The organism is Pseudoalteromonas sp. P1-11, from assembly GCF_001399995.1.
Classification (GTDB): domain Bacteria; phylum Pseudomonadota; class Gammaproteobacteria; order Enterobacterales; family Alteromonadaceae; genus Pseudoalteromonas; species Pseudoalteromonas atlantica.
Window position 1 is genome coordinate 122473 of the sequence record NZ_LJSP01000002.1, and the last position, 115343, is coordinate 237815.

Annotated in this window: 103 protein-coding genes and 3 pseudogenes (1 of these 106 running past the window's edge); 58 read left to right on the forward strand and 48 right to left on the reverse strand. The window is 41.2% G+C overall.

Going from position 1 to position 115343, the window contains the following annotated elements; all coding sequences use genetic code 11:
• Positions 1-574 precede the first annotated feature (574 nt).
• From AN390_RS03260 to cyoE, 6 genes are all read left to right on the forward strand, one after another.
• Complete coding sequence (locus AN390_RS03260) at positions 575-994, forward strand: hypothetical protein (RefSeq protein WP_055016845.1); 420 nt, start codon at positions 575-577, stop codon at positions 992-994.
• Between the two features lie 310 nt (positions 995-1304).
• Positions 1305-2258, forward strand: coding sequence for a ubiquinol oxidase subunit II (cyoA, locus tag AN390_RS03265; protein WP_054983207.1), 954 nt, complete (start codon positions 1305-1307; stop codon positions 2256-2258).
• A 2-nt stretch (positions 2259-2260) separates the two neighbouring features.
• The gene (gene cyoB / locus AN390_RS03270; RefSeq protein WP_055252951.1) at positions 2261-4249 is read left to right on the forward strand and encodes a cytochrome o ubiquinol oxidase subunit I; all 1989 of its coding nucleotides are present in this window, start codon (positions 2261-2263) and stop codon (positions 4247-4249) included.
• A complete protein-coding gene (cyoC, locus tag AN390_RS03275) occupies positions 4246-4881 on the forward strand; it encodes a cytochrome o ubiquinol oxidase subunit III (RefSeq protein ID WP_055252952.1) in 636 nt (211 codons plus the stop codon). The genes cyoB and cyoC overlap by 4 nt, the downstream gene beginning before the upstream one ends.
• A complete protein-coding gene (cyoD, locus tag AN390_RS03280) occupies positions 4881-5237 on the forward strand; it encodes a cytochrome o ubiquinol oxidase subunit IV (protein WP_004587444.1) in 357 nt (118 codons plus the stop codon). Before cyoC ends, cyoD begins: the two co-directional genes overlap by 1 nt.
• A 9-nt stretch (positions 5238-5246) precedes the next feature.
• Positions 5247-6131 carry a heme o synthase gene (cyoE, locus tag AN390_RS03285; RefSeq protein ID WP_004587443.1) on the forward strand — a complete coding sequence of 295 codons (885 nt, stop codon included), beginning with the start codon at positions 5247-5249 and terminating at the stop codon, positions 6129-6131.
• A 66-nt stretch (positions 6132-6197) separates the two neighbouring features.
• Here cyoE and AN390_RS03290 read toward each other — a convergent pair whose 3' ends face one another.
• From AN390_RS03290 to AN390_RS03305, 4 genes are all read right to left on the reverse strand, one after another.
• Positions 6198-6863 carry a hypothetical protein gene (locus AN390_RS03290; RefSeq protein WP_055252953.1) on the reverse strand — a complete coding sequence of 222 codons (666 nt, stop codon included), beginning with the start codon at positions 6861-6863 and terminating at the stop codon, positions 6198-6200.
• 133 nt (positions 6864-6996) lie between these two features.
• Positions 6997-8955: a phytase gene (locus AN390_RS03295; protein ID WP_055252954.1), complete on the reverse strand. Its 1959-nt coding sequence runs from the start codon at positions 8953-8955 to the stop codon at positions 6997-6999.
• Between the two features lie 11 nt (positions 8956-8966).
• Positions 8967-9941 (reverse strand): metallophosphoesterase, encoded by a 975-nt coding sequence (locus AN390_RS03300; protein WP_055252955.1) that lies wholly within the window; start codon positions 9939-9941, stop codon positions 8967-8969.
• Between the two features lie 64 nt (positions 9942-10005).
• Positions 10006-12300, reverse strand: a complete 2295-nt coding sequence (locus AN390_RS03305) for a TonB-dependent siderophore receptor (RefSeq protein ID WP_055252956.1) — start codon at positions 12298-12300, stop codon at positions 10006-10008.
• Between the two features lie 339 nt (positions 12301-12639).
• Here AN390_RS03305 and AN390_RS03310 point away from each other — a divergent pair, with 339 nt between their 5' ends.
• Together AN390_RS03310 and AN390_RS03315 are read left to right on the forward strand one after the other, a co-directional pair.
• Entirely contained in the window at positions 12640-13503 is an 864-nt protein-coding gene (locus AN390_RS03310; protein ID WP_236695068.1) for a GGDEF domain-containing protein, read from the forward strand.
• Positions 13487-14485, forward strand: a complete 999-nt coding sequence (locus AN390_RS03315) for an AraC family transcriptional regulator (RefSeq protein WP_055252957.1) — start codon at positions 13487-13489, stop codon at positions 14483-14485. Before AN390_RS03310 ends, AN390_RS03315 begins: the two co-directional genes overlap by 17 nt.
• A gap of 22 nt (positions 14486-14507) precedes the next feature.
• On the opposite strand, the pseudogene AN390_RS03320 reads toward AN390_RS03315, so the two are convergent.
• The 3 genes and pseudogenes from AN390_RS03320 to ettA form a co-directional block, all read right to left on the reverse strand.
• A pseudogene (locus tag AN390_RS03320) lies at positions 14508-15417 on the reverse strand (histone deacetylase).
• A 62-nt stretch (positions 15418-15479) separates the two neighbouring features.
• On the reverse strand, positions 15480-15836 hold the full coding sequence (locus tag AN390_RS03325; protein WP_024034284.1) for a PilZ domain-containing protein: 357 nt from the start codon (positions 15834-15836) through the stop codon (positions 15480-15482).
• Between the two features lie 119 nt (positions 15837-15955).
• Positions 15956-17629: an energy-dependent translational throttle protein EttA gene (ettA, locus tag AN390_RS03330; RefSeq protein WP_055252958.1), complete on the reverse strand. Its 1674-nt coding sequence runs from the start codon at positions 17627-17629 to the stop codon at positions 15956-15958.
• A 234-nt stretch (positions 17630-17863) separates the two neighbouring features.
• On the opposite strand from ettA, the gene metA reads away from it, so the two are divergent.
• The 7 genes from metA to AN390_RS03365 all read left to right on the forward strand — a co-directional run bounded on the left by metA (position 17864) and on the right by AN390_RS03365 (position 27163).
• A complete protein-coding gene (metA, locus tag AN390_RS03335; protein ID WP_055252959.1) occupies positions 17864-18811 on the forward strand; it encodes a homoserine O-succinyltransferase in 948 nt (315 codons plus the stop codon).
• The gene (locus tag AN390_RS03340; RefSeq protein ID WP_055252960.1) at positions 18801-19874 is read left to right on the forward strand and encodes a homocysteine S-methyltransferase family protein; all 1074 of its coding nucleotides are present in this window, start codon (positions 18801-18803) and stop codon (positions 19872-19874) included. The genes metA and AN390_RS03340 overlap by 11 nt, the downstream gene beginning before the upstream one ends.
• 8 nt (positions 19875-19882) lie before the next feature.
• Positions 19883-22516, forward strand: coding sequence for a methionine synthase (metH, locus tag AN390_RS03345; protein ID WP_055252961.1), 2634 nt, complete (start codon positions 19883-19885; stop codon positions 22514-22516).
• Between the two features lie 148 nt (positions 22517-22664).
• Positions 22665-23423 carry a HEPN domain-containing protein gene (locus tag AN390_RS03350; protein WP_055252962.1) on the forward strand — a complete coding sequence of 253 codons (759 nt, stop codon included), beginning with the start codon at positions 22665-22667 and terminating at the stop codon, positions 23421-23423.
• 43 nt (positions 23424-23466) lie between these two features.
• Positions 23467-24222, forward strand: a complete 756-nt coding sequence (locus AN390_RS03355) for a hypothetical protein (RefSeq protein WP_055252963.1) — start codon at positions 23467-23469, stop codon at positions 24220-24222.
• 185 nt (positions 24223-24407) lie between these two features.
• Positions 24408-24905, forward strand: a complete 498-nt coding sequence (locus AN390_RS03360; protein ID WP_055252964.1) for a (2Fe-2S)-binding protein — start codon at positions 24408-24410, stop codon at positions 24903-24905.
• Positions 24902-27163: a xanthine dehydrogenase family protein molybdopterin-binding subunit gene (locus AN390_RS03365; protein WP_055252965.1), complete on the forward strand. Its 2262-nt coding sequence runs from the start codon at positions 24902-24904 to the stop codon at positions 27161-27163. The genes AN390_RS03360 and AN390_RS03365 overlap by 4 nt, the downstream gene beginning before the upstream one ends.
• A gap of 66 nt (positions 27164-27229) precedes the next feature.
• On the opposite strand, the gene AN390_RS03370 is transcribed toward AN390_RS03365, so the two are convergent.
• A complete protein-coding gene (locus tag AN390_RS03370) occupies positions 27230-27427 on the reverse strand; it encodes a CsbD family protein (RefSeq protein ID WP_054983219.1) in 198 nt (65 codons plus the stop codon).
• 273 nt (positions 27428-27700) lie between these two features.
• Here AN390_RS03370 and hrpB point away from each other — a divergent pair, with 273 nt between their 5' ends.
• The gene (gene hrpB / locus AN390_RS03375; RefSeq protein WP_055252966.1) at positions 27701-30127 is read left to right on the forward strand and encodes an ATP-dependent helicase HrpB; all 2427 of its coding nucleotides are present in this window, start codon (positions 27701-27703) and stop codon (positions 30125-30127) included.
• Positions 30128-30221: 94 nt separating this feature from the next.
• The gene (locus AN390_RS03380; RefSeq protein WP_055252967.1) at positions 30222-30686 is read left to right on the forward strand and encodes a nuclear transport factor 2 family protein; all 465 of its coding nucleotides are present in this window, start codon (positions 30222-30224) and stop codon (positions 30684-30686) included.
• 82 nt (positions 30687-30768) lie between these two features.
• Here AN390_RS03380 and AN390_RS03385 read toward each other — a convergent pair whose 3' ends face one another.
• Complete coding sequence (locus tag AN390_RS03385) at positions 30769-30984, reverse strand: hypothetical protein (protein WP_004587424.1); 216 nt, start codon at positions 30982-30984, stop codon at positions 30769-30771.
• Positions 30985-31860: 876 nt separating this feature from the next.
• On the opposite strand from AN390_RS03385, the gene AN390_RS03390 reads away from it, so the two are divergent.
• From AN390_RS03390 to AN390_RS03425, 8 genes are all read left to right on the forward strand, one after another.
• The gene (locus AN390_RS03390; protein ID WP_055252968.1) at positions 31861-33588 is read left to right on the forward strand and encodes a DUF4856 domain-containing protein; all 1728 of its coding nucleotides are present in this window, start codon (positions 31861-31863) and stop codon (positions 33586-33588) included.
• An 85-nt stretch (positions 33589-33673) separates the two neighbouring features.
• Positions 33674-34948: an imelysin family protein gene (locus tag AN390_RS03395; protein WP_055252969.1), complete on the forward strand. Its 1275-nt coding sequence runs from the start codon at positions 33674-33676 to the stop codon at positions 34946-34948.
• An 8-nt stretch (positions 34949-34956) separates the two neighbouring features.
• Positions 34957-37191: a TonB-dependent receptor domain-containing protein gene (locus tag AN390_RS03400; RefSeq protein ID WP_055252970.1), complete on the forward strand. Its 2235-nt coding sequence runs from the start codon at positions 34957-34959 to the stop codon at positions 37189-37191.
• A 10-nt stretch (positions 37192-37201) separates the two neighbouring features.
• Entirely contained in the window at positions 37202-38242 is a 1041-nt protein-coding gene (locus AN390_RS03405) for a sterol desaturase family protein (protein ID WP_095206724.1), read from the forward strand.
• Positions 38243-38352: 110 nt separating this feature from the next.
• Positions 38353-40260 carry a DUF1800 family protein gene (locus tag AN390_RS03410; RefSeq protein WP_055252971.1) on the forward strand — a complete coding sequence of 636 codons (1908 nt, stop codon included), beginning with the start codon at positions 38353-38355 and terminating at the stop codon, positions 40258-40260.
• A gap of 9 nt (positions 40261-40269) precedes the next feature.
• Complete coding sequence (locus tag AN390_RS03415) at positions 40270-41610, forward strand: DUF1501 domain-containing protein (RefSeq protein WP_055252972.1); 1341 nt, start codon at positions 40270-40272, stop codon at positions 41608-41610.
• A 256-nt stretch (positions 41611-41866) separates the two neighbouring features.
• Positions 41867-42580 (forward strand): DUF1499 domain-containing protein, encoded by a 714-nt coding sequence (locus tag AN390_RS03420; RefSeq protein ID WP_055252973.1) that lies wholly within the window; start codon positions 41867-41869, stop codon positions 42578-42580.
• Between the two features lie 203 nt (positions 42581-42783).
• On the forward strand, positions 42784-43833 hold the full coding sequence (locus AN390_RS03425) for an NAD(P)-dependent alcohol dehydrogenase (protein ID WP_055252974.1): 1050 nt from the start codon (positions 42784-42786) through the stop codon (positions 43831-43833).
• Between the two features lie 69 nt (positions 43834-43902).
• Here AN390_RS03425 and AN390_RS03430 read toward each other — a convergent pair whose 3' ends face one another.
• Positions 43903-45105: an MFS transporter gene (locus AN390_RS03430; RefSeq protein WP_004587418.1), complete on the reverse strand. Its 1203-nt coding sequence runs from the start codon at positions 45103-45105 to the stop codon at positions 43903-43905.
• Positions 45106-45475: 370 nt separating this feature from the next.
• Between AN390_RS03430 and AN390_RS19980 the strand changes: the two are divergent.
• The 3 genes and pseudogenes from AN390_RS19980 to AN390_RS03440 all read left to right on the forward strand — a co-directional run.
• Positions 45476-46246, forward strand: a pseudogene (locus tag AN390_RS19980) (PAS domain-containing protein); the annotation flags it as partial.
• A 105-nt stretch (positions 46247-46351) separates the two neighbouring features.
• Positions 46352-46777, forward strand: a pseudogene (locus AN390_RS19985) (methyl-accepting chemotaxis protein); the annotation flags it as partial.
• Between the two features lie 98 nt (positions 46778-46875).
• Positions 46876-49005: a TonB-dependent siderophore receptor gene (locus tag AN390_RS03440; protein WP_055252976.1), complete on the forward strand. Its 2130-nt coding sequence runs from the start codon at positions 46876-46878 to the stop codon at positions 49003-49005.
• A gap of 42 nt (positions 49006-49047) precedes the next feature.
• On the opposite strand, the gene AN390_RS19560 is transcribed toward AN390_RS03440, so the two are convergent.
• Positions 49048-49221, reverse strand: a complete 174-nt coding sequence (locus AN390_RS19560; RefSeq protein ID WP_004587415.1) for a DUF2986 domain-containing protein — start codon at positions 49219-49221, stop codon at positions 49048-49050.
• 215 nt (positions 49222-49436) lie between these two features.
• Here AN390_RS19560 and AN390_RS03445 point away from each other — a divergent pair, with 215 nt between their 5' ends.
• On the forward strand, positions 49437-50924 hold the full coding sequence (locus tag AN390_RS03445; protein WP_055252977.1) for a dipeptidase: 1488 nt from the start codon (positions 49437-49439) through the stop codon (positions 50922-50924).
• Positions 50925-50998: 74 nt separating this feature from the next.
• Here AN390_RS03445 and AN390_RS03450 read toward each other — a convergent pair whose 3' ends face one another.
• Positions 50999-51784: a putative porin gene (locus AN390_RS03450; protein ID WP_055252978.1), complete on the reverse strand. Its 786-nt coding sequence runs from the start codon at positions 51782-51784 to the stop codon at positions 50999-51001.
• A 238-nt stretch (positions 51785-52022) separates the two neighbouring features.
• Here AN390_RS03450 and AN390_RS03455 point away from each other — a divergent pair, with 238 nt between their 5' ends.
• On the forward strand, positions 52023-52211 hold the full coding sequence (locus tag AN390_RS03455; RefSeq protein WP_024034257.1) for a 2TM domain-containing protein: 189 nt from the start codon (positions 52023-52025) through the stop codon (positions 52209-52211).
• Between the two features lie 58 nt (positions 52212-52269).
• On the opposite strand, the gene AN390_RS03460 is transcribed toward AN390_RS03455, so the two are convergent.
• The 3 genes from AN390_RS03460 to AN390_RS03465 form a co-directional block, all read right to left on the reverse strand.
• Entirely contained in the window at positions 52270-52707 is a 438-nt protein-coding gene (locus tag AN390_RS03460) for an OsmC family protein (RefSeq protein WP_055252979.1), read from the reverse strand.
• Positions 52708-52854: 147 nt separating this feature from the next.
• Positions 52855-52992, reverse strand: coding sequence for a DUF2256 domain-containing protein (locus tag AN390_RS19565; RefSeq protein WP_095206725.1), 138 nt, complete (start codon positions 52990-52992; stop codon positions 52855-52857).
• 1 nt (position 52993) lies between these two features.
• Positions 52994-54496 (reverse strand): cryptochrome/deoxyribodipyrimidine photo-lyase family protein, encoded by a 1503-nt coding sequence (locus tag AN390_RS03465; protein WP_055252980.1) that lies wholly within the window; start codon positions 54494-54496, stop codon positions 52994-52996.
• A gap of 84 nt (positions 54497-54580) precedes the next feature.
• On the opposite strand from AN390_RS03465, the gene AN390_RS03470 reads away from it, so the two are divergent.
• From AN390_RS03470 to AN390_RS03485, 4 genes are all read left to right on the forward strand, one after another.
• Positions 54581-55189 carry a flavin reductase family protein gene (locus tag AN390_RS03470; protein WP_055252981.1) on the forward strand — a complete coding sequence of 203 codons (609 nt, stop codon included), beginning with the start codon at positions 54581-54583 and terminating at the stop codon, positions 55187-55189.
• A gap of 71 nt (positions 55190-55260) precedes the next feature.
• Positions 55261-57189 carry a prolyl oligopeptidase family serine peptidase gene (locus AN390_RS03475; protein ID WP_055252982.1) on the forward strand — a complete coding sequence of 643 codons (1929 nt, stop codon included), beginning with the start codon at positions 55261-55263 and terminating at the stop codon, positions 57187-57189.
• Between the two features lie 262 nt (positions 57190-57451).
• Positions 57452-58906: an ATP-binding protein gene (locus AN390_RS03480; RefSeq protein ID WP_055252983.1), complete on the forward strand. Its 1455-nt coding sequence runs from the start codon at positions 57452-57454 to the stop codon at positions 58904-58906.
• 9 nt (positions 58907-58915) lie between these two features.
• Positions 58916-59590: a response regulator gene (locus tag AN390_RS03485; RefSeq protein WP_029773415.1), complete on the forward strand. Its 675-nt coding sequence runs from the start codon at positions 58916-58918 to the stop codon at positions 59588-59590.
• A gap of 18 nt (positions 59591-59608) precedes the next feature.
• Here the strand turns inward: AN390_RS03485 and AN390_RS03490 are convergent, their stop codons facing one another.
• Positions 59609-60463, reverse strand: a complete 855-nt coding sequence (locus AN390_RS03490) for a PA4780 family RIO1-like protein kinase (RefSeq protein ID WP_024034251.1) — start codon at positions 60461-60463, stop codon at positions 59609-59611.
• A gap of 254 nt (positions 60464-60717) precedes the next feature.
• On the opposite strand from AN390_RS03490, the gene AN390_RS03495 reads away from it, so the two are divergent.
• Positions 60718-60993 (forward strand): EF-hand domain-containing protein, encoded by a 276-nt coding sequence (locus tag AN390_RS03495; RefSeq protein WP_055252984.1) that lies wholly within the window; start codon positions 60718-60720, stop codon positions 60991-60993.
• A gap of 11 nt (positions 60994-61004) precedes the next feature.
• Positions 61005-61457 carry a hypothetical protein gene (locus AN390_RS03500; protein ID WP_004587402.1) on the forward strand — a complete coding sequence of 151 codons (453 nt, stop codon included), beginning with the start codon at positions 61005-61007 and terminating at the stop codon, positions 61455-61457.
• A 128-nt stretch (positions 61458-61585) separates the two neighbouring features.
• Here the strand turns inward: AN390_RS03500 and AN390_RS03505 are convergent, their stop codons facing one another.
• The 5 genes from AN390_RS03505 to AN390_RS03525 all read right to left on the reverse strand — a co-directional run bounded on the left by AN390_RS03505 (position 61586) and on the right by AN390_RS03525 (position 67277).
• Positions 61586-62887, reverse strand: coding sequence for an MFS transporter (locus AN390_RS03505; RefSeq protein WP_055252985.1), 1302 nt, complete (start codon positions 62885-62887; stop codon positions 61586-61588).
• Between the two features lie 4 nt (positions 62888-62891).
• A complete protein-coding gene (locus AN390_RS03510; RefSeq protein WP_055252986.1) occupies positions 62892-64832 on the reverse strand; it encodes a bifunctional diguanylate cyclase/phosphodiesterase in 1941 nt (646 codons plus the stop codon).
• 145 nt (positions 64833-64977) lie between these two features.
• Positions 64978-65817, reverse strand: coding sequence for a glutathione-dependent disulfide-bond oxidoreductase (gene yghU, locus AN390_RS03515; RefSeq protein WP_055252987.1), 840 nt, complete (start codon positions 65815-65817; stop codon positions 64978-64980).
• A 90-nt stretch (positions 65818-65907) separates the two neighbouring features.
• The gene (locus AN390_RS03520) at positions 65908-66489 is read right to left on the reverse strand and encodes a rhomboid family intramembrane serine protease (RefSeq protein WP_055252988.1); all 582 of its coding nucleotides are present in this window, start codon (positions 66487-66489) and stop codon (positions 65908-65910) included.
• 104 nt (positions 66490-66593) lie between these two features.
• A complete protein-coding gene (locus tag AN390_RS03525; RefSeq protein ID WP_029773419.1) occupies positions 66594-67277 on the reverse strand; it encodes a type 1 glutamine amidotransferase domain-containing protein in 684 nt (227 codons plus the stop codon).
• A gap of 164 nt (positions 67278-67441) precedes the next feature.
• Between AN390_RS03525 and AN390_RS03530 the strand changes: the two genes are divergently transcribed.
• Positions 67442-68365 carry a LysR family transcriptional regulator gene (locus AN390_RS03530; protein WP_055252989.1) on the forward strand — a complete coding sequence of 308 codons (924 nt, stop codon included), beginning with the start codon at positions 67442-67444 and terminating at the stop codon, positions 68363-68365.
• 12 nt (positions 68366-68377) lie between these two features.
• On the opposite strand, the gene AN390_RS03535 is transcribed toward AN390_RS03530, so the two are convergent.
• From AN390_RS03535 to AN390_RS03555, 5 genes are all read right to left on the reverse strand, one after another.
• Entirely contained in the window at positions 68378-69112 is a 735-nt protein-coding gene (locus AN390_RS03535) for a dienelactone hydrolase family protein (RefSeq protein ID WP_055252990.1), read from the reverse strand.
• Between the two features lie 77 nt (positions 69113-69189).
• A complete protein-coding gene (locus AN390_RS03540) occupies positions 69190-70521 on the reverse strand; it encodes a glycerophosphodiester phosphodiesterase family protein (RefSeq protein ID WP_055252991.1) in 1332 nt (443 codons plus the stop codon).
• A 55-nt stretch (positions 70522-70576) separates the two neighbouring features.
• The gene (locus AN390_RS03545; protein WP_055252992.1) at positions 70577-71440 is read right to left on the reverse strand and encodes a carboxylate/amino acid/amine transporter; all 864 of its coding nucleotides are present in this window, start codon (positions 71438-71440) and stop codon (positions 70577-70579) included.
• Positions 71441-71543: 103 nt separating this feature from the next.
• Positions 71544-73679, reverse strand: a complete 2136-nt coding sequence (locus AN390_RS03550; protein ID WP_055252993.1) for a M3 family metallopeptidase — start codon at positions 73677-73679, stop codon at positions 71544-71546.
• A gap of 212 nt (positions 73680-73891) precedes the next feature.
• Positions 73892-74098, reverse strand: a complete 207-nt coding sequence (locus AN390_RS03555) for a hypothetical protein (protein WP_004587392.1) — start codon at positions 74096-74098, stop codon at positions 73892-73894.
• Positions 74099-74295: 197 nt separating this feature from the next.
• Here AN390_RS03555 and AN390_RS03560 point away from each other — a divergent pair, with 197 nt between their 5' ends.
• The 6 genes from AN390_RS03560 to yegD all read left to right on the forward strand — a co-directional run bounded on the left by AN390_RS03560 (position 74296) and on the right by yegD (position 81252).
• Complete coding sequence (locus AN390_RS03560) at positions 74296-75159, forward strand: mechanosensitive ion channel family protein (protein WP_024034237.1); 864 nt, start codon at positions 74296-74298, stop codon at positions 75157-75159.
• Between the two features lie 410 nt (positions 75160-75569).
• Entirely contained in the window at positions 75570-77834 is a 2265-nt protein-coding gene (locus tag AN390_RS03565) for a TonB-dependent receptor (RefSeq protein WP_024034236.1), read from the forward strand.
• A 106-nt stretch (positions 77835-77940) separates the two neighbouring features.
• Entirely contained in the window at positions 77941-78240 is a 300-nt protein-coding gene (locus AN390_RS03570) for a hypothetical protein (RefSeq protein ID WP_004587389.1), read from the forward strand.
• 53 nt (positions 78241-78293) lie between these two features.
• Positions 78294-78950: an HAD family phosphatase gene (locus tag AN390_RS03575; protein ID WP_055252994.1), complete on the forward strand. Its 657-nt coding sequence runs from the start codon at positions 78294-78296 to the stop codon at positions 78948-78950.
• 33 nt (positions 78951-78983) lie between these two features.
• A complete protein-coding gene (locus tag AN390_RS03580; protein WP_055252995.1) occupies positions 78984-79826 on the forward strand; it encodes a DNA ligase in 843 nt (280 codons plus the stop codon).
• Positions 79827-79887: 61 nt separating this feature from the next.
• Positions 79888-81252, forward strand: a complete 1365-nt coding sequence (gene yegD / locus AN390_RS03585; protein WP_055252996.1) for a molecular chaperone — start codon at positions 79888-79890, stop codon at positions 81250-81252.
• Between the two features lie 11 nt (positions 81253-81263).
• Here yegD and AN390_RS03590 read toward each other — a convergent pair whose 3' ends face one another.
• From AN390_RS03590 to AN390_RS03600, 3 genes are read right to left on the reverse strand one after another with little or no spacing between them, the layout of a single operon-like run.
• Positions 81264-81728 (reverse strand): methylglyoxal synthase, encoded by a 465-nt coding sequence (locus tag AN390_RS03590; RefSeq protein ID WP_004587385.1) that lies wholly within the window; start codon positions 81726-81728, stop codon positions 81264-81266.
• Between the two features lie 60 nt (positions 81729-81788).
• Positions 81789-82430 (reverse strand): LysE family translocator, encoded by a 642-nt coding sequence (locus tag AN390_RS03595; protein WP_055252997.1) that lies wholly within the window; start codon positions 82428-82430, stop codon positions 81789-81791.
• A complete protein-coding gene (locus AN390_RS03600; protein WP_055252998.1) occupies positions 82427-83620 on the reverse strand; it encodes a multidrug effflux MFS transporter in 1194 nt (397 codons plus the stop codon). The genes AN390_RS03595 and AN390_RS03600 overlap by 4 nt, the downstream gene beginning before the upstream one ends.
• A 183-nt stretch (positions 83621-83803) precedes the next feature.
• Here AN390_RS03600 and AN390_RS03605 point away from each other — a divergent pair, with 183 nt between their 5' ends.
• Complete coding sequence (locus tag AN390_RS03605; RefSeq protein ID WP_029773430.1) at positions 83804-84277, forward strand: hotdog fold domain-containing protein; 474 nt, start codon at positions 83804-83806, stop codon at positions 84275-84277.
• Positions 84278-84284: 7 nt separating this feature from the next.
• Here AN390_RS03605 and AN390_RS03610 read toward each other — a convergent pair whose 3' ends face one another.
• From AN390_RS03610 to AN390_RS03620, 3 genes are all read right to left on the reverse strand, one after another.
• Positions 84285-84776 (reverse strand): polymer-forming cytoskeletal protein, encoded by a 492-nt coding sequence (locus tag AN390_RS03610; protein WP_055252999.1) that lies wholly within the window; start codon positions 84774-84776, stop codon positions 84285-84287.
• A complete protein-coding gene (locus tag AN390_RS03615) occupies positions 84766-85929 on the reverse strand; it encodes a M23 family metallopeptidase (protein ID WP_055253000.1) in 1164 nt (387 codons plus the stop codon). Before AN390_RS03615 ends, AN390_RS03610 begins: the two co-directional genes overlap by 11 nt.
• A gap of 138 nt (positions 85930-86067) precedes the next feature.
• Positions 86068-86382 (reverse strand): YebG family protein, encoded by a 315-nt coding sequence (locus tag AN390_RS03620; protein WP_055253001.1) that lies wholly within the window; start codon positions 86380-86382, stop codon positions 86068-86070.
• A 345-nt stretch (positions 86383-86727) separates the two neighbouring features.
• Here AN390_RS03620 and AN390_RS03625 point away from each other — a divergent pair, with 345 nt between their 5' ends.
• Positions 86728-87024 (forward strand): ComEA family DNA-binding protein, encoded by a 297-nt coding sequence (locus AN390_RS03625; RefSeq protein WP_055253002.1) that lies wholly within the window; start codon positions 86728-86730, stop codon positions 87022-87024.
• Positions 87025-87035: 11 nt separating this feature from the next.
• On the opposite strand, the gene AN390_RS03630 is transcribed toward AN390_RS03625, so the two are convergent.
• Together AN390_RS03630 and dsbB are read right to left on the reverse strand one after the other, a co-directional pair.
• The gene (locus tag AN390_RS03630; RefSeq protein WP_055253003.1) at positions 87036-87338 is read right to left on the reverse strand and encodes a DUF6170 family protein; all 303 of its coding nucleotides are present in this window, start codon (positions 87336-87338) and stop codon (positions 87036-87038) included.
• A gap of 1 nt (position 87339) precedes the next feature.
• Positions 87340-87858 (reverse strand): disulfide bond formation protein DsbB, encoded by a 519-nt coding sequence (gene dsbB, locus AN390_RS03635; protein ID WP_004587376.1) that lies wholly within the window; start codon positions 87856-87858, stop codon positions 87340-87342.
• A 518-nt stretch (positions 87859-88376) separates the two neighbouring features.
• On the opposite strand from dsbB, the gene fadR reads away from it, so the two are divergent.
• Both fadR and AN390_RS03645 read left to right on the forward strand, forming a co-directional pair.
• Complete coding sequence (fadR, locus tag AN390_RS03640; RefSeq protein ID WP_004587375.1) at positions 88377-89090, forward strand: fatty acid metabolism transcriptional regulator FadR; 714 nt, start codon at positions 88377-88379, stop codon at positions 89088-89090.
• 235 nt (positions 89091-89325) lie between these two features.
• Positions 89326-89931 (forward strand): peroxiredoxin, encoded by a 606-nt coding sequence (locus tag AN390_RS03645; protein WP_004587374.1) that lies wholly within the window; start codon positions 89326-89328, stop codon positions 89929-89931.
• Positions 89932-90017: 86 nt separating this feature from the next.
• On the opposite strand, the gene AN390_RS03650 is transcribed toward AN390_RS03645, so the two are convergent.
• Together AN390_RS03650 and smpB are read right to left on the reverse strand one after the other, a co-directional pair.
• On the reverse strand, positions 90018-92609 hold the full coding sequence (locus AN390_RS03650; RefSeq protein WP_055253004.1) for a TonB-dependent receptor: 2592 nt from the start codon (positions 92607-92609) through the stop codon (positions 90018-90020).
• Positions 92610-92987: 378 nt separating this feature from the next.
• Complete coding sequence (gene smpB, locus AN390_RS03655) at positions 92988-93467, reverse strand: SsrA-binding protein SmpB (RefSeq protein ID WP_004587371.1); 480 nt, start codon at positions 93465-93467, stop codon at positions 92988-92990.
• Positions 93468-93612: 145 nt separating this feature from the next.
• On the opposite strand from smpB, the gene AN390_RS03660 reads away from it, so the two are divergent.
• A complete protein-coding gene (locus AN390_RS03660) occupies positions 93613-94050 on the forward strand; it encodes a type II toxin-antitoxin system RatA family toxin (RefSeq protein ID WP_055253005.1) in 438 nt (145 codons plus the stop codon).
• The gene (locus AN390_RS03665) at positions 94050-94367 is read left to right on the forward strand and encodes an RnfH family protein (protein WP_029773434.1); all 318 of its coding nucleotides are present in this window, start codon (positions 94050-94052) and stop codon (positions 94365-94367) included. The genes AN390_RS03660 and AN390_RS03665 overlap by 1 nt, the downstream gene beginning before the upstream one ends.
• A gap of 63 nt (positions 94368-94430) precedes the next feature.
• Here the strand turns inward: AN390_RS03665 and AN390_RS03670 are convergent, their stop codons facing one another.
• Positions 94431-94790 carry an outer membrane protein assembly factor BamE gene (locus AN390_RS03670; protein WP_004587368.1) on the reverse strand — a complete coding sequence of 120 codons (360 nt, stop codon included), beginning with the start codon at positions 94788-94790 and terminating at the stop codon, positions 94431-94433.
• 107 nt (positions 94791-94897) lie between these two features.
• On the opposite strand from AN390_RS03670, the gene AN390_RS03675 reads away from it, so the two are divergent.
• Positions 94898-95212, forward strand: a complete 315-nt coding sequence (locus AN390_RS03675; RefSeq protein WP_004587367.1) for a GIY-YIG nuclease family protein — start codon at positions 94898-94900, stop codon at positions 95210-95212.
• On the opposite strand, the gene AN390_RS03680 is transcribed toward AN390_RS03675, so the two are convergent.
• The 3 genes from AN390_RS03680 to ilvC form a co-directional block, all read right to left on the reverse strand.
• Entirely contained in the window at positions 95198-96376 is a 1179-nt protein-coding gene (locus AN390_RS03680) for a tetratricopeptide repeat protein (RefSeq protein ID WP_055253006.1), read from the reverse strand. The genes AN390_RS03675 and AN390_RS03680 overlap by 15 nt on opposite strands.
• A gap of 79 nt (positions 96377-96455) precedes the next feature.
• Positions 96456-98375, reverse strand: a complete 1920-nt coding sequence (locus AN390_RS03685; protein WP_024031820.1) for a methyl-accepting chemotaxis protein — start codon at positions 98373-98375, stop codon at positions 96456-96458.
• 164 nt (positions 98376-98539) lie between these two features.
• Positions 98540-100012, reverse strand: a complete 1473-nt coding sequence (gene ilvC, locus AN390_RS03690) for a ketol-acid reductoisomerase (RefSeq protein WP_029773436.1) — start codon at positions 100010-100012, stop codon at positions 98540-98542.
• Positions 100013-100151: 139 nt separating this feature from the next.
• Between ilvC and ilvY the strand changes: the two genes are divergently transcribed.
• From ilvY to AN390_RS03720, 6 genes are all read left to right on the forward strand, one after another.
• Positions 100152-101057, forward strand: a complete 906-nt coding sequence (gene ilvY / locus AN390_RS03695; protein ID WP_055253007.1) for an HTH-type transcriptional activator IlvY — start codon at positions 100152-100154, stop codon at positions 101055-101057.
• Positions 101058-101178: 121 nt separating this feature from the next.
• Positions 101179-102225, forward strand: a complete 1047-nt coding sequence (locus AN390_RS03700; RefSeq protein ID WP_173644023.1) for a GGDEF domain-containing protein — start codon at positions 101179-101181, stop codon at positions 102223-102225.
• 110 nt (positions 102226-102335) lie between these two features.
• Positions 102336-103199, forward strand: a complete 864-nt coding sequence (locus AN390_RS03705) for a MipA/OmpV family protein (RefSeq protein WP_236695069.1) — start codon at positions 102336-102338, stop codon at positions 103197-103199.
• Positions 103200-103212: 13 nt separating this feature from the next.
• Entirely contained in the window at positions 103213-103581 is a 369-nt protein-coding gene (locus AN390_RS03710) for a DUF3019 domain-containing protein (protein ID WP_036963332.1), read from the forward strand.
• Between the two features lie 14 nt (positions 103582-103595).
• Positions 103596-104288: a response regulator transcription factor gene (locus AN390_RS03715; RefSeq protein WP_024031826.1), complete on the forward strand. Its 693-nt coding sequence runs from the start codon at positions 103596-103598 to the stop codon at positions 104286-104288.
• Between the two features lie 23 nt (positions 104289-104311).
• Positions 104312-105559: an ATP-binding protein gene (locus AN390_RS03720; RefSeq protein ID WP_055253009.1), complete on the forward strand. Its 1248-nt coding sequence runs from the start codon at positions 104312-104314 to the stop codon at positions 105557-105559.
• A gap of 298 nt (positions 105560-105857) precedes the next feature.
• On the opposite strand, the gene AN390_RS03725 is transcribed toward AN390_RS03720, so the two are convergent.
• Complete coding sequence (locus tag AN390_RS03725; RefSeq protein ID WP_004587357.1) at positions 105858-106079, reverse strand: DUF3820 family protein; 222 nt, start codon at positions 106077-106079, stop codon at positions 105858-105860.
• Between the two features lie 405 nt (positions 106080-106484).
• Positions 106485-108059 carry a cation:proton antiporter family protein gene (locus tag AN390_RS03730; protein ID WP_054982159.1) on the reverse strand — a complete coding sequence of 525 codons (1575 nt, stop codon included), beginning with the start codon at positions 108057-108059 and terminating at the stop codon, positions 106485-106487.
• Positions 108060-108325: 266 nt separating this feature from the next.
• On the opposite strand from AN390_RS03730, the gene AN390_RS03735 reads away from it, so the two are divergent.
• Together AN390_RS03735 and AN390_RS03740 are read left to right on the forward strand one after the other, a co-directional pair.
• Positions 108326-109069 carry a sporulation protein gene (locus AN390_RS03735; protein WP_004587355.1) on the forward strand — a complete coding sequence of 248 codons (744 nt, stop codon included), beginning with the start codon at positions 108326-108328 and terminating at the stop codon, positions 109067-109069.
• 58 nt (positions 109070-109127) lie between these two features.
• On the forward strand, positions 109128-109577 hold the full coding sequence (locus AN390_RS03740) for a GNAT family N-acetyltransferase (protein WP_004587354.1): 450 nt from the start codon (positions 109128-109130) through the stop codon (positions 109575-109577).
• 101 nt (positions 109578-109678) lie between these two features.
• On the opposite strand, the gene AN390_RS03745 is transcribed toward AN390_RS03740, so the two are convergent.
• From AN390_RS03745 to AN390_RS03770, 6 genes are all read right to left on the reverse strand, one after another.
• Positions 109679-111031, reverse strand: a complete 1353-nt coding sequence (locus AN390_RS03745) for a sodium-dependent transporter (protein WP_055253010.1) — start codon at positions 111029-111031, stop codon at positions 109679-109681.
• Positions 111032-111501: 470 nt separating this feature from the next.
• Positions 111502-112794: a HAMP domain-containing sensor histidine kinase gene (locus AN390_RS03750; protein WP_055253011.1), complete on the reverse strand. Its 1293-nt coding sequence runs from the start codon at positions 112792-112794 to the stop codon at positions 111502-111504.
• A gap of 17 nt (positions 112795-112811) precedes the next feature.
• Positions 112812-113519: a response regulator transcription factor gene (locus tag AN390_RS03755; RefSeq protein ID WP_054982162.1), complete on the reverse strand. Its 708-nt coding sequence runs from the start codon at positions 113517-113519 to the stop codon at positions 112812-112814.
• 195 nt (positions 113520-113714) lie between these two features.
• The gene (locus tag AN390_RS03760) at positions 113715-114098 is read right to left on the reverse strand and encodes a DUF3019 domain-containing protein (RefSeq protein ID WP_004587350.1); all 384 of its coding nucleotides are present in this window, start codon (positions 114096-114098) and stop codon (positions 113715-113717) included.
• Positions 114088-114945, reverse strand: coding sequence for a MipA/OmpV family protein (locus AN390_RS03765; protein WP_055253012.1), 858 nt, complete (start codon positions 114943-114945; stop codon positions 114088-114090). The genes AN390_RS03760 and AN390_RS03765 overlap by 11 nt, the downstream gene beginning before the upstream one ends.
• An 87-nt stretch (positions 114946-115032) precedes the next feature.
• Positions 115033-115343, reverse strand: the 3' portion of a protein-coding gene (locus AN390_RS03770; RefSeq protein WP_029773447.1) for a hypothetical protein. Its footprint extends 493 nt past the window's final position; 311 of the gene's 804 nt are visible here — the last part of the coding sequence; its start codon lies off the right edge, out of view; its stop codon occupies positions 115033-115035.

Consider the following 115343-nt stretch of genomic DNA (forward strand, 5'->3'; position numbering starts at 1 on the left):
AATCTTTATATTGTGTGTGAAGATGTTGTCAGTGTGAAAGGCAACTCAAGGTCGGTGGTGACCGGTTTTGAGTTGTTTTTATTCCCTACAATTGCCACGCAGTGTAAATCAAGAATCTTTATATGTGTGTGAAGATGTTGTCAGTGTGAAAGGCGGCTCAAGTTCGGTGGTGACTGAATTTGGGCTGTTTTTGTTTGTGCGGCTTTATTTTTAACTTCATTAATCCCCCTTATCTCTACTCCTCAAGCTTCCTAAATATAAAATATTTATAAACTAAGTCTTTATTTTTATTATGTTATTTTTTATTAACAAAATAGCTGCGAAAGCTTAACGCAAAACTTTATATTTTTTGTTGAACCGAAAACTGTCTTTGTTATACTCAGCATCGAACTTTCAGTAAGTTTTGAAAGTTTGTTTGATACGGATCAATTCTCACTAGGTAAATGTGTGCTAGCCGGTTTGATTGTATTTAGCACCTCGTTTTAGGGCTTACAGCAGCAATGTTTTTTTAATTTTTCCATTGCGCGCTTTATTACTCTAATTTTGTTATTAGTCATTTAGTAGGTTAATGTCTTTGAACACACTTTCTTTGCATCATACAAATACGGCTTTTGCTTCTAGCAAACCGCAAACGTGTGAACGCTTGAATAAAGCGGGCAAGGGCGTGTGTGTCGCTATAACATTATTAGTGTTTAATACGGTAATGCTGCTAAGTGGTGCATTAGAGGATGCCTTTCAGCTTGAAGCGTTGTTTAGCAATGGCTCTATTGTTGAGCCTGTTTTGCTGCACATTACGCAATTTTTAGCTCATCCGATCATATCTAGTCAGTTACTCATTGGCCTTTGCTGGTTATTGTTCCATATTTTTCCGGCGCGTCGTGCTGGAATAATCCTTCGTAAAGCCGCTTTCGCTTTTCGCGAGGCAAAAGTACACCAACCTGTGTCCGCTGCACATGGTTGTCGTGCTCCACCTAGCTTTACAGGTTGTCTGTAAGGCTTCACTTGTTGCTGGTTTTAATTATTTTTTCTTGCTGTAAATAATTAAAGTTTGCATTAGCAATGTAGCCGCGTGTTTTAAACACGTCAGCCAACCAACACTCACCCAAGTTAACTTTTATTACGTTATATAAATGCGTTTAGAAGCTGGGTTTGTTGCTAGGTATTTTTTGCATCCACTTGCAGCGGGTTCAGTCCCCTTTATTTTTATAATTTAGTTCTAGTTAACTTGGGTTTTTATTGAAAAATCGTTGCTTAATTTTTATTTAAAGCAGCAAATTAAAACTCTAGGTTTGTAGGATACTCCCTTGTTAATTCGTAACCTTTGTAATATTGCTTTAGCTAGTACGGTGCTGGCGTTGTCAGGCTGTAAAGGCGGGATACTCGATCCAAAAGGCCAAATAGGTATTGATGAGAAAAACTTAATCATCATTGCTACTGTCCTTATGCTGCTCGTAGTAATCCCCGTTATTGTGATGACTTTGTATTTCGCATGGAAATACCGAGACACACAAGATCATGAAATTTATGCACCAAAATGGGCTCATTCAAATAAGATTGAAGCCGTTGTTTGGGCTGTTCCTATTGTTATCGTTATTATTTTAGGTGTTATTACCTGGCAGTCTACCCAAGACTTAGACCCCTATAAGCCAATTGAAGGTAAAGGCGAGCACCTCACTGTAGAGGTGGTTTCATTAAACTGGAAGTGGCTATTTATTTACCCAGAGCAAGGTATTGCAACGGTAAATGAATTGGTATTTCCGGCAAATGTGCCGGTGGAATACAAAATCACTTCAGAAAGCACAATGAACTCGTTTTTTATTCCTCAGCTAGGTAGTCAAATTTATTCTATGGCAGGCATGGAAACCAAGCTTCATTTAATCGCAAATGAGCCGGGCACATTTAAAGGCTTTTCTGCTAATTACAGTGGCGCAGGTTTTACCGGTATGAAGTTCAATGCCATTGCCACTCCAACACAAGCTGATTTTGACACGTGGGTAACAAGCGTTAAAGCCAATGCTAATAACCTCACTCATGCCAATTATGTTGAGCTTGCAAAAGCCAGTGAAAACAATCCTGTTGCCTATTATGGCAAGGTCGACGACGGCCTATTTCATACCATTGTGATGAAGTATATGCAGGCACATGGCGATATGAACAAAAAACATCAAGCAATGAGCGAACATGGGCAAATGAGCAAAAAGCACCATGAAATGAATGAACACGCAATGCCTTCATCTCACAGCCAGGGCGAGGAATAATAATGTCGTTTTTAGGTAAACTTTCACTCGACGCAATTCCGTTTCATGAGCCAATTATAATGGTTACCATGACGGTGATAGCGATTGCCGGGCTTATTATTGCCGGGCTTATTACTAAATATAAAAAGTGGGGCGTGCTTTGGCACGACTGGATCACCTCTGTTGATCATAAACGCTTAGGCGTAATGTACATCTTTTTAGCATTAATAATGCTGTTTCGTGGTTTTTCTGATGCCATTATGATGCGTGCGCAGTTAGCACTTGCTACCAGCGGTGCACCTGGTTATTTGCCTCCTGAGCATTACGACCAAATATTTACAGCGCACGGCGTTATCATGATCATATTTATGGCTATGCCATTTATGATTGGCCTAATGAACATTGTATTGCCACTGCAAATTGGCGCACGCGATGTCGCTTTTCCATTTTTAAATAACCTAAGTTTTTGGTTTACTGCCAGCGGAGCCATTTTAATTAACTTGTCGCTTGTATTTGGTGAGTTTGCAAAAACAGGTTGGGTGGCGTATCCGCCGCTTTCGGAGCTGACCTTTAGCCCTGGGGTGGGGGTCGATTATTATATATGGGCCTTGCAAATTTCCGGGCTCGGTACGCTTTTAACTGCAGTAAACTTTTTAGCGACTGTGTTTAAAATGCGTGCCCCAGGTATGACCCTAATGAAAATGCCAATTTTTACATGGGCATGTACATGGGCAAATATTTTAATTGCAGCATCTTTCCCTATTTTAACTGCTGTGCTGGGCATGCTAACGCTTGACCGTTACCTTGATTTTCACTTTTTTACCAATGCAGCGGGCGGCAACGCCATGATGTACATCAACCTGTTTTGGGCGTGGGGTCACCCTGAGGTTTATATTTTAGTACTACCTGCTTTTGGTATTTTTTCTGAAATTATCTCAACCTTTGCCGGTAAACGTTTATTTGGTTACAAATCGATGGTGTATGCCAGCGGTGTAATCTCTATTTTAGGTTTTATTGTTTGGCTACACCACTTTTTCACCATGGGGTCGAGCGCCAACGTTAATGCGTTCTTTGGGGTAATGACCATGGTTATTGCCGTCCCAACTGGCGTTAAGCTATTCAACTGGTTGTTTACCATTTACCGCGGCCGTTTACGTATCAGCGTTCCTGTACTTTGGACATTAGGCTTTATGGTTACCTTTACAGTAGGCGGTATGACCGGCGTACTACTGGCTATTCCGGGTGCCGATTACGTGTTGCATAACAGTTTATTCTTAATTGCGCATTTCCATAACACAATCATTGGTGGCGCTGTATTTGGCTACCTTGCAGGTTTTGTATTTTGGTTCCCTAAAGCAATGGGCTTTAAGCTTAGCGAAAAATGGGGTAAAGCGTCTTTTTGGTGTTGGATAGTTGGTTTCTTCGTGGCGTTTATGCCGTTGTATGTACTTGGTTTCTTAGGTATGACACGTCGCTTAAACCACACTAATAACCCAGATTGGAACATGTGGTTATACATTGCTGCAGGCGGTGCTGTCATTATTATGTTTGGTATTATTTTCCAAGTCGTGCAGCTCTTTGTTAGCTTTAGAGACCGCGAAGCACTTGACGATACAACCGGCGATCCGTGGAACGGCCATACACTAGAATGGGCAACTAGCTCACCTCCACAAGTGTATAACTTTGCAACTATTCCTCACGTTGATGACATTGATGCCTGGACCGAAGCGAAAGAAAAAGGCCAAGCGTATCAAACAAAAGCAAGCTACAGCCCAATTCATATGCCTAAAAACACAGCATCTGGGGTGTTAATTGCAGCAAGCTTAACTGTATTTAGCTTTGCCATGATCTGGCATATCTGGTGGTTAGCTGCCGTTGGTTTTGTTGGCGCAATTGCCTTATTTATCAAGCGTTGTTACACCAGCGATGTTGATTACTATATACAACCTGATGAAATTGCACGTATTGAAGCTGCGTATAATTCTAGTGGAAATAAGGAGCTAAGCGCGTGAGTACACTATCTGCGAATGTAGAAACTGCCCATTTAGACTCAGTTTCGCACGATGATCATGCACATGAGCATCACGATACCTCTGGCGATACAATCTTTGGCTTTTGGTTATACCTAATGACCGATTGCCTATTATTTGCCTCGTTTTTTGCCACTTACGCCGTCCTGTTTATGAACACAGCCGGTGGTGTATCAGGTAAAGACATTTTTGAACTCGACTTTGTCGCTGTAGAAACAGCGGCGCTACTCATTAGTAGTATTACTTTTGGCTTTGCCATGATTGCCGCACAAGGGCAAAAAAAGGCACTAACACTCACCTGGTTGTTTATTACCTTTTGTTTAGGTGCTGTGTTTATAGGCATGGAAATTTACGAATTTCATCACCTAATTGTGCATGGTAATGGTCCACAACAAAGTGCCTTTTTAACCTCATTCTTCTCGTTAGTAGGCTTACATGGTTTGCACGTAACTGCGGGTCTAATTTGGATGAGTATTATGATGATAGAAGTGGCTAAACGCGGCTTAGGTAAACAAACAGTGACACGCTTAAGCTGCCTAAGCCTATTTTGGCACTTCTTAGACATTGTTTGGATTTGTGTATTTACCGTTGTTTATTTAATGGGAGCAATGTAATGAGCCACAGCGAAGCGCACGCGTTAAAGCAAATGCAAAACGAGCACCATGATGAGTCTCATGGCAGCGTTAAAACGTACTTAATAGGCTTTGTGCTATCAATAATTTTAACCGCCATACCGTTTTACATGGTAATGGAAGGCGACTTTTCAAAAGTAACTACGCTTTGGAGCATTGTTACTTTAGCTATTGTACAAATTTGGGTGCACTTAAAATACTTTTTACACCTTAATTTTACGACAGAAGATGGCCGTGCAAGTACCTTCTCATTTTTATTCAGTGCCCTAATTATCGTCATGGTTGTTGGGTTATCGGTTTGGATAATTTACGAATCTAACGCAATGATGATGTACTAGGAGTTGAAGATGTTTCGTCGTTATTTATCAGTGACTAAGCCAGGCATTATTATGGGCAACCTTATCAGCGTTGCAGGCGGTTTTTTACTTGCCTCGCGTGGGGATATAGACCCATGGCTAATGGTTGTTACGCTTATTGGCTTGTCACTTGTGGTTGCATCGGGCTGTGCTATCAACAATGTAATTGATAGAGACATAGATGTAGCCATGGCACGTACTCGTACGCGGGTAACAGTAACAGGCGAAATGTCGGCCTTTGCTGCACTGAGTCACGGGGTTTTATTGGGGGTTGTAGGTTTTGGTTTACTCATTGCTTACACCACCCAAGCCGCGGTATTTTTTGCAGCGTTTGGCTATGTCATTTATGTTGGGGTTTATAGCCTTTACATGAAGCGCAACTCAGTTTATGGCACGTTTGTAGGTAGCCTTTCTGGCGCAGTGCCTCCTGTTGTAGGTTACTGCGCTGTAACCGGGCAGTTCGATATAGGTGCATTAATACTATTAGTAATGTTTAGTCTGTGGCAAATGCCGCATTCATATGCCATTGCTATTTTTCGCTTTAAAGACTACCAAGCCGCAGGTATTCCCGTATTACCCGTAGCGCAAGGTATTGATAAAGCGAAGCGCCATATTGTACTTTATATTGCTGTGTACGCTTTAGTCGTCATGCTATTACCAATAAGTGGCTACACTGGCGCCGCCTTTATGGCAGTGGCGTGTATTACCAGTTTTTGGTGGTTACTTATGGCACTGCGTGGCTATCGCCGTAATGTTAATTTAACGAGCTGGGCACGCCAAGTGTTTGCTTTTTCTATTATAAATATTACAGCTCTCAGTATTGCTATGGCCGTTGACTACCACAGCGCAGCGCCACAACTGCTTACACTGATATAATTTTTAAAACTTTATATTTCCAAAGTTAATCCAAAGGCTCGAAAGGGCCTTTTTTCATGTTTGAAACTATTTATTTAAACTTTCTGCTTCGTAAAACAAAGGTTTTAGGGAGCCGCAGTTTATAAATTTATACGTTAACTCATTCTGGCTAGGAAGGAGGGTTGAGGTTCTAAATTTTTGCATACAGGCATTTACTAAATCTACAAAAATTAAGTGGCTGAAACTAGGTGCTTGGCTAATTTTATGTATGTAAATTCGTTCTGTGCTACCTAGGTCTATCCTGTCGTATTCTTGCCACTGGCTAGCTTTAGCTAAATCTTTTAACTGGCGAGCATATAGCTGCTTACTCATTTCTATTGTTCTGTTTGTGTAAATTAGGCTGCCTGCTTTTTTGTAATTGCCTTCGTACACGTCTGCGGTAATGGTTATTTCTTCACCGCGCATTAAGCGTTGAATATTAAAAGGTTTGGGCTTTAGCGTTATAAGCTCTGCGTTGCGTACAACATCTAAAAAAGCCACATCGGGGTTTTTAATCCTATACACCACTTGTACATCGTGCGGTAATTTATAGCCGGGTAAGTTAAACGCATAAATTCCTGAACCTTTATTCACCAGTGCTATTGCATGCTCAGCATTGTATTTGGGGTTGAGCGGGGGCAATTCTGCAGCCTCTTCCTCAGCAAAAGCGTATCCACTTATAGTAATGATCAACAAAGTAAGAAGTAAACGCATAATAATCTCAATTAATTTATGAGCTTAAAGTGTAGTATATAGCTTTAATAACTCTAAATTTAATAGGTTTATTTTAAATACACATAGTAAAAAGGCTCGTAAGAGCCTTATTGCGTTTAAATATGGTAGGTTTTTACTTAATCGCTTTTTTAACTTCACGCCAGTCAATAATTTTAAAATTTTGTGGTTGTAGTGGCATACGGTTGTAGCCGTCTTGCACTATAAGCATGCCTTCAGGATAGCCTGGTAAAGCTTTTGCTGTAACGGTTAAGCCGTCGGTTTCACCTGCGCCGTCAATGCCTTTATCTAGATTAGCAATCACATTAAATTTACCTGCAAAGCTTAGACTAGGTTGTGTATTATCTGATATTTTATAAAGCACGTAGCTATTATCGCCTTGGCTTGATACCACTAAATAGCGAGCATCATCAGCATGATAGATTTCCATGCCTTCAACATCTGCCACAAGTTGCTCATTTATACCTCGTAGCATGACCGCTTTGTTGCCAGAGGTTGGCTCTGCACCGATATACCAAATGCCTGCATCTTCTTCACCGGCAAATAATTGGCCTAGTTTATCATCGGCACTACAGCCTTCTGGTTGGCTTGGTAGGGTAAACTCTCTAACCAGTTCACCGATTAAGTTACCTTGCTCACCGGTGAGTTTATATTGCTGGAATAAACCTGATTTATCATTAACAAATACGTATTGACCAGATTCAGACGAATACATACACATACCGTAAATCTCGGCTAGGTTTGTGGCTACTTCTGTTTCATGGTTTACTTTGTTCTCGCTATCGACAGTAAACACGCTAATACTGTTAAGCGTGCGGTTGCTGGCTGTGATCCAAGTCTGGGTTTCGTTGTTTATATCCTGATGCTGGCGTACATCAACATTATTTAAACGCCCAACATTAAGCGATTGTACTTTGTTGCCAGCAAGATCATAAACCATTAAGCCGCGGCGTTTATCTGTGCCTAAAATTAAGCTGCTTTTAGCGTCGTGTTCATTTATCCAAATTGCCGGGTCATCCGCTGCATCACCAAATGCTGCAACTGGCGTTGTTTGTGCGCTGGCATAAATGTGAGTCATAGCGACTTTGTTTTGTGAAGTAACTGTTTGCGCAGTGTAGTTAACGTTTGCTTGAATATAGGCACCTGTTTCATCATCAATTAAAACTAGCTGCGCTTGATTGTTATTGATCAAACTCGCTGCAACAGATTCAATGGTGTGATCGCCAGAAAGTGACCACTGACTTAGTTTTTCAGTATTTTCGTGGTAAGCATAGATCATATTGCCATCAGTGGCAGTAAGCCATAAAGTACCATCTTGTGATACTGATAATGCCCCGATTTCAGCTTTTAATTCACCGTAAGGCTCAACTAATGCCACTGGCTGTTTATTGGCATCGGATTCAGCATCAGCATTGATAGCCCAAACGCCGAGTTCAGCTTCGCCCACATACAAGGTTTTTGTTTCGTCATTAACTGCGCAACCGGAGGCTTCAGTAACGGCTGAAAATTCACGCACTGCAATATTTTTAGCTTGCTTAGTGGCTAAGTCATAAATGATGGTTTCGCTGATCAAACCTCGAACATCCGGCACAAACGCTGAGACAGTCTCGTTATCACTGTTTTTAAATAAACACACGGCATCAGGCTGAGCTTGGGGCGGGGTAATACGAGAGAGTTCATTTATCTGCCAAGTTTGGCCGCTTTTTTCAAGTTCAAAGATGACGACGTTGTCTTGGCTTTTATCAATGCTTGCGAGTAAAAATTGCTGCGCTGATAATTGTTTTAGTGAAATTGACTCAAAGTTACCCGCCAATAACACACTGCTTTGGTCTTTATCTGCCACTAATAAGCCCTGGCTTTCGCTGGCAATCAACCATTGGTTATTACCCAGCGCTGCTGCCTGTGAGCCTTGCATATTTTGTTGAGGGCCAAATTTTTCCACAGCTATTGCTGCTTTTACCATAGCTGCGTTGCTTTGGCTGCTAGGTTCCTCATTACTTGTGCAGCCGCTAAGAGCTGTAACCAGAAGTGCACTTGAGAGCACTGTTGAAATGGTATTTAATTTAAAGTTCATTATTTTATCCTTTACTTATCTATGTGCTTTTTAGTGCTAAAACGTACTTCACCAAGGTGATTAATCGCACTTACACTGAGTGTTTCGCCATTGATAGATACACTTAAAAAACCAGGTGTTGCTTCTGCGTAGCGGGTAAATTCACGTTGTTTTACAAACCGTGCTTCACTGCCTCCACCAGAGATAAAGTGAGCCACTTTGCTATTTTTTGGTTGGTTGTATTGCAAGTCGTGCTCGTGCCCAGCGATATAAGCTTGCACGTTATGACGCTCCAAAATAGGTTCTAAAATGTCGCGAAGCCCTTGGTTACGGCCAAAGCGTTTACCACTTGAATAAAGCGGGTGGTGGCCTACCACAATTTTCCACTTTGCTCTACTGCCGGCAAGTTGGGTTTCAAGCCAAGTAAGCTGGGCTTTATAGCCTTGCCCTTGGGTTGAGCGGTATTTATCACGGTCTTTATATTCAGGCTGAATTGGGTTGGTATCTAAAAACACCATTAAAACTTGTTCATTGTTTTCAAGTTCAAAGGTTTTACTGTAATACCTTGCGGGTAACTGCCAGCGCTGACTTTTGTTTGTATAGTCAATTTGTGCTTGAGCGTTGCCAAGGTAATCATGGTTGCCTAATACAACGTACCAGTCTTCAAATGTATGTGGGCCATGATAGATATCTTCGTAAGCGGATTGCCATAAAGGGTCGTTGACGCTTGCTACCCCATTCGGGTAAAAGTTATCACCAGTTGAAATGATAAAGTCAGCATCGGTTTGATACATGGCTATTTCTAATTGGTGTGCGACTTCTTTTTGATAAAAGTGGCCGTTATGTCCCCAGTCGCCAATTACCATAAAGTTAAGGCTATCTGGTAGCGTATTTAACTTGGCAATTTTTTGCTGTTGATAAAGCTCATCTTTATAAATAACTGGCGTGGCAGCGCTAAGCGTATGAGATGCTAATAATGCAGCCATGATAAAAGACAGTTTAAACATGTTTTAACTCCAAAAAAGCACGTAATGGCTTGCCAATACGTGCTTAAAATGACAATACCCGTGATTAGAATGCGTAACGTAGCATTACTTGAATGACTGGGCCTGCTTCTTCAGACTCAAGCTCGTACTCATCAAAGTCACGGCTGTTTTGGTCATCAAGTGAGTCAAACTTGTTGAAAACTTCATCTTTACTAGCATCTAGTAAGTTTGAACCCACTAGGCGAAGTGTTACATCTTGCCAGCGCTTTTCAACGAAAAGCTCTAAATCAGCACCGTAAGAGGTGGTAACTTCTTCCCCTACAAAGCGTCCGTATGCATCACCTTGGATACGGTAAGTTGCACCAAATGATGCACGCAGTATTGGTAAATCTTGGATAAAGCCAATGTTATAAACATAATCTGATTGGTCGTTAAATTTACGTTTGCCAAAACTGTCTTCAACTTCACTGTCAAGCCAAGAGTAATTTAAGAAGATACCTGTATTAGGCATGTTCAAGGCGCTAAGCGGGGTTGATAAATCAAACTCAATACCTTGAACTGACCCATCGCCAGTATTTTGTGGTTGCAATACAAATGTACCTTCGCCTTCTGAGCCTTCAACACCTGTGCTGGCAATTTCAATTAGGTCGCTAACGTCACGGTAAAATACGTTTACACCGACAACGCCACTTTTACCTAAACGGTATTCGTAACCTAAATCGATACCCCAAGAAGATTCTGGCTGAAGATTTGGGTTACCTAAAAAGTCATTATCAGCGAGCTCTTCTTCAAGTAGAGCCGGTGTTATGTAGTCAAAGTCAGGGCGGCGTAAGCTACGTGCAACAGAGGCGCTGACTCGGCCGTTATCACTTACACTGTAACGAAAGTGAGCCGACGGTAAAATAAAGTCATAATCATTTTCGGCAGTAACGCCTTCATTGGTATCGGTAATGTTTGAGTCAGTTGACTCCCAACGTACACCCATCTCCCATGAGAACACATCTGCTTCGTGTTTGATTAATGCAAACAAATCAAAACGGTCTTCTTCGAGGGTGTTCACACCGCCGTCTACTGCTTCAAATTCGTTGTTAAATACAGCTAAAGACATAGGTGTTTGGTTAAATTGATCCCAGTCAGTAAGTGTTTGCTCACTTTCATCTTCCGCTTCTAAAATTGCTGTGTCGCGCTCTTTTCCTTGAACAAAAGCACCAAATTGAACTTCTTTTGAGTCACCGAGCAGTAAGCTATGTTGCCATTGTAATGACCATTCTTTATCGTCAATATCAACAGTTTCTTCTGCTTCCTCAAAAACCATTGGGAGCTCAGATGTATCAAGCTCAACTTCTTGCTCGTAAACAGATTCTTCAAAGCTGGCATAGCCTACTTTAAACTTGCTGGTACCGCCTAATAACGGTAATTCATAACCTGAGTTTATGTTGTAGTTGGTTTGGTCAATGTAGGAAACATTTGCGTTATCCGAGAGTAAATTACCGCCTTCAACAATAGAGCCTGAGGTTGCAGATGCATCATCATATTCAAAAGAACGCTCGTCTTCGGTACGGTCTGTATCAACCCACATGGCGCTAATATCAAATTTACCGCCGTTATCAAATATCTTTTCAAAGCTGGCATTTAATGATGTGTCATCGCCATCACGAGTATCAGATTGATCTTCACGGTTATCAAAATCATCAGTTGCATAATTAGGGTTATTTTCAGGGCTATCACCATAACGTATGCTTGATTTTTGTTTTGGGTTATAACGACCTTGAAAATTAGCCCCTAGTAGTAAACGTCCACCTGCAAACTCAGTACCGTAAACGCCCGCAAAGCTTTCTTTTAGTTCACCATCATCATAGCGTAATCCTCCTGCGCGAATGTAACCGCCGTCTAAGCTGTAGCCATCGCGAAGTACAATGTTAAGGGTGCCCGCAATTGCATCGGCAGAGCGGTTGGCACTTGATGAACGAATTATTTCTACACGCTCGATTAATTCTGCTGGAATACGGTCAACAAAAAATGAGCGATCAGCACCTGCTCCTGGAACTTCTTCGCCATTGATCAGTACTTTTGTGTAAGCAGGGCTTAAGCCACGCATGCGTGCGCCGTCTGATTCAAGCATATCTGATAAAAACGTCACACTCGGTACTCGCTTTAAAGCGTCGCCAGCGGTGAGTGGTTCAAAACGCTGAAAGTACTCTTGAGAGTATTCAAGCGTTGGGGCTAGTTCTTGTGAGCGGTTGCGATAGCCTATCTCGCCATAAACTACTAACTCTTCAGATATTTTTACATCAGTTGTGTGTTCTTCTTGTGCTGCATGTACTGCTAAATTGCAAAGTGATAGCGCTGTTACCAGTGCTTTAAGTTTAAAGTGTGCCATGTAATTTGCTCCTGTTGCTGCTTGGTTTGAAAGCAAACTAATTAAATTAAATGACGCAAATGTGACAACACCCTATTTAGATCAGCAGGTTATTAAGGTTTTAAAAGCTTTACCTTGGCGTGTGAGCTAATCGCACTCCTAAGCAATATAGCGTTAATGGGCCATGTGCAGCTTATAAGTAAGTGCATATCATTTAGCTGTCACATCATTGAGCTAATATGACCCTGCTACAAAAAATGCACTTCGGGTAGCATAAATACATACGCAATTTAAATAAGACAAACTATGCGATTTAATCCCTTTATTAGCCATCGGCTTTTAACAAACAGTATTATAGCTATGGCGTTATTAGCCATATTTTTATGTGCCTATTTAGGGGAGCTCAAAGAGCTGCAACACATACAATGGCTCGATATTATTGGTGAGGGCGGCATAGTGATTATGACCCTAACTTGGATTGTTGCCTTACTTATTTCGCGCCCGCCGGGCAAAGTTACTCGTTATTTGGTGCTTGGGCTTGGTTTATTTATGTTCTCGGCCACGCTCGATTTGCTCGATGAATGGTTAATGCAACCTGCGCAGCAGTGGCTAAGCTGGATAGAGTCACTGCCAGCCCCCGTTGGGATGCTGCTAACCAGTTTAGGTTTATACCATTGGCACCAAGAACAATATGTTTTAAATAAACAGCTAAGGCGCCGTGAAGCACATTTACGTGAGCACGACAAAGTATGCCCCGTTACCGGCGTTTATACAGCCGAATACTTACAAAGCGTTTTAAACACGCAGCTTAAGGCGCCGCAGCCAGTTTTATTAGCCGCTATTGATATACGCGACTTCGCTAGTTTTAATAATGAGTTTGGTTTTAGCGAAGGGGATCGACTGCTACGCGAAATAAGCGAGCTTATACTAATGAACTGTCGGTTAAGCGATGTGGTATGTCGTTATGCGGGAGACTGTTTTATGGTGCTAATGCCAGCCACATCAAAGCAGCAAGGCCAAGAGCTTCTTAGGCAAATAACAGCCGCATTAAAACATTGTGCTTTTAAAGTAGAAGGCTCTGGGCTTGCTAAGTTTCAGTGTGTAACTACCCACATCATACAAGCGCAAAAAAGTGATACAGCTCACATGCTAATGCAACAATTGCACAGCGGCCTACAACTACAAAAACAACAAAGAGCCACCAGCAGTGAACAGTTATGTTAGCTTAAGTGACAAGTATTTAACTGCACAGGGGCTTATAACTGCCGTTGTAGAGCTTGCGCAAAGTAGGGGGGTTGCCTTACATAAATTATTACGCGGCACCGGGATTTTTGAGCAAGATTTACTCAGCGTTGAGCATTACTTTAGTTTAGAGCAGCAAGTTAAATTACTAAGTCAATTTAAACGCCTAATGAACACCCCCGACAGCGGTTTTTTACTAGGTAGTCAATTAGTTAACGATTCAAGTAGCGCAGCACAAAGTGTATTGTTCAGCGCTAAACTAGGGGCGGCACTGTTACAAATACAGCGAGCGCATTTACAGCTTTGCCCTTTGTTTTTTAGTCAGCACTATGTAAGTAATCAGCAATTTTATATTTTTTTAAATGCTGCTACAGGGCTTGATGACGACCTACATAACTACATTTTAGAAATTTACAGTGCTGCGTTTTATAGTTTATTAAAGCGTTTAAGCCCGCACTATCCGCAATGTGAGTTCGACTTTAGCTTTAAGCGACCGCGTCATATTCATCAGTACGAGCAACATTTAGGTTTAAAGCTGCGTTTTGAGCAGCCAACGACTCGTTGGGTTATTAGCAAAACATTACTTCGCCAAGCTAACCCGTACGCCAGCGAATTACGCTTTATGCAAGCACGCGCTCAATTGGCTGTAAAATCACACGAAAAATACACCTTTATAGAGGCTGTTTGGCGCTATCTACACACTTATAACGAGGCAAGTTTAGAGCAAACCGCCCAGTATTTTGCCATGAGCCCAGCCACGTTTAAACGAAAACTAAAATGCCATAATATGCGCTTTTCGAGCTTAGTTGATGAGCAAAATAAACATAAAGCCATTTATTTACTTACCTTGCGCGCTAAGTGCAATGAGCATGTTGCTGAGCGTTTGGCATTTTACGATATTCCTAACTTTAGGCGGGCATTTAAACGTTGGACAGGGCTAACCCCAAGCCAGTTAAAAGTATAAAGCGCACAGGTTAATACTTATTTTAAAAACCAGCAGCCTGCTCAATTACTATTGCATGGCGCTGCGCTAAACGCGTATGGTCTCTGTCGTAGCCGCCACCAATAACACTGGCAATAGCGGTGTTATGTTCAAGGCAGCGCTTAAACACTAAATGGTCACGCTGTTTAATGCCGTCCCAGCTTATATCTAGTTTGCCTAAGCCATCGTCTTGCCAAATATCTACACCGGCATCGTATAGGACTAAATCGGGGTTGAGTTCTTTTAGTAAAAACTGCAGCGTATCATCCACAACGCCTAAGTATTCTGCGTCTTGCATATTGTTAGCAAGGCCTATGTCTAAATCGCTGGGGGATTTTCTAAACGGGAAGTTTTTTTTCGCAGTGTATAGAGCAGGTATACGCATACGGCTGATGTGCAAGCATTGCAGCTGTGCCATCGCCTTGGTGTACGTCTAAATCAAAAATGAGCACGTTGGTCACTTCACCGCTTTGTATTAATGTTTGCGCGGTAAAGGCTAAGTCGTTCACCATACAAAAACCTGAGCCAAAATCAGTGTGTGCATGGTGTGTACCGCCAGCTAAATGACAGGCTAAGCCATGCTTTAATGCTAAGCGTGCAGTTTGTAACGTGCCTTGTGGAGCGGTGAATGTGCGGTTCATTAGCGGTTGCGACCAAGGTAAGCCAATGCGGCGCATGGCTTTTTCGTCTAGGCGGTTATGCCATAAATCGTGAATGTAGTTTTCGCAGTGTACCAGTTCAAGTGGCTCGGGGGAGCCCAAAATAGGCTCTACTAAATTATTACCTGCAATGCCTAAACCTTTAACCTGCTCATATAAATGAGCAAATTTACTCATTACAAATCGGTGCTTAGGGTCAAAGCTAAACGAATAATTACTGTGATAGACCAAAGGTAAGTGAGGGTTTAGGCGCATAACCGTATCAATAATAAAGTTTGCGCTATGGTAATAAACTTAACTAAGGGAGTCTATTGCCGTTATTCAATCAATGAGGCAAGCTCACGATGAAGTAATTGTTCATCGGCTAAATTAAGTTCAACTAGCCGTTTTAAATAGGTAATGCTGTTTATATCTATATGGTGGCAATTAAGGCCGATGTGTTGATCTTCTATGTGGCAAATAAACACCTCCATTTTTATTTCTATATCGCTTTGTGGCAAGGTAAAGCGCAAGGTGGCTTCGCTATTTTTTGTGCCACTAAACGCCGCGCATTTAGTAATAAGTGCGCCATGTAAAGATACATCGAGTAATTTGCATGGGTAGCTCTCTCCTGCAAATTCTAATTGGGCCGCGGTTGAAAAAAGAATACGCGAGAACTGACGTCGATTTTCCATAAAACGAGTTGCCTTTATTGTAATATTTAAATCAAGCATAGCGGGAAATAGCCCATAGCGATAAAAAATGGCATAAAAAAACCCCGCATAAATGCAGGGTTCGTTATATCAGTTAACAATTAACCAATTTTTTTATACTTAATACGCTTAGGTTGTGCAGCTTCTGCGCCTAAGGTCTTTTTAAGCCACTCTTCGTATTCAGTGTAGTTACCATCAAAGAAGTTAATTTGGCCTTCGTCGCGGTAATCTAAAATGTGTGTTGCAATACGGTCAAGGAACCAACGGTCATGCGATATACACATTACACACCCTGGGAACTCTAAAATAGCGTTCTCAAGGGCGCGTAGTGTTTCAACATCAAGGTCATTGGTTGGCTCATCCAGTAGTACTACGTTACCACCCGCTTTTAAAAGCTTAGCAAGGTGTAAACGGTTACGCTCACCACCTGATAAGTCTTTTACAAACTTTTGCTGATCGTTACCTTTAAAGTTAAAGCGGCTAACGTATGCACGGCTTGGGAACTCAAAGTTACCAATTTTTAGTACGTCTTGTCCGTCAGATATTTCTTCAAATACAGTTTTGCTTTCGTCCATATTGCCACGGAACTGATCAACCGTTGCAAGCTCTACAGTTTCACCTACGCTAATGCTGCCGCTATCTGGTTGCTCTTCGCCGCTTAGCATTTTAAATAGGGTTGATTTACCCGCGCCATTGGCACCAATAATGCCCACAATCGCGCCTTTTGGCATACTAAAGCTTAAATCGTCGATTAATACGCGATCGCCAAAACTCTTACGTAAGTTATTAACTTCAAGCACTTGGTCGCCTAAACGCGGGCCAGGTGGAATAAATAGCTCGTTAGTTTCGTTACGCTTTTGGTAATCAGATTGCTGTAGCTCGCTAAACTGCGCCATACGCGCTTTAGACTTAGCTTGGCGACCTTTAGGGTTTGAACGCACCCACTCAAGCTCTTGAGCAATTGATTTTTGACGTGCTTTTTCAGATTTTTGCTCTTGTTGTAAGCGCGCATCTTTTTGCTCAAGCCAAGAAGAGTAGTTACCTTCCCACGGAATACCTTCACCACGGTCAAGCTCTAGTATCCAGCCAGCAACATTATCAAGGAAGTAACGGTCATGCGTTACCGCCACAACAGTGCCTTCGTAATCATGTAAGAAGCGCTCAAGCCAAGCAACCGACTCAGCATCTAAGTGGTTAGTAGGCTCATCGAGAATAAGCATATCTGGTTTTTCGAGTAATAAACGACAAATAGCAACACGGCGGCGCTCACCACCTGAAAGGTGCTCAATTTTAGCATCCCACTCAGGTAAACGAAGTGCATCAGCAGCGCGTTCTAAAACGTTATCGATGTTGTGACCATCGTGCGCTTGAATGATTGCTTCAAGCTCGCCTTGCTCTTTTGCTAGGGCGTCAAAGTCAGCGTCTTCCATTGCGTACTCGTTGTACACTTCGTCAAGGCGATTAAGGGCATGTTTTACTTCGCCAACAGCTTCTTCAACTATTTCGCGTACTGTTTTGCTTTCGTCCAGTACTGGCTCTTGCGGTAAGTAACCAATTTTAGTACCAGGTTGAGGGCGGGCTTCACCTTCAAAGTCTTGGTCAACACCGGCCATAATGCGAAGTAATGTAGATTTACCAGCACCATTTAAACCAAGCACACCAATTTTAGCGCCAGGGAAAAAGTGCAACGAAATATCTTTTAAAATTGTGCGCTTAGGTGGCACAACTTTAGATACTCGACTCATCGAGAATATAAACTTATCAGGTAAAACCATGGAGGAAAGCCTTCAAATAATAATAAAAATTTCAATATTGTATTGTAGTGGCTCACGGGTGAAACAGTCAACGAATGGCGGGTTTTAAAGCGCTAATGGCTGTAGGTTGATAAAGTATAAAATCATGAATAAATTTCATTTAGACATCTATACATCTAGAGGTTGATATTTTTAGCATACTGTTCATAATGAGAGCGTATAAATTCTCGGTTTTTATGAGCAGGAGTAAAAAATATGCCAATTACAGTGAAAGACGAGCTACCGGCTATTGCCCGTTTACGTGAAGAAAACGTGTTTGTAATGCCAAAAAGTCGCGCAAAAACGCAAGAAATTCGTCCTATGCGTTTGGCTATTTTAAATTTAATGCCTAATAAAGTAGAAACCGAAGTGCAGTTTATTCGTTTGCTTGCCAATTCTCCTTTACAAGTAAATGTAGAGCTACTGCGCCTAGATACGCATCGCAGTAGTAGCAACTCAGAAGAGCACCTAGATACCTTTTACCGTTATTTTTCAGAAGTGAAAGACAATAACTACGATGCGTTAATTGTTACCGGCGCGCCACTCGCACACCTTGAATACGACGATGTAGCCTACTGGGATGAGCTAAAAGTGATTATTGATTGGGCAGAGCAGCACGTTACCTCTACGCTGTTTTCGTGCTGGGCGGCGCATGCCGCGTTGTATCATCGTTACAATTTAAAACGCGATTTAAAAGAAGATAAACTTTGTGGTGTGTTTACTCACCAGTGTTACTTTGATCACGGGGCACTTACTCGTGGCTTCGACGACACCTTTTTAGTGCCGCACTCACGTTATGGCCACATAGATATAAATAAAATAAATACCTGCGACGATATAGTCGTGCTGGCAGGCTCTGAAAAAGTAGGCGCTTACTTAATGAAAAATAAGTCGGGCAGCCAAGTGTTTATAACCGGCCACCCAGAATACGATGCCGACACATTAAAAGCAGAGTACGAGCGCGATTTACAAAAAAGCCCTGATGCGCCAAAACCCGAAAACTATTTTCCAGATAACGATGCAAGCAAAAAGCCGTCAAAAACGTGGCAAAGCCATGCCTTTTTACTGTTTTCGAACTGGTTAAATTACTACGTGTACCAAACGACCCCTTATGATATTAATTTAGTTAGCCAAGATGTGAGGACTAACAACTATGCCGAATAACGTGCAAAACAATAATAAACACAGCGAATTAAGCGCTGCATTAAAAGAGCGTATTTTAATTTTAGATGGTGCCATGGGTACCATGATCCAAACTCACAAGCTTGAAGAAGAAGACTACCGAGGCGAGCGCTTTAAAGACTGGCACGTACTAATTAAAGGCAATAACGATTTATTAAGCCTTACAAAACCTGAGTTAATAACCAATATACACCGCAGCTTTTTAGCCGCCGGTGCAGACATTATTGAAACCAATACTTTTAACTCAACCACCATTTCGATGGAAGATTACGACATGGCAAGCATAAGCCGTGAGGTAAACTTAGAGTCGGCCAAACTCGCACGCGCAATATGTGACGAGTTCACCGCTAAAAACCCAGAAAAACCACGCTACGTAGCCGGTGTTTTAGGGCCAACCTCTAAAACCTGCTCAATTTCGCCAGATGTAAACGACCCAGGCTATCGTAATATTACCTTTGATAAGCTGGTTACTGCGTATGTTGAGTCTACCCTTGCATTAATGGAAGGCGGCGCTGATTTAATACTTATCGAAACCATTTTCGACACGCTAAATGCAAAAGCTGCCTCATTCGCAGTAGAAGAAGCGTTTGAGCAAGCAGGGCGCACATTACCCGTAATGATCTCAGGCACAATTACCGATGCCTCTGGGCGTACGCTTTCGGGGCAAACCACCGAAGCATTTTATAACTCTATTCGCCATATCAAGCCGCTTTCTATAGGCCTAAACTGTGCCCTTGGCCCCGATTTACTACGCCAATACGTAGAGGAGCTTTCGCGCGTATGCGAAACATTTACCTCAGTACACCCAAATGCCGGTTTACCTAACGAATTTGGTGAGTACGACCTAGAAGCAGAGGACATGGCGAAAGAGATTATAGACTGGGGTAAATCGGGCTTTATAAATATTGTTGGTGGTTGCTGCGGCACCACGCCTGCGCATATTCGTGCGTTTGCCAAAGGGCTTGAAGGCGTTAAACCTCGCGCATTACCAGAGCTTGATGTTCGCATGCGTTTATCAGGCCTTGAAGCCTGTAACTTAAACTAGGAGCCAACATGACCCAGCAAATTGCAGTATTTACCAATGTTGGCGAGCGTACCAACGTAACCGGCTCTGCCATGTTTAAACGCTTAATCATGGAAGAAGATTACGAGACCGCCCTGAATGTTGCCCGCGAGCAAGTAGAAAACGGCGCCCAAGTTATTGATATAAACATGGACGAAGCCATGTTGGACTCAAAAGCGGCAATGGTTAAGTTTTTAAACTTAATTGCCTCAGAGCCCGATATTTCTAAAGTGCCCATTATGGTCGACTCCTCTAAATGGGAAGTAATAGAAGCAGGTTTAAAGTGTATTCAAGGCAAGGCTATTGTTAACTCAATATCGCTTAAAGAGGGTGAAGAGCCATTTAAACGCCAAGCTAAAATTATTAAACGCTTTGGTGCAGCTGCTGTTGTTATGGCGTTTGATACCGACGGCCAAGCCGACACCGCAGACCGTAAATACGAAATATGTGAACGCAGCTACAAAATATTAGTCGAAGAGATTGGCTTCCCGCCGGAAGATATTATTTTCGATCCTAATATATTTGCCGTAGCCACCGGTATAGAAGAGCACGACAATTACGCAGTAGAATTTATTGAAGGTACACGCCGAATTAAACAAAACTTACCACACTGTAAAGTGTCGGGCGGGGTGTCTAATGTCTCGTTTTCGTTTAGGGGTAATAACCCCGTACGTGAAGCGATTCACTCGGTGTTTCTATACCACGCGATAAAAGCGGGTATGGATATGGGTATTGTAAACGCAGGCCAGCTTGCAGTTTACGACGATATTCCCGAGGAACTTCGCAAAGCCGTAGAAGATGTAATCCTTAACACCGACCCAGGTGCAGGTGAGCGCTTAGTAGAAATAGCCCCTAAGTTTTCGGGTATGGCACAAGCCGAACGCGTAGAAGATTTAGAATGGCGCACATGGCCTGTTGAAAAACGCCTAGAGCACGCCCTTGTAAAAGGCATTACCACCTTTATAGATGAAGACACCGAAGAGTGCCGCGCTGCCGCCGATAAACCTATTCACGTAATTGAAGGGCCATTAATGGATGGCATGAACGTGGTAGGGGATTTATTTGGTGCAGGTAAAATGTTTTTACCGCAAGTTGTTAAATCGGCCCGCGTAATGAAACGCGCAGTGGCCTACTTAGACCCATTCATAGAAGCCGAAAAAGAAGAAGGTGCCACTAACGGTAAAGTAGTTATGGCCACCGTAAAAGGCGACGTGCACGACATAGGTAAAAACATTGTAGGCGTAGTACTGCAATGTAATAACTACGAAGTAATCGACTTAGGCGTAATGGTACCTGCCGAAAAAATACTGCAAACCGCGATTGACGAAAAAGCCGACATAATTGGTCTTTCGGGTTTAATTACCCCATCGCTTGATGAAATGGTACACGTAGCCAAAGAAATGACCCGCCGAGGCTTTGAGCTCCCACTTATGATTGGCGGCGCAACGACCTCTAAAGCGCATACTGCCGTTAAAATTGAACCGCAGTACGACAAAGGCGTAGTGTACGTAAATAACGCCAGCCGTGCAGTGGGCGTGGTATCAAGCTTATTATCTAAAGAGCTAAAACCGGCCTTTTTAGAAAAAACTAAAGCCGAGTACGAAAAAGTACGCGAGCAACAAGCGCGCAAAAAGCCACGTTCAAAACCCGTTACCATACAGCGTGCCCGCGATAACGCAGCCAAGCTTGATTGGGATAATTACACGCCACCGGTGCCTAAAAAGCTGGGCGTGACCGAATTTAAAAATGTATCAATCGCCACGTTACGTAAATACATAGATTGGACCCCGTACTTTATGACGTGGTCAATCGCTGGTAAATACCCGCGCATAATGGACGATGAAGTCGTTGGCGAGCAAGCACGTAGCTTATTTAAAGACGCTAACGACATGCTCGACGACCTTGAAAAGTCAGGTGCTTTGCAACCTTTAGGTGTAATTGGTTTATTCCCTGCAAACCGCGTGGGTGATGACATAGAAATTTACACCGACGAAACCCGCAAAGAGCTGTTAACTACCTCATGCCATTTACGCCAGCAAACCGAAAAAACCGACTTTGCTAACTATTGTTTGGCTGACTACATTGCGCCAAAAGGCACACCTGATTACTTTGGTGCGTTTGCCGTAACGGGTGGTTTAGAAGAAGACGACCTAGCCGACGCGTTCGATGCCAAGCAAGACGACTACAATAAAATAATGGTAAAAGCGGTTGCCGACAGGCTCGCAGAAGCGTTTGCAGAATACTTGCACGAACAAGTGCGTAAAGAGTATTGGGGTTACGCAGCCGATGAAAACTTAAGTAACGATGAGCTAATTCGCGAAAACTACCAAGGTATTCGCCCAGCGCCAGGTTACCCAGCGTGCCCAGAGCACACTGAGAAAAAGAAAATTTGGCAGTTACTCGATACCGAAAAACGCATTGGCATGCAGCTCACCAGCTCATACGCCATGTGGCCAGGCGCTGCGGTTTCGGGCTGGTATTTCTCACACCCAGAGGCAAAATACTACGCCGTAGCATCTATTCAAAAGGATCAGGTAGAAGATTACGCCAAGCGAACTAATATGACGCTCGCAGAGGCTGAAAGGTGGCTGTCGCCTAATTTGGGGTATGAGCCGGAATCATAGCGAAGCGGTCAGTTTTAGCTGTCAGCTATCAGTAAAAGAAAAACGAGCCAAATTGGCTCGTTTTTGTTTTTATTAAGAAAACTTATTTCTAAAGTATTATAAATAGTTAATATATCCATTATTTAAACATAAATTATAAGGAAGTATTTTGAGCTCTATTAAAGAATTTTTATTTGAAGAACAAAATAAGCAGGCTGAAAAGTGGGTACGTGAAAGGCTCAGCGATCAAGATTTAACAGTAGAATCGGATGAATGGCAAAGTTTAATCATTGAGTATTCTGCTTATCAGGACCATTTAAATGATGAATATGAGTGGGTTTCAGAAATAAAATGGTTAAAGGAAAATGGCTCAGTTGATATTTATCAAAACTTTATGACAGAGTTAAGCAATGTAAAGGAGCTTGCAAAAAACTCACTCTCCCAACCAATTCCTCTAGATGAAAACTTAATAATTAAAATGTGTTATTCATACTCGGTAACACTTCTTGAAGCTTTTTTAGGGGACACAATAAAAAGCTTAATATCTGAAAACAATGTCTATCTAAATAATGCGATAGAGCGTTTGGAGCAAATAAGGAATACGAAATATTCATTGTTTGATTTATCTAAATCAGGAATAGATTTAAGTGGGTTGGCAATTAAGTCCGTTAGTGAAGTATTATTTCACAAAATTGATAAAGTCATGGAAATGTACGAAAAAGTACTTGGTTGTAAAATAAATATAGACACGACAAAAGTAAAATCAATTATCGACATAAGACATGATATTGTCCATAGAAATGGGTATACCAAGGACAACGAAGTAATAGTTATACTACCAGATGACTTATATCAGGCAATTACTGAAATAAATCATTTAGCTAATCAATTGCAAAAAATAATTGAGGCAAAAGAAGTATCAAACTAATACGGACTGCTTCGATAAAAAAAACTGAGATAAAGGACTATTCATGAAGTATCTAAATTACATATTGCTTTGCCTATCCCTATTTTTCACATCAAACACATTTGCGCTTGAGCAGAAATATCACGAGAGTGTTTTACCTGTTATTGCTGCTTTTAAAGCGGAGGATAAAGCTGCGATTGCTGCGCATATTCGCTACCCTCTAAAAAGGCAATATCCATTGCCTGACATTAAAAATGAAGCTGAGTTTGTTAACCGCTTTGATAAAGTGTTTGACGAGGAGCTTGTTACTATTATTGGCAGCTCTAATATTAATACCGATTGGGATAAAGTTGGTTGGCGCGGCATTATGCTAAATAACTGCGTGATGTGGCTAGATACCGACGGTAAAATTATCGGTATAAATAGCCACACAGCCAAAGAGCAGGCATTTGCTAAACGCTTAATTGAACAAGACAAGCAATCACTCCATTCAAGTATTAATACGTTTGAAGAGCCAGTGCTGGATTGGAAAACGGCTAGCTACCATATTCGCGTTGATGATTTAGGTGATAGAAATTACCGTTATGCAGTGTGGAGTAGTGATAAAAGGCCAAAGGACAAGCCAGATATGGTTTTATTTAACGGTGATATTACCTTTGAGGGTAGCGGCGGCAATCACCACTATACGTTTATAAACGGACGCTATAGTTACATATTACACGTTACTATTATTGGCTGCGATACATCGCCACCTGGCTGGCTTGAAGTATATAAAAATGATGAGCAGTTATTAAATGAGTCAGTTATAAGTGCTGAGTAGAATCAGTAAACTCTTCTTATCTCTATCCAATAAAGCTGCCACTTAATAACAGCTATAAGTTGGCGGTTCGCCGATAAAAATTTCAATAAACCAATCCTAAGTGGTAGGCTAAAAAAGTAGCAATTATTCAAACCGTTCTCGCGCAACAAGGCATTCCTTTAAAGCGCTTTGCCAAGGAGTTAAATATGATCACGCTTACCGTTAATGGTAATAAACATGAGTTTACAGGCGATCCGTCAACGCCGGTGCTTTGGTATCTTCGAGATGAATTAAATTTAACCGGGCCTAAGTTTGGCTGTGGTATGGCGCAATGTGGTGCGTGCACCATACATATTGATGGCGTAGCGCAGCGCTCGTGCATATTACCGGTATCGGCTGTGGCAGGGCGCAATATTACCTCTATTGAAGGGTTAAGCGAGCAAGGCGACCACCCCGTGCAAAAAGCCTGGGTTGAGCATAAAGTGCCGCAATGTGGGTTTTGTCAGTGCGGGCAAATAATGCAAGCGGCAAGCTTATTAGCCGCTAACCCTAATCCCACTGATGATGAAATAGTGAGTAATATGTCGGGCAATATTTGTCGTTGTGGCACGTATCCACGTATTCATAAAGCGATTAAGTCGGCGGCTAAAACCATTGCGGGCGTTGAGTATTTTGACCCAAATGAACAAGGGGAAGAGGTATGAAAAACGACAATACGTACTTTGACCTAAACCGTCGCCAATTTTTAAAAACCAGCGCAATAGGCGCATTAGTATTAGGCACTTATTTTGTAGGCAGCGCACCAAAAGCGTTTGCAGGCGTGTTAGAGCAACCCTCTGAGCAAGCAAAGCGCGCTAACTTATTTATAGCACTGCGCCCCGATGGCATGGTTGAAATAACCTGCCACCGCTCTGAAATGGGCCAACAAATTCGTACAGCCATTGCTCAAATTGTGGCAGACGAAATGGAAGCTGCGTGGGATAAAGTGGTTGTTACTCAAGGTAAGGGCGACCCTAAATACGGGGATCAAAATACCGATGGTTCGCGCAGTATTCGCTACAACATGCAGCGCCTACGCGAAATGGGTGCAAGTGTACGCTACATGATGCAGCACGCAGCTGCTAAATATTGGAACGTTGAGCCGCAAACCTGTACAGCTAATCAGCACGTGGTTACCCACAGCTCGGGTAAAACGCTTGCCTATAAAGACTTAATCGACCTCGCACTTGGCATTACACCGCCAGAGCCTGACAAGTTAACACTTAAAACACGTAAAGAATGGCGCTATATAAATACCGGTATGGCGCATATAGATTTAACCGATTTAGTAACCGGTAAAGCCACTTTTGCTGCTGATGTTCGCGAGCCAAAAGCGCTGGTGGCTATGATTGAGCGCCCGCCGGTAGTAGGTGGTGTGGTTAAATCGTTTGATGCCAGCGCCGCTAAAGCAATTAATGGCGTAGTTGATGTTATTGAAATGCCTGTACCAAAAGGCGCGCCGCAATTTCAGCCAAAAGGCGGCATTGCTATTGTTGCTAAAAATACCTGGGCTGCATGGCAGGCGCGTAAAGCACTAAAAGTGGTGTGGGATGATGGTAAAAACGGCGATTATAATTCAAAAGAATTTAAAAAGTTGTTATTACAAACCGTTAATGAGCCGCAAGCGCATGTGCGCGAAACAGGCGATACCACCAACGTATTGGCTAAATCGAGCAATAAGTTAGTAGCCGATTATTACGCGCCGCACTTGGCCCAAGCACCAATGGAGCCACCTTGTGCTACGGCGATGTATCATAAAGACCGCGTTGATATTTGGGCTGCTACGCAAAACCCGCAAGCTGATATGAAAACCGTGGCTGCGTTACTTGGTATGCAAGAGAGCCAAATTAACGTGCATGTAACCATGTTAGGTGGCGGGTTTGGGCGTAAATCAAAACCTGACTTTTCGGCAGAAGCTGCTTACATTTCAATGAAAGTAGGACAACCCATACGCGTACAATGGACGCGAGAGGATGATATTCAGCACAGTTTTTATCATGCGGTATCGGCTCAACATATTGAAGCGTCATTAGATGAAAAAGGTAACATAGAAGCTTATTTACATCGTACGGCGTTTTCGCCAATTATGTCGACCTTTCAAGAAGGGGCAACGTCGCCTGCAGGTTTTGAGCTACGCTTAGGCTTTACCGATAACCCCATAAACTCACCTAACTTAAAGTTAGAAAACGGCGAAGCACCCGCTAAAACAAGAGTAGGTTGGATGCGCTCGGTATCAAATATTTTTCATGCTTTTGCTATTCAGTCATTTATAGCTGAAGCGGCGCACAAAGCAGGGCGCGACCAAAAAGACTATTTACTTGAAACCATAGGCCCTGATCGCATTTTAGATGTAACCGAGCAAAATGCCTCGTACGATAACTATGGCGCCGATAAAGACGTTTATCCATTAGATATTGGTAAATTACGCAATGTTATTGAAAAAGTGGCTGATATAAGCAAATGGGGCCGAAAGCTGCCAAAAGGTCGCGGGTTAGGCATTGCTGCGCACCGCAGCTTTTTAACGTATGTGGCTACTGTGGTTGAGGTAGAGGTATCGGATGCTGGTGATTTAAACGTGATTAAATCGTGGGTCGCTATTGATGCGGGTACGGTTGTAAACACCGATACCGTAAAAAATCAAACGCAAGGTGGCTCTATTTACGGTATTACAACCGCAATTAGCGACGGTATTACTTTTGATAAAGGCCGAGTACAGCAAAGTAACTTTCATGATTATCGCGTACCGCGTATGAGCGATTCACCACTAGAGGTAGAAGTAGAAATAATACAAAGCGATGCACCACCTGCTGGTGTAGGGGAGCCCGCAACACCGGTTTACGCCCCAGCGCTGTGTAACGCTATTTTTGCCGCTTGTGGTAAACGCATTAGGCAGCTGCCTATAGGTAACCAATTAAAAGCGTAAATAACTTCCTTTTTTAGCCGTTAAACAAAAAAACCGCCAATTGGCGGTTTTTTTAGAAGTTAGCGATTAGTGAGTTTTTTCAAACTCATCTACTTCGCGCTCTGCTTCTTCTTTAGATTTACCGTACTGCTGCTGGATTTTACCTACTAGCTCTGTACGGCTACCTTCAATTTTGTCTAAATCGTCGTCAGTAAGATCGCCCCATTTTTGTTGCGCCTTACCTTTAAGCTCGTTCCAATTACCTTTCATACGATCGTTGTTCATAAGTATCTCCTTACTTAGCTTTAATTAACGTTCAGTATAAAAGGAGCAAAGCGTGTACCAATCAGTTAAACTTTTTATTTTGTTTTTATAATCATTGATTTATATGTTTAAGCGAGGCGTTACTTTTATTGCAACGCTTATGTTCTTAAAAAATGTACAGAGCGGTCTGTAATTATTTCTGATTATGGATGCGCGTAAACTCATCTGCTTTTGCGGCGCGTTTATTTTTGGTTTTTGTTACAATGCATACAAAGCAATTTTGGGTAAATAGCAGTGCTGCCGGTTCAAAACATATATCAACAACTTTTAACTACATTACAAAGTAACCCCATAACGTTATTACAAGCACCGCCTGGTGCCGGTAAGTCAACCTGGTTGCCGCTACAGCTTATGCGCGACGGCCATTTTAAACGTATTGTAATGCTTGAGCCGCGCCGCTTAGCAGCACGTAATATTGCCAATTACTTAGCACAGTGCCAAAACGAAAAAGTGGGGCAGAGCGTTGGTTTGCGAGTACGTGGTGAAAGCAAAGTAGGTAGTAATACGCGCCTTGAAATAGTCACCGAGGGTATGCTTACCCGCATGCTACAAAACGACCCCGAATTAAGCGATATAGACTTACTGATATTTGATGAATTTCATGAACGCTCAATTGCAGCAGACACTTCACTGGCCTTTGCTTTAGAGACACAAAGTGCGCTGCGCGACGATTTAACCATACTACTTATGTCGGCCACCCTTGATACCGAGCGCTATACGCAATTTTTTGACTGCCCGGTTATACAATCAAGCGGGCGTAGTTACCCCATTAACGAAGTATACATACCAATAAAAGATGAGAGCCGCTGGTTAGATGCTATTCCCTCTTTAATAAAACAAGCACTAAACGAGCAAAGCGGTAGTGCGTTGGTGTTTTTGCCTGGGCAGTTTGAAATAGTACGTGTGCAGCAGGCCCTTAATGATTTACCAAGTAACTGCTTAGTTGCCACATTATTTGGCGAGCAAGATAAAGCCAATCAGCAAGCGGCGATTGCCCCTGCGCCTAAAGGTATGCGCAAAATAGTGCTTACCACCAATGTAGCCGAAACCAGTTTAACCATTGAAGGCATTCGCATTGTTATTGATAGCGGCAAACGCCGCGCAGCGAGCTATAACTTAAAAACAGGCGTAACTGAGCTTACAACACAAAGTATATCGCGCTCCTCTGCTGTGCAGCGAGCAGGGCGTGCAGGGCGAATAGAGCCAGGGGTCGTTTACAGGCTTGGCTCTAAACAAACATTTGAGCGACGTAATAGCCACGATAGCCCAGAAATACTCACCTCAGACATAAGCCAACTTATGCTGGAGGCAAAACAGTGGGGCGCAAATATCAGCGAACTCACCTTGCTTGATACGCCAACAGCGCAGCAATGCACGCAAGCGGCAAACTTATTAACCATGCTTGAAGCCATCGACTCTAAAGGCAAGTTAACCAAATTGGGCTGCAACATGCTGGGTTTTGGGGCGGATATTCGCTTAGCGCATATGCTTTTAAAAGCGCAAGCGCTTGAGGCAGAACTCCCTGGTATTTACCGTTTAGCACTTTATTTAGTGGCGCTGCTTGAGAGCCGAATAAACAGCGCCAACGAGCTAAGCTTGGCGCTACATAGCCAACAGCAAAGGCCACACCCAGTATTTAAACAGCAGTTAAAATACTGGCAAAGCCGTTTAAAAGTAACCGACAGTAACAGCGAGCTAAACACCGAGTATTTAGGTTTGCTGGTGGCATTAGCTTACCCCGACCGCATTGCAAAAAAACGCGGCAATGGCTACTTACTTGCCAATGGTGCGGGCGCTGATTTAAACACCGATTACTGGCATAACGATGACTACCTTGCTATTGCAAGCATGGGCGGCCATAAAGGCACGCGTATTTTTGCAGCCACCGCACTTAGCCCATTTGAGCTACAAGATTACTTACCGCATTTGTTTACTACGCTTACCCGCTGTGAGTTTGATGAAAAAACCGCGCGCTTTATCCATCAAGACGAAGTAAAGCTCGGCGCCATTACCCTTACAAGCCAACCAAGTAAGCAAAAGCTTGATAAAACCGAGCGCGCCAAAGCGTGGCTTAATTTATTTACCAAGCATGGTTTTGCATTATTTAATGAACAACCCGATGCGCAGCAATTATTAATTCGCATGAGTTTAGCCAGTCAGTTTATGCCAGATACGTTCCCGGCAATAAGCGAGCAGCAACTTATCGAAACAGCTGATGATTGGTTAGGCGTATATTTACAGGATATAAAAACGCTGGAGCAGCTTAAAAAGTTTAACTACTTTGAAGCACTGCAAAATTGTTTTGACTGGACACAGCAAACAGCCCTAAAAACACTGTTACCGCTTAGGTTAACGGTACCGAGTGGCTCAAATATAAAAATTAATTACCAACTAGATGGCCCCGCAAAACTTAGCGTGCGCATGCAAGAAGTGTATGGTTTAACAAGTACACCAATGCTTGCAAATGGCAAGCTGCCACTGCTTATGGAATTACTCTCGCCAGGTAAGCGTTCTTTACAGCTTACGCAAGATCTTGCGCACTTTTGGGCTAGTAGTTATCGCGATGTACAAAAAGAAATGAAAGGACGTTATCCCAAGCATTTTTGGCCCGACGATCCAGCCAACAGCGTGGCAACCAATAGAGTAAAAAGCAAAATGTAGGTTTATTAACTTAAAAATATTTGTTTTATTTTTGAACATATGAATATAGTGTACCTATAAATAAATCAATACTTTTAACTACAAGGAAGAAGTGATGAAACGACTATTTATATTAGGTTTGCTATTAGTGAGTACCTTTTCGGTTAATGCTGAAGAGGCACTGGACTTAAACAAATTTGCACAACATTACTACAAAACAATGACCGCCACGCAAGCGCCTAACGCAAGTGAAAAAGAGCTTGAAGCCTACCTTAATTTATTAACAGACGATGTAGGCAGCCAGCACATACCGTATCAAGTAGATGACTCTCGCACAGCAGAGGGTAAAAAACTAATGCGTAAGGGCATGCGTTTTTATTTAGGCGCGCATACCTTATACGAAAGCGAGCTGCTTAATACCTTTGTATTTAACGATAGCGGCTTTGCGATTCGTTATAAAAACCACGCTAAGGGCATTCATCCGCAAAGTAAGCAGCCAATCGAGTACACATCAGTAATGATGGAAGTAATAGAAGTTGAAAACGGTAAAGTGGCGATGATCCGTAAATATCACGAATAAAACGTAAAGTGATAAAACGCGCTAGCCATTAAAGCAAAGTTAATGGCTAATTGGGCTGTAATAGCTTTTTGTTGTTAAGTGCTTAAACTTCTTTACCACCGTGTTGCTCTGCTAAATCATCTAGCTCGGCAGAGGTGTAATCAAACCCGCTTTCATCATACTCGTAAGTGACTTTTACACTGTCGCCGCCATTAAATAGGCGAGTTTTAACTTGGTTTACGGGCCAATCTTTTAGTACATGCACAAAGCGGTTAGCAACTTGCGAGGTTTCAAAGCGGTAGCGAATTTCTGTTTTCATAAAAAGGCTCTGTTATTGTATGGCTTAGCTAAAAGTGAGTAGTAAAATTACACTATTTAATGCATTACCACCTCTCATAATCTCTTGGGGGTGTTGATTTTTAATGGTTGAATTTGCGGCCGTATGTTTGGTTTTTAGGCAAGGCAAAGCTTATGAAACTTAGTTATTCCCCATAAATAGGCGATAACGCAGCATAAAAGCCAAACATGGGCTGCCCATTGGGTTCTTTCTAGAGTGATAAACTCTTGTTTATTGGTTTTTACTTATTCTTACACGGATGTAAGTCATTAAAATAACGCAGAAGCCGTTATCGAGCCAACTAAGTTACAAACCACACGCCGCGATTTAATCGCCCCTAGATTGAACAAATTTCTATCCGCCAAGGTCAACACGCCCTAGTATACCTTTAATCAATACGCTGATATAAGCCTCTAAAACAGTAAGTGGAGCAAAAAACCACACTTAAACGCTATAAGTGATGCGTTTTTAAAATAAATAATAATTATTACAAATAGCTTTTATATCTAAAAAGTTAATGTGATTTTATTTCTACGTAATGTTCGCACTTAGCTTTAAGGCGCAGTGTTCCTTTCTAAAAATACTTATCTAGTACAAACAAAACGTTGTTATAAGTTATTGATAGTTAATTGCTTTAATGAGTGGGCTAGCTTTGTACAACGAATGCTTTGCTAAGCAATTTACGCGCTGTTTAGCTATGTTAAATAGTATTTTTGCCGATCTCCCTTTGTTCTAAAAACTAAAACTATTTTATAAATAAAACAAAAAAGCAACATTTAGGTTGATTGTTAGGTATTTGTAATTAGAATAGTCGCTATTACAAATAAGAATGATTCACATACAATATTAGGATTCAACATGAATTTGCGTAAATCTCTCCTTGCTAGTGCAGTAATTACTGCAACTATGGGTTTAACTGCGTGTGGTGGCTCAAGCTCCAGCGATAGCACCGAAACACCAACCACTCCAACAGTGACTAATTCGGCACCTACCGCTATTAGCTTATCAACAGCGGCTGTAACAGAAGATGTAGTAGGCGCAGTAGTCGGTACTTTAAGTGCAACCGATGACGATGCAACAGGCATGGTATTTACACTTTCTGATGATGAACAGTATTTTGAAATTAATGACAGCAATGAGCTAACGCTTAAAAGCACGTTAGCGCTTAATGCTGAGCAAGTAGAAACAGTTGATGTAACAGTTACTGCAACCGATGCTGGCGATTTAAGTTTTACACAAACACTGAGCGTATCTGTAACTGATATTGAAGCGCAAGATGGCGTAAACGTTTACGAATTTGCCTCAACAGTTAATGCGAGTAATTCTGCGGTAAGTTATACAGGCCAAGTGGCACGTCATGCACTTTCGGCGCAAATTAAAGCTTACATAAGCTTATTAAGTGTTGATTACATTGAAAGCGAAGGCTTAACGGGCGATGCCGTTAAAGCGCAGTTAATGGCTTATTGGAGCGATTACGAAGCGGTAAAAGATAACAGCTTTTTGTTTATTGATGGCGCAACTACGTTGCAACAGTCGTTTGCAGAAATTTCGAATTCAGGCAAAACCTTAACAGGTAAAATTGCCGGTAACGATGCGTCTAAAATGGAAGAAGATTGGCTAACAGAAGGCACATTTGAAGGCTGGAGTGACTTCGGCACTCAAGCAAAAACGCCAGAAGGGCTTATTTTTCATTACTTTGATTTACTTGCCGCGAATGTAGATGCAATTGCAAGCGGTACGCAGTCTGAGGATGTAAACGGTAATGACATTACTGCGGCATACATCACAACAAGTGGCCTTGATTTAAACCAGCTTATTCAAAAGCACACGCTAGGTGCGTTAATGTTCTCGCAAGGCACTGACGATTACCTAGACGAAGGGCTTGATGAAGATAACACCGATGCAGCAGCCGATGGCACTTACAGTACTTTAGAGCATCAATACGATGAAGGTTTTGGTTACTTTGGCGCAGCACGTCATTATTTAGAATTTAGCGACGATGCTATTTCTGATGGTAGCGCAAGCGCTGATATTGATGGCGATGGCAAAATTGACTTAGCGAGTGAATACAACTGGGGTAACTCTACCAACGCAGCTAAACGTGATAAAGGCGCGGTAGTGGCGACTGACTTTAGCAGCGCAGCAATGACGGCGTTTATTGCGGGTCGTAAAATTATTAACGATGCTGCACCAAGTACATTAACTGATGATCAAAAAACGCAGTTATTAGCACAACGTGATATTGCTGTAGCCAATTGGGAAAACGCAATTGCAGCCACCGTTGTACATTACATCAACGACACATTAGCCGACATTGATACAGTACAAGGTACAGAGGCAAGTGCTGACGATTTTGCTAACTTAGCTAAACACTTTAGTGAGATGAAAGGCTTTGCACTGAACTTTCAATTTAACCCATTTTCACCTTTTTACAGCGACGATAACGCAGGTAAATTTGCCGAGCTACATACATTACTCGGTGAAGCGCCACTGCTAACAGATGCATACAAAGCGCAGTTAGTAGAGGCACGTGATTTGATGCAGGAAGTTTACGGCTTTGATGCTCAAAACGTTGAAAACTGGTAATAACCACCCGTTTTAGCACCAAGGAAGGTCAGCCCATGGGCTGGCCTTTTGCCGTTTAATTTTCAAAGTTTTTAGGGTTGAAATAATGATCAATTATGCAAAAAAAGGGGTTGTGGTTGCAGCTACTGTACTAACCCTTAGTGGGTGTGGTGAAAGTAGCTCAAGTAGCACAGGCAGTGATTTTCAAAGTAGTGATAGCGGGCAAACTACGACGCCTGCGGTTACAGAGTTTGATGAAGCACAACTCGTTGCTAACTTAGTCGATAATGTAATAACACCGACGTTTGTTTTATTTAATCAACAAGCACAAACACAAACACAGGCCGTTGCAAATTACTGCCAAGCTGAAATACAAAGCGTACAAGAAAGCTCAGAAGAGGCCATTGCGCTGCGTGCTCAAGCACAACAAGCCTGGCTAGATACCATGGCGGGTTGGCAACAAGCCGAAATGATGCAAATGGGGCCGCTTCTTGATAACGCAGGGCAGTTACGTAACCAAATATATTCATGGCCTACTTTTAGCCGCTGTGGGATAGACCAAGACGTGGTGTATAACCAAGACGGTGTTATTAACCAAGATCAAAATCGCCCGTATGCCATTAGCGAAAGAACAGCAACACGCCGCGGCTTATTTGCAATTGGGCATGTGTTGTTTAACGAGCAATTAGCGCATCACTGTAGTGTGGCAAATGATGCCCTTGCAGATTGGAATAACCGTACAGATTTAGCGCGTCGTCAGGCTCGTTGTGAGTTTGCTGTGGTGGCAAGTGAAGATGTTTTAAGTTCGTCAGCGCAGTTATTACAAGCTTGGCAAGGGGATAGCGGTTTTGCTAACGAATTAAAAAATACCGGCCAAAGTGGCTCTCGCTTTAGCACAACTCATGAAGCGCTTAATCATATTAGCGATGCACTGTTTTATATCGACACAATAGTAAAAGATAAAAAATTAGCAGAGCCGATTGGTATTTTTTCAAATTCGTGTGGCGCATCGGCGTGCCCGGAAGATGTAGAAAGCCTAGATGCGAAAAGCTCTTTAGATAATATTCGTAATAACTTAGTGGCGTTTGAAGCGTTAATTATGGGTAATTTAGACGCTGAGCAAGCAGGCACTGGCTTTGATGACTTTTTAGATGCAGAGCAAGCACAGGCTACTAAAACACGTTTAGTTGAAGGAATAGCAACCCTTAAAGCCACTTTAAATAGCATTGATAGCTCGCTGGCCGATTTGCTAATTGATAACGAGCAACAGGTACGTGATGTACATGGGCAAGTGAAAGTGCTGACCGATGAGCTAAAAAATGACTTTATTAATGAGCTAGCACTTGAGCTACCTACCACCTCTGCAGGCGATAACGACTAAGGGCGACAATGAAATACAATAAACTTACAATTGCATTGCTTATGGCCGTAAGTTGCCAAGCAGTGGCAGAGCAAAAAAACGAATTAGAACATATTCAAATTATTAGCCATAACGATAAATTGCGCACCGAAGCAGGCTCGGCAACTTTAATTGGCGAAGCGCAACTGGAACAATTTGAGTTTGATGATATTCATCGTATTTTATCGCAGGTGCCTGGGGTAAACATACGCGAAGAAGATGGCTTTGGGCTAAGGCCTAACATTGGTTTTAGGGGCGTAACCCCTGAGCGTAGTAAAAAAATAACCATTTTAGAAGACGGTGTTTTAATTGGCCCTGCGCCGTATTCGGCACCGGCGGCTTATTATTTTCCGCTTACTACACGCATGACCGCAGTTGAAGTGTTTAAAGGCCCAGCAGCCATACATTATGGCCCGCAAACGGTGGCGGGTACGCTTAATTTAGTTTCGCGTCAAGTACCTGATGATGCCAGCGGTATGCTTGATATTTCAGCAGGCTCCGACGGCTATAAAAAAGCGCACGCGTATTATGGTAATCGCGAAGGACAGTTTGGCTTTTTAGTTGAAGGCGTTCACCTAGAAAGTGACGGTTTTAAAGAGCTTGATGGCGGGCAAGATACTGGCTTTGAAAAAGACGATTTATTAGTTAAATTAGATTACACACTCAATAGCGAGCAGTTTAAGCAACGCTTTGAGTTAAAGCTGGCCTATTCAGATGAGCTTTCTAACGAAACCTACCTTGGGTTAACCGAAGAAGATTACCAGCAAACACCGTATCGCCGCTATGCCGCCAGCGGCCCTGCAAATATGGATACTAAGCATACGCAAGTGATGTTTACCCACCAACTTAGCAGCGACAATTTTGCCCTTACAACCCGCGCCTATCGCAACGATTTTGAACGTGCATGGCTTAAACTCAACGCGGTTACTAACAGCAGTGGTAGTTTGTCGGATATTTTGGCAGACCCAACACGCTTTGAGCGTGAATACAGCGTTATTAGTGGCCAAGCCGATTCGGTTCAAAGTGATGAAAGCAATGTGTTTTTAACCATGGGAACTAACGACAGAGCCTTTTTCTCACAAGGCATACAGTTTGATGGTGATTGGCAAGTCGCTGCGTTTGGGCTTGAACATTCACTCTCATTTGGGGTGCGTTTTCATCAAGATGAAATAGAGCGCGATCATTTTGAAGACACATACGCCATGGTTAACGCGGTTAACACCCGTACAGACACCGCAAGTGTATTTACCACACAAAATACCGAATCTACCGATGCGTGGTCGTTATATATTGAAGACAAAGTAACCTTCGATAAGCTAACTCTTGGTTTGGGCGTGCGCGGCGAGTTAATGGATATGTCGTATCAAAATGACGCCCCTGGACAAGCAAACGATTGGCAAGATAAATCGAGCCGTATTTGGTTACCTGGTTTAAGTGGCTTTTACCAATTATCGGCCAATGCAGGGTTACTTTTTGGTGTACACCAAGGGTTTGTGCCCTCAAGCCCATCTAGCCCTGTACGTGAAGGAGATGAAGAGTTTGAAAAAAGCGTAAACTATGAATTTGGTGGCCGTTACAACAACGGTAACAGCCAAGTGGAAGTAGTGAGCTTTTTTAATGATTATTCAAACTTAGTAGAAAGCTGTGGCCAGTCAAATTGTGGAATCGAAAACGAAATTGACCGCGAATTTAGTGGTGGGGAAGTGGATGTATGGGGCGTTGAGTCTCAATTTGCACACACTTACGCATTAAATAAGCACATTGATGTGCCGGTACGCTTAACTTATACCTACACGCAAAGTGAGTTTAAAGAAGAGCTATTTAGCGAATTTACGCAGTGGGGGCATATTCGCCCGGGCGATCATTTACCGTACTTGCCTAACCATCAAGCTGCGCTGAGCTTAGGCCTTGCACATAACGATTGGTCGGTTGATTTATTAATAAAATACACCTCAGAAATGCCAGAGGCCGCTGGCGTAGCTTATACCGCTGGCGAGCTTGGTAACACCACAGGGAATGATTTTTCATTACCGTTGGCAGGTGTCGAGGTACCCGCTACAACCGTTGTAGATATTGCTGCGCGCTACGAGCTTGATCAATATGGGCATATTTACGCTAAGGTAGATAATCTGTTTGACCAAGATAACATTGTTAGTCGTCGCCCATATGGCGCGCGCCCGGGTAAACCGCGTAGCGTAGCCGTGGGTTACAAATATCAATTTTAAGAGGTAAGTTATGCTCGAGACTATATGGCAAACGCTTCTTCAAACGCCAAATTATTTGTTTGATGCCAATAAACGTATTTTTATTGGCTATAGCATTGCGGCGTTAGTGATTGCAATGTTGCTGTATTTCTCGGGCCGTGCGCAGCAAAAAAAGCGCACGTGGCGTGGGCTGGGGCGCTATTTATTTAGTAAGCGTATTTGGCTGAGTAAAAGTGCCAAGCTCGACTACCAATTATTAATTATAAACCGCTTACTTAAAGCCGCGCTGTGGGTGCCTATAGTGTTAACTATGGTGCCTGTTGCTATTGGTGTAAGTGATGCCCTGCAATGGCTTTTTGGTGAGCGCGCAGTATGGCAGCTGCCAAGTACTGTGGTGTTAATTATTTTTACCGTTTTATTGTTTATATTTGATGATTTAACACGGTTTTTATTACATTTAGCACTGCATAAAGTGCCGTTTTTGTGGCATTTTCATAAGGTACATCATAGCGCGTTAGTGCTCACCCCAATGACCATTTATCGCAGCCACCCGTTTGAAAGCTATTTATATGCCTGTCGAATGGCGTTAGCCCAAGGTTTTGTGGTGGGCGTTTGTGTGTATTGCTTTGGCCGAAATTTATCAATGTTAGATATTTTGGGGGCTAATGTATTTGTATTTGCCTTTAATGCTTTAGGCGCTAATTTACGCCACTCACATGTGTGGTGGAGCTTTGGTAAAAAAATAGAAAATTGGTTAATTAGTCCAGCTCAGCACCAAATTCATCACAGCGATAATCCAAAACATTTTGACCGTAACCTAGGCTCAGCGTTAGCCATTTGGGATAGAGCCTGTGGCACGCTGATAAAAGCGCATCAAGTAGGTAAAATTACTGTAGGCGTTGGCAATAACGACCGGGGGCACAACAGTGTAATGGATGCGTATTGGCGGCCAATTTACGAGAACCTACAAACGCCTTGGCAACGTGTGGCTAAAGCCGCTAATAAGGTGAACGTTTTTAATAAAAAAAAGCCCATTATTGAGGTTAATATTAACGACAAAACAGCTAAATAGCGCTCGGTTACAAAAAATAAAAGGTTAAATTGTAAATTTTGTGTTTCAATAATCGTATCAAACTCGGTACATACACGCGTACCTTCTTTAATTTACGATGACGATTTAACATGCATTACAAATCAGTTTTATTAGCAAGTTGTGCTCTATTGCTAAGCGCCTGTGGTGGCTCAGGCGGCGATGACACGCCCACCGTCAATTCAAATAAAATTCCTACCTTATCGGTTGTCGACATACCCAGCGAATTAACTAAAGGCCAAACCATTGAGCTAATTGCAACAGCAAGCGATGAAGACGGCACATTAAGCAGTGTGGTTTGGCAACAAACCGCGGGCACCACATTATTGAATGAACCATTAGATGCGTTAAGTACCCGCCTTACTATACCCGCTGCGCAAAGTTATGAGCCTATAACGTACTCATTTAGCGTCACAGCCACCGATAATGAAGGGGCAACAAACACGCAAACCGTTACATTTGAAGCCAAAAACAGCATGGACATACACAGCGCCGCTAGGTTATTACACCAAGCTAGCATGGGGCCAACGCTTGCTGAAATAAACAGTGCTCAAGGTTTAAGTGAGCAACAATGGCTCGATAACCAAATAGCACTGCCAGTTAGCTACCATCGCAACTACCTGGTAAAACTTGAAGATGACGAAGACTTTAAATATATAAGCCGAATAGATGCATGGTGGAAAGCGGTGCTACAAAGTGACGATCAACTACGCCAACGCGTTGCATTTGCACTGAGTGAAATATTGGTCGTATCGGATGAAAATAGCGATTTGCGAGCACAACCAGAGGGTATGATCACTTACTACGATTTATTGCTCAAACATGCGTTTGGCAATTTTAGAGAGTTACTCGAAGAGGTAACGCTTTCGCCAATTATGGGCACGTACCTAAGCCATTTAGGGAACGAAAAAGCTGATGAAGCACTTAATATTCGCCCAGATGAAAATTACGCCCGTGAGGTTATGCAATTATTTACCATTGGCCTAGATGAGTTAAACCTTGATGGCACCGCTAAACTAGATGCAGACGGTAATAGCATAGCAACTTACGGACAGGCTCAAATACAGGGGTTTGCGCGTGTATTTACAGGCTGGACATTTGCCGGCAGCGAAACCTTTAAACGCAAAAGCCGTGATTATATAAACCCTATGCAAGCTTACAGCGAATACCATTCGAGCAAAGAAAAAGTACTATTAAATAATGAGGTTATACCGCCAGGTTATGGGCCAGAGGAGTCGCTAAAAATAGCCCTCGATAATTTATTTAATCACGACAACGTAGCGCCGTTTATTTCTAAGCAGCTTATTCAGCGGTTAATTACCTCAAACCCTACTGCGCAATATGTAGAGCGCGTTGCACGTGTATTTAACGATAATGGAAGCGGTGTACGAGGCGATTTAGCCGCAGTTGTTAAAGCTATTTATTTAGATGACGAAGCACGCCATTTTGGCAGTGTACTTAGCTATCAAGGTAAAATTAAAGAACCACTTTTAAAAACCGTGCAGTTTTGGCGAAACCTTAATGCGAAGTCGCAGCAAGGTTATTATAAAACGTGGAACTTAGTCGATAGCTATGGGCAAGGCCCCATGCAGTCGGGCTCTGTATTTAACTTTTTTAGACCCGATTACCAAAGTGCGGCGTTACGCACCCAAGGTTTGGTAGCGCCTGAATTACAAATAGCCAACGATGCGACTTTAATAGGCACAATGAATGCCTTATTTGCAAGTTTGGTTTGGAGTACAGCCGAAGCGCATACCGAGTTAAACCCTGCAGGAATTTATGTTTATGTACAAAGCGATATGGATTACTTGACGCAAAATGGCATTAGCGCACTGATAGAGCAATATAATACCCTGTATTTTGCCGGCAATATGAGCGCTGACACTACACAAGCTTTGCTTGATTTAGATGCCTACTTTGACGAGGATCAGTACCGCGTGAGGGTTTCGTACTTGTTATACATGATTGCTATTTCACCTGAATTTAACGTGCAGTATTAGGAGCGCATAATGAGCCTAAATAGAAGAGACTTTTTGTCATTATGTTTAAAAGGCGGGGTATCGGCAGCCGCTTTAACCAGTTTGCAGCTTCAAGCACTCACGGGGGCAACTAATGCAATAGAACTCGGTGATTATAAAGCCCTAGTGTGTGTATTTTTATACGGCGGAAACGACTCACTTAATATGTTGCTACCCCTTGAGGGAGAGCAGCGTAGTTTATACGAGCAAAGCCGGCAAAACCTCGCAGTAGACAATCCGCTAGCGTTAAGTGTTTCTCAGCAGTTTGCAGGTGGCGTGGGTATTCATCCCTCACTTGCGCCTTTACAGAGCGTGTTTGAGTCGGATGATTTAGCCTTTGTTGGTGGCGTAGGCACTTTACTTACCCCCACCACATTAACAGATTACAAAAATAACGCGGTGCCTTTACCTAAGCATTTATTTTCGCATAACGATCAGCAAGCATCATGGATGTACGGCCGAGAAAAAGCCTCTTTAAACAGTGGGTGGGGCGCACGTATGCTAGAGCGATTAGCTGTAGAGGATCAGTTTGCGGCAAATATCTCTCTCGATGGCACTAATTTATGGCAAACAGGCACAAATACCAGTGCCTTTGCGCTTAACAAAAGTGGCATAAGCACAATTAACGCCTTTGGAGGTTATCAGCCCCGCACTGAGCACGTTACTAACATAATGAACCGCTTGCTAGGCAATGCAAGCCATGTACTAGGGCGTGAATATGCGAATGGCTTAAATAGCGCAATTACCAACACGCAAACGATGAACAGTGCGCTTGAACAAGCCCCAGCGCTTACTACCACCTTTAGCGATACTAGCTTTAGTGAGCAATTAGCCGCGGTGGCCAAAGCTATTAGTGTGCAGTCGTCGTTAAGTACACAGCGCCAAGTATTTTTTGTCTCTATGGGGGGATTTGACACCCACGATGATCAGCTTACTGCGCACCCTGCGTTATTAAATACGCTAGCTCAAGGGCTCAGCGAGTTTAACAGTGCCATGAAAGAGCTAAACATGAATGATAAAGTCACCACGTTTACTATGTCGGACTTTGGCCGCACGCTCACCTCAAACGGCGATGGCACCGACCATGGCTGGGCGGGGAATCAAATAGTAATGGGCGGCGCGGTAAAAGGCCGTTCTATTTATGGCCAGTTACTTACTCAGCAATTAGAGGGCGAATACGATACCGGAGGCGGGCGGTTAATTCCGGAAGTGGCTAACGAGCAATACTTTGCAACGTTAGCGCAGTGGTTTGGCGTGCCTGTTTCGGAGCTGGTTGATATTTTTCCTAATTTAAGTAACTTTAACAGCGCTACCTTAGACTTTTTTGTGTAATGATACTGACACGCCAGCCTAGGTACGTTAGTTTAAGGTTAAAGCGCCGCTGCTTGATAATAAAAATGCGTTATTTAGTTGTTTTAATTAGCTTATTTTAAGGTTTTTGAACAAAGCTTATTATTTAAAGCACTTAATTATCACTATACAGTGGCGTGAGCTGTTAATTGTAATCTAAACCCAGTGCTTGGCAGTATAATGTACTGGTTTCAAATACTTAAAATTAAAGATCACACATGATAAAGGAATCATAATAATGAAAATTTTAGTGAGCTTAGTAAGTTTAATCGCTTTTTTACTCGTTTTACTGCCAGGGCCTTTATATAAGTATGGGGTTGTTGAACTAAGTACTGCGTTTGCAGGGTTTAGATTTGGTGTGTATGTGGGTGGCGCTGCATTAGTGCTGCTTGTTATACAGGTTATTTTTATGCGTAAAACGCTTAGCATGGGCAGCACTTTAATGGCATTGGTGTTTGCAGCCATCGCGATTGCAATGCCACTGAGCATGATGAGCAAGGCTAAAAGTGTACCCGCGATCCATGATATTTCGACCGATTTAATTAACCCGCCAAAATTTGTGGCAATTGTACCGCTGCGAGCGGATGCTAAAAACCCAGCTGAATACGCAGGAGAAGAAACAGCCACGCAGCAACGCAAAGCTTACCCTGAGCTAAAAACACTAAATTATGCACAATCAAAAACAGACTTATTGGCTGCTACCGAGCAAGCGGTTAAAAATTTAGGGTTTGAGCTTGTTAATGTTAATGCGGCTACGGGCATTGTAGAAGCAACGGATACCACCACATGGTTTGGTTTTAAAGACGATGTAGTTGTGCGTATCAATGATGAAGGCAGCCAGCGCTTCGTAGATATACGCAGTAAGTCACGCGTGGGGCGAAGCGATTTAGGAAAAAATGCTGAACGTATACATTCACTCATTGATGAGATAAATACGTTACTGGATAAGTAACCAACATTTAAGTTAAAAAAGCCCAACCTTGTTGGGCTTTTTTGGTCAGGGTGCATTCACAGCGCCGGCGTTAGTGTAAACCACATCAAAGTGCATACCGGTATTATTTTTAGAGGCAGCCCTTATGGGATTGGTTTTAAAATAAAGCACTTAAATAAGCTAAAAGGTAGACGACTTAAATTTTTACAGACTATGGAGTTGTTATGAAAACAGTAGGATATGCAGCAAAAAGCGAAGGTGCTCAACTAGGTGAATATACTTTTGAGCGCCGCGATTTACGCGATAACGATGTAGAAATTGAAATTATATATTGTGGCGTATGCCACTCTGATTTACATGCAGTGCGCAATGACTGGGGCGGAAGCCGTTACCCGTTAGTCCCTGGGCACGAAATTGTAGGTAAAGTAAAAGCCATTGGTAGCGCTGTTAAAAACTATGAAAAAGGTGACACGGTAGCGGTAGGCTGCATGGTTGATTCATGTCAAAGCTGCAAACAGTGTGATAACGGCGAAGAGCAATTTTGCCAAGAAGGCATGGTAGGCACATACGCAGGTAAAGATAGAGAAACCGGCGAGATGACCCAAGGTGGCTATTCTAAACATATTGTTGTTCGTGAAGAATTTGTACTATCAGTCCCTGAAAACCTAGAGCTTTCGCGCGTTGCACCTTTATTATGTGCAGGTATCACTACTTACTCTCCTTTACATAAGTGGGGCGTTACAAAAGGCAGCCGTGTTGCCGTTGTAGGGCTTGGTGGCTTAGGTCACATGGCTGTTAAAAATGCCGTAGCCATGGGCGCGAGTGTAACAGTGGTTGGGCGAAGTGAGTCTAAAAAAGATGACGCAGTAAAACTTGGCGCGCAGCATTATTTAGTGTCGACTGACGAAGATGCAATGAAAGCGTCGCAGTCGGCTTTTGATATTATTATTGACACCGTACCTGTTAAGCACGATTTGTCTATTTACACACCCTTATTAGACATAGATGGGACGCTAGTTATTGTTGGGCAAGTTGGCCCCGTAGAAGAGCTAAACACTGTGCCTCTTTTAATGGGTCGCCGCCGCATCGCAGGATCACTAATTGGTGGGATAGAAGAAACCCAGCAGATGCTAGATTTCTGCGGCAAAAATAACGTATTGCCAGAGTGCGAAATGATTAATATTGACCAAATAAACACCGCGTATGAGCGAATGGAAAAATCAGACGTACGCTATCGTTTTGTTATTGATATGGCGTCGTTAGAGGCCCAGTAAGGTGGGTGATTAAATACCCTTATTAAAGTAAAAGAGCGGCTAATTGTATTAGCCGCTCTTTTTATATGCTTAACAGGTTTGTGCTGCGGGTTGTTGTTTATTAAGTTGCAAGTAGCTTAAAAACCACATTACTAAGCCACCTAAAAACAACGCCGCTGCGACATAACCTGTTTGGTTAGGCGCTGCACCTTGTGCAATAACAGCCCCGCCAACCCAAGGGCCGATAGCATTTGCGGTGTTAAATGCGCATTGTACTAATGCACCAATCATTGCATGGCCCTCTGGGGCTACATCCATTAATAAAGATTGAATAAGCGTTGCCAAACCCACACTGCAACCAATAAAAAATATAACCGCATACAGCATCCAAATATTGTAACTTGCGCTAACGTAGGCAATTGCAAATACGATGGTGCACACCAGTGCAAGGCCTGTGGTTTTAATGGCAGATTTATCGGCCGCTTTGCCTAATATGTAATTACCTAACGTACAACCAATACCAAACATCACCATAGCGATAGAAATAGTGTAAGGGGCTGTTTTAGTTACATCTAAAATTGTATCGGCAATGTATGTATAAATACAAAACACGCCGCCAAAGCCAATAATAACAATACCTAAAATAGACCACACCAGTTTATTTTTAAGTACGCCAAACTCGTTAAGTAAGTTAGATGGCTTAGCGTTATCAATATTTGGAACTACTTTGTATACAAATATAAACGCAATAAACGCTAAAACCGCAGCGCCACCTAAGCAATAACGCCAGCTTAGGTTTTGCCCCACCAAGGTAACAATAGGCACGCCTACGATGGTTGCAATGGTTAAGCCCATAAATACTTTTGACATAAAGCTTGCGCGTTTACCCGAAGGGGCAATATCGGAGGCAAGCAAAATAGCGGCACCAAAGTAAGCGCCGTGAGGTAAGCCACTTAAAAAGCGAAAAATAACGAGCTGCTCTAATGAGGTTGCTAATGCACTCAAGCCATTAGAAATACACATTAGGCTTAAAAAAATCAGCAAAGCTTTGCGTTTTCGCATATTGGCCGTTGTAAGCATTAATACCGGCGCACCTACCACAACACCAATAGCATAGGCGCTAATTGCATAGCCACTTTGCGAAGGGGTTGAGCCAAACGTTTCACTGATCAGCGGTAGCATAGGCATCATTGAAAATTCTGATAATCCTAAAATAAACGTACCTAGTGCTAACACTAATAAAATAGCAGCTTTATTTAACTGATTAGATGCCGACGCAACATCTGCACTCATAGAAGATCCTTTAACTTTGATTTTAAAAATAGTGAATAGCCACACATTAATTGCGTGGAGAGTAAACATATATTAGGTGTGGAGTGTGTCAGTGAGATGGCTATTTTAAGTTAAAAAGTGTACTGCGTCATGTATAAAAAATAGTATTTTTGGCTTGTTTTACTTTTGTTAATTGCTATAAAGTGTGACTTATTGGGTTAATTTATAAAAAGTTTTTAAAAAGCAGCTCACTAGCTAGTGTTTAATTGCTCGCAGAAAAACTAAAAAACACCTATATTTACAAAGTTATTACATTTATTGCTAGCTTACATATTATTTTTATATTTGTTTGTTATTGTCATCCTATTATTATTCCCTAAAGGTTTAACACATGTTTGGTCTACGAAAAGATAACGCCAAAGTTGACGAATTGGAACGTCAACTCAATGAAAGTAAATCAGTACTATCCGCTATTTATAACCATGTAGCGTATATTGAATTTACACCCGAGGGAAAAATTTTAGACGCTAATGATCTTTTTTTAGATACCGTAGGCTACAAAAGAGAAGAGGTAATAGGCAAGCACCACCGGATGTTTTGCGATTCAGACTACGCTAAGTCGAGTGAGTACAGCCAATTTTGGCAAGCGCTGCAAGGGGCAAACTCAACAAGCGGTACCTTTATGCGCTTTAACGCTAATGGCAAAAAGCTATGGCTAGAGGCTACTTATTTTCCTGTTGAAGTAAACGGGGTGGTTACTAAGGTTATTAAAATAGCGTCGGATATTACAAAAAATTATGTACAGCGAAAATCTCAAGAAGCGCTCACCGAAGCGCTTGATAAGGCGCTGGCTACAATAGAATTTAACCCCGATGGCACTATAATTAAAGCAAATCAAAACTTTTTATCTACGGTGGGTTATTCACTTGCAGAAATAGTTGGCAAGCATCACAAAATGTTTTGTACTGATTCTTTTTATCAAAATAACCCTCGGTTTTGGGAAGAGCTAAGCGATGGACAATTTAAGTCGGGTAAGTTTAAACGCATAACCTCTGATGGCTCGCAAATATGGCTGGAGGCAACTTATAACCCCATTTTAGATAATAAAGGCAAAGTGATAAAAATAGTGAAGTTTGCCTCTAATATTACCGATCGCATAAAAGACAACGAAGCCGTTAGTGAGGCCGCACAAATTGCGTATGAATCGGCGGTGTCGAGTGCGCAAACGGCTAAAAGGGGCTCAGATATATTACATGATGCAATTGCAAACTCAGATGCAATTGTAAGCCAAGTACTTAAATCGGTTGATTTAATTAAAAACCTGAATGAGCAGTCAGCAGTTATCGGCTCTATTGTGTCGACCATAAGCAGTATTGCCGATCAAACTAATTTATTGGCGTTAAATGCAGCCATTGAAGCCGCCCGAGCGGGCGAGTACGGGCGAGGCTTCGCCGTGGTAGCCGATGAAGTTAGGCAGCTTGCAGCAAGCACCAGCAGTTCAACCAACGAAATTGCAACCGTAGTTAAAAACAACCAAGAGCTGACTAACGATATTTCAAAACAAATCACCTCCGTCTCTGATTCGTCAGAGCAAGGCCGAGAGCTAATAGCGAAAGTCTCAGAAGTAATTCAAGAAATAGAACGCGGCGCAGATGCTGTTTCTGCAACAGTGTCTAAGCTTAACGCGAGTTAAGTGGCAGTAAGTTCTCAAAGTGCGACATTTTGTCGCGCTCTAAACTTGTAACTACATTATATAATTTATGCCATATATAACAGTGGCATAAATTATAAATGGCTCATATTCAACACATCCAACACACTTATTTATTCTCTCCTTTAGCACTTTTATTAACTGGCCTTTTTTCTCCTGCAGTATTTGCAGATGATAACACTTTAGAAATTATTGAAGTGCATGGGCAGGTACACAACAAGCACTTATCGCTTGGTTCGTCAGAGGCAATACTTAGTTATTTAGGTGTTGATTTTTCGGCTGCGGGCGAGGTGTCTAACTTACCTATTTTAAATGGTTTAATGGGCGATAGAGTAAAAGTACTGATTGATGGCGCAGAGGTTACTGCAGCGTGCGCTAATCAGATGAACCCGCCTCTTTCTTACGTATCAGCTAATCAAGTAACGGCTTACAATGTAGTTGCTGGTGTTTCGCCAGTGAGTGCTGGTGGCGATAATATTGCAGGTGTAATAAGCGTTAACTCAATTTCACCACAATACAGCGAAAATAGTGAGCTTGCATGGCATTCAGGCTATGTCTCAGCTAAGTACAGCAGTGTTGATAACGGCCAAAAACTAGGTGTGGGAGCACGTTTAGCAAGCGATACTGTGAGCCTTAATTACCAAGGGTCGTTTAGTGATGCCAACAGCTACGAAGATGGAAAGGGGAATGTGGTACTAGATACATTATATCGGGCTCAAAACCACAGCCTAACTGGCGCGATACGTGACGATAAACAGCAAGTTGTGATAAAGCTTACGCATCAAAAAATACCGTATCAGGGTTTTGCTAACCAGTACATGGATATGACTGATAACACCAGTTATGGCGCTATTGCCCAATATAAGCGCAGTTTTGAAAACAGCGAGCTAGAAGGGCAAGTTAATTGGCACAGCGTTAAACACGAAATGGGTTTTTTTAGTAAAGAAAAAACCGGCATGATGCCCATGAAAACAGATGCAAAAGACATAAGCACACAGCTTAAATGGCGCCTTACACTTGATCAAAATAGCTCATTACTACTTGGACAAGAATATTATAATTACCGCATTGATGATTGGTGGCCGGCGATTGAAGGCTCAACTATGATGGGGCCAAATGATTATATAAATATTAATAGCGGTAAGCGTGAGCGTATTGCCTTATTTGTAGAATATGAAAGCCAAATCAATAACAAGCTCTGGTTAAATACGGGTTTAAGGGTTGAGCGTGTTAATACACAGGTTGATGAAGTACAAGCCTATAACGATGGCATGATGAATATGGGCAGTATGAGCGCAATGACAACTGCCAATAATGCGCTAGCTGCCAATAACTTTAACAATGCCGATAGAGACATAACCGACACCTTAGTTGATGTAAATGTGTTAGCTAATTACCAAGTTACACTATATGACGAGCTGCAATTAGGCCTTGCCCGTAAAAGCCGAGCCCCTAATTTATATGAGCGTTACAGTTGGGGTGTAAGTAATATGGCAAGCACTATGATTGGCTGGTACGGCGACGCTAATGGTTATATTGGTAACCCAAACCTCAAAGCCGAAACCGCCCATACCATCAGTGCAACGTATTCAAAAACAGCAAAAAATGATGCGTGGCGGGTAAGTGCTAATGTGTGGTACACCGATGTAACGGACTACATTGATGCAGATATTGTACGTAGTTTTAATAGTTATGGTTTAGCAAATACAACACGTAACATTTTAAACTTTACTAATGTTGACGCCACACTTTATGGCGCAAAGCTTGATATAAGTAAGTCACTTTATCAATCAACACAGTTTGGCGAATGGCAATTAAAAGCAAACATAACGAGCACTCGTGGTAAGCGCCGCGACACTAACCAACCGCTTTATCAAATTAAGCCGTTACATACAGCGCTCTCATTAAGCCAGCAAATAGGGGTATTTGAAAATGCACTGTTGTGGCACTGGGTGGATACAAAATCACGCGTTGATGTTAACCGCTTAGAAAACCAAACCGTTAGTTACAGCTTAGTTAATATAAGCTCTAAAGCTACTTTTGATGCGCTTACGCTGGGTATTGAGGTGGTAAACTTATTTGATACGTTTTATCAATTACCCCTAGGCGGGGTAAGTATTGCAGCGCTTAAGCAAGGTAGCAGCACGGGGTTTACTCAATTAGCTGGGCAAGGGCGCTCATTTAATATAAGTGCCAGTTACGCATTTTAAACCCATATAAAGCGTTGAGAATAGGTTGCTTGGCGCTTTAGTTTAATCAGATGTTGGCGTAACTTGCTCGGCGTTGGTTGTTTGCTGCGCCTCTAAAGCTAGTTTTTCACGCTCTGCTTTTGATACATACGCCGGTTTATTACTTTTATGCAATTTAGCATTAGCACGTTTATCTTTTTTCTGAAATTTGGTGACAATTTTTTTGCGGCGGTTCATTAGTACTAATACTCTGATTAATTAAGGTCGCGCATTATACAACCAATGCAATGTAAGCCGCTATCTAAATTTAAAGCGCGATTGTTGTAACCCTGCCGCAAAGGTCTATTTAATACTATTGCTTGGCGGTATAATTTAGCTTTAATACCAATTTAATTATTTAAGCGATTTATTATTGCGCATTGGTAGTAATGATTCATACAAAAGGATACGTTTTGAAAAAGTTAGCTTTGCTTTGCAGTGCTTTATTTGCTTTTAGCGCACATGCACAATTACATACAAATATTGATAGTGTTGCCGATTACGCTGTTAATACTTATCAACAATCACAAATTCACACGTTAACTAATTTAGTGGCTTTTCCTACGGTAAATAAAGAGTCGATACCCGCGCCACAAAATCCTGACTTTATTAATTTCAAATCTGTATTAAAAATGAAAGCTGCAGAGCTTGGGTTTGATTACCAAGACCTAGGCTACACCGTGCTTATAGGCATGGGAGATCAAAACGAAAAGGTTACCGTTGTAACCCACGGAGACGTACAACCTGCCAATGCCAGTAAGTGGAAGCAAAGCCCATTTATTATTGATACCTCAGAGCCTGGCAAATTAGTCGGGCGCGGTACCGAAGACGACAAAGGCGCAATAGCCACCGCACTATACGCCATGAAAGCGATTAAAGATAAAGGCATAGAGCTTGATAACCGCATAGAGCTGATGATTTACCTAGCGGAGGAATCTGACTGGGGCCCGCTTACAGAATTTATGAAAACCTACGAGCAGCCCAAATACGCCGTAACCATTGATGCATCATACCCAGTTGTAGTAGCCGAGAAAGGCTGGAGCTTAATTGCTCCTACTTTTAATGCTACCTCAAAACAAACCGGTATGTATGTGAGTGATTTAGCGGGTGGCGCGTTTAAAAGCCAAATACCAGAAGATGCAAGCTTAGTGCTACATAACGCAAGCGTTGTAGTTATTAACTCATTAAAAGCTAAAGCTAAAACACTTAGTGAAGTTGAGTTTAACTTTGAAGAGCAAGGTGAAGGCTTAAAAATAACTGTAAAAGGGGTGTCAGCGCACTCATCAGAGCCAGAGTCGGGCGTTAATGCTATTGCACACCTGAGCGAGCTATTTAAAAACGTAGCACTTGAAAATAATAGCGATGGCCAGCTTATAAAATTTGTAAATCAATTAATTGGTTTAGATATTCATGGTAAGCAATTTGGTAATATTGCCTACGAGCACGAATTCATGGGCCCAATGAGCGTAGCCCCAACCGTAATTGAACGCGATGGTAACGCACTAACGTTAGCCATTAACGCACGCCGCCCAGTTGGTAAAGATGAAAACCTACTTAAAGCGCAAATAAACAGTGCGATTAAGGAATGGGAAACGGTAAATAACGTAACGCTTACTAAAGTCGAGACCATTATTGGTACACCCATGCTGTTAGATAACGCGCCGCACGCACAAAAGCTGCTTGATATTTTTAAACATTTTACAGGTGATGAAAAAGCTGACTTTGTATCAATAGGTGGCGGCACTAACGCAAAATTATTTGATAATGCCGTATCGTTTGGCCCTTCAATGCCAGGCAAACGTTATACCGGCCACTCAGAGCATGAATTTATTACGCTTGAGCAATTAGCGCTTAATTTACGTATGTATACCGCAATGATGATAGAGCTAGGTAATATGTAAGTTATAGCTGTTTTAATATAAAAGCCGCCTTATTTAGCTGAAGTGACTCCAACAAGGCGGCTTTTTTGTATTTACTAAAACTGAGCTACAAAACTGAGATTGTATATATCGTAGTCATCGTTATCGGTGTAATTAGCTGTAAAATAGTAGTTATCGTTAATAAAGTATTTACCTTCAACAACTAAATCTGAGTCGTATAAACCAACGCCAACTGCAACATGCTTATTAAAGTAATAATTTGCCAACACATTAAAAATTGAATCATCGCCAGCATCGAGATAGTCAGCATTTATAGTAAAGTAGCGTTCATCGTAAAGGTGAGCAAAGTAACGTGATGATAAGTCCCACGATTCTATTTCATCATCCGTCTCAACAGTAAAACCAATGTAGTCGGTATCATTAATTTGGTGATTATATTGCGCTTTAAACAAATAAACTGTGTCACCATATTCGTAATCTACCATGCGTGCAGATACTTTTAACGAATCAGCAAATAAGTAACCTATGCCAAGTGAATAGGTATCAGTATCGCCAATATTAGGCAGCTCTATGGTTGCAAAAGCATTACCGTAAAAGCCTTCTCCAAAGATCCCTTTTCTACTAAAACCATCTGAATTAAAGTAATTTAAGCCTATATTACTATCTGTATCTAGGTAGCCATAATCATCCCACACTCCCGAGCTTTGTTGCTCTTCAAAGTAATAATGCGTAGATAATCCGTACACATTATCGCTGTAATAGCGTGAATCTATTTTTGCGTAGTTGATTGTATTAAACCATTGCTTTGATGCTGATTGTTCAGCGTTTACTGACGCTGTACAGCTAAGTGCAAGCAAAGAGAGTGGCATTAAGTAGCGCATAAGCATCCTTTCTTATAATTAAATAGGTGTATCTAGAAAAGGTATTGTATTAAATACTCTTTAAAATACATTTAAATAATTGTAAGTAACTGTATGTTTGTATAAGGATTTGTAGAGATGCGCTTGAAGGGGCTGCTATAAATTTATGACTAATGTCATATTAACTGATGACAAATAGCACCTTTCAGGCTTAAAAATTAAGGCAATAATAACCTTACATTTTAAGAGGAGAGCAAACATGAATACACCAGCATTTTTTGATAATTTAAAACGTTACTTTGTGGCTTTGGTATTTTTGACCGCGATAAACTTAATTACATCGCCAAATAATTTATGGGTAGTTTGGCCTGCTTTAGGGATGGGCATTGCATTGCTAAATGAGTTATTAAATTCAAATAACTCAAAAAGAGTTAGGGATGAGTGTTAAGCCAAGTAACAGGTTACCTGGCTTAACGCGTAAAACCGTAAGGTTTAAAAATTACGTTTTATGCGGTTGAGTCGAGCGTTGCGTTTAGGGAGATTTCGGTATTAAGTAGCTTTGAAATAGGGCAGCCTTTTTTAGTTTGCTCACACAGTGCCTGAAATTGCTCATTGGCTATGTCACTAATACGTGCTTTTACTTCAAGCGCTATATGGGTGACTGCAAAGCCGTCATCAACCTCATCAAGGCTTACGGTGGCTTTAGTATCAATTTTATCGGCTTTAAAACCGGCATCGCCAAGAGCAAGCGAAAGCGCCATACTAAAGCAGGCACTGTGCGCAGCTCCCACTAATTCTTCTGGGTTAGAACCAGGCTCGTCTTCAAAGCGAGTATTAAAACCAAATGGTTGTTTATCAAGTGCGCCGCTTTGTGTAGAAATACTGCCTTTACCTGTTTTAATATCGCCTGACCAGGTTGAGTTTGCCGTTTTTTTAATCGTCATTATCTTCTCCTTGCGTTGCATGTAAGCTTTTCAGGCTGAGTAAGTGCTATTTACATAAAACACCTAAATACAGCCTTAAAAGCCGAGTTATTCATACCATTGCAAAATAGACGCCAGCTCACGCATAGCATAAAGGATTAATACCTTTTACTTTTTATTACGTTTACAGCGCTCTGAGCAGTAAATAACGTTATCCCAATCGCGCTGCCACTTTTTACGCCACGCAAAAGGCTTGTTGCAAACAGGGCACATTTTTTGTGGTAAGTAACTTTTTTTATGTGCCATATTAATTACTTTTTGCGGTGTTTTTTTGTGTGCGAGTAAGCCCTACATGCTTTTTTAATATGTTAGGAATTGCACGTTTAACATCGGCGCGCTCGCGGTATTGCCATAAACGTTTGCGCGCTTGTTTGGAGGCTTGAGTTAAATCAAGCATGGGCTCGGGGTAGTCTTCACCAAGTTTAAAGTCGTTAAACAGCGCTTCCATTGGTGTTTGTTGCCAAGGCTCGTGTAAATATTCTGTCGGCAGCTTTTCAAGTTCGGGGCACCATTTTTTAATAAAGGCGCCGGTTGGGTCTTGATCTTCAGATTGCTTAATTGGGTTGTAATGTCTAATGGTGTTAATACCCGTAACTGAGGCCTGCATTTGTATTTGTGGGTAATGAATGCCAGGTTCAAAGTCTAAAAAGTAATTTGCCAAAGGTAAGCTTGCCTGCTGCCAGCTTATATTTAAATGATGCGTTACAAAGCTAACCAGCATAGCGCGCATTCTAAAATTAATATAGCCCGTGGTTTTTAAGCAGCGCATACAGGCATCAATAATAGGTATACCCGTTTGGCCTTGTGCCCAGCGCTCAATATCGTGTTGTACGTTGTCATCGTTTCTATATGGGAACTGATGATACCCCGCATTGAGCGCTTTAAATTCCATCGTACTCTCACTTTCAAACTTTTGCATAAAATGGCAGTGCCAATGCAAACGCGATACAAATGCAGCAAGCGGGCGCTTCCATCCTTTTTTGCTTGGGTGTTTTGCATGGTATGCATCAATAGCCATTTGATAAACCTGTTTAAGGCTAATATTACCCCACGCTAAATAAGGAGAAAGCCTAGAGCAATGAATACGGCTTAAGCTGGGGCTAGATATGCCTTTTTGATATCCCTTACCGCGCTCAGCAAAAAAGCTTTGCAATATTGTGTGCGCAGTTAAAGGTCCACCTACTTGAAAGTTGTCGTCATTTTGCGTGTAGCTGTCGGGCAATTTAGGTGTTTGGTAGTTATTAAGTGTAATGGTTTTTATGTTTTTCCAATTAGGAATAGCAATAGGGGCCTGCATTGTTTGTTGCCAGCGTGCGTTCCAATCTTTACGGTTTTTTTTGCCACGAATAACGCCGCCCGTTTGTGACTCAAGCCAGTTAACTTTGTTAGCTTTACACCATATAGCCACGGCTTTATCGCGCTCAAAAGTATTGTTTAAGCCAATTTCTTGATGGCTAAATATGTTTGCTATTTGGTATGTTTGATTAAGCGTGTTTAACAGTGTCAGCATGTCTTGGTTAAAAATATACAGCGTTGCTTTGTAGCGAGTTAGCTGCTGATTTATTTCGCCTATTGATTGATAAACAAAACGCCAATGGCGCGCATTATAATGTGCATCCTCAAGCATTAGTGGCTCAAAGTTGTATAGCAGTAACGTGGGTAAATCATCACTAAATGCATTTTTAAGTGGTTGATGGTCGCTAAGGCGTAAATCGCGTTTAAACCACACTATGTTTATTTTTTCGCGCATATTTAAAAAAGTGGCTGCAGTTATGAAATACTGTACGCAATACAGCGCTTTTACGATTTGCAGTACGACGTATAAAGGAAAATTATGTTTTTAGATTTAACGCAATACACGCAGCACAATGTTTACTCGTATTTAGTGGGGGGTATTAGCCCACGGCCTATTGCTTGGGTAAGCACACTTAGTAAGGAGGGGGTTGCTAATATTGCCCCGTACTCTTTTTTTACAGTGGCCAGCTGTAACCCGCCAGTGCTGAGCGTGACCCAAGTAAACCCACGCGACAAAGCCAATAAAGACACGCTTTTAAACCTTCAAGCCACTAACAACTGCGTGGTTAATATTGTTAGTGAAGAGCTAGTAGAAAAAATGAATCAAAGCTGCGCTAATTATCCACATAATGTGAGTGAATTTGAGGCGGCAAATATTGAAACAATCGCCAGTACACACGTAACATCCCCAGGCGCCGCAGCGGCTAAAGTAAGATACGAGTGCACCTTAAGAGACGTTATTCAGATAAGCGACGAACCCGGTGGCGGCAAGGTTATGCTACTCAACGTGGTGGGAATTTATATTGACGATAACGTGTTAGTGAATGGCTATATAGATCCCACGCGATTAAACAGCGTAGGTAAAATGGGTGGAGACTACTTTAGCTCTACTAAAGATAAATTTGTACTAAAGCGGCCACAATTGTAAAATAACAAATTAACTTTATACACTTACTGTTAACTCATTAAGCGTTACTTATAAAAACAAATGGATATTGAATGTCTAAACTTTACCTCACTTTAGTATTTGCCCTACTTAGTTTTAGCTGCCTATCAGCCTCTGATAAAAAGCTACCCATAGAAGCGTTTGCAGGCTTAAAAAGCATAAGCCAAGTTAAGCTCTCACCAGATGGAAATAACATTGCGTATGTTAGAAACCTTGATGGCGATTTAGTTTTAATGGTGCAAAGCCTTACAACAGGCAAGGGCAAGCCGATTATTAAATCGGATAACCACACTGTATTTTTTGACTGGTTTAGTTGGGCAAATAATGATGTGTTGTTATTGGGCGCACGATACATTAAATATCAATTTGGTGGGGTTAAGTATGCGTCTACATTAATGTATTCGTATAATCTAAATGATGATAAAGGAATAAAACTGGCGTTTAGAGCAAACAACACGCGTGATGAAAAGCAGCCTCAGTTTTCTGACCGAATTATTAGCTTTTTACCGGAGCAAGAAAATAAAATACTCGTGCAGGGCGATTTTAAAATAGCCAATACCCCAGCTGTGTATGAACTTGACCTAACCACTTTACGCAAAAAACAAATACAACGTGCTCGTGCAGATGTAACCAGTTGGTTTGCTGATAGACAAGGCAAGGTTCGTATTGCTAAAAAAATGGATGAAACACAATTTACTTACGAGCTGTACAATGAGCAAAATGAGTCGTGGCAAACACTATTTAGCTACGAAGTATTTAGTGAGCAAAGCATTTCGATACTTGGCTTTGATAAAGATCCTAACTTTTTATACATCACTGCGCTCCATGAAGGGCGTGATGCATTATTTAAGCTTAATCTAACAACTAACAAACGTGAGCTCATTTTTAGCGACGACAAGTACGATGTCGATGGCGATATTTTTTACTCACGTAAAACTGGCGAAGTGGCAGGCTTTACGCATTCGCATTTAGAAGATGGTATTGCGTATTGGGATGAAGACTTAGACAAGCTACATCGCTCTTTACGAGCATCATTACCTAAAGATTCATTTGAAATGGATATTGTTAGCACCAGCGACGATCAGCAAAAATATGTACTTTATGTCAGCTCAGATAAAACATCAGGCGCCTATATGTTAGGTGACAGAAAGCGAGGTGATTTAACATTTTTTGCAGACGTTTACCCACACATTAACGAAAGCGTATACGCCGGTAAAGAGCGCATTAGCTATAAAGCACGTGACGGGCTTATTATAGAAGGCTACTTAACGCTGCCTGTTGGCTATGAGAAAGGCGATAAGTTACCCACTATTATATTTCCACATGGTGGGCCTATGGCGCGAGACTATGCAGGCTTTGACTATTGGACTGCGCTACTGGCATATAATGGTTATGCCGTGTTACAGCCTAACTTTCGTGGCTCAAGTGGTTATGGTTATGACTTTTTAATGCAGTCGATCCAAGGTTTTGGTTTAGCCATGCAAGATGACTTACAAGATGGAGCTAACTGGTTAATAGACCAAGGGATTGCTCAGCCAGATAAAATTTGTATTGGTGGCGCAAGCTACGGTGGATACGCCGCCTTAATGGCTGTTATTAAACACCCTGAAACATTTAAATGTGCGGCAAGTTTTGCAGGGGTAACTGACCTTGAGCATATTGTGAGTAAAGCCCGACACTTTACAAATAAAGACATAGTACGAAAACAGTTTGGAACAAATAGCGATAAGCTAGAGGCCAATTCGCCGGTCAATTTTGCTAAATCAATTAACAAACCTGTTTTACTTGTGCATGGTAGCGACGACAGTGTTGTCCCTATTTACCATAGTAGAGAAATGGAAGATGAACTAGATGACGAAGATAAAGATGTTACTTACATTGAGCTAGAAGATGGCGATCATTACTTGTCTTATCAGCCGCATAGAATTAAAACGTTACAAGCGTTTCTCGATTTTTTTGATAAGCATTTAAAAAACGATTAATAACAAAGGCGACTTAGGTCGCCTTTTTTGAGCTTAATTTTTTATATAATGCACATTGTTTGCACTTTTACTTGTTAACGTTATACGTTGTTATTAAAGGCGCTATTTATAAGTCGCTATAATAGAACACGCAATTAATACAATTGTTATTACAGGCTATTCTTTAAAGTGCTTAGAGCTTTTAAAAATACGTTTTAGCAGTAAAAAAATACGCAATAAATAACAGCTCAAATGCTTTTAGAGTCAGGTTTATAAAAAATAAATGAAAATTCATAACAAACTTTTTTTAATATTATTTAGCTTCACCTTTAGCATTATTGCGGGGCTAGTTGTGCTTATTCAGTACAGTATTGGCCAAGGTATTATTGATTTTGTAAACGCCAAAGAAGTAAAAGCATTAGAGCCATTAGCGGTACAGCTGGCTAATAAATACGCGCAAACTCCCTCGTGGGATAAAATTATAGGTAACGATCAGCGCTTTTTAAGGTTGGTTGAATCGCAATTGCAATCAAGCCAGTTTTTACCTAGTTTACGCGATATGCCACAGCGCCCAGAAATTCGCGGCGAACGCAGACCCAGACCCCCACAGCATATGGCGCAACGAGATCGACGCCCACCGCCCGAGCATGCCGCGCACTATGCACTACTTGATGAAAACCAGCAGCGTATTTTTGGTAAATTATTTGAGGATTTAAAGTACATTAAAACGCCCATAGAGCTTGAAGGTAAAACAATTGCTTACCTTGCTGTTTCAAAAAGGAAAAGCCTAGCAGATGGGTACGAGCTGGATTTTTTAAAGCAACAAACTAACTATTTATGGCTTATTGCGTTAACCGCAGGGCTACTTACCTTACTGTTGTCTTTTTTACTGGCAAGGCATTTAGTTGGCCCTGTAAAGCAAATTGCCAGTGGTATGCATAAGCTAACCAAAGGGCAGTACAGCACCAAACTTTTATTAGATAGAAAAGACGAGCTGGGCCAGCTTAGTGAAGATTTTAACACCTTGGCCTTTACGCTCGCTAAAGATGAGCAAGTACGTAAACGCTGGTTAGCTAATATTTCTCATGAACTAAGAACGCCCATGAGCATTTTACTCGGTGAGCTCGAAGCTATGTTGCTTGGGATACGTGAACCAAACAATAAAAATATTAGTTCTGCTAACGATGAAGCGCTGCATTTAAAGCGCTTGATTGACGACCTACACATGTTAAACAGCGCAGAACTAGGCGGCATGCATTACACCATGCAACCTACCGACGTAGGCTTTTTACTTAACTCCATAGAGCAGAAGTATCACGTTATTTTTGAGCAGCACGCTATTAATTTTTACCTTCTTAATAGTGCTAACAACACCACAGTAAACGCAGATAAAACACGTATACTGCAATTACTAGATAATATCTTAATGAATGCGGTGCATTATGCCCAGTGCTCAACTATTTCTTTAAGTGCCAATAACGTAAATATTAAAGGCCAAGCCTATTTAGAGCTTATAATAGAGGACAACGGGATAGGCGTTGAGCAAACGCATTTATCGCACTTGTTTGAATATTTATACCGTGTAGACAGCTCTCGCAATCGCCAAGAGGGTGGCTCTGGTTTAGGTTTGTCTATTTGTCAGCATATTGTTAAAGGTCATAATGGCGAAATATCAGCCGTAAAAGCCAGTATTGGCGGGCTTGGCATTGTTATTAAATTACCCTTATTAGTTCAGTAGAGGATAAATATGAGTGAGCAAATACTCATTGTTGAAGATGAAATAAAACTTGCCAATTTAATGAGCGACTTTTTAACAAGTCATCATTATCAAACGCACCTTATTCATCATGGTGATGAAGTACTTAGCTGGCTTGAAAGTAATAAGCCAAGTGTTATTTTATTAGATATTATGTTGCCAGGGCAAAGCGGTATAGAGCTGTGCAAAGCGATAAGAAAGTTCTCTAATGTGCCCATTATTATGGTTTCGGCAAAGGTGGAGGAGATTGACCGGTTACTCGGACTTGAACTGGGCGCCGATGACTACATTTGTAAACCGTTTAGTTATGCTGAGCTGGTGGCGCGAGTAAAAGCAATTTTAAGGCGTGTGAATACCACAAAAGAGCCGGTAAATAATGCCATGACACTGGATGAAAGTACTTACAGTGTAAACTATAAAAATAGCAGTATAGAACTAACTAATTTTGAATTTCAGCTATTTAAGCCCTTGTATTCCAACCCTAACAGAATCTATTCACGCGATAGCTTAATGGACACCATGTACGCAGACCAACGCATAGTTAGCCACCGTACTATAGACAGCCACATAAAAAAGTTACGTAAAAAGCTTGATGAAGTAACGCAAACCGACAGCGTTATTCAGTCGGTTTACGGTGTGGGCTATCGGTTTGTTCACCCTCAATAGCTAAACGTGAGCGCAGTTTTACTCATCGTCAGCGTTTTTAATACGCTCTAAACGGTCGAACTCTTCGTATTCGGCCGCTTGTATTTCATCGAGTACCGCATCTACGTCTGCAGATTCGTTACTGTCTTCAAATTCTCCGCTGAGCACAGTGTTTGGCGTTAAGCTAGCCTCTTCAAACAGTGCCCACATTTCTTTAGCGTAATGGGTGTTTAATAGGCTAGGTGCAAACTGCGCATAATAACGGCGTATGTTGTTTACATCGCGCGTAAACATTGCTTGCGCACTGTTATTGGCTGCGGCGTTTACAGCTTGCGGAAGGTCAATAATTACAGGCCCTTTACTATCAACAAGTACGTTAAATTCTGATAAGTCACCGTGGATAATACCAGCGCACAGCATTAATTTAATATAATGAACCATCATACTGTACTGCTCAATAGCATCTTGCTGTGTAAGGGTTACATGCCCTAACTGTGGAGCAACATCACCGTCTTCATCGCACACAAGCTCCATTAACAACACGCCATCAATACAGTAATAAGTATCAGGAACTCTGACGCCAGCGCGTGATAAACGTGAAAGCGCGTCTACTTCTGCATTTTGCCAAATTTCTTCTTCTAGTTGCCGCCCATAACTAGAGCGTTTACCCATGGCGCGGGCTTGGCGTCCGCCTCTTACTTTTCGGCCTTCTTGATACTGAGCTGCCTTTTTAAAGCTGCGTTTAACGGCATCTTTGTAGACTTTAGCACAGCGAATTTCGCCACCGCTGCGTACCACAAATACATCCGCTTCTTTACCGCTCATTAAGCGACTTATCACTTCATCAATTAGGCCATCATCAACGAGTGGCTGGAGGCGTTTAGGTATTTTCACTGCGATACAACTAGAAAAATTGGAAGATTAAACATGTATGTTAATAAGTCCTTAGTATGTTAGCTCTCAAAACAGGTGTTGAAAGTGGTTTTAAGTAATTAGTTATCACAATAACCGAAATACCGAATAAGGTAAAAATAACATGATAAAAATCGGATTTATTTTTATTTCCTTATTGTTTGCACAATGTTTGCGTTTTTTAAGCGTACTTTATATTCATACCCTTTATTAATATTTAACCCAAGGTGACCACGATGAAGCATTTTTCTACTTTTGCCGTTGCTGCATTATTATCAATGGCTTTTTCAGCCAATGTTGCAGCCAGAGGCGGTGATAACCCACCACCTAAACCTGACTTTTCAAGCATAGATGCAGATGGTGACGGTGTGATTAGCCTTGCAGAATTTAGCGAAAGTGCGCCACCGCAAGGCGATGCGCAAACTATATTTGACGAAATAGATGCCGATGGGAATGGCGAAATTAGCGAACAAGAATTAAGTGAACACAAGCCACCACGCCGCTCACGTTAAGGGAGAAAAATATGATCAACAGTATTGGTAGTTCAGCGAGTTTTATGACTCAACAATCTAGCCAAGTAAGCGCTTTAACTTCAGAGCAAACTGAGTTTGTTAAAGAAACACTTGCAGAATTTGATGCACAAAACCTAAGTACGGAAGATGCGCAAAGTATTCAAGCCGCATTTGAAGAGCAGGGGATCTCGCCTACAAAAGAGTTGGCTGATTTAATGAGCGAACTTGATTTTGACGCTAAAAGTATTGGCGATGCAGGACGCCCTGAAGGGCAGCGCCCGCCACCGCCGCCGCAAAACTCGCTAGAATCTGTTGATACTGACGAAGTGGTTAGCTACTTAGATGAGTTATTAACTGAGTATTCAAGCCAGCTATCTGATGAAGATAAAGAATCAATTCTTTCATCGGTACAAGAAAAATTTGGTTTAAGTGAAGGTGATTCACTGCTAAATGTAACTGCTTAGGTGTTATAACTTGAGGTAAAGCTGACTGTTTATCCTTAGGTCTTAAGTCCAAAGCCCGGCAATTATTTTGTTGGGCTTTTTTAATATACCAATTCGCTTAATTGGTCACGTATTATTGCGCATTGGTATTACTCCGCTTGAGGCAAAAAAATCGCGCTAATAGCACCTAACAAACCGAGCAGGCTATACAACAAAATAAGCTGTGCGGTTGATAAAAATGCTTCTAAAAGCCCTATACTGCCTAACATTAAAAGCAAAATGCCAATTACAGTATTACTAACCGACACGTAATCAGTGCGTTTATTGCCTTGTGCCATATCCACTAAATAGGTTTTACGCCCGAGCCGTACGCCTTGATGAGCAATGCAAAGCAAAAAATAAAAACCAGGTATTACCCAAGCATATTCAAACAGCTGGCTATACCATGTGGCTATTACAAACACGCTCACGCCGTTTATGGTGACAAGTAACGCACTGATCACAAGCACCTTTTGGCTAGAAAAATCGCTGAGCCTTCCCCATATTGGCCCAGAAATTAAACTTGCTAAGCCAGACACGGCTAAAAATACTGCCAATAATGAAAATTCAAACTGCTGAGAGCTTGCTAAAATAATATAAAAAGGCGCGCTTAGGGCTGAGCAAAGTAAAAAGGCGCGGGTAATTACAAAGTGTGCAAATTGTTTATCTTGATAAAGCAGCTTTAATTTACTTAGCGCATTTAAAAAGCCATTTTTACCGCCTTGTGTCGCCCCTTTGTATTCGTTTATGCGGCTATAAAAAAGTGCAGCAACAACCCACAAAACAGCGCCTAAACACAGCGCAATTAATACCGTATTTTGCTCTTTTTGCCCCGAAAAAAACCACATCATTAAACCAAAAGTGAGTGTTGCAAAGCCAGCAATACTTGCCGCTAGGCCACTAATATTGCCCCGCTTTTTTTTAGGAATAACTTTACCTAATACATCTTTAGCGGCAATAGAATTAAACCCGCGGGCGAGGCTAAAGAGCACCAGCAGAGCTAAAATTGCATAGCCAGCCTGAGCGCCTTCTAGCACAAATGAAACACCAACCATAGCGCCAATACATACCGCTTGGGCAAATGCACCACAAACCCATACCCACTTTCTTACTGAGAGTTTACGGATAATATTGGCTATCGCTAATTGTGGTAATAAAGAGCCCGATTCTCTTATAGGCACCAGCCACGCTATAAACGCGCTTGGTACGTTTAAGCTTTGCATTAACCAAGGCAGAGTGACTTTAGGGTTGAGGAGGGCATCGGCAAATTTACTAAAAAGCTGACTTGTTAATAAAAGAATAAAGTTACCGGCCACTTCTTTGCAGTCATCTTCGTTTATGTCTTTACAGGCGCGTGCGTCTTCATCGTTGTTAAGGCGTTTATAGACTTGCTCTTTAGTGAGTTTTTTCATACTGCTAGCTACACAATTTGTTTTGCTCTTTGAGGTACGAATCTACAAAGTGTTGTTCCATAGGTTTAGAAAAGTAATAACCTTGTAGGTGAGACACGCCAATTTCTTTTAACATGTTGGCTTGCTCTAGGGTTTCTACACCTTCAGCGACTACTATAAAATCAAGTGTTGAGGCCATTTGCACAATCGCATGAATTATACTTAAGCCTCGCTTATCCATATTTTGAATGAAACTTTTATCTATTTTTACTATGTCTACACCAATATCTAACATGCTCGACAAGGATGAGTACCCAGTACCAAAGTCGTCAATAGAAATACAAAACCCTTGTTTTTGCAGTTCTTTTACTGCTGCTAAAAAGGTGAGCTTATCCTCAGCAAACACAGATTCAGTGATTTCAAGGTGCAGGTTTTCTGGCTTTACACCGTATTGATCAACGATATTTACAACCTTAGTGACAAAATCAGGGTCTTGAAGTTGTATTACAGATACATTAACGCTCACAGCAATAGGGGGTTGTACGTTTTTAAACGTGCAAGCTTGCACACACGCTTGCTCAATAACCCATAAGCCAAGTTCGGTTATGAGGTTGTATTGCTCGGCAATGGCAATAAATTCATCAGGAAATATCGCTTCGTCATTTAATTGCCAGCGTAAAAGTGACTCAAACGAGGTCACCTTCGCTGTTTGGCTATCCACAATAGGCTGAAACACTAACCGCAAGCCGTTGTCTTTTATTGCACTTGCCAAGCGCTTACTGAGCAATTGTTCACGTTCTTGTTGGCGTTTTAAGTCATTGTTGTAGATATTTACGCAGCCTTTGGCAATACGTTTTTGATGGTACATGGCTAAATCTGCTGAACGAATTAACGCGCTTAAATCGCCCTCATGCTCAGGAAATAACGCTATGCCAATAGTGGCAGATACCCAGCTTTGGTATTTATATCGTTCATGCTCGGCACGAATGCTTTTAATAACCTTTTTGGCAAAATCAAATAAGTCTTGTTCATCCTCATAGGTTGTTAAAATTAAAAATTCATCTCCGCCCCAGCGGCATTTGTATAAGTGGCGGGTGCAAACGTTAGTGAGTCGTTCGGCTATTTCTTTAAGTACTTGGTCACCTACTTTATGACCCATAGAGTCATTAATTTGCTTAAAGCCATCTAGGTCTACAAAAAGTAAAGCGAGTTTTTCCTCGGGGTGATCTGCCAGTTGTTTATTTGCCACTTTTAAAAAAGCGGTACGGTTTAATAAACTTGTTAGTGGGTCAGTATTTGATAAACGGTAAATTTCTTCTGTGCGTGTTTCTACTTTGCTTTCCATTTCGTTAAGTAGTTCGCGGTTTTGATTTCGTAATTTTATGGCTGTTTGGGTAAACGTGGCCGACTTATAAGAAGAGGCGACCATAATTGCCGAAAAAGTAATCCCTAAAAAACCTAATACATAGTGGTAATAGTCATCAGATAAGGTTAGTACTATAGAGTAAGGCATTAATAAAATAATGCTGTAACACACCGAGGTAAAGCGACTACCCGAGAGCAAATTGGCTGAGCCCCCAGCAAATGCCGACAAAATAGCTATTGTGGTGGTAATTTCAACGGTGGATGAGCTTTTATGAAACCACAGTGCGTAACATGACCACGAAATCGCAGTCGCTATACACCCCACCGAAAAGCGTTTTAAAAAGCTATTTGCATTAAAAGGCTGGTTAACTCCTTTGGTGTAGTTAAAGTAAATAACATCCATTAGCCTTGCTGCTAAAACAACCAGCATGAAAAAAAGCCAAATTATTTTTTCTTGATTTGTTCTCTCATCCGTTAGGTCAAATGCAAATACAAGTACAAAGCTAACTAACGCCGAAACACCAATGCCAGATAAAGCATTAGAATATAAAAGTTTTACGGCTTCTCTGCGTTCATCACTATTTAAATTTTTATATTGCACTCATTAAAGCCTTATGAAAAGTAATGCGGGTAAAGCAGGTTAGATTTTATAAAAACACAATAATAAATATAGTTTAATGACAGGGAAATGCAGATTTTAAATAAAAAAATGCCCATAACACAATGTCTTGTTATGGGCTGTTAGATTAAAAGTCGCTGGCGTTATGTCGTTCGTGAAGTTGCTCTTCTTCAGGACCCCAGGTGCGATTAACACGTTGACCACGTTTAACAGCGGGGCGCTTTGCTATTTGCTCTGCCCAGTGCATTACATGAGTGTAAGAGGCAACATCTAAAAACTCAGCGGCGTCGTATAATTTTCCAAGCACCAACGAGCCGTACCAAGGCCAAATGGCAATGTCGGCTATAGAGTATTCACTACCCGCCATGTATTCGTTTTCACTTAAGTGGCGATTTAATACATCGAGCTGGCGTTTAGTTTCCATAGTAAAACGGTCTATTGGGTATTGCATTTTTGTTGGTGCGTAGCTATAAAAATGACCAAATCCGCCGCCTAAATAAGGCGCTGAACCCATTTGCCAAAATAGCCAATTACGGCACTCGGTCTTGGCTTTAAAATCTTTTGGGATTAGCACATCAAATTTTTCTGCCAAGTATTGTAAAATTGAACCCGACTCAAAAATGCGTGTTGGTGGCGTGGTAGAGTGATCCATTAGCGCAGGAATTTTAGAGTTTGGATTAATATCAACAAAGTCTGAGCCAAATTGGTCGCCTTCGCCAATGTTAATTAAATAGGCATCGTAGTCGGCATCGGTTAGGCCAAGCTCTAATAACTCTTCAAACATAATGGTCGCTTTTTGGCCATTAGGCGTGGCTAATGAATAAAGTTGAAACACATGCTTGCCAATGTCTAAGGTTTTGTCATGAGTGGCGCCGGCAATAGGGCGGTTAATATAAGCAAATTTACCACCACTTTCGCTGTCCCACGTCCAAACTTTAGGCGGCGTGTATTCGTGTTCATTACTCATAAATAACCTCAATTTAAAAATGTAATTAATTTATATACTCATAGATAACAAGCTGGGGGCGTAAAAAATTAATTAAAGGCAATGAAAAAATTATCGTGCTTTTAATTTATCTGCTTTGGCAAGTTTATACCCTAAAAAGAACCCACTTAATGCTCCAAAAAGGTGACTCTCGAACGAGACATGAAAGCGTTGTGGTAGCACGCCCCAAATAAATCCGCTGTAAAGCACTGCCACTACTAGGGCAATAACAATAGACTTAAACGAGCGCCTAACCACGCCATAGCACAGTATAAATCCCCATAAACCATAAATAACGCCGCTTAATCCAACATGAAAACTACTTCGACCAAAGGTCCACACTAATAGCCCGCCAATTAACGCAGTAAATATAAACACGGTATAAAAGCGTTTTACACTGTATTGGCAAATTAGCCAGCTAAGTACAGCAAAAGGCAACATGTTGCTAGCAAAGTGCCACCAGCTGCCATGTAAAAATGGGGCGCATAAAATGCCGATTAACCCTTGAACGCTGCGAGGGTAAATACCTAAACCATTAAGCGTAATGCCAGGTAAACTATTGATCACTTGTAGTATTAGGCATATAAAAACTACGCTAAATATTGCAAATCGCGTACTGGTTATCAGTGAAGATGATGATGGGGTAGTTGGCATATAAACACTTTAGTAGGATTGTTTTGTACCAGTATAGGAGTATGTTTTCGCTATTAAAAGCGATTTAATAAGCGCGGCGTTATGCGCCGCGCACAGAGGTTATTTTAACCTAGTTTAGTTAATAGTTTTTTCGCAGCAAGCTCTGAACTTGCTGGGTTTTGGCCTGTAATCACTAAACCATCTTCGAGCGCTAATACGCCCCAGTCGTCGGTTTTTTGATAATCGCCGCCTTTTTTGATTAGTTCATCTTCAACTAAAAATGGCACTACGTCTGTTAATTGCACGGCAGCTTCTTCTGAGTTAGTAAAGCCTGTTACTTTTTTACCGGCTACGAGCGCATTGCCTTGTGCATCTTTAACATTTAAAAAAGCGGCACTTGCGTGGCAAACAGCCGCTACTGGCTTTTGCTCTTTTACAAACTTTTCAATAAGTGAGATTGAATCGCTGTTATCTACTAAATCCCATAGTGGGCCGTGGCCGCCAGGGTAAAATACCGCGTCAAAGTCGCTGGCGTTTACTTCACTTAACTTTTTGGTGTTTGCCATAAGTGTTTGTGCTGCGCTGTCGTTGTCATAGCGCTTTGTTGCATCGGTTTCAAAGTCAGAAAGCGTGCTAGTAGGGTCAATCGGCGGTTGGCCACCCGCAGGGGATGCAAGTGTTACCTCTGCACCAGCATCAACAAATGCGTAGTAAGGTGCTGCAAATTCTTCTACCCAAAAACCTGTTTTTTCGCCTGTGTTGCCAAGCTCTGAATGTGAGGTAAGTACCATAAGTATTTTTTTAGCCATAACAATATTCCTTCGATTAGTGAGTAAATTAAAGCTTGGTGTTAACCAAGTTGCTGTAATAACTATATGCACTTAAAAGGATTTAAACAACGATGATAAATTTAACTTTATTGGTTTAATTATTGATACAATTATTGGGTTGAATAATCATTGGTGGGTTTGTGATGAAAGTGTCGTTTGAGCAACTTAAAAGCATGGTGGTATTTGCGCAAATTGTCGAGCAGGGCAGTTTAACCGCGGCTGCAAAGCAGTTGGGGTTAACGCGTGCGGTGGTAAGTTATCACCTTAAAAAATTAGAAACGCAATTAGAAGTTACGCTGCTAAATCGCTCAACCCGCACTATGGCGCTAACTGAGGCGGGTATTGCGTATTATGAGCGCTGTAGAGTGATCACAGAACAAGCAAACGCAGCTAATCAGCAAATAGAAAACATTAAAAGTGAGCCACAAGGAGTATTAAAAATTAGCTGCCCTGTTAATGTAGGCATGCAACTAATTGTGCCAGCAATTAATACGTTTAAACGCCAATACCCCAAAATTGAAATAGACCTGCAACTAACCGATGATGTGGTTGATATTATAAAAAACGGCTTTGATATTGCTATTCGTGGGGTCGCTTTAAGTGACTCAAACTTACAAGCCACTAAACTAACAACCATGAGTACCTGTATTTGTGGCTCAGCTGAGTATTTTGAACACTTTGGCAAACCTAAAACGCCAGCTGAATTAGCCTTGCATAAATGGGTGGTGTACCAGCTTAGCAATAAAACATTAACCCTTAGCAAAGAGGGCAAAAAATACGATGTAATACTACAAGGCGGCATAAGCACCAATAATGCCGCTGCGCGTACCGCGTTTGTAGAGGCAGGGCACGGGCTCGGGCGCATTCCGTTGTATGATGCGTGGCCTAAAGTGCAAGCAGGGCTGTTAGAAATAATTCTTGATGATTATAAAACAAAAGATATTGAGCTTTATGGTGTGTTTCCACCTGGGGCGGCAGGCTCCAAAAAGCTCAGGTTGTTTATTGATTATTTAAAAGCATATTTTGTTAAACAGCATACTGCACTGGGCATGCTAAAAAGCACGTGAAACCGCACTTAATTACAAAGTACGATTAAATAATGCAACTGCTTGTTGGTACATAGTAATTGCAAGCGCGGCATCGTAACGCTCGCCCTCATCACGCATAAACGCATGCTGTGCGTTTACTTCTTGCCAGTGATAGTTAATACCCGTGGCTACACATTGCTGGTAAATTTTACTTCGGCCTTGTTGCGGTACATGTGGGTCTTGCTTACCCCAAATAAAGTGTATTTCACCTTGGATATCAGCCATGCGTTCAAACGAATTGTTACCTGCATTAGCAGTTAAGGTATCACTATGAATATCGGTGGCGTATAAACAAAATGCGGCTTTTATGTGTGGGTTTAATGCGGCTCTGTAAGCTAAATGCCCACCAATGCACACACCCATGGCGCCTACTGTGCCAGTGCAGTAATCTTGGCTTTGTACAAAGTCGATGAGTGCTTGTGTGTCGCTGTCGTGGTGCTCAAGTGGCTTTTGCCATTTATCGGCATTGCCTTTATCTTTACCCGCGTCATCGTACGCAAGTACAGTACCAATCGGGTTTAGCTCATGAAATACCTCAGGCACTAACACAACAAAACCATGGCTTGCTAAAATAGCAGCGCTGCGCGCAATAGGCGCGGTTTGCTGAAAAATCTCCGAGTAAAAAATAATACTTGGGTATTGGCCAGCTGCTTGTGGGCGGTAAACGGTAGTACGCATTAAGCCTGTTGGGGTGGCTAGGTCGGTATTATGGTGTTGGATTATCATAAAAGCGCTCAGTTAAATAATTAATAAGGTTATGGTAACTGAGCGCAAAAAAATAAACGACCACTGATACTGGTTTTTTAAATGCTTGCAGGCATTTTATTGCAACTTGCGTAGTAGCTTACGGTCGCAGGCCAATCCGAAAATATACCCATAACCCCAACATCCTGCGCGAGTACATCAACCACCGTCATCATGTCGCCATCGTTATCGATAACATCGGCGATTGATTGATAGTAGTAGCCACCGCCCTCGTTAAGAGGCCCCGAGCGCTCAAGGCTCCATGCTATCAGTTCAAGCCCTGCAGCTTTTGCATCAATGGCGTATTGTGAGGGGACAATATTACTTTCGTTGTCTATGGTGAGCATCATCCAAATAGGGGGCGCTAATATTTTAACGCCATCGGCTACTAACTCTTCCATACTTGGTTGCCACGTTGCAGGGTTACTTGGATCAAAGCCCGCTTCGCTGTCACGGCCATCTAAATATACGCTTTGATTTGCAAAGTCGGGGTTGTTATTTATCCAATATTTCACATCATCAAGATTAAACGATTGCGGGTACACATCACTGCTTGGTACGTCCAATTGCGTGTACTCATCAAGCATTTTTTGCGCGTATTGCTGTTGTGTCATTCCCTCAAAAGGCATGCTAACTTGCGGCGATTTTAGCTCTGGGGTCATTTTTACACCCAAGCTTTTAAATAACTCAATACTTTGTTTATGGGTTACTAATGTTCCACCTGTGGCGTATAAATCGGTGCGCCAGCTGGGCGTGCCCTGCATATATTCACCAACAGTAGTGGCTTGGGTGTTGGCGCCATCCATTTTACCTTCAAGCGTTAAAAATTCGCTCAGGCTGATATCGCTTGTGCAGCATTTAGCGGTGGCAGGCGTGCCACTGGCCGCGTTAGCTGGAGTAAAAGGCACACTGCACTTAGCGGCAAGTTCAGGAATGGCTAATATATTGGTGGTGGTGTGCAAATCGCACTGAGAGTGGCGACACACGAGCTCTTTGTCGCTGGTAAAGGTTACATCGCACTCAACAATACCTGCGCCCATACGCGCCGCAGCTATATAAGACTCCTTTGTATGCTCAGGGTATTGCATTGGCGCACCACGATGACCAATAGAAAAATCTGTACGGTAAAATGGCCCATCTGTACACGATTCTAATTTTGTTTTTAAATCGCTTTGTGCCATATCTTTAATTAGGTAGTCGGCACGAGTACCTAATTGAATATCAGGCGCCTCGCCTTTTGCAACTTCAACAATTACAGGCGTCGGTACTTCAACAACCTCAACGGTGGTATTGGTAACGACTACGTCTTTTTCTACAACTTCGACATCGTCGTCGCAGCCGCTCAGTAGTGCAAGTATTACTGAGCTTGTTATTAGGGTGAGATGTTTCATGTTTGTTCCTTAACGTTATTTTATTCAACCCTAATCGCATTCAATGACAAATTAGCTACAAGGATGTGACGTTCTGTTTATTTGTCCCTATTTGATTAATTACCAGTGCCGCTAACATAATTGCACCCCCCATACTTAAGCGCATAATGTCGGCATTTTTATTCCATATAAGCACGTTAACAATAATACCGGCAGGAATAAGCACGTTGTTCATAACGGCTAATGCTCCCACATTTACTTTTGTTGCCCCTTTGTTCCATAAAAAGTAACCAAGGCCTGAGGCTACAATACCTAAATATATTAAAATACCCCACTGGGTAGGTGTACTCGGTAATTTGCTTGTATTGCCAAATAAAGCGTAGCAAGCACTCGCCACCACTAAGGCGCCAATAAAAAACCAACCAAATACGGTTTTGTCATCCAACTGATTAGTGGCCATTAAACGTTTATAAGTTACTTGTCCGGTGGCAAAACTAATATTGGCACCCTGAACCAGTAATAAACCGATGATGAAATGACTATTGAGGCTTTCCCAGCGAATAGCTACCGCGCCCAGTACGGCAATAAGCGCAACCGCAAAAAAGCGAGGGTTAAAATGCTTATTAAGTGCATCGTTTAAAAGCGTTATATAAAGCGGCGTCATAACGGTAAAGAGCAACACTTCGGGTACGCTTAAAAATAAAAAGGAGTGATAGTAAAAGCTGTACATAACACCTAGTTGCACAGCGCCTATCAGCATCAGCTTAAGTGCGAGTGGTTTTGAGGTAAGTTTAGGTTTTAAAAAGGGTAAAAAAACCAACGTGGCTAATGCAACTCGTATTAATACGCTAAACCACGCATCAACTTGGCCTGCTAGGTACACACCAATTAAACTAAATGAAAAAGCCCAAAGTAGGGTAACTGCAAATAAATAGCCCATAATTGTCGTTTTTTATAATTTATAGTGTGGCTAGTTTATCTGTTATAAACAATAAAAGCCCGCAAGCGGGCTTTTATAAGGTTAAAATTAATAAACGAGGTTATTAATCAACTAAACCACGGCGCTTAAGAAGTGCGTCTGTTGTTGGTTTTTGGCCTCTAAACTCAATGTAGCTTTGCATTAAGTCTCGGCTGTTACCTTTTGATAGGATTTCTTCACGGAACTTGTCACCGTTTTCACGGGTTAGGCCACCGTTATTTTCCATATGTGCAAACGCATCGGCTGCAAATACTTCAGTCCATAGGTAGGCGTAGTAACCTGCTGAGTAACCACCGGCAAAAGTATGGCTAAAGTAGTTTGATTTATAACGCGGTGGCACTGGGTAGTAATCAATACCGTGTGCTTTTAGCGCATCGCTTTCAAACTTTTGAACATCACTGATTTTTTTATCAGAACCAAATGAGTGCCATTCCATATCAAGTAAAGCAGCTGCTAAGTATTCAGTAGTACCAAAGCCTTGGTTGAATTTTTGCGATGCTAGTACTTTATCAAGTAATGCTTGTGGAATTGGCTCACCCGTTTTGTAATGCTTAGCGTAGTTAGCAAGTACGGTAGGTTCAATCATCCAGTCTTCGTGTGCCTGTGAAGGAAATTCAACAAAGTCACGTGCTGTAGCAGTACCCGCTAGGCTTGGGTATTTAACATTTGAGAATAAACCGTGCGCAGCATGACCAAATTCATGGAACATAGTCGATACTTCGTCGAAGGTCATTAGCGTTGGCTCACCTTCAGCTGGTTTTGGAATGTTTTGTGCGTTGTAAATAACCGGTTTAGTGCCTTTTAAGCCGCTTTGGCTTACATATGCACTCATCCATGCACCGCCACGCTTACCTTCGCGTGCGTATGGGTCCATGTAAAATAAACCAATAGCGCTGCCATCTGCGTTAAATACTTCGTACGCTGTTACATCTTCGTGGTAAACAGGTAAGTCTTTACGCTCTTTAAAGGTGATACCGTAAAGCTTGTTCATTGCGAAGAATAACCCATCATGGATCACAGAGTTCATTTCAAAGTAAGGCTTAACTAGCGCAGGATCTAGGTTGTACTTTTCAGCACGTACTTTTTCTGCGTAAAACGCCCAATCCCATGGCTTAAGCTCAAAGCTTTCGCCAGAATCGTTAATTACTTTTTGGATAGCGGCCGCTTCTGCTTTGGCTTTTTCAACAGCTTTTGGTGCAAGGTCATCTAAAATGCCGTACACGTTGTCGGTTGTTTGTGCCATACGCGAAGTCATTACATACGATGCCCAATCTTTAAAGCCTAACAGCTCTGCTTTTTGTGCACGCAGGTTAGTTTCTTCAATAATGATAGGGCCGTTAGTTTTAGCAGCACGGTTTGTAGAGGCTTTAAAAATTTGCTCGCGTAGCTCACGGTTTTCAAGGCTTGATAAGATAGGCTGCTGAGTGGTATTAACCAGGGTGATCATGTAGCCGTCTTTGCCTGCTTTTTTAGCTGCGGCTGCAAGGCCTGCAATTTCACCTTCAGATAGGCCAGCAAGTTTAGATTTGTCTGTAACAACAATAACGTCTTCTTTAAACGATTTTAAAATGTTTTGAGAGAACGCAGTAGATAGCTCTGCAAGCTGAGCGTTTATTTCACGCATTTTTGCTTTTTCAGCATCGCTTAACTTAGCACCGGCTTTTACAAATTGCTTGTAGTAGAAATCAACTAAGCGTTGATCTTCAGCGTTAAGCGCATCTTTATTGTCGTAAATAGTTTGTACACGCTTAAATAACGGACCATTTAGGTAAATGTCATCAGAGTGAGCAGATAATACCGGCGCCATTTTTTTGCTTATACGTTGGTATTCGTCATCTGAAATTAAACCCGATAGGTTGTAAAAAGCAGCAGATACGCGGTTTAACAACTCACCAGATTTTTCCATCTCAACAAGTGTGTTTTCAAATGTTGCTGGTTCTGGGTTGTTTGCAATAGCTTGAACTTGCGCAGTGTGCTGAGCAATACCTGCATCAAAGCCTGCTTCGTAGTCTTTTGTACCAAACTTATCAAACTCTGGTGCCATGTATTGTAATGGGCTTGGTTTGAATAATACATTGTTTGCGTTCATATCTTGCACTTGTGCTGCGCTCTCTTTAGCTGTGTTCTGAGTTTCGTTAGATGAACAAGCAGATAGGATTAGGGCACTAGCAATAGTAGTGGCGATCAGTGTTTTACGCATAATAACTCCATAAAAAGATGAGCCGAAATAGGCTTTTCGAGTCGAAAACCCAGTTAACTTATCAAATTTTGGCGTTTATACAATAAAGTTTATCGGTATTAAGCGGGATTTAAACGCAAATTAGCTACTAAAAATGCGATTTGGAGGTAAAAGTAGCCTTAAAAATAAACGTAAGGCTACTTAAATATTGTATTGTGTGTGTTTTTTAAAGGCTAGTTATAGCCAAGAACAAAGCGTTTTTCAGAACCAAAGCTATTAGATTGCTGGCCAAATTCTTTATTAATAGTAGCAAGTGTTTGTTCTTGCTCAGCAAGAAGGCACAAAATTTTATTGCGGTAATCTAGGCTGCTTTCAAACAAATTTAAATCTACCTGCGGCTGCAAAGTAGCGAGTCTTTGATTTAGAGTAAGTTGTGACATATGTAATCTCCAGTGCTTGTACACTATTTATATAGCACTCGGTGCAATAAAGAGTTAATAAATTGTTTAAACAAAAACGTTAAACCTATTAACTTAGCGTTTTAACACTATTATGCCGTGCTAAGCTTAGCGAAGACTGAACCACACTCATTTTTACTGAACAAATAACAAACAATAAATAATACTTTGGAAAATACATGACGCTCGAACACATTCAACATTATCTCAGCTTGGTTATTTTTACCTATAACGACGTACACATCACCGTGGCTAAGGTTATACAAGTTCCTTTAATTTTATTTGCTATGTGGTTTGTAGTAACGCGCATTGGCAAACTTATTAAAAAAACACTGTTGGCAAAAAAAATCAGCCAAGACGCGGTTCATCTGTTTACGCGCATTTATTTTATTTTGAGTATCGCAATATTAATTTTCACCTCGTTAGAGGTTTTAAGTATTCCGCTTACGGCCTTTGCATTTGTATCAGGAGCAATAGCCATTGGAGTCGGGTTTGGTGCGCAAAACATTATTAATAACTTTATTAGTGGCTGGATTTTAATGTGGGAGCGGCCAATTCGTATTGGGGACTTTTTAGAAGTAGGTAATGCAAAGGGCGTAGTAGAAACTATTAATACGCGCTCTACCCGCATTCGCCGTAACGATGGTGTGCATATGTTAATCCCTAATTCGCAACTATTAGAAAACACAGTGACTAACTGGACCTTAATAGACGGTAATGCCCGCTCCTCGGTTAGCGTAGGTGTTGCTTATGGCAGCGATGTATTGTTAGTTAAAACGTTAATTCAACAAGTGCTTGATGATCATGATGCGATACTAACAAATCCAAAAGCCTCTGTTTTATTTGACGACTTTGCTGATAGCTCACTGGTGTTTAATGCAATTTTTTGGGTTTGTGCAGAATCAGAAACCATGCTCAGAAAAGTACGTAGTGATATCCGTTTTAGTATCTATGCTGTTTTTGAAAAACATGATGTGGTGATTGCGTTTCCACAGCGCGATATTCACATTGATGGAGAAATTGCGTTAAAGCGTACTCAATGAATTTAGCCTTTAAAAATTTAGCAAGCATTAACGGGTTTTAACTGCGCGTTTCTAGTTTGGGTTTATTTGTAAAAATACGCAGTTTGCTACTTTAAAGCGGCTTTTGAAGGAAAGGACATATGTCCGTATTATTAGTCTTTTGCATCTAAAAGCGGGTAAAAAAGCTATAAAATGAGGTTAAATGTTGCAAAAAAGTTTACTTTTTTGTACATATTTATGCAGTAAATTTGTAATACGATGGTATAATCTTCATCGTTCGTTCAGCCTCATTACTCCGTTTTTGTACTCTCGGTGATGAGGTCCGCGCGCCATAAAGCTAGACGCGAAAAATTGTACGAGCCCGCAATGAATACATTGCGCAACACAAAAAACCGTTGAACAAGAGTGCATACAAAAGGTTTATACCCGACATGAAAGCAATCAAAAAAACTGCAATAGCGACCATAATTAATGCTGCTTTATTATCTGCAGCTGGTACCTCTGTTTCTACTCTTGCTGCTGAAGAAGAAACTGCAAAAAAAAATAACCAATTAGAAGTTATTCAAGTTACTGCTCGTAAACGTGTAGAAAATGCACAAGAAGTGCCTGTTGCTGTATCTGCATTACAAGGTGATAACCTTGATGCTTATAGTTCTGCTGGTATGGATATTCGCTTTATGAGTGCGAAAATCCCAAGTCTTTCAATCGAATCATCGTTTGGACGTTCTTTCCCTCGTTTTTATGTTCGTGGTCTGGGTAATACCGATTTCGATCTTAATGCTTCACAACCTGTTTCATTAGTTGTTGATGAAGTGGTTCAAGAAAATGCCATTTTAAAAGGCTTTCCAGTATTTGATGTTGAGCGTGTAGAAGTACTACGTGGTCCACAAGGTACTTTGTTTGGCCGTAATACGCCGGCTGGCCTAGTTAAATTTGATACTGTTAAACCAAGCCAAGAATTTGAAGGTTACGGTGCTGTTTCTTACGGTAGCCGTGGCGCTGTAGATACAGAAGGCGCTGTAGGTGGTGCATTAACTGACCGTTTATCTGCACGTGTTTCTTTGCTATGGCAAGATAAAGATGATTACATCGACAACCAAGCGCCTGGCTTTGAAGCGAAAGACGAGCAGGGCGGCTACACAGAAAAAGCAGCGCGTATTCAGTTTTTATACGAAGGCGATGACTTTACTGCTCTTCTAAACTACCACACGCGTGACTTAGACGGCTCACCAATTGCGTTTCGTGCAAACGTTATTGAATCAGGCTCAAACGATTTAGTAGACAACTACGAGCATGATGTTGTTTATCAAGATGCCGCTGTACGCAATACCCAGCAAGTTGAATCTGAAGGCGCAAGCTTAAAGCTTGAGTGGGATATTAGCGATGAATACACGCTAACCTCTATTTCAGGTTGGGAAAGTGCAGAAATATACTCACGTGCAGATATTGACGGCGGTTACGGTGCTTCTTATATCCCTGATTACATGGGTCCAGGTTTTATTCCGTTTTCTTCAGAAAGTGCGGATGGTATTCCAGAGCAAGATCAGTTAACGCAAGAGCTTCGCCTTGCTAGTAACTTCAGCGGTGACTTAAACTACCAAGTTGGTCTTTTTTACTTTGATGAAGAGCTTACAATCGAAAACTTTAGTTACGATACGTTCTCTTCACCTGCTGGCGCTTTAAACGGTTATGTTCAGCAACAACAAGACACAACAGCATGGGCTATTTTCGGCTCTGTAGATTACATCTTCTCAGATAAGTTAAAAGTAACAGCGGGTCTTCGTTACTCTGATGACGAAAAAGATTTTGTTGCAGACCGTACAATTAGCCCAATTGGCGGTGGTGCTTTATACGTAGAGCGTAGTGTAAGTGACAGCCATGTAAGCTGGGATTTATCTGCAAACTACAAAGTTAATGACGATGTAAACTGGTACAGCCGTGTAGCAAACACGTTCCGCGCACCTAGCTTACAAGGTCGTATTTTATTTGGTGATGACGTAACAACGGCTGAGTCAGAAACCGTTACTTCATTCGAAACCGGTATTAAATCAGACGTTCTTGATGGCCAAGGCCGTGTAAATGCAACGGTATTTTACTACACAATGGACGACCAACAGCTTACTGCTGTAGGTGGTGGTGCTAACTTTAACCGCCTAGTTAACGCTGATAAAACAACAGGCTACGGTTTTGAGCTAGATACAGAATGGGTATTAAGCGATGAGTTTAATGCAACATTTAACTTAAGCTACAACAAGACTGAAATTAAAGATGATGAGTTAGCTGTAGCGGTATGTGCTCAATGTATCGTGAATGACCCTATTAACGATGCAGGTTTAGCCGTACTAGATGGCAACAGCTTACCGCATGCTCCTGAGTGGATCTCTAACTTTACCCTTCGTTATACGAAAGAACTTGAAGATGGTAATTTCTTCGCATTAGGTGATATTTCTTACCGTAGCGAAATTAACATGTTCCTATACGATTCAGTAGAATTTGAAGGTAAAGCATTAACTGAAGTAGGTTTACGTGCAGGCTACGAGTGGGCTGAAGGTGACTACGAGTACCAAGTATCTGCATTTGTTCGTAACTTATTTGATGAGCAACAAGCAATTGGTGCGGTAGACTTCAATAACAATACGGGTATTGTTAATGAAGAGCGCTACATTGGTGCAGAATTTAAAGTTAACTTCTTCTAAAGATAACCTTAAATTTTATTAATTTTTAAAAGCCTGCCTTGTGCAGGCTTTTATGTTTTTATAAAGCTGGTAAAGTAGCGTTAATTAACTTTGATGAGATAGAAAAATGGCTGGATTTTGGAACTACCGTGTAATTTTTTGTGAAGCAACGAAAGACGAAGCAGCGCAATATCAAATACACGAAGTAGAATATAACTTAAATGGCAAAGTAACTAATTGGTCAGAAACAGGCGCAGCACCTTTTGGTACAACGCTAGATGAGTTAGCAGCTGATGCCGATCGTTTAAAAACGGCGCTAGAAAAACCAGTACTTAAGGTTGTGCGCAAAGCCCGAGGCTACGAGCTGGTTGATGTTGAAACCGGTGAGGAAGCATTTGCTGAGCCACCTGCTGGCTTAACAGCATAATATTATAAAGGCGCCTAGGCGCCTTTTTTAACGTCAAAATTTAAGGAATAAGGATGAGCTTAAACGCAGTATTGTTTGATATGGATGGCACGCTAGTTGACTCTGAAAGCATGCACTTTGAGTGCTGGAGCCAGCTGCTTGCAGCCTACAATGTAAGTTATAACGAAGTGGAGTTTTGTCAGCGCTTTTCAGGGCGCCCAACGTTAGAAGCAGCAATTGATATTAAAAATGAGCATAATTTAGACGTCAGCGCACAGTTTTTAGCAGATGAAAAATATCGGTTATTTGGTGAATACGTAAAAACTAATTTACCGCCTGTTATGCCTTTTACTGAGCAAACCTTACACGCTGTTAAAAACAGTGGGCTAAAAATGGCGTTAGTAACCGGTAGTGCTCGCAGCGAAGCCATGCCTATTTTAAAAGGGCTAGGTTTTTATGAGTTATTTGATACTGTAGTGACAAAAGACGATGTAACAAATCCAAAGCCAGCAGGCGATCCTTATCTTTTAGCGCTTGAGCACATACATGTAGCCCCAGAGCATGCAATTGCTGTAGAGGACACCTTTACGGGCGTTTGTGCTGCAACCAATGCAAAGGTTAGAGTCGTTGCGATTGCAAATCATCATACAATTGACCATGACTTTAGTAAGGCGACGTACAAAATGGCTGACCTAGGTGAGTTTTGGCAGTGGGTCGAATCTCAACTATAGTTAAAGCCTTATTTTATTTGCAGGGATGCAGTAATGGCTCAGCTAAAGTACTTACTTTTCATTGTCAGCTTAATTGGCTCATCGCTTGTTTTTGCGGCGCAGCCTCAGGTGTTATTGGCAAAAGTATATGGTGAATCTAAACATGGCAATATTAGTGAATACCTCGTTAGTGAAAAATTTGATGGTGTAAGAGCAATATGGACGGGCGATAAATTTATTACCCGTAAAGGAAATGCGATTAACGCCCCGAGTTGGTTTACGGCGCCATTACCAAATGTTTGGTTAGATGGGGAGCTGTGGATAGCGCGCACTCAATTTTCTTTGGTCAGTGGGATTGTAAGAACTAAACGCCCCAGTAATTCAGATTGGCACGCTATACGCTATCAAATATTTGATATGCCAGACTCAACCCTTCCTTTTAGTACGCGTTATAAAAACTACCAAGCCTTGGTAAAACAAATCAATAAACAGCATATAACTGCAGTTAAGCAACACCGCTTTACTAGCACAGCCCAATTAACAGCGTACTTTGAAGATTTAACTAAGCAAGGGGCTGAAGGGGTGATGCTGCATTTAGCCAATGCTAAACATAAAAGCGGGCGCAGTAATACATTATTAAAGTTAAAGCCCTACCTTGATGCTGAAGCGGTTGTTATTGCACATTTACCGGGTAAAGGAAAATACACCGGTATGTTAGGTGCATTAAAAGTAAAAACACCTCATGGGCAAATATTTAAAATAGGCACGGGCTTTAGTAACGAACAGCGCCAAACACCTCCGGCTATAGGTAGCACGGTAACGTATCGGTACCATGGGTTAACAAAGCATGGCTTACCACGATTTGCGAGCTTTTTAAGGGTGAGGGAGGGTCATTAGCGTTTATAATTTTGGCAAAGTATGCTAAATTGCGCGGCCTTTTTCTAATGTATGGTGAAGTATGTTTGTAGGTTTTGATTACGGTAGTTCTAATTGTGCCATGGGTGTTATGGAGCAAGAGGAAGTACAGTTAGTGCCACTTGAGCAAGGAAAACATTATTTACCTTCTACTCTTTATACACACCACAGCGCATTAGTTGTCGACTTTGTGGCAAAGCATGTAAAAGGCACAGCCCACGAGCATGACTTTTTAACGCAGCGCCAAGCTTTATTAAATACACTCCCGCGTATTAAGTCAGATCTTGATTTACAACCTACAGATGAAACGCTTTTTATTGGCCGTGAAGCCATTAGTGAATATGTGCAGTTTCCTGAAGAAGGCTACTTTGTAAAATCTCCTAAATCGTTTTTTGGTGCCACAGGCTTAAAGCAAGGGCAAATTAATTTTTTTGAAGATATTGCTACGGCAATGATTTTAAAAATAAAGCAACGCGCAGAGCTTTCACTTAAAACCCCACTTACGCAAACGGTTATTGGTCGTCCAGTTAACTTTCAGGCTGTTGGCGGTGAGCAGTCAAATCAGCAAGCTGTAGGTATTTTAGAGCGCGCAGCTAAGCGTGCGGGTTTTAAAGACGTGGAGTTTCTATACGAACCGCTTGCAGCAGGGGTTGATTACGAAAGTAGTTTAGTGGAAGACCAAAAAGTGCTGGTTATTGATATTGGCGGTGGTACCAGCGATTGCTCGTTTGTACAAATGGGGCCAAGCTTTAGAGGTAACAGTGAGCGCGATAGTGACTTTTTAGCCCACAGCGGTAAGCGAGTTGGCGGGAATGACTTAGATATAGCGCTTAGTTTTCATGGTTTAATGCCATTGCTTGGTTTAGGCAGTACCTTTAAATCGGGCCTACCTTTACCAAACCAACCTTTTTGGCAAGCCTGTAAAATTAATGATGTAAATTTACAAAGTCAGTTTTATAGTGAAAGCCACTACCGAGAACTCACTGCCCAATTACGCGATGTCAGTACACCTGCGCTTTTCAAACGCTTAATTCATTTACAGCAAAATAAACAGGGCCATCAGTTGGTACAGCAAGGTGAGGCGGCTAAAATAGCGCTTTCATCGGCAGATGCTTTTGATTGCGATCTTCGCTTTTTAGATAATGACCTTAGTAAAAATCTATCGGTTAGCGATTTGGCGGTTGCAGTAGAAAGTAGTATTAGCCAAATAGTAACGTTAGCAAAACAAGCAATTACAGATGCAGGAACCACCCCAGATGTTATTTATTTAACAGGGGGAAGTGCACAGTCACCACTTATTAAAGCGGCGTTAAGTGAGCATTTAGGTGATATTAAAATGCTGAATGGCGATCACTTTGGTAGTGTAACGGCTGGCCTAACAAAATGGGCCAGCATGCTTTATAAGTAGCTTAAAAGGCTTTAAAGACTGATTTGTCGGGTTGCGAGGTATTTTTCGTAATCTGGCAAAGTACGCTCAAGCTCAGTGTCCATTAAGGGCGAGCTTAATAACATGTCGGCGCTGACTTCATTACAGGCCACAGGAATATTCCAAACAGCTGCTAAACGCAGTAATGCTTTAACATCAGGGTCGTGTGGTTGCGATGCCAACGGATCCCAAAAAAACACCAATACATGAATTTCGTGCTCGGCAATTTTAGCTCCTAGCTGTTGATCGCCCCCCATAGGACCACTTAATAGCTGAATAACCTCTAACCCGGTGGTTTTTTCGATTAAATGGCCTGTGGTGCCAGTACCGTATAAGGTGTGTCTGCTTAAGGCTTCTTTGTGTTTTTCGCACCATAATTTCAGCGCGGCTTTTTTACCATCATGCGCAACTAAGGCAATATTTTTATTAGCGGGTAGCGATTGTTTTTTTTGTTCCATGCTGCATCTTATTTTGTTGAGTAACCAAGGCTTTGGTTAAGTAATACCAATTTAGTGTAATTAGTATAATAAATTAATGGCCAGTGCAATAAATACCATGCCGGTCACTCGGTCTATCCAAAGTTGGCTATGTGGGTATTTTTTGAAAAATTGCGCTATTTTGTCGCCAAAGTAAATATACGTACAGTCAATTGGGAAAGCAAAAATAGGGTAGAGCAGGCCAAAAAATGCTAATTGAAACGTTGCCGATGATAAGCTTGGGTCTACAAACTGCGGGATAAAAGCAATAAAAAATAACGCTACTTTAGGGTTTAATACCTCGGTCATCATGGCTTGAAACATGACATTTGGCTTTTTACTGGTGCTTACATGGGGCTTATCATCACTAGCGCAATCGGCGGTATTTGGCTGCGAAAAAGTGCTTTTAATCATCACAAACCCTAAATAGCATAAATAAGCCGCGCCTAAGTACTGTACTGCACTATAAGCGGTGGGCGAGGCTTTTAACACTGCGCTTAATCCAATAACAGCAAAAAATGTGTGTATTACTCCACCTAAAGCAAAGCCAAATGCGCTTTGCATACCTGCCGCTCTGCCATTGGAAAATGTTTGCGCCATTAAAAATGCGTTTGATGGCCCAGGGGCCACCGCCATTAAAAAGCTCGCCAGTAAAAATGATGCTAAAAAATCAGGGTTGATCATGTATTAACCGGGTGCAATGTATGGGCTTTTTTACTCATTAAAATTAACCAAAGTGGCGCCAGTAACAATAAATGAAAAGCAATTAGCCAAGGTGTGCTAAGGCCTAAATATTGCGTTAAAAACACAAGCACACTAGCGCCACTCATTTGCATAGCACCAATTAAGGCAGAGGCTGTACCGGCTTGTTTTGGAAAGCGCGATAACGCCATACCAGCCGCAGAGCCTAAGCTTAGGGCAAAACCAAGTGCAGCAATTAAAATAGGTAGCATAAGCGCAATGGCCGATTCTATATGGCTAAGTGCAATCATTAATATGCCAGAGGCCACCAATACTGTAACTCCAACGCGCAGGGCTTTTTGGCTATTACGTTTAATATAAATGGGGGTAATAAAGCTGGCTACAATACTTAATACGGCATTGAGCGTAAACCAAAAAGTAAAGTCGGCAACGGTGCCCCCTAAGTGCGTAATGATCCACCCAGGTGCCAAGGTGACATACACAAGAATCGCCGACATGGCGACCATACACAGTAAGCTATTAAATAAAAATATCGGTGTTTTTAATATTGGCACAAAGCGGCGTAAGTCCAATATATGCCCTTGGTAGTGGCTATCAGCAGGGCGGGTTTCTCTAAATAAGGTGAGCGTAATGACCAGGCCCGCTAATGCAAACAAGGTTAAAAACATAAAGTTCATGCGCCAGCCAAATTGCACGGTAAGCCAGGCACCTAAAATAGGCGCAAGCGCAGGAATAAAACACACAATTCCATTTAAATAGGTAATCATTTGCCCGCTGCGTTCGCTGCCGTATTTATCACGTACAATAGCAAAAGCAACCACAAACGTAGCACATGCACCTAACCCTTGCAGAGCGCGTGCAAACATTAATACAGCAAAAGAGGGCGCCATATAGGCAAGTAAGGCTGAGCCTGCATATAAGCTAACACCTACAACCGCTACCGGCTTTCGGCCAAACTTATCAGCAAGCGGCCCTGCAATTAATTGCCCTAAACCCACAGTCAGCATAAAAATAGCCACCGTTTGCTGAACCTGTTGTTCGGTTACGTTAAATTGCGTGGCAATAGTTGGAAAAGCGGGAAGATAAATATCAATTGCCATAGGGCAAAATATTACGAGTAACGCTAAGATGAGTAATAAAATTAAGTTAGGTTTAGCGGGCTGTGTTTGCATTAGGTCTCCTTTTGCTGGCTATTTTAGGTGCCCGCATATAAAAAAGAAAGGGCTTATGAGTGAGCCACGCTTTATTGTGATAAATATTTCATGACATTAGGATTAACAGCGCGGTGAATTGCGCTTTTTTTAACTGGTCTGATGTGTTAATTTGAATTTATAAACACAAAATGGGAAATAACAATGAGTAATAAATCAGCCCTTTTAAAAACTTGGCTTAAATTTAAACGCTTACCTTTTGGCAATTGGTTGTTTAGCAAAGCGGTATGCATAAAAGCCCCGTATTTTGGCTCAATGAAACCTTACGTACTCGATTTAAGAGAAGGACACTGTAGCGCTGTCGTAAAAAACCGCCGTAGTGTGCATAACCATATTGGAACTATTCATGCTATTGCACAATGTAACTTAGCTGAGCTGTGTGCTGGTGTAATGGTAGATGCCACCGTGCCTTATAAAACGCATCGCTGGATCCCAAAAGGAATGACGGTACACTATTTAGCAAAGGTTGATACCGATGTAACTGCTATTGCAGAAATCGACTTGCCTCGCCAATGGGTAGATAAAGAAGATTTAGTAGTGCCAGTTAAGCTTTACAATACCCGCAATGAACTGGTGTTCACTGCAGATATTACGATGTACATAACCGAGAAAAAGTAATGAGCGCTTAATTAGATTTGGCTTTATCAGCGGCTTGCTTATTAACAAACGACAAGTCGCTATCAGCATCATCAAGCAAAGTTTTTACTTCTTTAGCCGGCTTTAAATCTTCGCTAATAAGTTCCGGTTCTTCTTTTTCAAAGCGCTGTTTTAAGCTGCCTTCAATAATGGCTCCCGCATCAATACTTAGTGTGTCGTGAAAAACATCGCCATGTACGTGAGCGCTGCTTTGAATATTCACTTCACTTGCGTTTAGTGAGCCAATAATTTTGCCTTTTACAATGACACTTTTAGCTTCAACCACACCTTCAACAATGCCGGTAGAGCCAATTACCAAGTGCTCTGCCTTTATATCGCCATCAATTCGGCCATCTAGCTGCACTTCGCCCTGGCTTGTAAGTGTGCCAGTTAAGCGCACATCTTCAGAAATAATAGAAGGGGTATGATTTACTCTTTTTAACGTAGTTTGATTACTTGGTTGCTTTTTTTTACCGAACACGAGAAAGCGCCTTTGTTATTTTTAGAGGATTGACATGTTTGCCATCGAGTAACACTTCATAGTGTAAGTGGGTGCTGGTACTTCTGCCAGTACTGCCCATTAATCCAATTACCTCATTTTTAGCAATTGTTTGGCCTTTTTTCACTTTAATTTTATTTAAGTGGCCAAAACGGGTGACCAAGCCATTTTTGTGCTCTAGCTCGATAAAGTTACCATAGCCGCCATTTTTACCAGCGCGCAATACACGTGCATCAGCAGGGGCAAAAATTTCGGTTTTATGCCAGCCGGCTAAATCAACACCTTTGTGAAAAGCGCGGCGGTTGTTCATCGGATCTTTACGTAACCCAAAGTTGCTCGAAATATAGTATTTAGCCGCAGGCAAGGGCAGTGAGTTAGGCAGCTCTGTTAAAAAGTTTTCAAGGTTGTTAAGTAATAATAGCTTATCAACAATGGCTAAAAACTGCCCTGGTATTTTAGTTTCGTCAAATACATCTAACGGGCCACCTTGCGCACTGGTTTGTGCGCCCAGTGCTAAATGTTGTTCAAGGGCTGATTCTAAGCCTGCGCCTTTTAACATCGCTAAAATTGCATCATGGCGTTTATTAATTTGCGCATCAATAAGCGCAAAATTATGCTCGTAGTATTTATTTAAGCGCTCATAACGTGCGGCAAAAGTGATTGGCGTTAGAAGGCTGGCGTGTTTGTTTTTCGGCTCTTCATCTACAAGTGGTTCATGAAACTCGCCTTTGTCTTGATTAACAGGCGATTCAAGTTGTTCTTCTAGTTTTATTGTCTCTTTACTAATAGATGCGGGGAGGGATTCAATCATACCTTGCAAAAGTGCCTGCTTTTGCTCTAGTACAGCAAGTTGTTCTAATTGCTTAGCGTGCAGTGCTTTTTGTTCTTGGACCTGCTTTTGCCACACTTGTTGTTTATCAATTTGGCTTTGTTCTATGTCGGTAATTTTATTTGTTTGGCTATAAACACGAAAACTAGAAATACCGACCCAAGTAATAGTGCCTAAAATAAGCAGTACTGTAAAAAGCTGAAACCAAGGCGCCAAAACAACATGCTTAACTTCGCCATTTTGACGAATAAGCAACTGACGGGCTGGGAAAAATTTTTGGTAAAAAGACTTAATAAATACTGACATGGCACATAAACACTCGCTATTAACCGGATTAATGTATCAATTTCAGTCTAAAAAGCCAGAAAAAATTTGTAACTGTTCAAAAATTAATAAAAAAGGGCTGCTATTTAGTAGCAGCCCTTTATTTAAAATAGTCACAAATTAGCTAGCTTGTTGTTCGTCGTTATCTTTTATTGATGCTACGTTGTCGGCTTTTTTAGCTTTAGCTGTACTTTTTGTTGTGGGCTCTTTTGCGCCTTTTAACACCGCCATAAAGTCATCTTTACTCTTTGCAATTTCAAGCGCAAGCGATTCAACCTGTTGCTCGCTCAGTGGCACATCTACTTTTTCCAGCATTACTTCAAGCGATTCTGCTATATCGAGCATTTTGTCATAGGCATCCGCTTCTTTTTTAGTAGTAAACGTCATTCGCTCAACTCCGTTTCGTTCTACAACATATTTAACAACAACAGCCATGATCTCTCCTGCTTGATTGCGTGGTAATGTGGTTACTGACCTGTAGGTCACTGTTTTTATATACAGTAAATGTTTGTGTGTAAAATTGCAAGCATTCGGTGCATTTTTAGCTTGTCATCAATTTGACAAAAAAGCGTAACTTTACTTTAGTTAAGCAATCACTTGTTGTACCAGCTGCATTTTAGGTTTTCGGATTTAGGTGATTATGCACTGGAAATAATATAAGTGATGCGCGTTGCTCCTTATTTAACATTATTTCCACAAATAAAAATTAAGCACATGTTTAGAGCCAAATTAGCCGTTTAGCTATAACGCTTTGGTATAAACAAAAATAAGGAATAACAAATGAAAAATCTATTAACGATACTTATTATTAGCTTTTTAAGCTTTAGCGCGTTTACCCACGCTAACCCTGTTGAAGATAAGCCTATGGTTGAAATGCCGCAAGCGCCGGTTATTAATATTAATAGTGCCGATTCAGAAATGCTGGCCAAGTTACCTGGTATTGGTAAGAAAAAAGCGCAGGCTATTGTTGATTACAGGGTTGAAAATGGCGAATTTGACCAGCTGAGCGATTTAGCTAACGTAAAAGGAATAGGTAAAAAGCTTGTAGCTAAACTAGAAGGAAAAGTGTCTTTATAATAGGCAGGGCGCTAAGCGCCCTGTGAATACTGCTCAAGTGCTTTGGCTAAATATTTTTTAGCAAAGTTTATTTCAAGCGGGGTTGTTAAAAGCGGGTAACACAGGCCACCTAAAATTAAAAAGGGAATGAGTTCCCACCCTTTAAAAACAGTAAATAATAAAAACAATGGGCTGAGCAATATCAGCTTTACTATTCTTAATAACACTTTATCGGTAGCAGGTAGCATACTTAGTGCAATAGCAACAACGGCTTGTCGCTGCCTCACTTTAAGGTGCTTTAGTTCAGGCAGCTGACTGGTAAAAAACGTAAACATATTAAATAGTCTTTTTAGTAAGTAAGCGAGTGGTAACAATTACAAAAAGCGTGATAGTAAATAACGCAAATAGTATTTCCATCCATGCTGGCATACTTAATCCCGCAAATTGCCAATCGATATTACCGCAATCCCCTGTGGCTTGAAAAAAGCTTGGGATCCATTCATGCAATGGCATAAATGAAGGAAAGTTTGGCTCAAACTCACAGCTAAACGCAAAGGGATCGGTGGTTGTTTGCATTTCAATGTGCTCACGTGCAATAAAGTAACCCCACACACTTGATACACCCCACACTAAATAAGCGATAGCGCGTACTAATTTACTTTGTGGTTTAGTTGCGCCAATAATGCCTGCCCCTAATAAGCCTAATACCGCAGTTCGCTGGTAAATACACATAATGCATGGAGCAAGGCCCATCTGGTATTGAAAAAACAGTGCGGTGACTTCTAATAAAAATACAATGCCTGTAAATAGTAGCCATGGAGTACGTTGAGTAGGGAGTTGTGCTAGCCAGTTCATAAAAAATCCGCATTGAAATAAGACGTTGAATTATGTACTAGGATAAAGTAACGAGCAACAAAAAGGGTAAAAAAGCTACCGAAGTGGCTTTTTTTAAGATGAAATTAATAAGCGGTTATGGCCAATCCTATTTAGGGAAAGGTTAAGCTTTTTTGCTAAGTAAACATGTAATATAAGATTGGTTCGCTAAAAAGGCTTGTTTAAACGTTACAGTTAACAGGCTGCTGTATGCGACTTTTAAATGTACTTGCTGCCGCACACGGGAATTATTGTAGTAATGTAATGGTGAAGCAAAAACAGCAATGGTATTAATGTACCTACTATGAATAGGGTTAATTTATTTAGCGAATTAGGCCTAATTTAAGCATGTTGAATTTTATTATTTACTATTGCGAAATTTTCAGCGGTTGGTTGGCACTTATATCAACGAGTTTACTTGTTAGTTATATTTCATCTGGTACAATCTGTCAGTTATTCGTATAAAACGATGAGTTGTGATTAATTCGAGTGGGAATTGAATGAGAATTTTTAAAGCTAAAAGCCCAGCAGGATTTGCTGAAGAGTATATAGTTGAATCTATCTGGAACGGCGATTTCCCTCCAGGTTCAATTCTACCTGCAGAGCGTGAGCTTTCTGAGTTAATTGGTGTAACCAGAACAACCTTACGTGAAGTACTGCAACGTTTAGCACGCGATGGCTGGCTAACTATTCAGCACGGCAAGCCAACCAGAGTGAATAACTTTTGGGAAACATCGGGTTTAAACATACTCGAAACGCTGGCGCGCTTAGATGAAGACAAAATGCCAGAGCTGACCGATCAGTTATTATCTGCACGTACTAATATTAGTGCTATTTATACCCGTGCAGCGATAAAGCTTAACCCTGAGCGTGTTATTGAAATTTTATCAAAAAGCGATGAACTTGAAGACACTGCGCAAGCTTTTGCAGATTACGATTACAAAGTACACCACGAATTAGCTGTCGCTGGTAATAACCGCATATACGTACTTATACTTAACGGTTTTAGAGGGTTTTACTTTAAAATTGGTTGTCATTATTTCTCAGACGCAGGCACTCGCCAGTTAGCACGTCAATTTTATAAAGACCTAACAGTATTGGCTGAAAACCGTGAGCATGATGGCGCGATTTCAATGATGCGTAAGTTTGGCCATCAAACCGGTGAAATCTGGCAAAATATTAAAGGCGATATGCCTTCCGATATCATGGATTAACCCATTTTTAAAACCTGCAAATGCAGGTTTTTTTATAGGCGTAATAAAGTTTTAATATCTGTTCGGTATTTTCGATTGTGCACATCGCTAAATACGATTGTTCTTTTTTCCTTATTAAATTTAAAATGCCATGTAATTATGTGTTGGCGCTATTGTTTTTTTATTTTTAGCGCCCATATAAGTATCAGCATTGCGTATGCAATCGACAACAAACTCAAAATATTTGGAGAATAAAATGGGTGTATTAGTAGGCCGCCAGGCACCAGACTTTACCGCTGCAGCTGTACTAGGTAATGGTGAAATTGTAGATAGCTATAACCTTCATGAAACAATTAAAGGTAAAAAAGCAGTAATCTTCTTTTACCCACTAGATTTCACGTTTGTATGTCCTTCAGAACTTATCGCATTTGATAAGCGTTACGAAGAATTCCAAAAGCGTGGCGTAGAAGTAATTGGTGTTTCTATCGATTCACAATTCTCACACAACGCATGGCGTAACACTGCTGTAGCAGACGGCGGTATTGGTAAAGTTCAATACGCACTAGTTGCAGACGTTAAGCACGAAATTTGTAAAGCATACGATGTTGAGCACCCTGAAGCAGGCGTTGCATTTCGTGGCTCTTTCCTAATCGATGAAGAAGGTAACGTACGTCACCAAGTAGTGAACGACTTACCACTTGGTCGTAACATCGACGAAATGATCCGCATGGTTGACGCGCTAGCATTTCACAGCGAAAACGGCGAAGTATGTCCTGCTGGTTGGGAAGAAGGTAAAAAAGGTATGGACGCAAGCCCTGAAGGTGTTGCTAAGTTCCTATCTGAAAACGAAGGCGAGCTATAATTTAGCCCCTACGTTTTAATAAAAAACCGCCATATGGCGGTTTTTTTGTTTTTAATATAGCCCATTTAATAATGGGCTATATTAAATTAAAACGAGAAGGTTACTTTAGTGTAGAAGTAACGACCACGTGGGTTATGTACGCCCGATGCATACCCGTAAAGGTCGGCATCGCCATCACCAATGGCAAATGGTGGCTCTTCGTCAAATACGTTATTTACACCAAGCGACACTTTAGTTGCATCACTTACACGGTAAGAAGTTTGTAAATCTACCAGTGCTTGCGAGTCAACCATACGCGATGTATTGCTATCAAAGTCTAAATTACCGTCAAAGTCTATATCTGGGGTATCTTCAAACTCGCCTACGTAGCTAATATTTACGTTGGTATTAAATTGGCCAATTTCCCAGTTAGTAGAGAAAATCCAGCGGTGCTCTGGGTAATTGTATTCACCCGTGTAATCGCGGCCGTCTTTTTCAAACTTGTTTTGGTACGCCCATTCTAAGTTAAATTTAAGTAAGCCTAAATCATCCAGCGAATGGTTGTAATTTGCTGATAAATCAACACCTGACACTTCTTGCGAAGAGACGTTTTCAAAGGTGCTGTATATTTTTTGAATGGTGCCTAAGCTATTACCACCACTAGGTGCTAAGCGTACACACACCGTGCTATCTTGGTTATTACACTCAGAGTTATAAATTGGGCCAAATTCTTGTTCATCAATTTTATTATCTTGGGTAATACTCCACACATCTACGCTTAAACCAAACTCAGCAGAAGGTGCCCAAATAAAGCCAACGTTCCATGATTCTGACTCTTCGGCTTCTAAATCAGGGTTACCAGCAAATTCAATGTTGTAATCTAGCGCGTCACAATCAAGGCCAGTTGCTTCACAGCGATAAGTATCTACAAAAAACTGACTTTCTTGTGATGGACCTAAACCTACTTGTGCAAGCGATGGCGCTCTAAACCCTTGTGCCCACGAACCACGAATGGTTATTTCTTCGGTAGGTGCCCAGCGTAAAGCGACTTTAGGGTTTGTTGTATTACCAAAATCGCTGTAATCATCGTAACGGCCAGCGAGTTGTAGCTCTAGGTTTTCAGCAAGTGGGATTGAAAATTCCACATAGGCTGCGTATTGGTCGCGCTCTGCTGCAGCAGACACAGACTCAGTACCAAAAATTAAACCGCGCTGAAATTGGTCATCCGGTGTATCGGTTACATCTTCTTCACGGTATTCAATACCCGCGGCCATCATAACCACATCATCACCAAAGCTAAATGCTTCACCAGAGATGTTAGCGTCGAATGAGGTCATATGAGACTCACCGCGGCGTACTAAGCTTGTGGTAATTCTGTCAATAACTTCTGGGCTGTTATACGTGCCACCAAATGGGTTATAGTTACCGGCATCAATCTCTTGTTGTAAAAAGTCGGTGCGAACCCAACCTTGCGAACGATCGCCTGTTTGAAGTGATTTACTACGGCCTTTTTGAACCGCAGCTTCCCAGCTCCATTCCTTAATTTCGCCTCTTAGGCCAGCTACAAAGCGAAGTGTGTCTGATTCAATATCCCATTGGCGAGCGCCCGCATCAACCGTACGGTAACGGCCAATTTGAATATCTTCACCAAACGGGTTGTTAGGGTGGCTAGCAGGTACTGTTAAACCTGCATCTTCATCAAGTGGAGTAGGGGCACCGGCTGCAACTGAGGTATTATGCTGCACTGCCATTTCTAAAAAGCCGGTAATACCATTATCAAAATTGTATTCAAATTGAGAAATAGCTCCTACGCGCTCAGACTCAGGGGCGATGTAGCCAAATGGGCCGTAATCAAATAAACAACTGCCGCTTGATGTGGCGTTTTCTGCAGGGCAATCTGGGTCAATTGTTTTTACACCATCAACATAAAAGTAGCCTGGAAAGCCACGAGAAGAGCGAAAGTCTTCGCCGCCATAAGGCGATTGATTAGCGGTGCCTAAGCTGCCCATTTCATCTGACGAAAGCGAGGTGTTTTTAAAGTAATCAATAATAATTGAGGCACTGCTTTTTTCGCTAGTTGTACCCCATACTAAACTTGCTGTTGTTTCTTCGTAATTTGGGCCATCGGTACCACCGTAGCCTAAGTTTAGTTCAACGCCATCTATGTCTTTTTTTAAAATAACGTTGACTACGCCCGCTACTGCATCAGAGCCATAAATTGCTGATGCGCCATCTTTTAAAATATCAATGCGCTCAATCGCCGATACCGGAATACTATTAATATCGACAAATGAGTTTGTAATACCTTCGGCAAAGGCACTAATAGCCACACGGCGGCCGTTGATTAGCACCAATGTAGCATCAGCACCTAAACCACGTAGGCTGACCGCGGCAGATCCATTTGCAGTTGAATCTTGGTTGTTGCCGCGTGTTGAGAAAGTACCGCTGCCTGCCACAGGCATTCTTTCGAGGAGTTGTTGAAGGTTATCGTAACCCATGTTTTCGATATCTGCTCTGCCAATAGATTGTACTGGCGAAGGCCCTTCGATATCGGTGCGTTTTATGCGCGAACCTGTTACTTCAATGCGTTCTACTTTTTTTGCTTCTTCAGCAGCATAAGCTGTTGTTGTAAATCCTGCTGAAAGTGCGATTGTAGCACCTGCAATTATGCTAGGTGTAAATGCAATTGATTGCTTCATCCTTAAGTCCTTGTTGATATGTTATAAATTTAGTTGCTTAACAAGCGTTGACATTAATATCATGTAACTTAAGTGTTATCAATCTACACCCTTTGCGATTTTAGTATGAGTTTTTGTAGAGTGTTGAAGGAAAAATATTCAATAATAGAAACAACGAAAAAGGATAGACAAGGCTAAATTACTCGCTTTGTACCATAAAATTTGCGCACTAAAATGGACAGGCATCTAAAGAAATTAAAAAAATAAATAAAGTGTAATAATTTATTTATATCACGCACAGGGATGAATTAAATAAAGCTGAGGGGAATTTGATCAGGTTGTTTTAAATTTAACCGGTGAGAAATTAAAAAAAACGCCTAAATAAATTAGGCGTTGTGTTTATACTTTATGTTTCATGAGGCGTTCTTTCTCACGCGACCAATCTTTATTTTTGCCGTCTTCACGTTTGTCATGCATTTTTTTACCTTTTGCTAAGTGAAATTCAAGTTTCACCCAACATTTTTTCCAATACATGGCAGTGGCAACAAGTGAGTAGCCATCTCGTTCAGTGGCACCGACTAATCTATCAAGCTCTTTGCGGCTTAATAACAGTTTACGGTATCGCATTGGATCGCAAATAACATGAGTCGAGGCGCTATTTAAAGGCTGAATTTGACTGCCTAATAAAAAAGCTTCGCCATTTTTAAGATGAATATAAGTTTCTGAGATGTTTACCTTACCAGCTCGGATACTTTTTACTTCCCAGCCCTGTAGTTCAACACCTGCTTCAAACTTGTCGTGTAAAAAATACTCATGACGCGCTTTTTTGTTAAGCGCGATGGTATTACTGTTCGATTTTGATGATTTGTTCTTAGCCATAGTGCCCTATAATATACGTATTAAGAGATGTTTTACATCGATTTTTTATATGTGCCTTTAAAATAATCTGGTGAACTTAAGACCATGAAAATTTGGGGAAACGCGCAAAGCTTGCTAAAATTCGCCCACACAGTTGGGAGTGAGTATGCCACAAATAGAAAAAAGTGCGCTGGTTATGTACAGCACTAAAGAGATGTTTGACCTAGTTAATGATGTAGAAGCTTATCCGCAGTTTTTACCTAATTGCTCAGACTCTAAAATCGTTTCGCAGCACAATAATAACATGACCGCGAGTTTAGAAATATCCAAGGCGGGTATAAAAAAGTGGTTTACCACTGAAAACACCTTTATTGACGAGCAAACCGTGCAATTAAGGCTGGTTGATGGCCCATTTAAAACTCTTAAAGGGCGTTGGCATTTTCAAGCGTTAGATAAAAAAGCCTGTAAAGTTGAGCTTAAGCTTGAATTTGAATTCTCTAGCAAGCTTATAGAATTGGCGTTTGGTAAAATATTTAATGATGTAGCTAAAAATATGGTTAGCGCATTCACGCAACGTGCAAAAGATGTATACGGAGCAAGATAATGATTAGCGTTGAGATAGTTTTTGCATTACCGACTAAAGCAACCACATTAACAGTGGAAGTAGCGCAAGGAACCACAGCCGAACAAGCTGTTATTCAATCGGGGATCATTGAAAAGTGCCCTGAAATAGACCCAACTGCGCTTACTTTAGGTGTATGGAATAGAACAGTAAAAGCGCATTACGAATTAAAAGATGGCGACAGAATAGAAATTTATCGTCCACTAATTGCAGACCCTAAAGATGCTCGAAGAAAGCGTGCTGAAAAAGCAAAGGAGGAAGGTCGAGCAAATAAAGTTACCGGTGGGCGTCCTTTATAAAGGTCATTAATGTAGTAAATAAAAAAGGTGAGCCATGCTCACCTTTTTTAATAACTAAAGCGTTTACTGCTCTAGCGGAGTATCAAAGTTTTCTGGCTGATCATAATCACCCGAAACAGCAACTAGTTGATCATTTTCAAATTTAACCAGCAACTCTTTATGCTGCTCATTATCGCGGCCTTTGTTAAAGCTGTACACATAACGCCAGGTACTATTATCAAACGCATCTTCTGCTATTGGACGACCTAGTACATAAATAACTTGCTCTCGTGTCATGTTTACACGAAGCTTATCTACATCTGATTGCTCTAAAAAGTTACCCTGTGGGATATTGATTCTATATACCCAGCTAGAACAACCTGCTAAAGAGCTGAATGTGAGAGCAACGATAAGCCAAAGAGAAAAAGTTTTTAACGACTGCATTGTTAGTTGTGATCCTTATTTTTTATAATCTGCATGATACCGATTAGTCACTGAAGGTAAAACCCTTTTAAGAAATTGTTTTTAGTTACGAGGGTTAGGGCAACGTTTTGACCACAAACACACAAAAAAGTTTAAGTATAAATATAAGCAAAGCACACAAAGTACCCTCAACGTGGTATTTGTATATAGTGCAAACGCGTTTAGGTCACTGGTATACAGGTATAACAACCAATGTTGATAAGCGCTTAGCCACGCATCAAGCGGGTAAAGGCGCAAAAAACTTAAAAGGCAAAGGCCCTTTAGTTTTAATTCATCAACAAAAGGTGGGCTCAAAAAGCGAAGCCAGTAAGTTAGAGTGGCAAATTAAAAAATTAAGTAGGGCCCAAAAAGAGCACTATGTACAACAGCTAATGACTAAGTGAAGCTGTGGCATTTTTTAATGCTTTTAATTTATTACGATAGCGGGCTTTGTCATAGTTAAACTCGGCGTTTATACCCGCTAAACGCATATAATGTGTTGCCTGCTTTATATTGCCGGTAAAATAATATGCTCGCGCAAGGCCAAAGTGGCTTTCGTGTAACTTAGCGTCAATTTTATAAGCGCTTTTAAAATGCTTAATCGCTTGAGAGTAATTTTTAAGTACCAGTTCACTATTACCCAATGATATATGGTAATACGGGTTAGCTTGGCGCTTTTTATTGAGCTGTTTTAGCATTTGCTGACCTTGTTTAGCGCGGTTACTTAAGGTGTACAGCACAGCGAGATTACCTATGGCAGTATGGTTATTTTTATCAAGCAATAAAGCATAGTTATATGCCTGTTCAGCTTCTTTTAAATAATTAAGCTGCCTAAATACAATACCTAAATTCCCCCAGCCACCACTGTATAATGGGGCGGCTTCAACGGCGGCACTAAAGTAGCTATAAGCTAAATTATAATTTTTATTTACTAAAGCTTGAGCGCCTTTATTGTTATAAAACATAGCCGTAACAAACTCTTTGCTTATTGGGCTGGTTTTAAAGCGTTGTTTTCTTATATTCGGGTCGAAGTCTATGGTTAACTGTTTATCACGTTGATAAACCATTGTGGCTGGTATTGTTTGCATAAGCGCATTGTCAATTGATAAATTAATATGCCCTGTCAGTAAATTAACCCCTTTATTCATTGCCCAATATTCAGGAATATGAACCTTTTGAAAGCGCGCTTTTATACCTAAATAATCGGCTAAGCTATACGCTAATATCGATAACGACAGGCAATTAGCATTTAAATTAGCGTAGGTTTGCGATGCACTCAATGTGGCGCCACTTTGATAGGTTAATGAGTTATCGCCGTTTTTTAATAAAAAACTTAAAATACTGTTCGCTAAGTAATGCGCGCTTCGCTTAGTGGTTAAGTGGGCATCAAGTTGGGAAGTGATTGTTTTGTCGAGCTTAAATATGTCTTGCTCGGTTTCGACGTTAATACGGTTAAATGTTGGATGGTTTGCTAGGGCAAGCGGCGGCGGTTCACGCACCGTGGTGTTACATGCGCTTAAATATAAGCAACTACTTAGTAATAATGCGTTAAAACAAGATATGTTCATAAACCACCTCCAACATATTACATCTATAAGTGTAGATGCAATATGCGCAGGTGGTTTATTAAAGTGTTACAAAACGTGTTTAGTGGTGTTTTTCAAAGGTGGCTACGAGTGCATCAAGGGCTTGAGCGCTATTTGCTAAATCGCGAATTGCTTGCTCGGTGTTTATTTGCTCATTCATAGCACGGTCACTAATTTCACTTATTTGCTCAATATTACGTCCTACATCAGCAACCACGTTACTCTGCTGCTCAGTTGCGGTGGCAATTAAAGTAGCCATGTCGTTTATTTGATTTGCTGTTTCGCTTATCGCATCAAGCAATTCAACAGAGCTTTGCATTGCGCCTACGCTTTGTTGGGCTTTTTGCTTAGATTGACTAATATCGTTTACTACATCTTCAGAAATAGTGGTTAGCTCTTCAATCATTGACTGAATTTCGGTGGTTGATTGCGAGGTACGATTAGCAAGCGCGCGTACTTCATCGGCCACCACTGCAAAGCCTCTACCATGCTCACCAGCCCGAGCCGATTCGATGGCTGCGTTTAAGGCTAGTAAATTAGTTTGCTCTGAAATGCCGCGAATAGAGTCAACAATACTCGCTATATCAATTGTTTTTTTAGAAAGCAGTGTTACTTGCTCGGTAATGCCGTCAATGTCAGTGGCAAGCGCTGAAATTGTAGCTTGGCTTTGCAGTACTTGCTGATGGCTTTGGCTGGTGTTTTCTTGACTGCTTTGCGTTAACTTAGCTGCATTAGCCGCACTTTGTGCTATTTCTTGTACAGTTGCGCCCATTTCGTTAATGGCTGCAGCAACCGAAATGGTTTGCTCTTTTTGATTATCAATAGACTGCGAGTTGTTTTTTGCTTGTTCAAATACATGATTAGAACTTTGGCGTATTTCTGTACTTTCGTTGGCGACTTGCTTTATGGCAGTTTCAATTTTATGAATAAACTGGTTAAAGCCATGGCTTAAATTGTTTAGCTCTGGCTGATTAGACTCTGGCAAACGGTACGCTAAATTAGCATCGCCTGATCCTAAACGTGAGAACAGTTCGGCCATATCCGAAAGCGGTGACGCTAAAGAGCGTGCTAACAAGTAACTTAGCATGCTAGCAACGAGGGCTATCACTAGTGTAAAGGTAAATATTTGCCACTCCAATGTACCTACAGTCGCAAATACCTCACTTTTAGGTACTTGGGCTAATACGTATAAGTCGGTATTGGCTATTGGCATGGCTGCTAAAAATGTGGCTTCGTTATTAAGTGATAATTCTGTAATTGCAAAACCAGAAGGGTTATACAAAGTACTATGAACATTACTGCCATAAAGTGTGTCTATGTTTACTTTAGCCACTTTATTTGCATCTTTATGTAACTGAATTAAGCCGCTTTTATCTGCAATAAATACAAAGCCAGTTTGCTCAATTTTAAATTGTTGTAATAGCTTTTGCATGTCGGTGATGCTTTTTGCAAGCCCCGCTAATCCAAGCCCATTTGTTTGTTGATGATTTACAAACATTTTTACATCAGTCGGAGATTCTTGATAAATACTGATTGAGTACGGATTATTTGAGTTGGTAAAGCCAAAAAACCACCCATCAGCCGCGTCGTTTTTAAGCACGCGTAAAAATCCGTGTTGGTTCCAATATTGTGCTGTATCACGGTTAGCCCACGACGCAGTTGCTAAATCAAACTGCTTTGCTACGCGGTTTAATTCTTTAAGCAGTAGTGTGTCGTCTTGGTTATTTGAGCGCGCCCACTCTAAGATAAATTCATTTGATGATAGTTGCTGTGCAGCACCTAGTAGTTCGTTTATTTCGCCACCAATTTGATTACTAATACTGTGTAATTTGCTGGGTAGCTCAGATTCAATCATACGTCGTTCTATAATATCTTCAGAGCTATATAAAGACGTTAAACCAATTAATGCAGCGACACAGATTGCAATGGTACTGCCTAAAATGGTGATTTTTTGAGTGATAGTTAGGTTTTTTATCGTCATATTATTTAACTTTACAACTAGGTAGATAGCCATGTTAGCACATTATTAATTAAGCGCTAATTATTGCAATATATCTAAAAGGGTATACTCGCTTTTTATTATTACTAGCACGAAAAAGCCCACAGCGTATGCATGTGGGCTTGGTTTCTAACAAGCGAAACTAGTTATACAATTTTCTTCATAGCTGACATGTAGCCGCGTAGTCTAGCGCCAACAATTTCAACAGGGTGCTCACGTAGTGCAGTGTTAATTTGAATCAGTGTTTGGTTATCTACTTGGTTACTTTGCTCATTTAAGCCTTTACCAATAACATCGGTGTCGATGTTTTTCATAAAATCGGCCAATAATGGTAAACACGCATGGTTGTATAAGTAACAGCCGTATTCTGCAGTATCAGAAATAGTACGGTTCATTTCGAATAATTTTTTACGTGCTATTGTGTTGGCAATTAACGGTGTTTCGTGTAAAGACTCATAATAAGCCGACTCGTCAATAATGCCTGCTGCAGTCATGGTTTCAAATGCAAGCTCAACGCCCGCTTTAACCATAGCAACCATTAAAATACCGTTATCGAAAAACTCTTGCTCAGAGATTTCTACATCACCAGCAGGGGTTTTTTCAAAGTTAGTTTCGGCAGTTTCTGCACGCCATTTTAGTAAGTTTGCATCGTCGTTTGCCCAATCTTCCATCATTACGCGTGAGAAAGTACCGTCGATAATGTCATCTTGGTGCTTGTTATAAAGCGGGCGCATAATAACTTTAAGTTCTTCGCTTAGTTCAAACGCTTTTACTTTTGCAGGGTTTGATAAACGGTCAAGCATGTTAGTAACGCCGCCGTATTTAAGGGCTTCGGTAATTACTTCCCAGCCGTATTGAATTAGTTTTGATGCGTAACCCGCATCAATGCCTTTTTCAATCATTTTATCAAAACATAAAATTGAACCGGTTTGTAACATGCCACAAAGAATTGTTTGCTCGCCCATTAAGTCTGATTTAACTTCAGCGATAAACGATGACTTAAGTACACCGGCACGATGACCACCGGTACCCGCAGCGTAGGCTTTAGCTTGTGCTAAGCCGTGACCTTGTGGGTCGTTTTCTGGGTGAACAGCAATAAGAGTAGGTACACCAAAGCCGCGTTTGTATTCTTCGCGAACTTCCGAGCCAGGACACTTAGGAGCAACCATGATTACCGTAATGTCTTCACGAATTTGCATGCCTTCTTCAACAATATTAAAACCGTGCGAGTAAGCAAGTGTAGAGCCTTGTTTCATCAAAGGCATAATGGCAGTTACAACGGCCGTATGTTGCTTATCGGGTGTTAGGTTTAATACTACGTCAGCGCTCGGAATTAGCTCTTCGTAGGTGCCTACAGTAAAACCGTTTTCAGATGCATTTAAGTATGACTGACGACGCTCATCAATTGCTGATTGACGTAACGTGTACGATACATCTAGGCCTGAGTCACGTAAGTTTAAACCTTGGTTAAGACCTTGTGCGCCACAGCCAACAATAACCAGCTTTTTACCTTTAAGTGCATCAACACCATCGGTAAATTCACTTGGGTCCATAAATTCACATTGCGCTAATTGAGCTAACTGCTCGCGTAAAGGTAAGGTATTAAAATAATTCGCCATGTTAGTGTCCTATAATTCGTGTTTGTTAGATGCAAAGCGTATTTGCTTTGCTTAAACACACCATAAAAAAAAACTTTGCTTGCGTAAAATGATATATTTGCACTAAAGTATTTCAAAAAATGAAACGTAGAGGCGTGTAATGGATCATAAGCATTTAAATTACTTTTTAGCGTTAGCTAAAACGCTCCATTTTGCCCGTGCGAGCGAGCTGTGCCATATAAGTGCACCTACATTAAGTCGCAATATTAAGCAGCTTGAAGATGAGGTCGGCGTTGCTTTATTTATACGTGATAACCGAAGTGTAAAATTAACTAAAGAAGGGGAGTCGTTTATTGATTACGCCACCTCTACACTGGCTAATTGGCAGCGCTTTAAAACGAATGTGAAAGACCCAACCCAGCATATTTACGGTAATGTGAGTATTTATTGCTCAGTCACCGCCTCGTATAGTTTTTTGCATCAAATATTAGAACAGCTCCGCGCGCAGCATCAGCATATAGAAATAACGCTAAATACCGGCGATCCGGCGTTGGCAATAAACCGAGTACTGGATGCCCATGAATCAATGGCTATTGCTGCACGGCCAAGTAAACTGCCTGCCCAAATTGCTTTTGTTAATATAGGCCACTCTCCACTGGTTCTTATTGGCCCTAAAATTCAATGCCCGATCAGCGAAAAAATAGCGAAAAACGCCCCAAATATCGATTGGTCAGAACTGGAGTTTATTGTACCTGAGCAAGGTTTTTCTAGGCAGCGGTTAGAGCAGTGGTGGCGGAAAAATAATGTGCATGGAAAAATTTATGCACAAGTAGCAGGGCACGAAGCAATGGTGTCTATGGTGAGCCTAGGATTAGGTGTCGCCATGGTTCCCAAAATAGTGCTAGATAATAGTCCGCTACAAGACAAGGTACACGTACTGCCCAGTGAAAATTACCAGCCAGAAGGGTTTGATATTGGTTTGGCGGTGCTAAAAAAAGAGCTTAACGACCCTGCAATCAGTGCATTATGGAATATTGCACAAACTTTAGGCGCAAATGTTATTTAAGCTTTTAACGATTAATATAATTCAGTAAATAGTATGATTAACAGTTGCGTATGAGTTTACTATTACTTAACATGAAAGCTTAATAATAAAAAATAATGACGCACGAGAGTTTATAATAATTATGGATCATGCTGTATCGCTCGCTCATTCTGCTCAATGTTTAAAAAAAGCAATTCCTCTGATGGTAAAGTACCGAATGCCGGTAACGCCTATCAATTACGCTATTTGGTATTGCTATGTGCAAGGCAGTAAGCCAGCATTAAATGCTGAGCTTGATCACGTCATTGCTGAGCAACAAACATGTACTCAAAATAAAGCAAAAGAAATTTTTGATAAGCATTTAAGCGAAGATGACTTAGTGTTTTTTCAAGAAATGGCAGATCGCTTCCATGGCACTATGGAGCAAGTACAGCATGATATAAGCGTTACCCTCGATCATTCTAAAAGCTTTACCACGTCGTTGGTAGATTCTCAAAATGAGTTAGCAAGTTTAGCTAATGTAAATTCGTTTAACGAAATACTCGGTTGTGTTGAACGCTTAACTGACGAGTCGGTGGCTATGCAAGACTATGCGCGAGAATTTCAAACTAAGCTTGCGGTAGCCTATAACGAAATTAAAGATTTAAAAGAAGCACTTAACCTTTCTCAAGAAGCAGCCGATACAGACCCCCTGACAGGCTTTTTTAATAGAAGAAAGTTTGATGATGATATTCAGCAGTTTTGTCAAACCTATTCAGAGCAAGCTGACGAGAGCGTATTGGCGGTACTAATCATGTTTGATATTGATCACTTTAAACGTTTTAACGACGATTTTGGTCATCAAAAAGGCGATGAAGTACTTAAATTAGTAGCCAAAAAAGTTTCGCAAAATATTTCCGATAGCCTGAATGTTTACCGCTATGGTGGTGAGGAGTTTTGTATTACCGGGTATTTTGACAGCATCAACGAGATTATGGTGTTTGCTGATAAAATTCGTTTAGATATTGCCTCATTAACTATCCGTAAAAAAGACGATGTAAATTCTAAACGTGCAATTTCTGCAAGTTTTGGGCTCGCTATGTTACGTCCATTCACGAAAGGTTCGGTACTTATTGAGCGCGCCGACCGTGCTTTATATATAGCTAAAACACATGGTCGCAACCGTATTGAAATAGCCCCTGATATTTAAATGTGATACGCATGTATAAAAATTGTGAACGATTGTAACCAAGTGGCGCACATTTGTGCTTACCTTGCTAGTATGGGTGACTTACTTATTTACTCATTTAGATTAGGTTAATGCGGCTCAATACTTTTATTTACATTTTTTGCTTTGTGGTGTGTCTTGCTTGCGTGCCTAGCACAGCTTCGCAGGCCTACAACGAACAAGAGTATGCGCAGCAACATATTACTGTTAAGAAGTGGCATGTAAATCTAAGTGTCGGCGCGGGTGTTATTACCAACCCTCTGCATGGCGGAAAAAACGTCCCGCTCCCTGTGATCCCGCGAATTGCTTTTTATGGTGAGCGTTGGTTTTTCGATAATGGTCGCCTTGGCTACACACTTAAAGAAAATCAAAAGCATCATTTTAATATCGTTTCAGAACTTAACGCAGAGTCACGCTTTTTTATTGATTGGCATCCTAATAACCTCTTTGTTTTACCAGCAACCGCAGGTGCTTCTGCATTGGCGCAAAATAATCCCCAGCCTAAAAAAATAAATATCGATAATATTGATAATCGCCATTTAGCTCTAGATGCTGGGGGCAGCTATCATTATGTGCAGCAAAATCATGTGCTATCGATACAGTTATTACACGATATAAGTAATGTTTATAACGGTACTCGAGGCGCTATACAATGGCAGTACCACAGTGAAGTAGGGCGTTTAAAGTTAAAACCAACGCTTGGGGTTATCTATAAATCAGCTGAATTAAACAGCTACTATTATGGTTTAAAAGCACACGAAACCTCATTAGGTAAAATTGACGTTGGTAGTAGCTGGCAACCTTATGCTAAAATCGACGCCAGTTGGCCATTGAGTGAGGCTAACAGTCTTCGTTTTCATGTAGCATATTACGACTATTCAGCTATGGATGGCAGTCCGCTTTTTGAACGTAACTATTCAATGACTGCTTTTATAGGATTCGATCATACTTTTTAATATGAAGTATTTAATGTTGATTGTGCTTACAGTTTTTCTGTTTAGCCCTCCCGTTGTAGCGCAAAATGCGTCTTTAAAGGTCTCTCCCAAAGTGTGTGTTGTTTCTGAGCAGCAAGCGTTTTGCGATCTCGATTTAAAGTTTAATTGGCAGCAACCATCGCCAAGCGATGCATGCCTGTACCAACAAAACAAACTGATTAAATGCTGGCAACAGCAGGCTGTTGGTGAGTTTGAGTATAAAGCGCGTGTTCAGGTAGAGACCATATACTCCTTAATCAATCCTCATACCGGTGTGTTAATTGCTAAAACACACGTTGAAGTGCAAAGTGCTGATGCTAAAAAAAGTAGGCGCAGGCTTCGCTCTCCATGGAGCTATTTTTAATTTAGGAGCAACTCATGCCAAAAATTTTACTTGTTGAAGATGACCTAGGTTTACAACAACTAACAAAAGATTATCTTGAACATAATGGCTTAGAAGTAGACGTATTAAGCCGTGGTGATGAAGTATTTAGTTATCTTGAGAATAACGCTGCTGATTTAATGATTTTAGATATTATGTTGCCAGGTAAAGATGGCTTTAGCGTATGTCGACAAGTACGTGATAAGTTTTCGTTGCCAATTTTAATGCTTACTGCAAAAGGTGAAGACTTTGATCAGGTGATTGGCTTAGAGCTTGGCGCAGATGACTATGTGGTAAAACCTGCAGAACCGCGTGTTTTACTGGCGCGTGTAAATGCATTACTGCGTCGCGGGCAACCCGTGGTTAAGGCCGCAGAAGAGATTCAGTTTGGTGATTTAGTCATTGATAAAACCAGCCGAATTGTTAAATTAAACGAAAACGAAATAGTACTTACATCCCATGAGTTTGAGCTATTATGGCTACTTGCCTCAAATGCAGGCGAAGTACTAAGCCGTGAACATGTTCATCAACATATGATTGGCCGTCAATACGACGGGCTTGACCGTACCGTTGATGTACGCGTGTCACGAATTCGCAAAAAGCTAGGTGATAACAGCGATAAACCTTACCGTATAAAAACCGTGTGGGGGCAAGGTTACTTGTTTGTATCAGACGCCTGGGAAAAATAATATATGAAGGTAAATAAGGAATAATGGGCAAACTATTTATAAGTTTATATGTTTATATCATTGTTTCTTTATTTATTGTTAGTGGTGTTATAGAACAAGTTTGGCCTTACGAAGAGACGCAGCAGCAAGTGCTGTTAGATGATGAGTTTGGCCAAGCACTTTGGTTATTATCGCAAACCGATGATGGTCTAGATAAGCTAAAACACAGCTTTGAAAGCCAAGTTATTGCCCGCAAAGATCTTATTTTACCCCTTAAGCAGCAAGCCTCATTAGATAAAAATCATTACCTGTACCTGTATGATAAAAAGCAGCGTATAGTGTGGTATGTTGAGCTTGGTGATAACAAGCTACTTCAAATTGGCCCTGTAGGCGTTATAAAAGCACCTGAAAGCTCTGTTATCCCATATTTAATGTTACTGGCTATTGTAGGGTTACCTGTGGGGCTGTGGAGCTTTTTACTATGGCGTGATTTTTCTAAATTAAGCCATGCGTGCGAAGCGGTAGATGGCTCGCAAGACTTTAACTTAAGCAGTCCTTCTAAATCGTTTTTTTTACCCGTTACTGATACTCTAAAAGTAATGCAGCAGCGCATAGAGCATCTTCTTAGTGCGCAACAAGAACTTACCTCCTCTGTATCTCATGAATTTAGAACGCCCCTTGCACGATTAAAATTTGGTATAGCCATGTTAGAAGAAACACTGCAATCGGAAAAAGGGCAACATTACCTAACTAATATGCAGGCAGATATAAGCGAACTTGAAGCGCTTGTGTGTGAAATGCTTGAATATGCTCGGCTTGATTCGCAGCAACCAAGCTTAGCGAGAAGCGACGTTGATTTGGCTGCCTTAACACAATCGGTCATTAATAAGCTAAATTTTGCAAGCGGCATAGAGTTTAATGCGGTGTTACCACAGGCTTTAGTGTACAAGTGTGATGCGCACTTTATTGCGCGTTTAATGCAAAACCTAGTGGGCAATGCGTTAAAGTACGCTGTTAGTCGTGTTGATGTCACACTCAAAGCGCAGGGTGATGCAATTTACTTTATTGTGGAAGATGACGGAGAAGGTATTTTAAAAAGCGACAGAGAAAGCGTATTTAAACCTTTTACTCGTTTAGATAAAAGCCGTGATAAAAGCACAGGGGGCTTTGGTTTAGGCTTAGCAATAGTGGCAAAAATTGTATCGTGGCATAAAGGGCACTATTCAATCATTGACTCATCGCTTGGTGGCGCTAAGTTTATAGTTACCTTACCTAATACCTATCCAAAATAATATTAAATCATTTTGTGGGGCCAAATGTGTCGCTAGCTACGTTAAAAAATTCCCATTTACGACTGCATAAATGCAGAAGGTAGAGCAATGCAGGAGCAATTGCCGAGAACAACTAAATAGCTATCAACACGTTTTTCCACCCTCAAAATAGATCACTTAATTATGCGGATTGGTATAAAAGCAATTCACCTAAAAACGCCAGGCATAAAAAAAAGCGCCTAAGGCGCTTTTTGTGGTTAAAAACCAAAATCAACAAGTAGCAAAATAGTAGACCCGGCTACGTGGAAAAAGTTCTCAATTATTTTTCATTTTTTTTAAGTAGGGGCATCAGCATTTGCTCAAGCCCGTTTAATTTAACCTCGTACATCATTGCAAGCTGCGCTCCGAGTTTACTTTCTGGAAACCCTTGCTGTTTAAACCACACTAGGTAGGGCTCTGGCAAAAGCAATAAGGGTCTGCCTGCGTATTTTCCAAAGGGCATAATTGTATTAATGGCGAGCTTGAGTTCGGCTGTATCCATAATAAGTCAGTAATTGATAAAACGTATAATAGTAATACTACTGCTTATTAATAATAAACGCATTAAATAGTGGCTGGGTAAGCGGGCAAGTAAACAGAAATAAAATAGGCTGTGACGGGCAAGAAACAGCCTATTGAACGAGGGAGTAGGCCCTCTGATTGAATAAATTTGTGTTGATAAATAAATGCTTACCTTGCATTAATTAGCTGGAGTCTAATTATGCGACATAGGTGCGAAGGCGTTTATTTAAACAACACCGGTAGTTTATCTGTTTTTTTTACAGATAGAGAGAAGTAATGTAAAGGAATGTAAATAAAATGAGTTTTTAAACTAAAACTAATAAAAAAGCCTTATAAAAAATAAGGCGTTTTCATTTGGTTGTTTTTATTGTTTAGTATAAAAGTACTATTTTTCGAATAGCTCTTGCTTTACGTGCTCGGCAAAACCACTTCCTGCTTCTAAATAAAAGTTATAGGTCGAGTTTACGCCCATTTGTTCAAGCTCTTTTTGTTGATCAGGGTAATTGGCGATAGCTGTTACTTGGCCGTTATAGCCTGAGGCTTGTAACTGCTCTAATGCAAAAATATTTTGCATATGCTTTGGCATAGCTAACATGACCATTTCAACATGAGAGTGGTTAACGCGCTGCCAAAAGTCAGGGTCGGTGGCATCGGCAAGGAGTACCTTTCTATTGCGTTTAATATGTTTTTCTACCACCTCTGGTTTTATATCAATGCCCGCCACTACATTAGGGTGAGTCGCATTTATTGTTTCGTAGGCACCTGTACCTATGCGTCCCATACCAAATATAACGATTTTAGTGTCGTTTAGATTAACGGGTAGCTCTTCAGCTAAGCGGGTTTTGCTTTCGAATTTTAATAACCAGCGCTCAATTTTTACGTATAACTCGTTTGAGCGTTTATTAAGAGGCGATGCAATAACAAAGGTAATAGACACCGCAATAGCCATTACCGCCAGCCACTCTGAGGTGATCATGCCTGTAGAGGCTGCCACAGCACACACAATAAGGCCAAACTCACTAAAATTAGCAAGGCTAAATGCAGTGAGTAACGAGGTGCGCGCTCTGAGCTTAAAGGTATTCGTAAACACATAATAAAGTAAGGTTTTAACTGGCAGCACAAATATAAGGATTAACGCTACAATTAATGAATTAGCTGTAAGCTCTGCGTTTAAACCAATACTTAAGAAAAAACCGACCAGCAAAATATCTTTTAAATTAAGCAGCGACTTTGAAAGCTCTCCCGCCTTTTTATGTGGCGCAAACATCATCCCCATAATGAGCGCGCCTAAATCGCCCTTTAAACCTGCAAAATCAAAAGCGTTATAACCTGCAACCAACGCAAAGAAAAAGCCAAATAACGGCAATAGCTCACCATGTTTAGAGCGGTTAAGCACTGCATACATAAGCGGGCGCACTAAAGGTAGTGCAATAATTAAAGCAAGAGCCCACATATTAGGTACTTTGCCGGTGCTAATGGCTAAAAATATAACCGCAAAAATATCCTGCATAACTAAAATGCCAATGGCTATTTTTCCGTGTAGGCTTGCCATTTCACCGCGCTCTTCAAGTACTTTTACCGCAAATACAGTGCTTGAAAAGCTTAGCGCAAACCCAACTAATAAGGCACTTTGCCAGCTTAAATCAACAAACATAGGCACAGCAAAAATACCTAGCAGTAACATAAAGCCACTAAATAATGCACTGCTAAAAATAATGTGTAGGGTAGCGGGTGCCCATACTTGGGGCTTGATTAAGCTGTTTACTTTAAGTTTTAAGCCAATACTAAATAAAAGAAGTGTTACACCCAGTGCCGCAATGGTATCGAGTAGTTCGGTGCTTTTATAGCCAGATAAATTTAATGCAAAACCGGCAAGTAAAAAGCCAATAAGGGGAGGAAGTTTTAATTGATAAACACCAAAGCCACAAACAAACGCGGCGGCAAAATAGATTAGTTCCATAATTCTTAATATCACTTCATTTGGGATTGCAGTGTAGCGAAAATTTTATACCATTGAAAATAAAAATAGCCCTAAAAATGAGCGCGTTTAATCAATTACTTGCCCAGCTGCGTATAAAAAATGCACATTAAACACGTATTTAATCGTAAATAGCATGTAAATAACATTTTTTCACTGACATTGGCTTTTAAATATGGTTAAGATGCTTTAACGAAGGAGTTTAAGCTTGAGCAACAAACTGAGCCGCTCAGCTTAAGGAGATAGATATGTTTAAAAAGATTTTAGCGTCGGTAGGTATTGGCGCTGCAAAAGTAGATACAATTTTAGAAACTGAGCATCTTCAGCCAGGGCAACTTTTTAACGCTAATATCGTTATAACTGCAGGCGATGTGGCTCAAGAAATTGCTGGCCTTGATTTGTTTTTAATGACTCGCGTTAAAGTTGATGGCGAAGAAGGTGAGTACTTTACTAATCACGTAATTGATCAGTGGCGTATAACCGACATAGGCACTGTTGAGCCAGGTGAAGTTAAAAGCATTCCATTTGAAGCGCGCCTTCATCCAGAAACGCCAATTACTGAAATTAACGCCGGCTACAACCAATCACATGTATGGATTGAAACAGGCCTTGATATTGATTTAGCACTAGACCCAACAGATAAAGACCACTTGCATATTTACCCTAACGAAGCTGTTAAAACCTGTATGCAAGCAATGGATAAATTAGGGTTTAGTTTATTAAAAGCAGATGTTGAAAAAGGGCATTTACGTGCGCCTACTTTTCAGTCGGTATCGGGGTGTTATCAAGAGTTAGAATACAAGCCTAATAGCCGCAGCTTATTTGGTATTCAAGAAATTGAATTATCGTTTGTACCAGAAGCACATAAAACGCATGTTTTAATTGAGCTGGATAGAGCATTTAGAGGCGATGGTTATGTTGATTTAACCATAGAGCACGACCATGTGAATTTATCGCAGTTATGTGACCAATTAGAGCGTTTGTTTGCCTAAGTGATGCGTAGTTTAACTAAACCCAGCTTAGGCTGGGTTTTTTATTTTAGGATTTTATATGTCGTTTAAATGTGCGCATTTTGATGCGCTTGATACGCGTACTTTATTTACGATAATGCGCGGTCGTGTTGATGTATTTGTAGTAGAGCAAACATGCCCTTACCCTGAGCTTGATGAGGTAGACATTAACCCTAGTACTCAGCATTTATATGCAATTGCAGATAATAGTTTATTAGCTTATGCCCGCTGCTATGAAAAAAACGAGCAGTACAGTGCAATAGGCCGTGTACTGGTTTGCAAAAGTGAGCGAGGTAAAGGGCGGGCAACTGAGCTTGTAAATGCGGCCATAGCATGTTGTAAAAAGCAGTGGCCACAGCGTCATATTTATATAGGCGCACAAACCTATTTATTAGCATTTTATCGCTCTTTTGGCTTTACAGAAGTAGGGGAGCAATATCTAGAAGATGGCATCCCTCATCAAGATATGGTGTTAAATACACTAAGCTAATTTATTACGAGTAAATTTAAGCTATTAAAAAGCCCACTTAACGCGTGGGCTTCACTTCATTTAGAACTTAACCTGAACTCGGGTTAGTTAAAAATAACGTTTTAACTTAACACCGAATGTAAAAACACAGCACCAATAGCTATAGGGCACACAAACTTAGTGTATACAGGCCATACTTTCCAAAATAGTGTGTTATGAACCTCAGGGTTACCTTGCTGTATTGCTTTTAGTAGTGAGCCACGGTACCAAATCCAGCCAACAAAAATACAACACATCAAGCCAAGTAAAGGCTGAGCAACTTTAGTTGTTAGGGTGATCACTAAACCAAATAAGCTTCCTAAGTTACATACTATGGTAATGCTCACTGCGCTTATTAGCGCGCCAATTAGCCATGTAGCCTGCAGGCGGCTCATTGCAAAGCGCTCCACAGTATACGATACCGGCGCCTCTAACATTGAAATAGAGGAGGTAAGTGCGGCTATACTCATTAGGGCAAAAAATGCAAAGCCTATAAATAAACCCACAGAGCCCATACCATCAAACAATGCTGGTAGCACTTGAAACACCAGTGTGTCTTCAGAGAGAAGTTTGCCTGTAGATGAAAAAATTTCTACGCCTTGAGCTTGTGCGACATACATGGCAGGTATAATTAAAAGGCCCGCTACAAACGCGATAAACACATCTATTAAGGTTACATATGCGCCTAGCGTGACTAGGTTTTCTTTTTTACTTATGTAAGAGCCATAAATAATCATCACACTGGTGCCTAATGACAAAGAGAAAAACGCTTGGCCGAGTGCACTTACGAGTAAATTTGCATCAAATATAGATGAAAAATCAGGCAATAAATAGGCTTTAAGCCCTTGCATAGCACCTTCTTGGGTCATAACGTAGGCAATTAAGGCAAATAAAATACCTAAAAGCGCAGGCATCAGACGCTTAGACCATTTTTCTATGCCGTTTTCTACGCCACGGCTAATAATAGCCACGGTGAGTATAATAAATATCACTGTAAAAATGATGTTTCGCGAAAGTGACTGCTCACTTAACCACGTTGAAGCTTGGTTTGCACCAGCTAATGTAGTGAGAGGTTCAATTGTCGCGCTGAGCATCCAGCCTGCCACAATGGCATAAAAACTTAAAATAAAGCCCGCACATAAAATCCCGCCAAAACCCACGATAAAAGCAAAGCGCTTTTGCCACGCGTGTGATGTTATTTTTGTTAAAGAAGACACCGCATTAGCTTGTCCGTGGCGGCCAATTATAAGCTCAGCCATAAGTGCGGGGTATGCTAAAAAGAACGCGAGTACCAAATAAGCGACTAAAAAAGCGGCACCACCATTGCTTGCTGTTTGGGTAGGAAAACCCCAAATATTACCTAAACCTACTGCAGAGCCTGCGGCGGCCATTATAAATCCAAAGCGAGAGCTAAACTCACCTCTAACTGCGCTCATATTGTTGTACTTCTCTATTTTTTGACGGCGCTGACAATCTACTGGAATTGCAAATAAATAAAAAGTACTTATTTGCCCAATTGTGACAATAATTATCGTCTGGTGTGTCTATCACGCGATGCATTTAATTAATGTTATCAACAGGTTTAGAATAAGGAGTTGATTTTGTGTAATAAATTTTAGGGCCTGTTTACCTTTCGAGGTTAAATTTGCAGCAGTCTGTTTGGTGTTTAGGCAAGGCAGAGCCTATGTAGTGTGGTTGTTCCCCATAAATAGGCATAACGACGTATAAATGCCAAACAGGCGCTGCCCTAAGGGTTCTGCCTAGGGGCTATTTACTCTTTGTTACTCGGTTTTTACGTAGCCCACTAGGTTACAAACCTCGCGCCGCGATTAAACAGCCCCTAGATAGAACAAATTATAACCCTAAAAGGCCAACAGGCCCTAATTACAGTTGTGTAAATAATATTTTACGAATCGTGATGCTGGCCAATTTTAAGGGTAAAACACGCCCCTTGAAGCCGCGCACTTTTACTAACGCTTACACTGCCGTGATGCCAATCTGCCACTTTTGCAACAATGGCTAAGCCTAAGCCATAGCTTTTATCAGCACGGTTACGGTGGCTTTCTTCTCTAAAAAACGGGCTAAAAACGTTATTAAAGTTCTCTGGTGCGATGCCTGGGCCATCATCTTCAACTGTAATATATAAATAATGTTCATCGCGCTTTGCACTGACATAAATAGTGTCTTTTGCAAAGTCGCAGGCATTGCCAATTAAATTACTAATAGCCCGAGCAAGCCAATGTAAGTCAGCAAAAACCATATCGTCACTACTGTTTAGTTGTATTTTAAGTTGGCTGGTTTCAATTTTAGGCGAAAGCTGTGTAAGTAAATCTTCAAGATAGTGCGATAAATTAGTTTGCGAGTAGGTGAGCTGGTTGGCATTTTGCTCAAGGGTTGCAAAGGCTAAATAGCTTTTAAGCATCGATTCCATATGATCGAGATCGTTTTCCATACGCACAAGGTATTGCTTAACTTTAGGCATATCTGCGCTGTCGAGCGCAGCATCTAAGCCAAAGCGTAAACATGCGATAGGGGTTCTAATATCGTGCGATAAGCTCGATGCCATTAACTTGTTTTCCGCCACGAGCTTTTCTATTTGGCTAGCCATGCGGTTAAATGTAAGCTCAACATCTCTTATGTAGGTAAAGTGAGAGACCTTTATTCTCGCTTGTACATCACCTGCGGCAAACTTTTTAGCCGCATCGTTTAATACTGTTAAGCGTTTAGCTAGTGGGGCAATAATAAAGCCCATAAAAATGCAGAGCCCAGCATAAAACAACAAAGTTAAAATAATATCGTTGCGCTGATCTGTTTCAAAGCCTTTGTCTAGGCGCATGGAAAGATGATAAGGCGACAATACTTCGCTACTGTAGAGCATATAAAAACCTTGCTGGTCTTCCAAAATAAGGCCGCTTTGGGTATGCATTTGCAGTATTAAAGACGGCGGCAGGGCAAGGGATTCATTATTTTTGTAATCAAGCTTTACATTAAAGTCGTTTGCCAATTGCTTTACATAAGCTGCGCGCTCTGAGGTCGCTACACTACTCAAATGTTTACTAAAGCCGTTGATCATTTGACTTTGTAGGCTAAATTCATCATGCGGTGTTTGAGTTTGTTGGCTAAATGCATCGATTAGCCAGCCCAATACAACAATAGAAAGCAGCGCACTACCGAGTAGTGAAATGTAAAATTTTTTCATTTAAACCGCCACGGTTACTATTCCCACGCAGTGGCAACAAGTAAATAACCACGCCCCCAAATTGTTTTAATTTTTTCTGGGTTTTGCGGGTCATCATGAAACTTTTTGCGCAGCGCAGATATTAGTACATCAACACTTCTATCAAGCCCATCGTATTCACGGCCTTTGGTTGCTTTAAACACAGCATCACGCGAGACTACTTGGCCTGCATTACTGGCTAAATAGTGCAGTAGGAGGTACTCAGCACTAGAAATAGCCATATCTTGATTATTAAGCGTTACACTGCGTGATTGAGTATCAATACTGAGTGCGCCTACAGTAATCACACTCTCGTTAGTGGTTACTTTAGTCGGTTCGCTGGTAAGGCGCAGTGCTGCTTTTATACGGGCCAGTAATGCGCGAGGGCGCACTGGTTTCATGATGTAATCACTCGCACCTACTTCTAAACCAATTACTTCATCCATTTCATCATCGCGGGCGGTTAGCATAATAATGGGCGCGGTGTAAAAGCTACGTAGCTCTCTGCACACACTTATACCGTCTTGGCCTGGCAGCATAATGTCGAGCAGCACAATGTTAGGGTTTAAGTTTTTTACCTGGCTTATTACTTCATCGCCGCGGTGACAAACATGGGTGGTATAGCCTTGCTCGGTTAAGTACTCTGCAACCCATTGGGCTAAAGAGGTGTCATCTTCAACTAATAAAATAGTGCCGTAATTATCCATAAAGCTTCCTTAGTGTTAGAGGGTTGCCGTGTGTGGATTGAAACTCGCCCTTAAATAACCCTAAGGGCTGCATAGGTTTGGGATTTATGCTGCGTTAGTGCCTATTTAGCTGAACAACCACATTTTATAAGCGCTGACTTACTTAATTACCAAACACATTGCTGTAAAATCAATCACGAAAGGTCACACCTCTAATTAGAACAAGCGCCAGCGGCGTTTTTTTTGTCTATTTTGATAAACCCACTGCAGTTTAACCTCTGTTGTGGCAATAACTTGGGCTGTATTACTATCAAACAATTCAAAAGAAATACTTTGCTGGGAGTCGAAGGTATATTCAAATACGCCTTGTTGCTGCTTTAACCAGCATTGCATTATATATTTTGATGTTGCGTCTCTTAGGCAGTAATTACCAATAGTTGGTTGCTGCCAGCTAAGCGTTACATCAGCGTAGCAATTGCGGCCTTCGCGCAGTGCAACACAGGTGTCGGGCAGCGCAATTAATGGGGCTGTTTTATCTGTGGTTTTAGCAGATGAAATAGCAGGGAAGATCAATAATAAACAGATCCATCTAAAATACATAACGTAGGCCTACCTTGGCTTTATGTTGATACCCTTGAGAAATAATGGGGCTGTCGTCTATTTCTTTTGAAAACCACGTTGTTAACCAGCCAGACAAAAACACCCAATCTTGAGAAATAGGGTACTCAGCATGAAACTCAAACATAATACTGGTACTGCCATTAGGGGTGTAAATAGGGCGGTTAGCGGTGGCTTCGTCTGCATCTATACCAAAGTAATAGTTAGTAAAACTGCCCGAATAAGCGCTAATACCCACCCCAGATCTAAACTCCCAATTACGCCATGGCAAAATATGGCTAAAAAAGGTGTTAAACACCCAGCCATTATGTGTACCTGTAATATCATGTAAAAACTCAAACGAAATTTGCGAGTTTTCAAAGCGGCGCGTTAATCTTAGCCCAGCATCAAAATCGTAATTACGCGATTTTATACCCGCAAGCTCTTCTATTACACCGTGGTTGTAAAAACCTAAACCTTTGTCATCAAAGCCAGCCTGAGTATTGGTGCCTAATATATCCAAGCCCCAATCAAATTTATCTATAAGGCTGTAACCCACAACTAAGCCGCCGCTTAACTGGTTATGATCAAAGTCGAGATAAAAGTTTTCGTAGGAAATAGCCAGGCTTAAATCGAGTTCAATGCCATCGTCATAGGAATCAAGGCCAATTAGGTAAGAGTCTTCTACATAATAACCAGCCCCAGCGCTCCAATCCCACGCAAAACCTTGGGTGGGCTCTAGCGTGTTATCAGCATAGTATCGATTGCTTGCTTGGCTTTGAAAGCTCAAAAAAATGGCGCAAAGCAATACGCTATTAATAAAAGTATGCTGTAAGAAAGCGTTTTTCATCCCTGGGGACCTAATTATTATTTGTTATTAAGCGTATTATATTGGTAAGTGAATCCTTGAATCTGTAAAAAAATGTAGTTTTTTACGTTATTGCACTTTTATTTTATCAATTAAAATACTGCTTAAGTAATATTGCATCATAGGCGTTAAGGCACTCACCTCTGTACGCGTACATGGGCCTTGTAGTTTAGTTAAGCTGCTTAATTTAGTAATGGTTTTAAAGGGCGGTACAGTTACTTCCTTACCTGCGCGCGCTATACGGGCTTGCTCGGTATTTTGTTGATGTACAAATGTTGCCACTTCTAACTCATTAGTAATTTTTTGCTCTTGGGCAAAGCTAAACAATAAAGGCTCACGGTGGAAGCTTGCGCTGTCTATTGATGATTTTGCAAACCATA

Excerpts from the sequence above, each read along its gene's own strand:
- cyoB (WP_055252951.1), top strand. The coding sequence starts at position 2,261 with ATGTCGTTTTTAGGTAAACTTTCACTCGACGCAATTCCGTTTCATGAG.
- cyoD (WP_004587444.1), top strand. The coding sequence starts at position 4,881 with ATGAGCCACAGCGAAGCGCACGCGTTAAAGCAAATGCAAAACGAGCAC.
- cyoE (WP_004587443.1), top strand. The coding sequence starts at position 5,247 with ATGTTTCGTCGTTATTTATCAGTGACTAAGCCAGGCATTATTATGGGC.
- AN390_RS03290 (WP_055252953.1), bottom strand. The coding sequence starts at position 6,863 with ATGCGTTTACTTCTTACTTTGTTGATCATTACTATAAGTGGATACGCT.
- AN390_RS03295 (WP_055252954.1), bottom strand. The coding sequence starts at position 8,955 with ATGAACTTTAAATTAAATACCATTTCAACAGTGCTCTCAAGTGCACTT.
- AN390_RS03300 (WP_055252955.1), bottom strand. The coding sequence starts at position 9,941 with ATGTTTAAACTGTCTTTTATCATGGCTGCATTATTAGCATCTCATACG.
- AN390_RS03305 (WP_055252956.1), bottom strand. The coding sequence starts at position 12,300 with ATGGCACACTTTAAACTTAAAGCACTGGTAACAGCGCTATCACTTTGC.
- AN390_RS03310 (WP_236695068.1), top strand. The coding sequence starts at position 12,640 with ATGGCGTTATTAGCCATATTTTTATGTGCCTATTTAGGGGAGCTCAAA.
- AN390_RS03325 (WP_024034284.1), bottom strand. The coding sequence starts at position 15,836 with ATGGAAAATCGACGTCAGTTCTCGCGTATTCTTTTTTCAACCGCGGCC.
- ettA (WP_055252958.1), bottom strand. The coding sequence starts at position 17,629 with ATGGTTTTACCTGATAAGTTTATATTCTCGATGAGTCGAGTATCTAAA.
- metA (WP_055252959.1), top strand. The coding sequence starts at position 17,864 with ATGCCAATTACAGTGAAAGACGAGCTACCGGCTATTGCCCGTTTACGT.
- AN390_RS03340 (WP_055252960.1), top strand. The coding sequence starts at position 18,801 with ATGCCGAATAACGTGCAAAACAATAATAAACACAGCGAATTAAGCGCT.
- metH (WP_055252961.1), top strand. The coding sequence starts at position 19,883 with ATGACCCAGCAAATTGCAGTATTTACCAATGTTGGCGAGCGTACCAAC.
- AN390_RS03355 (WP_055252963.1), top strand. The coding sequence starts at position 23,467 with ATGAAGTATCTAAATTACATATTGCTTTGCCTATCCCTATTTTTCACA.
- AN390_RS03360 (WP_055252964.1), top strand. The coding sequence starts at position 24,408 with ATGATCACGCTTACCGTTAATGGTAATAAACATGAGTTTACAGGCGAT.
- AN390_RS03365 (WP_055252965.1), top strand. The coding sequence starts at position 24,902 with ATGAAAAACGACAATACGTACTTTGACCTAAACCGTCGCCAATTTTTA.
- AN390_RS03370 (WP_054983219.1), bottom strand. The coding sequence starts at position 27,427 with ATGAACAACGATCGTATGAAAGGTAATTGGAACGAGCTTAAAGGTAAG.
- AN390_RS03380 (WP_055252967.1), top strand. The coding sequence starts at position 30,222 with ATGAAACGACTATTTATATTAGGTTTGCTATTAGTGAGTACCTTTTCG.
- AN390_RS03385 (WP_004587424.1), bottom strand. The coding sequence starts at position 30,984 with ATGAAAACAGAAATTCGCTACCGCTTTGAAACCTCGCAAGTTGCTAAC.
- AN390_RS03390 (WP_055252968.1), top strand. The coding sequence starts at position 31,861 with ATGAATTTGCGTAAATCTCTCCTTGCTAGTGCAGTAATTACTGCAACT.
- AN390_RS03395 (WP_055252969.1), top strand. The coding sequence starts at position 33,674 with ATGATCAATTATGCAAAAAAAGGGGTTGTGGTTGCAGCTACTGTACTA.
- AN390_RS03400 (WP_055252970.1), top strand. The coding sequence starts at position 34,957 with ATGAAATACAATAAACTTACAATTGCATTGCTTATGGCCGTAAGTTGC.
- AN390_RS03405 (WP_095206724.1), top strand. The coding sequence starts at position 37,202 with ATGCTCGAGACTATATGGCAAACGCTTCTTCAAACGCCAAATTATTTG.
- AN390_RS03410 (WP_055252971.1), top strand. The coding sequence starts at position 38,353 with ATGCATTACAAATCAGTTTTATTAGCAAGTTGTGCTCTATTGCTAAGC.
- AN390_RS03415 (WP_055252972.1), top strand. The coding sequence starts at position 40,270 with ATGAGCCTAAATAGAAGAGACTTTTTGTCATTATGTTTAAAAGGCGGG.
- AN390_RS03420 (WP_055252973.1), top strand. The coding sequence starts at position 41,867 with ATGAAAATTTTAGTGAGCTTAGTAAGTTTAATCGCTTTTTTACTCGTT.
- AN390_RS03425 (WP_055252974.1), top strand. The coding sequence starts at position 42,784 with ATGAAAACAGTAGGATATGCAGCAAAAAGCGAAGGTGCTCAACTAGGT.
- AN390_RS03430 (WP_004587418.1), bottom strand. The coding sequence starts at position 45,105 with ATGAGTGCAGATGTTGCGTCGGCATCTAATCAGTTAAATAAAGCTGCT.
- AN390_RS03440 (WP_055252976.1), top strand. The coding sequence starts at position 46,876 with ATGGCTCATATTCAACACATCCAACACACTTATTTATTCTCTCCTTTA.
- AN390_RS19560 (WP_004587415.1), bottom strand. The coding sequence starts at position 49,221 with ATGAACCGCCGCAAAAAAATTGTCACCAAATTTCAGAAAAAAGATAAA.
- AN390_RS03450 (WP_055252978.1), bottom strand. The coding sequence starts at position 51,784 with ATGCGCTACTTAATGCCACTCTCTTTGCTTGCACTTAGCTGTACAGCG.
- AN390_RS03455 (WP_024034257.1), top strand. The coding sequence starts at position 52,023 with ATGAATACACCAGCATTTTTTGATAATTTAAAACGTTACTTTGTGGCT.
- AN390_RS03460 (WP_055252979.1), bottom strand. The coding sequence starts at position 52,707 with ATGACGATTAAAAAAACGGCAAACTCAACCTGGTCAGGCGATATTAAA.
- AN390_RS19565 (WP_095206725.1), bottom strand. The coding sequence starts at position 52,992 with ATGGCACATAAAAAAAGTTACTTACCACAAAAAATGTGCCCTGTTTGC.
- AN390_RS03465 (WP_055252980.1), bottom strand. The coding sequence starts at position 54,496 with ATGCGCGAAAAAATAAACATAGTGTGGTTTAAACGCGATTTACGCCTT.
- AN390_RS03470 (WP_055252981.1), top strand. The coding sequence starts at position 54,581 with ATGTTTTTAGATTTAACGCAATACACGCAGCACAATGTTTACTCGTAT.
- AN390_RS03475 (WP_055252982.1), top strand. The coding sequence starts at position 55,261 with ATGTCTAAACTTTACCTCACTTTAGTATTTGCCCTACTTAGTTTTAGC.
- AN390_RS03480 (WP_055252983.1), top strand. The coding sequence starts at position 57,452 with ATGAAAATTCATAACAAACTTTTTTTAATATTATTTAGCTTCACCTTT.
- AN390_RS03485 (WP_029773415.1), top strand. The coding sequence starts at position 58,916 with ATGAGTGAGCAAATACTCATTGTTGAAGATGAAATAAAACTTGCCAAT.
- AN390_RS03495 (WP_055252984.1), top strand. The coding sequence starts at position 60,718 with ATGAAGCATTTTTCTACTTTTGCCGTTGCTGCATTATTATCAATGGCT.
- AN390_RS03500 (WP_004587402.1), top strand. The coding sequence starts at position 61,005 with ATGATCAACAGTATTGGTAGTTCAGCGAGTTTTATGACTCAACAATCT.
- AN390_RS03505 (WP_055252985.1), bottom strand. The coding sequence starts at position 62,887 with ATGAAAAAACTCACTAAAGAGCAAGTCTATAAACGCCTTAACAACGAT.
- yghU (WP_055252987.1), bottom strand. The coding sequence starts at position 65,817 with ATGAGTAATGAACACGAATACACGCCGCCTAAAGTTTGGACGTGGGAC.
- AN390_RS03520 (WP_055252988.1), bottom strand. The coding sequence starts at position 66,489 with ATGCCAACTACCCCATCATCATCTTCACTGATAACCAGTACGCGATTT.
- AN390_RS03525 (WP_029773419.1), bottom strand. The coding sequence starts at position 67,277 with ATGGCTAAAAAAATACTTATGGTACTTACCTCACATTCAGAGCTTGGC.
- AN390_RS03530 (WP_055252989.1), top strand. The coding sequence starts at position 67,442 with ATGAAAGTGTCGTTTGAGCAACTTAAAAGCATGGTGGTATTTGCGCAA.
- AN390_RS03535 (WP_055252990.1), bottom strand. The coding sequence starts at position 69,112 with ATGATAATCCAACACCATAATACCGACCTAGCCACCCCAACAGGCTTA.
- AN390_RS03540 (WP_055252991.1), bottom strand. The coding sequence starts at position 70,521 with ATGAAACATCTCACCCTAATAACAAGCTCAGTAATACTTGCACTACTG.
- AN390_RS03545 (WP_055252992.1), bottom strand. The coding sequence starts at position 71,440 with ATGGGCTATTTATTTGCAGTTACCCTACTTTGGGCTTTTTCATTTAGT.
- AN390_RS03550 (WP_055252993.1), bottom strand. The coding sequence starts at position 73,679 with ATGCGTAAAACACTGATCGCCACTACTATTGCTAGTGCCCTAATCCTA.
- AN390_RS03555 (WP_004587392.1), bottom strand. The coding sequence starts at position 74,098 with ATGTCACAACTTACTCTAAATCAAAGACTCGCTACTTTGCAGCCGCAG.
- AN390_RS03560 (WP_024034237.1), top strand. The coding sequence starts at position 74,296 with ATGACGCTCGAACACATTCAACATTATCTCAGCTTGGTTATTTTTACC.
- AN390_RS03565 (WP_024034236.1), top strand. The coding sequence starts at position 75,570 with ATGAAAGCAATCAAAAAAACTGCAATAGCGACCATAATTAATGCTGCT.
- AN390_RS03570 (WP_004587389.1), top strand. The coding sequence starts at position 77,941 with ATGGCTGGATTTTGGAACTACCGTGTAATTTTTTGTGAAGCAACGAAA.
- AN390_RS03575 (WP_055252994.1), top strand. The coding sequence starts at position 78,294 with ATGAGCTTAAACGCAGTATTGTTTGATATGGATGGCACGCTAGTTGAC.
- AN390_RS03580 (WP_055252995.1), top strand. The coding sequence starts at position 78,984 with ATGGCTCAGCTAAAGTACTTACTTTTCATTGTCAGCTTAATTGGCTCA.
- yegD (WP_055252996.1), top strand. The coding sequence starts at position 79,888 with ATGTTTGTAGGTTTTGATTACGGTAGTTCTAATTGTGCCATGGGTGTT.
- AN390_RS03590 (WP_004587385.1), bottom strand. The coding sequence starts at position 81,728 with ATGGAACAAAAAAAACAATCGCTACCCGCTAATAAAAATATTGCCTTA.
- AN390_RS03595 (WP_055252997.1), bottom strand. The coding sequence starts at position 82,430 with ATGATCAACCCTGATTTTTTAGCATCATTTTTACTGGCGAGCTTTTTA.
- AN390_RS03600 (WP_055252998.1), bottom strand. The coding sequence starts at position 83,620 with ATGCAAACACAGCCCGCTAAACCTAACTTAATTTTATTACTCATCTTA.
- AN390_RS03605 (WP_029773430.1), top strand. The coding sequence starts at position 83,804 with ATGAGTAATAAATCAGCCCTTTTAAAAACTTGGCTTAAATTTAAACGC.
- AN390_RS03615 (WP_055253000.1), bottom strand. The coding sequence starts at position 85,929 with ATGTCAGTATTTATTAAGTCTTTTTACCAAAAATTTTTCCCAGCCCGT.
- AN390_RS03620 (WP_055253001.1), bottom strand. The coding sequence starts at position 86,382 with ATGGCTGTTGTTGTTAAATATGTTGTAGAACGAAACGGAGTTGAGCGA.
- AN390_RS03625 (WP_055253002.1), top strand. The coding sequence starts at position 86,728 with ATGAAAAATCTATTAACGATACTTATTATTAGCTTTTTAAGCTTTAGC.
- AN390_RS03630 (WP_055253003.1), bottom strand. The coding sequence starts at position 87,338 with ATGTTTACGTTTTTTACCAGTCAGCTGCCTGAACTAAAGCACCTTAAA.
- dsbB (WP_004587376.1), bottom strand. The coding sequence starts at position 87,858 with ATGAACTGGCTAGCACAACTCCCTACTCAACGTACTCCATGGCTACTA.
- fadR (WP_004587375.1), top strand. The coding sequence starts at position 88,377 with ATGAGAATTTTTAAAGCTAAAAGCCCAGCAGGATTTGCTGAAGAGTAT.
- AN390_RS03645 (WP_004587374.1), top strand. The coding sequence starts at position 89,326 with ATGGGTGTATTAGTAGGCCGCCAGGCACCAGACTTTACCGCTGCAGCT.
- AN390_RS03650 (WP_055253004.1), bottom strand. The coding sequence starts at position 92,609 with ATGAAGCAATCAATTGCATTTACACCTAGCATAATTGCAGGTGCTACA.
- smpB (WP_004587371.1), bottom strand. The coding sequence starts at position 93,467 with ATGGCTAAGAACAAATCATCAAAATCGAACAGTAATACCATCGCGCTT.
- AN390_RS03660 (WP_055253005.1), top strand. The coding sequence starts at position 93,613 with ATGCCACAAATAGAAAAAAGTGCGCTGGTTATGTACAGCACTAAAGAG.
- AN390_RS03665 (WP_029773434.1), top strand. The coding sequence starts at position 94,050 with ATGATTAGCGTTGAGATAGTTTTTGCATTACCGACTAAAGCAACCACA.
- AN390_RS03670 (WP_004587368.1), bottom strand. The coding sequence starts at position 94,790 with ATGCAGTCGTTAAAAACTTTTTCTCTTTGGCTTATCGTTGCTCTCACA.
- AN390_RS03680 (WP_055253006.1), bottom strand. The coding sequence starts at position 96,376 with ATGAACATATCTTGTTTTAACGCATTATTACTAAGTAGTTGCTTATAT.
- AN390_RS03685 (WP_024031820.1), bottom strand. The coding sequence starts at position 98,375 with ATGACGATAAAAAACCTAACTATCACTCAAAAAATCACCATTTTAGGC.
- ilvC (WP_029773436.1), bottom strand. The coding sequence starts at position 100,012 with ATGGCGAATTATTTTAATACCTTACCTTTACGCGAGCAGTTAGCTCAA.
- ilvY (WP_055253007.1), top strand. The coding sequence starts at position 100,152 with ATGGATCATAAGCATTTAAATTACTTTTTAGCGTTAGCTAAAACGCTC.
- AN390_RS03700 (WP_173644023.1), top strand. The coding sequence starts at position 101,179 with ATGGATCATGCTGTATCGCTCGCTCATTCTGCTCAATGTTTAAAAAAA.
- AN390_RS03705 (WP_236695069.1), top strand. The coding sequence starts at position 102,336 with ATGCGGCTCAATACTTTTATTTACATTTTTTGCTTTGTGGTGTGTCTT.
- AN390_RS03710 (WP_036963332.1), top strand. The coding sequence starts at position 103,213 with ATGTTGATTGTGCTTACAGTTTTTCTGTTTAGCCCTCCCGTTGTAGCG.
- AN390_RS03715 (WP_024031826.1), top strand. The coding sequence starts at position 103,596 with ATGCCAAAAATTTTACTTGTTGAAGATGACCTAGGTTTACAACAACTA.
- AN390_RS03720 (WP_055253009.1), top strand. The coding sequence starts at position 104,312 with ATGGGCAAACTATTTATAAGTTTATATGTTTATATCATTGTTTCTTTA.
- AN390_RS03725 (WP_004587357.1), bottom strand. The coding sequence starts at position 106,079 with ATGGATACAGCCGAACTCAAGCTCGCCATTAATACAATTATGCCCTTT.
- AN390_RS03730 (WP_054982159.1), bottom strand. The coding sequence starts at position 108,059 with ATGGAACTAATCTATTTTGCCGCCGCGTTTGTTTGTGGCTTTGGTGTT.
- AN390_RS03735 (WP_004587355.1), top strand. The coding sequence starts at position 108,326 with ATGTTTAAAAAGATTTTAGCGTCGGTAGGTATTGGCGCTGCAAAAGTA.
- AN390_RS03740 (WP_004587354.1), top strand. The coding sequence starts at position 109,128 with ATGTCGTTTAAATGTGCGCATTTTGATGCGCTTGATACGCGTACTTTA.
- AN390_RS03745 (WP_055253010.1), bottom strand. The coding sequence starts at position 111,031 with ATGAGCGCAGTTAGAGGTGAGTTTAGCTCTCGCTTTGGATTTATAATG.
- AN390_RS03750 (WP_055253011.1), bottom strand. The coding sequence starts at position 112,794 with ATGAAAAAATTTTACATTTCACTACTCGGTAGTGCGCTGCTTTCTATT.
- AN390_RS03755 (WP_054982162.1), bottom strand. The coding sequence starts at position 113,519 with ATGGATAATTACGGCACTATTTTATTAGTTGAAGATGACACCTCTTTA.
- AN390_RS03760 (WP_004587350.1), bottom strand. The coding sequence starts at position 114,098 with ATGTATTTTAGATGGATCTGTTTATTATTGATCTTCCCTGCTATTTCA.
- AN390_RS03765 (WP_055253012.1), bottom strand. The coding sequence starts at position 114,945 with ATGAAAAACGCTTTCTTACAGCATACTTTTATTAATAGCGTATTGCTT.